Here is a 115343-nt window from a genome sequence, read left to right as displayed (position 1 = left end):
GTTCCAGCGGTATCTGATCAATGGCCAGTCGCTGAGCGTGGCGACGCAGTCGGTTGCGGCGGCAAAAGCCAGCCCCTGGTGGCGTGTGCCCGAGTCGCTGTTGGAGCACCTGGCCGCGCAGTCGCCGCAGCCCCTGATCGATAACCTGCTGCAGTGGCTTGAAGAGCAGCGCCCTGATCTATATGACGCCTTCACGCCGGCGACCTTGCAGCACAAGGTCGCCTACTTCGCGCGCGATACGCAGATCAGCCCTGAAGCGCTGGCGGGCTACCTGGCCTCAGAGTTGAGTTGACGCCAGCGCCTGCTGCAAATCGTCGATCAGGTCTTCAATTGCCTCGATACCCACCGACAGACGAATCATCTCCGGCTTTACACCGGCCTTGGCTTGTTCCTGCTCGTTCATCTGGCGGTGAGTGGTGGACGCTGGGTGACAGGCCAGGGACTTGGCATCGCCGATGTTCACCAGGCGCTTGAAGATTTGCAGTGCGTCGTAGAAACGTACCCCGGCATCAAAGCCGCCTTTCAAGCCAAACGACAGGATCGCCGACGGTTTGCCCTGCATGTACTTCTGCGCCAGTGCGTGGTGCGGGTGATCGGGCAGGCCGGCATAACTGACCCACTCGACCTCGGCATGGCCTTGCAGGAAGTGGGCGATTTTCAGGGCGTTCTCGGTGTGGCGCTCCATGCGCAACGCCAGCGTCTCCAGGCCTTGCAGCAACAAGAAGGCATTCATCGGCGCTAACGCCGCGCCGGTGTTGCGCAGTGGCACGGTACGGGCGCGGGCGATAAAGGCGGCGGGGCCGAATTTTTCCGTATAGACCACGCCGTGGTAGGCCGGCTCGGGTTGGTTGAGGCCGGGAAATTTATCGGCGTATTTCGTCCACGGGAACGTCCCGCTGTCGACGATCACGCCGCCCAGGGAATTGCCATGGCCGCCGACGTATTTGGTCACCGAGTGCACCACGATGTCGGCGCCGAACTGGATCGGCTTGCACAGGATCGGCGTGGCCACGGTGTTGTCCACCACCAGCGGCACGCCATGGGCATGGGCGACGTCGGCCAGGGCTTCAATGTCGATGATATTGCCCGCCGGGTTGCCGATGCTTTCGCAGTACACCAGCTTGGTGTTGTCGTCGATCAATTCGGCGATGGCGGCGGCGGAGTCATCCCGGGCGAAACGCACATCCACGCCAAAGCTCGGCAGCAGGTGGGCGAACAGGGTGTAGGTGCCGCCGTAGAGTTGCGGAGTGGTGACGATATTGTCGCCCGCACGGGTCAAGGTCTGGATGGCGTAGTGGATCGCGGCGCTGCCGGCCGAGACGGCCAGGGCGGCGATACCGCCTTCGAGTGCGGCGATGCGCTGCTCCAGCACATCGTTGGTGGGATTCATGATCCGCGTGTAGATATTGCCGGGTACGTCCAGGTTAAACAGGTCGGCGCCGTGTTGAGCGTTATCGAATTCGAAGGCAACGTTCTGGTAGATCGGCACGGCGACGGCCTTGGTGGTCGGGTCCGACTTGAAACCGTGGTGCAGCGCGATGGTGGCGTCTTTCATGATTGTTATTGACCTCCCTGGAGTAGTGGATGGCCACAATAAATCCGCCTCGCCGTCGACATTTAGATTTTTTTCAACGGGCTGCCTGCGTTTGCGGCATAAGCGCCGCCCGGCATGCGGCCCTGCACCTTTGCGCCCGTAGAAGGTAAACTTCGCCCCCTGCGCAGGAGCAACCATGAATTATCGTCACGCCTTTCACGCCGGCAACCATGCCGATGTCTTCAAACACCTGACCTTGACCCGCCTCATCGCCCTGATGTCGCGCAAGGAGCAGCCGTTTGCCTATCTCGACACTCACGCTGGGATTGGTCTGTACGACCTGCAAGGTGATCAGGCCAACCGCACGGGTGAGTACCTGGAAGGTATCGCGCGCTTGTGGGGCGCCGACGATCTGCCGGCGCTGACTGCCGACTACATGCGCGTGCTGCATGAGATGAACCCCGATGGCGAGTTGCGCTACTACCCGGGCTCGCCGGAGCTTGCGCGCCGCCTCACGCGCCCGCAGGACCGCGTGTTGCTCAATGAGAAGCACCCGGAAGACGGCGTGCTGCTCAAGGACAACATGAAGGGTGATCGTCGGGTCAAGGTTCACCTGGGCGAAGGCTGGCATGTGCCGCGCGCGCTGTTACCGGTGCCGGAAAAGCGTGCGTTGATGCTGATCGACCCACCGTTTGAAAAGCTCGACGAGATGCAGCGCTGTGCGGCGTCACTCAAGGAAGCCGTCAGCCGCATGCGCCAGACCGTCGCGGCGATCTGGTACCCGGTGAAAGACCAACGCATGCTGCGCCGCTTCTACCAGGACCTGGCCGGCACCGGTGCGCCGAAGTTACTGCGTGTCGAGTTGCTGGTGCATCCGCTGGACACGCCCAACACCCTGACCGGCTCGGGCCTGGCGATTGCCAACCCGCCGTGGGGCCTGGAAGAGGAATTGCGGGAGCTGCTGCCGTGGCTGTCCAAGCAGCTTGGGCAGACCCAGGGTGGGTGGCAGATGGATTGGCTTATTGCCGAGTAACCAAGTCTGGTGCAAAACCAATGTGGGAGGGGGCTTGCCCACTCCCACATTTTGATTTGCGTCGGCTTTAGATCGGGCAAGTCACGCCGGTGCCGCCGATCCCACAGTAGCCCTGTGGATTCTTCGCCAGGTACTGCTGGTGATACGCCTCGGCGAAGTACACCGTTGGCGCCTCGTCGATCTCGGTGGTAATCACACCCAGGCCTGCTTTGGTCAGTTCAGCCTGATACGCCTCGGCGCTGGCTTGTGCCGCCGCCAGTTGCTCAGGCGTGGTGGCATAGATCACCGAGCGGTACTGGCTGCCGATGTCATTGCCCTGGCGCATGCCTTGGGTCGGGTTGTGCAGTTCCCAGAACATTTTCAGCAAGTCTTCGTATTTCACCTTGGCCTGGTCATACACCACCAGCACCACTTCGCTGTGGCCGGTCAGGCCCGAGCAGACTTCTTCATAAGTCGGGTTCGGCGTGAAACCGCCGGCGTAGCCGACCACGGTGCTGACCACTCCATCGCGCTGCCAGAACTTGCGCTCGGCGCCCCAGAAGCAGCCCAGGCCGAAGATCGCGAAGCCGACGTCGTCGACGAACGGGCCCAGCAGCGGGTTGCCGTTGACGAAGTGCGTCTCGGGCAGGTTCATCGGGGTTTCACGGCCAGGCAAAGCTTGTTCTGCAGTAGGAAGCACGTTTTTGTTCACCAGAATTTCCGAGCGCAAGACCATGATCAGTCCTCTCAGTCAGATTGAGTAAGGTAAGAAATCAGACCGCCAGTGTGCCCGAGTGTTACCGCGCTGTCAGGCGATTGGCCCGCGCGGGTAGCGTTTAAGCTTCTCAAGCAGCTCTGCGCCGGGGATTGGCCGGTCGAACAGGTAGCCCTGGCCAACATCGCAACGATGCCTGCGCAGGAACGCCAGTTGCTCGGAGGTCTCGATGCCTTCGGCAACCACCTTGAGCTTGAGGTTGTGGGCCATGGCGATTACTGCGGAGGTGATTTCCATGTCGTCCTGGTTGTCCGGGATTTCATGGATAAAGCTGCGATCGATCTTGATGATGTCGATGGGGAATTTTTTCAGGTAGCTCAGCGACGAGTAACCGGTGCCGAAGTCGTCCATGGCCAGGGTCAGGCCGAAGCTCTTCAGTTGGTCCAGTTGCAGGCGGGTGTCTTCGGTCGCTTCCAGCAGCAGGCCTTCGGTCAGCTCCAGTTCCAGCAGGTTGGCCGGCAGTTGTTCTTCCTTGAGGATCGTGGCGATCGAGGCGACCAGGTCCGGGTCGGAGAACTGCTTGGGCGACAGGTTGATCGCCACCTGCAGGTTGCCCATGCCGGCGGCGCTCAGTTGCTTGCTCATGCGGCAGGCCTGGCGCGCGATCCATTTGCCGATCGGGATGATCAAGCCGGTTTCTTCGGCGACGCTGATGAACTGATCAGGGCGGATCATGCCTTTTTCCGGATGGTTCCAGCGTAGCAGCGCTTCCATGCCCAGCAAGCGGCCGCTGCGCAGGCACAGCTTGGGCTGGTAGAACACATCCAGTTCGTTTTGGGTCAAGGCGCGGCGCAGGTTGTTCTCCACAAACAACTTGTAGCTGGCCTCGGCGTTCAAGGCTTCGGTAAACACTTGCACCTGGTGTTTGCCGTTGGCCTTGGCCTTGTGCAGGGCCAGGCCGGCGTTGCGCATCAAGGTCTGCGGGTCGCGGCCATGCAGCGGTGCACAGGCCAGGCCCACGGAGCCGGTGACGCTGATCAATTGGTTGTCGACGAACATCGGTTTGTCGAGCGTTGCCAGTAGCTGGCTGGCGACCTGCTGGCCGCTTTCCAGGTCGGTGTCGTCCAGCAGCACCGCGAATTCGTTACTGGCAAAGCGCGCCAGGCTGCCGCCGGCACTGAGGCTGTTGCGCAGGCGTCGGGCCAGGCTGATCAGCAGCTTGTCGCCGGTCTGATGGCCGAGGCTGTCGTTGATGCGCTTGAAGTTGTCGATGTCGACCAGCAACAGGCTGATCGGGCTGTCGCTGTCGCGGGCAAAGCGTTCGTCGAGATTGCGGATAAACGCCGGACGGTTGCCCAGGTTGGTCAGGTTGTCGGTGTAGGCCAGGCGCTCGATGCGCTGCTGGGCCAGCTTGGTCTGGGTGATGTCTTCGTAGATGCCGATGTAGTGGGTCAGCTCACGGTTGTCGCCATACACCTTGGAAATCGACAGCTGGCCCCAGTAGGGTTCGAGGTTTTTGCGCCGGCTCTTGAACTCGCCCTGCCAGCTGTTGCTCTTGGCCAGGCTCGACGGTGCGTCGAACAGCAATTCGCTGAGGTTTTCCAGCGCCGGCAATTGCGCCAGGCGGTGGCCGTGGACTTCTTCGGCGCTGTACTGGGTGATTGCGGTAAAGCTTGGGTTGACGTATTCCACGATGCCGTCGCAGTTAACCAGCAGAAAGGCGTTGGCGCTTTGCTCGACCGCGCGCTGGAACAGGTGCAGGGCGCTGGTGGCGGTACGGCGGTTGTGGTTGTTGATCACTTGCGCGAATTGGTCGGCCAGCTCGCCGGCAAAGGCAATTTCATCGGCCTGCCAGTCACGCGGGCTGCCGGCCTGTTCCAGGCACAGCACGCCGACCACTTGGCCGTCGACGCGAATGCTGGCGTCGAGCATGGCGTGGATGTCTTTGGCGCGCAGGTTTTCGGCCATTTCGCGGGTGCGCGGGTCGCGCAGGGCGTGGGTGGCGTCGATGGCGCGGCTGGTGTGCAGGGCTTCCAGGTAGTCCGGGAAGCAGCTGGCGTCGATCGGCTCGGGCAGATGGTGCTGTTGGTCGTCGCGGTGGTAGGCCGAGATCGGCACCAGGCGCTGGCCTTCGAGGTTCCAGATGCTGGCGCAGTCAATCTGGTAGATATCGCAAGCGCTGCGGGTAATCAGCTCAGCGGCTTCCTGCAGCGAATTGTTGGCGGTGTAGCGCTGGCGTGCCAGCAACAGGATCAGTTCCTGCTGGGCGCGTACCCTTTCCAGGTGCTGCAGTTGCTCCTGCTGGGCGCGCTGGTTCAGCTCCAGGGCGATTTGCAGGCGGCTGTTCTGGCTCTCCAGGTCCGCTGTGGGTGCGGTCATGGGGATTTCGCTGAACAGGCCGTCGACCACCATCAGGTAGCCACGCAGCAGATGACGATTGTGTTGTTTATAGGCCTCGCCCATTTCCAGCAGGCTCAGCGGGCCGTCGCTGGTGTGCAGGGTGTAGCGCACCAGGTAGTGAGGGGTCTGGGTCAGTTGTTGCTGGATGGTGTCGTGTAATTCATAGCGCGCCTGGGGTTCCATCAGGCTGGCATAGGGGGTGCCGAGCAGGGCGCACAGTTCGACCGCCGACAGGCCGAATTGGCGTTCGCAGTTAGGGTCGAGGTACAGAAGTGCCCAGCTTGCCTCATTAAGCCGCTCGAAACGCAGCATACCGAGGCGCGAAGGCACCGGTAACTGCGTGACTACCTCGGCCGCCATACGGGCGACATCGGGTTGGCTTTTCATGGGGGGAACTCACTTCAAATAACGCGCACGGCGCCGGGCTCACGCCCTCTTTACTGTTGCCTGCGGCAAGGTTGCATCATGCGGCGCGGACTGACAAGAGAGGATGAAGGCTAAGTGCTATAAGGGGGTTATCGGCCGGGTGAGGGAATTCTTCAGTCCGGATGACAGAAGGTGTACAACCCTGTCCTGTCTGTAGAGAAAAGCAAAAAAAAGCCCCGCCAAATTGACGGGGTTGAGGTACGAGCGTGGCGCTCGGAAATCAGTGCAACCAAGCCTCCCCCGGTGCAGGGGAGGCTTGTACAGGGTTACAGCAAGATCGTGCGGATGTCGTTCAGCAGTTGGCTCAGACGCTGGGTAAAGCGTGCAGCCGCCGCGCCGTTGATCACACGGTGATCGTAGGACAGCGACAGTGGCAGCATCAGCTTCGGCTGGAACGCTTTACCGTCCCAGACTGGCTGGATGGTGGCCTTGGAAACACCCAGGATCGCCACTTCCGGCGCGTTGACGATTGGCGTGAAGCCCGTACCGCCAATGTGACCGAGGCTGGAGATGGTGAAGCAAGCGCCTTGCATGTCGTCTGCGGTGAGCTTCTTGTCGCGGGCCTTGGCAGCCAGCGCAGCCGCTTCGGCAGCGAGTTGCAGCAGGCTCTTCTGGTCGACGTTCTTGATGACCGGTACCAACAGGCCATCTGGGGTGTCGACAGCAAAACCGACGTGCACGTACTTCTTGCGAATGATCGCCTTGCCGCTTGGCGCCAGCGAACTGTTGAAGTCCGGCAGTTCCTTGAGCAGGTGTGCACAAGCCTTGAGCAGCAGTGGCAGCACGGTCAGTTTCACGCCGGCCTTCTCGGCCACGGCTTTCTGCGCAACGCGGAAAGCTTCCAGGTCGGTGATATCGGCCTGGTCGAACTGAGTGACGTGCGGGATGTTCAGCCAGCTGCGGTGCAGGCTCGACGCGCCGATCTGCATCAGGCGGGTCATCGGCACTTCTTCGGTCTCGCCGAAGCGGCTGAAGTCCACGACCGGAATCGGTGGAATCCCCGCGCCGCCAGTAGCAGCGCCGGCAGCCGGAGCTTCCTTGGCTTTCTGCATCATGGCTTTGACGTAGACCTGCACGTCTTCCTTCAGCACGCGACCGTGAGGGCCGGTGGCCGACACAGCGTTCAGCTCGACGCCGAATTCGCGCGCCAGTTGGCGAACTGCCGGGCCTGCATGAACCTTGGCACCGCTTGGCGCCGGTGCGGCAGCTGCCGGGGCCGGAGCGGCCTCGGCTTTTGCAGCAGGGGCAGGGGCGGCAGCGGCTGGAGCCGCTTCAGCCTTGGCCGCCGGAGCCGCCGCTGGTGCTGGAGCAGCAGCAGGCGCAGCGCCTTGTACTTTCAGCTTGAGGATGAAGTCGCCAGTGCCGACTTCGTCTTCCAGCTTGACCGCGATGCTTTCCACCACGCCGGCAGCCGGCGATGGGATTTCCATGGAGGCCTTGTCGGACTCCAGGGTGATCAGCGACTGGTCGGCTTCGACGGTGTCGCCGACCTTGACCAGCAACTCGATGATCTTGGCCTTGCCCGACGAACCGATGTCCGGAACATGAATGTCCTGGACGCTGGCAGCAGCAGGTGCAGCAGCCGGGGCCGCTGGGGCCTCGGCAGCAGCGGCAGGTTTTTCAGCAGCAGGCGCCGGTGCAGCAGCGGCAGCAGGAGCCGCCGCAGGAGCCGCATCAGCGGCACCTTCGATTTCCAGCTCCAGCAGTTCGTCGCCTTCTTTCAGGCGGTCGCCCAGCTTCACTTTCAGGCTCTTGACCACGCCGGCCTTGGGAGCAGGGATTTCCATGCTCGCCTTGTCCGACTCCAGGGTCAGGATGCTCTGGTCGGCTTCGACGGTGTCGCCGACCTTCACAAACAGCTCGATTACTTCACCTTCACCGCTGCCGATGTCAGGTACGCGAATGAGTTCGCTCACAAAAAGTCTCCTCAGCAGTCCAGTGGGTTGCGTTTTTCCGGGTTGATCCCGAACTTGACGATGGCGTCAGCCACCACCTTAGGTTCGATCTCACCACGGTCAGCCAAGGCTTCCAGGGCTGCCAACACCACGAAGTGACGGTCGACTTCGAAGAAGTGACGCAGCTTCTTACGGCTGTCACTGCGGCCGAAACCGTCGGTGCCCAGGACTTTGAATTCCTTGGACGGGACCCACTGGCGAATTTGTTCAGCGAACAGTTTCATGTAGTCGGTAGAGGCGATGACTGGACCTTTACGGCCAGCCAGGCACTCTTCGACGTAGCTCTTGGCTGGCTTCTGGCCAGGGTGCAGGCGGTTGCTGCGCTCTACGGCCAGGCCGTCGCGACGCAGTTCGTTGAAGCTGGTAACGCTCCACACGTCGGCACCGACGTTGAACTCGTCACGCAGGATCTTCGCCGCTTCACGCACTTCACGCAGGATGGTGCCGGAGCCCATCAGCTGCACGTGGTGCGCTGCTTCCTTGGTGTCTTCTTCGAGCAGGTACATGCCCTTGATGATGCCTTCCTCGACACCGGCCGGCATGGCTGGCTGCTGGTAGGACTCGTTCATCACGGTGATGTAGTAGAAAACGTCCTGCTGCTCTTCGGTCATCTTCTTCATGCCGTCCTGGATGATCACCGCCAGCTCATAGCCGTAGGTTGGATCAAAGGTGCGGCAGTTCGGGATGGTGGCAGCCAGGATGTGGCTGTGACCGTCTTCGTGTTGCAGGCCTTCGCCGTTCAGCGTGGTCCGGCCGGCGGTACCGCCGATCAGGAAACCACGGGTACGGCTGTCGCCCGCTGCCCAAGCCAGGTCGCCGATACGCTGGAAACCGAACATCGAGTAGAAGATGTAGAACGGCAGCATCGGCTGGTTGTGGCTGGAGTACGAAGTACCGGCAGCGATGAAGGAGCTCATGGCGCCCGCTTCGTTGATGCCTTCTTCGAGGATCTGGCCCTTCTTGTCTTCCTTGTAGAACATCACCTGGTCTTTATCGACTGGCTCGTAGAGCTGGCCGACGGAGGAGTAGATGCCCAACTGGCGGAACATGCCTTCCATACCGAAGGTACGGGCTTCGTCCGGGATGATCGGCACGATGCGCGAGCCGATTTCCTTGTCCTTGACCAACTGCGCGAGGATCCGCACGAAGGCCATGGTGGTGGAGATTTCACGGTCGCCCGAGCCGTCCAGGATCGCCTTGAGGGTATCCAGTGGCGGGGTCGGAATGCTCACGCTCTTGGCGCGGCGCTGTGGCACGAAACCGCCCAGTGCAGTGCGGCGCTCGCTGAGGTAGCGGGCTTCGGCGCTGTTTGGCTCAGGCTTGAAGAACGGCAGGTTCTCCAGCTCTTCGTCCTTGACCGGAATGTCGAAGCGGTCGCGGAACAACTTCAGGCTGTCGACATCGACTTTCTTGGTGTTGTGCGCGGTGTTCTTCGCTTCGCCGGCACCGGTGCCATAACCCTTGATGGTCTTGGCCAGGATGACGGTGGGTTGTTCTTTGTGGTTGACCGCTTCGTGGTACGCCGCATAGACCTTGTACGGGTCGTGGCCGCCACGGTTGAGCTTCCAGATCTCGTCGTCGGACAGGTCGGCAACCATGGCCTTGAGTTCAGGCGTGTTGAAGAAGTGTTCACGCACGAACGCGCCGTCTTTGGCCTTGTAGTTCTGGTACTCGCCGTCGATGACTTCGTCCATGCGACGTTGCAGGATGCCGTCGACGTCCTTGGCCAGCAGTGGGTCCCAGAAACGGCCCCAGATGACCTTGGTCACGTTCCACTGAGCACCGCGGAATACGCCTTCGAGTTCCTGGATGATCTTGCCGTTGCCGCGAACCGGGCCGTCGAGGCGCTGCAGGTTGCAGTTGATGACGAAGATCAGGTTGTCCAGCTTCTCGCGGCCGGCCAGGGAGATGGCGCCCAGGGATTCCGGCTCGTCGCACTCGCCGTCGCCCAGGAAGCACCAGACTTTCTGCTTGCCTTCCGGGATGAAGCCACGGGCTTCCAGGTACTTCATGAAACGTGCCTGGTAGATCGCCTGGATCGGGCCAAGGCCCATGGAGACCGTCGGGAACTGCCAGAAATCAGGCATCAGCCAAGGGTGCGGATAGGACGACAGGCCCTGACCGTCGACTTCCTGGCGGAAGTTGTTCATTTGTTCTTCGCTGATGCGACCTTCCATGAACGCACGGGCGTAGACGCCTGGCGAGGTGTGGCCCTGGAAGTAGATCAGGTCGCCGCCGTGTTCGTCGGTCGGGGCCTGGAAGAAGTAGTTGAAACCGATGTCATACAGGGTTGCGCTGGAAGCGAAGCTGGAGATGTGACCGCCCAGGTCAGAATCTTTCAAGTTCGTGCGCATTACCATCGCCATGGCGTTCCAACGTACCAGCGAGCGAATGCGGCGTTCCATGAACAGGTCGCCAGGCATGCGTGCTTCGTGGGTAACGGGGATGGTGTTGCGGTATGGCGTGGTGATGGCGTAGGGCAGTTGCGAGCCGCTGCGGGTCGCGAGTTCGCCCATACGGGTCATCAGGTAGTGAGCACGGTCTTCGCCTTCTTTGTCGAGAACCGATTCCAGGGCGTCCAGCCATTCCTGGGTTTCGACGGGATCGAGGTCTTGCATGGCTTGCTCCAGGGCGGAAAGGCTACCAGAATCGGTTGCCTGAAGTTTGCGACTGGCCTTGTGGGCAGACGACATAAATTCTTGGATGGCCGAAGGTTGCTTCGGCGTCCTGTAGTTTTACTACAAATCGTCGGCCATTTCAGCCTTTCGAATGTATATACGAGTAGTAAAACTACACAAGACTGAGCGGATTGCTCGGTCTGGCTGGTGAGCATAATCGTTATTGTTGATCTTTTGCGAACAAGAAAAGGTAGAAGTTTAATGTTGCCTGCCAAAAATTATAATTTTTCAGCTATTTATCACCTTTGTTCGACAGTCCTTCATCGAGCGTGGTGCTTGCGCTCACAGCCACAAGCCATTTACGCGCCGATCAAGGATAGACCATGAGCCTTCCAATGCTGGTCGAACTGCCAGCCATTCTCCTGCCGATGGCCAAGCGGGCCGAGCAGTCATTTCGTGACGCCGTGGCCGCGCTGGACGACGATCATGGCCTTTCTGCGTGGACGCCGCAACGGTGGGCCGACTTCGCCCGTGTGTGCGCCGCCAGTGATTTCGTCATTGAACAGAGTGTTCGTGACCCTTTGATGTTGCTGGAACTGGCCGCCTGGGGCGAGTTGGACCGTGGTTTCGCGCCCGGCGAGCTATGTGGGCAGATTGCCGGTGCCGTGCAGCAGGCCGAAACCGAAGATGAGCTCGGCCGTGTGCTGCGCCGCCAACGTACGCGCCAGCAAGTGCGCATCATCTGGCGCGACCTGACCCGCCAGGCCGACCTGGTGCAAACCTGCCGCGACCTCTCCGACATGGCCGACGCCAGCATCGACCAGGCCTATCAATGGCTGTACCAGCGCCACTGCGTGCAGTTCGGCACACCGACCGGCCGGCGCAGTGGCGAGCCGCAGCACATGGTCATCCTCGGCATGGGCAAGCTCGGTGCGGTGGAGCTGAACCTGTCGTCGGATATCGACCTGATCTTCGCCTACCCCGAGGGCGGCGAAACGCTGGGCGTAAAGCGCTCCCTGGATAATCAGGAATTCTTTATTCGCCTTGGTCAAAAATTGATCAAGGCCCTTGATCCAATGACCGTCGACGGCTTTGTCTTCCGTGTCGACATGCGCCTGCGCCCTTACGGTTCGGCCGGTGCGCTGGTGCTCAGCTTCAACGCGCTGGAGCAGTACTACCAGGACCAGGGCCGCGACTGGGAACGCTACGCCATGATCAAGGCGCGCGTGGTCGCCGGTGACCAGGTGGCCGGTGCGCAGTTGCTCGACATGCTCAGGCCATTCGTCTATCGCCGCTACCTGGACTTTTCCGCCATCGAAGCGCTGCGCACCATGAAGCAGCTGATCCAGCAGGAAGTCCGGCGCAAAGGCATGGCCGACAATATCAAGCTGGGCTCGGGCGGCATCCGCGAAGTGGAATTCATCGCCCAGGCGTTCCAACTGATCCATGGCGGCCGCGACCTCAGCCTGCAGCAACGGCCGCTGCTCAAGGTGCTGGGCACCCTGGAAGGCCAGGGCTATTTGCCGCCGGCGGTGATCGCCGAGTTGCGCAACGGCTATGAATTCCTGCGCTACACCGAACATGCGATCCAGGCGATTGCCGACCGCCAGACCCAAATGCTCCCGGACAGCCCTGAAGACCAGGCGCGCATTGCCTTTATGCTCGGGTTTGCCGACTGGGCGGCGTTCCACGAGCGGTTGATGTACTGGCGTGGTCGCGTGGACTGGCACTTCCGTCAGGTGATTGCTGACCCTGACGAGGAAGAAGGCGAAGAAAGCGAGTTGGTCGTAGGGGGCGAGTGGTTGCCCTTGTGGGAAGAATCCCAAGATGAGGACGCAGCCTGCCGCCAACTGGGGGAGGGCGGTTTCACCGATGCGCCCAAGGCCCTCAAGGCCCTGGCCAGCTTGCGCAGCAGTCCGCAACTGCGCGCCATGCAGCGGCTCGGCCGTGAACGCCTGGATGCATTTATCCCGCGCTTGCTCGCCCAAGCCGTCGAGCACGCCAACCCGGATCTGGTGCTGGAGCGCGTACTGCCGCTGGTGGAGGCCGTTGCCCGGCGTTCCGCCTACCTGGTGCTGCTGACGGAAAACCCCGACGCCCTGCGCCGCTTGCTGACCCTGTGCGCCGCCAGCCCGTGGATCGCCGAACAGATCACGCGCTTCCCACTGCTGCTGGATGAGTTGCTCAACGAAGGCCGCCTGTTCAAGCCACCGCTGGCGCCGGAACTCGCCGCCGAGTTGCGTGAACGCCTCACGCGCATCCCCGAGGATGACCTGGAGCAGCAGATGGAAGCCCTGCGGCACTTCAAGCTGGCTCACCGCTTGCGCGTGGCCGCTTCGGAAATCGCCGGCAGCCTGCCGTTGATGAAAGTCAGCGACTACCTGACCTGGCTCGCCGAAGCCATCCTCGAGCAAGTGCTGGCCCTGGCCTGGCGCCAGACGGTCGCGCGGCACGGCTCGCCGCAGCGGTTGGACGGCACCCTGTGCGATCCTGGGTTCATCATTGTCGGTTATGGGAAAGTCGGCGGCATCGAATTGGGGCATGGTTCTGACCTGGACCTGGTGTTTATCCACGACGGCGACCCGCAGGCCGAGACCGACGGGGCCAAGCCGATCGACGGCGCGCAGTTCTTCACGCGCCTGGGCCAGCGGATCATTCATCTGCTGACCACCCAGACCAACTCCGGCCAGTTGTATGAAGTGGACATGCGCCTGCGACCTTCCGGCGCGTCCGGGCTGTTGGTCAGTTCCCTCGGGGCGTTTGACCGCTATCAACAAAATGAAGCCTGGACCTGGGAACATCAGGCCCTGATCCGCGCGCGGGTGCTGGTGGGCAGCCAGGATGTAGGTCGTGCGTTTGAGCAGGTACGGGCTAAAGTGCTGGGGCGTGAACGGGACTTGGTGAAGCTGCGCCAGGAGGTCAGCGAGATGCGCGCGAAGATGCGTGACAACCTGGGCACCAAGGCCACGGTGGCCGGCACCGGCGCCAATGCCTTCGAAGCCACGGCGCTGTTCGACCTCAAGCAGGACGCCGGAGGTATCGTCGATATTGAATTTATGGTGCAATACGCGGCTTTGGCATGGTCTGCGCAACATCCATCGTTGCTGCGCTATACCGACAATATCCGCATTCTGGAAGGCCTGGAGCAGGTGGGGTTGATGCCCGCCGCCGATGCCCATCTGCTGCGCGAGGTGTATAAGGCCTACCGCTCCGCCGCGCATCGCCAGGCCTTGCAAAACGAGGCCGGGACGGTGCCCGGTGATCAGTTCGCTGACGAACGGCGCCAGGTGATGCGAATCTGGCAGGCGCTGGGGTTGAGTTGAAACACTATTAGGGCGGGGAGGCATAAGCCTCCCCGCATCGTTTGTGGAAACTACATGAATATTCTGATCGTTGGGCCCAGTTGGGTCGGTGACATGGTGATGGCGCAGACACTGTTCCAGAGCCTGCGCGTGCGCTATCCGGACTGCCAGATCGATGTGCTCGCCCCTGAGTGGAGCCGGCCGATCCTTGAGCGCATGCCCGAAGTGCGCAAGGCCTTGAGCTTTCCGCTCGGCCACGGCGCCCTGGAACTGGCGACCCGCCGTCGCATCGGCAAATCCCTGGCGGGCCAGTACGACCAGGGGATCCTGTTGCCCAACTCGCTGAAGTCGGCGCTGGTGCCCTATTTTGCCGGCATCCCCAAGCGCACCGGCTGGCGCGGTGAGTTTCGCTACGTCTTGCTCAACGACGTGCGCACGCTGGACAAGGCGCGCTACCCGCTGATGATCGAGCGCTTCATGGCCCTGGCCTATGCGCCGGGCGCCGAGTTGCCCAAGCCGTACCCGCGCCCCAGCCTGCAAATCGACCCGGTGACCCGCGATGCGGCCCTGGCCAAGTTCGGCCTGAGCCTGGATCGGCCGGTATTGGCCCTGTGCCCCGGTGCGGAGTTCGGCGAGTCCAAGCGCTGGCCGTCGGAGCACTACGCCAAGGTGGCCGAAACCAAGATCCGTGAAGGCTGGCAGGTATGGTTGTTCGGCTCGAAGAAGGATCACCCCGTCGGTGAAGATATTCGCCAGCGTCTGATTCCCGGCCTGCGCGAAGAGGCGGTTAACCTCAGTGGCGACACGTCCCTGGCTGAGGCCATCGACCTGTTGTCCTGCGCCGATTCGGTGGTGTCCAACGACTCCGGCCTGATGCACGTCGCCGCAGCGCTGAACCGCCCGTTGGTGGCGGTGTACGGTTCCACCTCGCCGGGTTTTACCCCGCCGTTGGCCGACCAGGTCGAAGTGGTGCGCCTGGGGCTGGAGTGCAGCCCGTGTTTTGAGCGCACCTGCCGTTTCGGCCATTACAACTGCATGCGCCAATTGCTGCCGCAGCCGGTAACCGATGCCTTGCAGCGGTTGCAGGGCGATGTGGTCGAGGTTCACTGAGTTGCGGGTACTGGTAATCAAGACCTCATCCCTGGGCGACGTCATCCACGCCTTGCCGGCACTGACCGACGCGGCCCGGGCGATCCCCGGCATTCGCTTTGACTGGGTGGTGGAAGAGGGCTTCGCCGAAATCCCCACCTGGCACCCGGCCGTCGACAAGGTAATCCCGGTGGCGATCCGCCGCTGGCGCAAGAACCTCTGGCAAACCGTCAAGAGCGGCGAGTGGCGGCGCTTCAAGCAGCAAGTCCAGTCGACCAAATACGACCTGGTGATCGATGCCCAGGGCCTGTTCAAAAGCGCCTGGCTGACCCGCTACGTGCGTGCTCCGGTGGCCGGATTCGACCAACACTCGGCCCGTGAGCCGATTGCCGCGCGCTTTTACTCGCGGCGCCTGGCCGTGGCCCGTGGGCAGCATGCGGTGGAGCGTTTACGCCAACTGTTCGCCGTGGCCCTCGGCTATGACTTACCCAAAGGCTTGGGCGACTACGGCCTGAGCACCGAAAAACTGCTCGGCCTGCCGCCGAAAAAGCCCTTCGTCCTGCTGCTGCACGGCACCACCTGGGACACCAAGCATTGGCCCGAAGCCTATTGGCGCGAGTTGGCCGAACGCATGGGCCGCCTGGGGGTGGACGTGAAGTTGCCCTGGGGCAACGCTGCCGAAAAGGCCCGGGCTGAACGCCTGGCCCAAGGCCTGAACAACGCCGAAGTGCTGCCCAAGCTGAACCTGGCCGGTGTGGCCCGTGTATTGGCCGGCGCCCGCGCCTGTGTGGCGGTGGACACGGGGCTCGGGCATTTGGCGGCAGCGCTGGATGTGCCGACCATTTCCCTGTTCGGCCCCACCAACCCCGGCCTGACCGGCGCCTACGGCAAGGGCCAGATTCACCTGGCCAGCGACTTTGCCTGTGCGCCGTGCCTGCAAAAACAATGTACTTATCAACCGACGGCCGACGACCTGCGTCGGTTCGACATCAAGCGCGAGTCGCCCCTGTGTTTCACGCGCCTGAACCCTGAGCGTGTGGCAACCCGGCTGAGCACGTTGTTATTGGCTGAGGAGCTGCACTGATGCAACTGGCTTTTGTTCTGTACAAATATTTCCCCTTCGGCGGCCTGCAGCGCGACTTCATGCGCATCGCCCTGGAGTGCCAGCAGCGCGGCCATCAGATTCGTGTCTACACGCTGATCTGGGAAGGTGACATTCCGCCCGGTTTCGAAGTGCTGGTGGCGCCGGTCAAGGCGTTCTTCAACCATCGGCGCAACGAGAAGCTCAGCGCCTGGATGGAGGCGGACCTGGCCAAACGCCCGGTGGACCGCCTGATCGGCTTCAACAAGATGCCCGGCCTCGACGTGTACTACGCCGCCGACGGCTGCTTTGAAGACAAGGCACAAAACCTGCGCCATTCGCTGTACCGCAGTTTTGGCCGCTATCGCCACTTTGCCGAGTACGAGCGCGCGGTGTTTGCCAAGGACGCCAAGACCGAAGTCTTGATGATTTCCGAAGTGCAGCAGCCGCTGTTCATCAAGCATTACGACACGCCGCTGGAGCGCTTTCACCTGCTGCCACCGGGCATTGCCCAGGACCGCCGCGCACCGCCGAATGCGGCCGAGATTCGTGAGGGTTTCCGCAAGGAATTCAACCTGGGCGATGACGACCTGCTGTTGGTGCAAATCGGTTCCGGCTTCAAGACCAAGGGCGTCGACCGCAGCCTGAAAGCGCTGGCCGCATTGCCGGCTGAGCTGAAAAAACGCACGCGGCTGTTTGTAATCGGCCAGGACGACCCCAAGGTATTCCAACTGCAAAGCGCCACCCTCGGGCTGGGCGATAACGTGCAGTTCCTCAAGGGGCGCAGCGATATCCCGCGTTTCCTGCTGGGCGCCGACCTGTTGATCCACCCGGCATACAACGAAAACACCGGCACCGTGTTGCTCGAAGCCCTGGTGGCCGGGTTGCCGGTGCTGGTCTCGGCCGTGTGTGGTTATGCCCATTACATCGCCGAAGCCGACAGCGGCCTGGTGCTGGACGAGCCGTTTGAACAGGCTCAGTTGAACCAGTACCTGACGCAGATGTTGACCGATTCTGCACAGCGCGCGGCCTGGGGCCGCAATGGGTTGGCCTTCGCCGAGACGGCCGACCTCTACAGCATGCCGCAGCACGCTGCGGATGTGATTCTGGCGGAGCCAAAACGATGAAATTGATTCTTGCCGAACCGTTCAAGACGTTATGGGCCGGGCGTGATGCCTTTGCCGAAGTCGAGCAACTGCAAGGCCAGGTATTCCGTGAACTGGCGGCGCGACGCACGCTGCGCACCGAGGTGGATGGCCGCCCGTATTTCGTCAAAATCCACCGCGGCATCGGCTGGGCGGAAATCTTCAAGAACCTGATCACCGCCAAGCTGCCGGTGCTCGGCGCCGGCCTGGAATGGGATGCCATTCACCGCTTGCAGGAACTCGGTGTGCCGACCATGACCGGCGTGGCCTTCGGCGAAAAAGGCAGCAACCCGGCGGACCAGCACTCGTTCATCATCACCGAAGAGTTGGCGCCGACCATCAGCCTTGAAGATCTGAGCGTCAACTGGGTCGCCGAGCCGCCCGCGCCCGCGTTGCGCCATGCGCTCACGGCCGAGTTGGCGCGCATGGTTGGCGACATGCACCGTGGCGGCGTGAATCACCGCGACTGCTACCTGTGCCACTTCCTGCTGGACACGTCCAAACCGATCGACCCACGCAACATCAAGCTCTCGGTGATCGACCTGCACCGGGCGCAAATGCGTGCCCATTTGCCCCTGCGCTGGCGCGACAAGGACCTCTCCGCGCTGTACTACTCGGCGCTGGACATCGGCCTGACCCGTCGCGATACATTTCGCTTCCTCAAGGGCTACTTCCGCCAGCCGCTGCGCCAGATCCTGGGCGAGCAATCGGCGTCCCTGAGCCTGATGCAGCGCAAAGCCGACAAGCTGTATGCGCGTAAGCAACGTTACGGGGATGCGATCTGATGGCGGGTTGGAACCTGGAACCTGCCTACGCCGCCCTGGCGGATGATTTTGGAAGCCTCGAAGCGGTGTTTGCCCTACAAGGCGAGCGGCTGACGCGCGATCCACTGTCGGAAGTAATCCGGGTGGAGCGTGGCGGGGTCAACTATTACGTCAAGCGCTACACCGGCGCCGGCAAGGGCCTGCGGCGTTACCTGGGCAAGCCGCGGGTCAAGTCCGAATGGCAGAATCTCAAGCGTTTCGCCAAATGGGGCATTCCCACTGCCGACGTGGTCGCCTGGGGCCTGGAGCGCAGCGGCCTGGCCTACGATCGTGGCGCGATGATCACTCGCGAGTTGCCGAGGACCGAAGACCTCTCGGTACTGGCTGAACGTAAAGATGCGCGCCTGCGCGATCCCAAGTGGGTCAGCGCGGTCAGCCGCCAGCTCGCCGAATACACACGCACCATGCACGATCATCGCTTTACCCATAACGACTTGAAGTGGCGCAACCTGCTGATCGACGACCAGGCCACCCTGTACCTGATCGATTGCCCCAACGGCGATTTCTGGCGCGGTTTCTGGCTCAAGTACCGCATTACCAAGGACCTGGCCTGCCTGGACAAGGTAGCCAAGTATCACTTGTCGGCCACCCAGCGCCTGCGCTTCTACATGCAGTACCGTCAGTGTCGACACCTGAGTGAGTCGGACAAACGGCGGATTCGCCACGTAGTGAAGTTTTTCGAGGGACGTGAATGAGTGATTTCCTGGCGGCTGAAGATCGCGCCCTGCTGGAGCGCCACGGCCTTGCGACCTTCGACGCCCTGTGGGCCAAGCAACTGGACGCGGTGGACGAGCCCAACACCAGCCGTGGCGGCTGGAGCAGCGTGTTTCGCCTGGAGCTCGACGGCCACGGTTATTACCTCAAGCGCCAGAGCAACTACCTTACGCGCAGCTTGCACCGGCCGTTGGGCGAGCCCAGTTTCTCCCGCGAGTTCCGCAACATCAGCCGTTACCGCACGCTCGGGATCCCGGCGTTGCAGGCGGCGTTCTACGGCGAGCGCAAAGTCGCCGGTGAACACCGCGCGATGCTGCTGACCCGCGCGCTGGATGGCTGGAACGACCTGGATTCGTTGCTGGAACAATGGACGCAACTGAGCGACGCCCAGCACTCTGCGATCCTGTTGGCCTGCGGCCTGCTGGCGCGCCGGCTGCACAGCGTTGGCCAGGTGCATGGCTGTTTTTACCCCAAGCATATTTTCCTGCAGGCCACCGGTGACGGCTACGCCGCGCAGTTGATCGACCTGGAGAAAACCCGTCCGCTGCTGTTCGGCTGGCGGGACCGGGTCAAGGACCTGGAGCCGTTATTGCGCCGTGCGCCGCAGTGGTCGGACGCACAGGTGCGTCAACTGCTGGCGGCTTACCTCGATCAGCCTGAAGACAGCGCACTGGTCGCCACCTGGCTGCAACGCCTGACAAAGCGGCGCAGCCATAAGGAGAACCGCTGATGCGTTTGTCCGAGTTGAAAAATGCCGGCCGCGCACCGCGCCTGCCCCTCACCATCGACCTGGCGGATGCCGCCGGCCCTGGCCAACTGCAACTGCTGAGCCTGTTGCGGGTGTTGCCGGGTGAGCGTTACGTGGGCGTGGCGGTATGGCGCGGGCGTCCGGTGCTGGCCAAATTATTGGTGGGCGGCAAGGCCGCGCGGCATTTCCAACGTGAACTCTGCGGCGTACGCCTGCTGGCCGAGCAAGGCCTGACCACCCCGTTGTTGCTTGCCGATGGCTTGCAGGAAGGCGAGGGCGGCTGGCTGCTGTTCGAGTTTATCGAAGGCGCCGAGAGCCTGGCCGATGCCTGGCACGCCGTCGGAGCGCTGCCGCCCCTGGCCGACGAGCAAACCGCGGTGCTGGCCGAGGCGCTGGGCGCGATCGGGCAGATGCATACCAAGGGCCTGTGGCAGGAAGACCTGCACCTGGACAACCTGCTGCGCCAGGACGGCAAGCTGTACTTGATCGACGGTGCAGGCATTCGCGTGGAGGAGGCGGGCAAGCCACTGTCGCGTAACCGCGTGCTGGAAAACCTCGGGGTGTTTTTCGCCCAATTGCCGAAAAATCTTGCGCCGTTTACCGAAGAGTTACTGGTGTACTACCTGCTGAGCAACGGCGAGCACGCCTTGCCCCTCGAAGCCCTGGAAAAACAGGTGCGTAAGGTCAGTGCCTGGCGTTTGAAGGACTTGTTGAACAAGGTGGGCCGCGACTGCACGCTGTTCAGCGTGGTGCGTGGCGCGTTTGCCCTGCGCGCGATTCGTCGCGATGAAGAACCCGCGATGCTGCCGGTGCTGGAACAGGCGGATGCGTTGCTCGACCAGGGCCACCTGTACAAGACCGGTGGTGCAGCCAGCGTGGCCAAGGTCGAAGTGGCCGGCCGTCCGCTGGTGATCAAACGCTACAACATCAAGGGCTTCGCCCATTGGCTCAAGCGCTTCTGGCGCCCGAGCCGCGCCTGGCATTCCTGGCGCGAAGGCAATCGCCTGGCCTTCCTTGGCATCGCCACACCCAAGCCGCTGGCCGTTTTGGAAAAGCGTTTTTTCTGGCTGCGCAGCCGCGCGTACCTGGTCACCGAGTACCTGCCGGGCCCGGACATCATCGAGCGTTTCGCGCCCTATATCGAACACGGTGACGCGCCGGAAAACGAACTGCTGGCGCTGGATCAGTTGTTCGCCGAGCTGATTCGCGAGCGCATCAGCCATGGCGACTTCAAGGGTCATAACCTGTTCTGGGATAAGGATCGCTGGTCGCTGATCGACCTCGACGCGATGCGCCAACACAGCTCTGCCGCCAGCTTCGCCCCGGCGTATGCCAGGGACCGTGCGCGGTTTATGCGGAACTGGCCTGAGACGAGTGCGTTGTATCAGATGATTGATCAGCGGCTGCCGAAGCAACCGACCTGATCGTTGTCATGCAGGGGGAACGATCAACAGCTGTTGCCTGAGCAACAGTTATCAGACAGTTGTTGACCCAGAACGACAGCCCGCCTTAACCCGAAAACGTTATCCCCTTGATTTGATGTGATAAAAATCCTGGCACGGGCTCTGCAATGCCTCTTGGTGAACCCTTTCACCGGTCGCAGCGGAGCCCTGTATGCCTTCCAGCCTTTCCTCGCTTTCCCGTTTGATCTGCCTTGGCGCCGTGCTGTTGCTGGGCCATGTCGTCAGTGTCCAGGCCGCCGAGGGCGATGAGGCCGTGCCGTCCCTGGCCGGCAAGCGCATTGCAGTGAGCATGACCGGCACCAGTCACTATTTCGATATCAAGGCGTTCCAGGCTCAGGTCGATGAGATCAAGCGCCTGGGCGGCACGCCGATCACCCTCGATGCCGGGCGTAATGACAAGAACTTGGTGACCCAGCTGCAAACCGTGGTCACCCAGAAACCCGACGCCGTGATCCAGACCCTGGGCACCCTCAGCGTGATCGATCCCTGGCTCAAGCGCATCAGCAAGGCTGGCATCCCGCTCTTCACCATCGATGCACCGTCCCAGTACAGCCTCAACAACACCACCTCCGACAACGTCGCCACCGGCAAGGCGTTGGCCGATCAATTGATCAAGGACGCCGGCGGCAAAGGCAAGATCCTGGTGTTCAACGGTTTCTACGGCGTGCCGGTGTGTGCCATCCGTTATGACCAGTTGAAGCTGGCGCTCAAGGATTACCCGCAGCTGGAAATCATCCAGCCGGAGCTTCGCGACGTGATCCCCAACACCGTGCAGGATGCTTATTCCCAAGTGTCGGCGCTGCTCAACAAATACCCGGCGGGCAGCGTCTCGGCGATCTGGTCGGCGTGGGATATTCCGCAGTTGGGCGCGAGCAAGGCGCTGATCGATGCCAAGCGCACCGAGATCAAGACTTACGGCGTCGACGGTACGCCGGAAGTGCTGGCGCTGCTCGGCCAGGCGAATTCGCCGGTGGGGGCGGTCGTGGCGCAGCAACCGGCGTTGATCGGCAAGACCGCTGTGCAGAATGTGGCGCGCTACCTGGCCGGGCAACGAGACCTGCCCAAGGAAACCCATGTGACCACCCTGCTGACCACTGCCGGCAACCTGGGGCAGGTTCAGCAACTGCGGGGTGACTGATGCCGGCATTGCACCTGCAACACCTGCATAAACGCTTTGGCGCCACCCTGGCGCTGGATGACGCAAGCCTTAAAGTCGAACGCGGCAGCATCCACGGCCTGGTCGGGGAGAACGGTGCGGGCAAGTCGACCTTGATCAAGATCCTGGCCGGTATCCACAAAGCGGACGCGGGGCAGGTGAGCATCGACGGCCAGTCGTACGGCGCTTTGTCACCGCGCCAGGTGGACGCGCTGGGTGTGCAGTTCATCCATCAGGAGCGTCTGTTGCCCGCCAGTTTTACCGTGGGCGAGGCGCTGTTTTTCGGGCATGAATTACGGCGCGGGCCCTTTGTGGATCGACGCCGGCAGCAACGTGAAGCCGAGCGCTTGCTGGCGGAATATTTTGATCTGCGATTGCCCGCCGGCGCGCTGGTGAGTGAGCTGAGCAGTGCCGAGCGCCAAGTGCTGCAAATCACCCGTGCGTTGATTCGCCAGCCGAAGATCCTGGTGTTCGACGAACCCAGCGTGGCGTTGGTCAAGCGCGAGGTCGACCAGTTGCTGCGCATCGTCAAGCGCCTGCGCGACCAGGGTTTATCCATCTTGTACATCTCCCATTACCTGCAGGAAATCGACAGCCTCTGCGATGAGGTCACGGTGCTGCGCAATGGCCGGGACGTGGCGGTGGTGCAGCCCCGGCATACGTCCAGCGCCGAGATTGCGCGACTGATGGTCAATCGCGAAGTGCAGGAGATGTACCCCAAGGCCAAGGTTGCACTGGGAGCGCCGCTGTTGCAGGTACGCGGGTTGAGCCTGGCGCGGCGCTATCGGCAGATCGATCTGGACGTGCGGCGCGGAGAAATCGTCGGCCTGACCGGGCTGGTCGGCTCGGGAGCCAAGGAGTTGTTCAAGACACTTTTCGGTGTCGAGCGCGCCGACAGCGGCAGTGTGCAGCTGGACGGGCGTTTACTGCGCCTGCGTTCGCCGGGCCAGGCGATTGCCGAGGGCATTGCGCTGGTGCCGGAAGAGCGGCGCAGCCAGGGAATTTCGCCAGTGCTTTCGGTACTGGAAAACCTGACGCTGGCGGGGCTCGGGCGCTTCAGTCGCTGGGGGTTGTTAAGCCGCCGCAAGGAGCAAGCGGAAAGCCTGCGGCTGATCGACGAATTGGCAATCAAGGCGCCGGGGCCCCAAGCGGCCGTCAGCCAGCTCAGTGGTGGCAACCAGCAGAAGGTCGCCCTGGGAAAATGGCTGAGCCGCCGCTCGGCGGTGTACCTGTTGGATGAGCCCTGCGTGGGGGTGGATGTGGGGGCCAAGGTGGAGATCTACCGCTTGATCGGGCGCTTGGTGAAAGAGGGCGCGGCGGTGCTGGTGTTGTCTTCGGATTTGCCGGAGTTGTTGGGGATCAGTGACCGAATCCTGGTGCTGCATCGGGGTGAGGTCGCCGGTGAGTTCCGTGCGGGGGAAGCGGACAGCGATCAGTTGCTGGCCTGTGCGACGGGGGCCGTGGTTGCGGCGGCTTTAAGCGCTCGAGAGGTGGAACATGCTTGAAGCGGCGGCGCCTGGGTTATCCCAGCGGCTATGGGTGCTGGTGCTGCGCCGTGGTTCGGTGGGGGTGTTTGTGGCGATCCTGCTGGGGTTTGCCGTGGCTGCGCCGAACTTTCTGTCGGTGGGCAATCTGGCCAACGTGTTCAGCCAGTCGGCGATTCTCGGCGTGCTGGCCTTCGGGCTCACCTGCGTGATTATCGGCGGCGGTTCTAACGTGGTGGCTGGAGGACTGGACCTGTCGCTGGCGGCCAACCTGGGATTGTGCGCGGCGGTGTTCAGCCGCCTCAATAATACCGGCCTGGATCTCTGGTTGACGTTGCTGCTGACCCTGGGCTGCGGTTTGGCGGTCGGCTTGCTGAATGGGCTGGCCGTGGTGGTGCTGCGTTTGCCGCCGTTACTGGCGACCCTGGCGAGCATGAATGTACTGGCCGGGCTGGAGTTGGTACTGACGGAAAACACGGTGGTCTCCACGGACTCGCCGTTACTGGACCTGCTCAGTGGTGGCACCTGGTTGGGCGTACCGGCCCTGGCCTGGGTGCTGCTGGTGATGGCGGGCGCGCTGACGCTGCTGATTCAGCACTCGGCCTATGGGCTACGTCTGCATGCGGTGGGCGAATACCCCCAGGCGGCCGAAGCGGCGGGCATTGGTGTGTCCGCCTACGTGCTGTCGAGCTATTTACTGTCCGGCCTGTGCGCCGCCGTGGCTGCGCTGTGTTCGGCTGCGTTCTTCAGCGGCAGCACCACCGGTTCCGGCGATATGCTGCTGTCGGTGGTGGCGATCGCCTTTCTCGGCGTGGTGTTTTCCCGCCGGTTGGTGGCGAGCATTCCTGGGACGTTGCTGGCGGCGCTGTTGATTGGTTTTCTGATCAATGGCTTTCAACTGCTTAACCTCTCCAGCTTCTGGGTCAATGGTGTGCAGGGCGTGTTGATCTTGCTGGTCGTCGCGGCGTCCAGTGCATTGAACCGAGGGGCGACGGCATGAACGCACGGGCATTATTGCCGCTGACATTGCCACTGGTATTCACGCTGATTGTCGTGGTGTTTGCGCTGCAAGCGCCGGGCTTCCTCAGTGCAGGCAACCTGCAAAGCCTGGTGCTGAACAACTTCGTGCTGCTGGCGATTGTCGCTATCGGCATGACCTACGCGGTGGCGGCCGGTGGTATCGACCTGTCGGTGGGTACGGCGCTGGACTTCGCCAGTTTCAGCTTTGTGGTGCTGCTCAATGGCGGCCATGGCTGGGCGGTGGCGGCCACCGGCGCGCTGTCGGCGGCGCTGCTGGTGGGGCTGGTCAATGCCGGTCTGATTGCCGGGCTGCGGATCAGTCCGTTCCTGGCCACCCTGGGCACCTTGTTCATCGGCACCAGCGCCCAGCAACTGCTCTCGGACGGCGGCCAGCCGATCTATATCAGCCAAGGCTTGAAGCCTGAGCTCACGGGGCTGACACCGCTGCTGATCGTATTGGGGCTGGCGCTGTTCTACGGCCTGGCCTTGGCGCGCGGACGCCTGGGCCGCGAGTTGCTGGCCCAGGGCACCCAGCCGCTGTTGGCGTATTACTCGGGGTTGTCGGTGCGTCGCATCGTCACCGTCGTGGCCCTGGCTACCGCCCTGGCCTGTGGGGTGGCGGGCGTGTTGCTCAGCGCCACAGTCAGCGCCTATGTGCCGCTGTCGGGTAACGCGTTTTTGCTCAATGCGATTGGCGCGGTGTTTATCGGTACCACCTTGAGTCGACAGGGCCGGGCAAATATTCCCGGGACCCTGCTGGGCGTGTTGTTTATCAACGTGATCGCCAACGGGCTGCTGCTGATCGGCTGGAATTTCTACTGGCAGCAGGTGGCGACTGGAGTGCTGATCTTTATCGTGCTGAGCTTCAGTTTTGCCAGTCGGCGGATGCTGGAGCGCGTCTAGTGTTGCACCCCGAAAGCTGGACTCCATCCGACGCTTGGGGGGCAAACCCACTCGCCACAGGGGGCGGTTTGCTGCGCGACAGCGCTACGTCGAAGAGGTAGTGGGGCCTTCCACATTTAATGTGTGGTGCGTTCAGAATTGATACTCGGCACCCGCCCCGGCATACCAGGAGCGCCCGGGTGCCGCTTCGTAGTAGCGGCCATTGCCGTCGCCGACGATCACCGACCCGACGTACTGGCGATCCAGCAGGTTATCCAGGCGCAGGGTCTGGTGGAAGGTCCAGTGTTCGACCTTCTGCTCAAAACGTGCGCGCCAGTTGAACACGCTGTAGCCCGGTGCGGCGTGTTGGCTGTTGGTGTCTTCGACGTAGACCTTGCTGCGGTACATGCCTTCGATGGCGGTGCTGACCCAGTCCCGGGGTTTCCAGTTCAGCTCGGCGAACAGCGTGGTTTGCGGCACGCCGGGGAGATAGTTGCCTTTGTCGACGGGTTTTGCGCCGCCGACGAAGTCGCTGTCGTAGGTGGCTTGCAGGCGCGTGTAGGCGAGGTTGGTGCTCCACTGTTCGCTGAGTTGGCTTTCGATGCCCAGTTCGAAGCCCCGGCGCAGGGTGCGGCCGGCGTTTTGGTAGCTGGTGCGGCCGCCGAGTGACTGGTCGACCACCAGTTCATTCTCGGTGGTGATCTGGAACACAGCGGCGTTGATCCGGGTGTCGTGCACCTGGGCCTTCAAGCCCACTTCGTATTGGGTGCTTTCGGACGGTTTCAGGCCGAAATTGAAGCCCTCGACAGTGCCTGGCGCGTAGGCCAATTCAGCCTGGGTCGGGGTTTCGAAGCCTTTGCCTGCGCTGACGTAGCCGTGCAATTCGGGCGTGAATGCATACATCACGCTCATCGATGGGGTGTTTTTCTGATAGGTCTTGCTGCCGCTGGCGTCGCCGTTGCTCAGGAATTGATCATCGACATCCATCTGCATGGTGCTGTGACGTACGCCCGCCTGCAGGGTCCAGCGGTCGAGGGCCCAGTTGGCCTGGATGTAGGGGTCAAGGCTGCGCGCCGTGTCGATTTCATCGCGGCGTAGCTGGCCTTTTACGCCAAGGGTATTGCCGCTGTAGTTCTGATAGCCATGGCGGCTGTCTTCGCTCTGGTCGAAATCCAGCCCGGTGATGATCATCAAGTCGCCCGGTGCGCTTTCGACAGGCTGCATCCAGCGTACGCTGCCGCCGTAGAACTTGCGGTCAAATTGCACCACGCCACCGCCACGTTCGTTGGCGGGTGTGCCTTTGGGTATCGACAGATACTGAATCACACTCCGCCGCCCGGTATACCCGTTCACCTGCAGCGTCGCATCGCCGAAATACCGCTCATAATTCAGACCCAATTGCTGGTGATCGATACTTTTGCGCGTGTTGTACGTCAGCGCATTGCTGCTCACCGAACGCGGGTCGGCCTTGTACGCCGCCCAGGTCTGACCTAATGGATCCTGGGTGCCGTTCTGCTCCAGGCTGCTGTAGATCAGCGCCAGCTTGCTGTCGTCATCCGGTTGGAAGTTGAGCTTGGCGAAGGTCTGGTCGCGACGGGCGCTGCTGTGGTCGCGGTAGCCGTTGGTGTCCATGCGCGAGGCATCCAGTACGAAGCCTGCGCCATTGGCCTCGCCTTCGGCGCTCAGGTGGTTCTTGTTCAGGCCGTCGCTGCCCACCAGGGTCTCGGCGCCGATGCGCGGCGGGCCTTCGCCATCGCGGGAAAACATCTGGATCACGCCGCCGGCATTGCTGCCATACAGGGTGGCGGCCGGGCCGCGCAGGACTTCGATGCGTTCGGCGGTGTCGAGGTTGAAGGTGGCGGCCTGGCCCTGGCCATCCGGGGTGCTGGCGGGGATGCCGTCGGCGATCAGCTTGATGCCACGCACACCGAACGCCGAGCGGGCGCCGAAGCCGCGGGAGGAAATCTGCAGGTCCTGAGCATAGTTCTGGCGGTTCTGCACCACCAGGCCGGGTACGCGGGACAGGGCTTCGGAGGCGTTGATGCCCAATTGGCCGTCGCTGATCTGCGCGCGGCTGATGCCGTCCACCGAGTACGGCAGGTCGAATGTCGGGCTGGCGCTGCGCGAGCCGGTGACGACGCTGGGGTCGAGGGTCAGCGGCGAATTGTCGCCCAGTGCGGGGCTGCACAGGCCGAGCATGCCGGCGATCAGGCTGAGTTGAGCGGGGACAGCGATCTTCATCAGGTAACCAGGTCAGGTGTGGCAAACGCCGGAGTCTAGCGATTCTGCCAGTGTTTAACGAATCCTCCGGCTGCCACTTTAGAAGCCGCCGACCGCACTTCGGACCCATTCCCCTTGCCTGCGCCCATCACCTTGGCGCTCGCCGCTAACAGCTTCCCACTGCTTTTAAGCTATAATCCCGCCCTTTAGCTGTTTCCTGCCCAGTCGGGAAGCACACTTTTTTCAGGCGCAACCCGCCTGCATGCAGACTAAAAGAGGCTAGACCCCTGTGGCATTGACGATTCTTGGCCTGTCCGGCGCCCTTAGCCATGATCCTTCCGCAGCCTTGTATATCGACGGCAAGCTGATCGCGGCCGCCGAAGAAGAGCGCTTCGTGCGCGACAAACATGCAAAGAACCGCATGCCCTACGAGTCGGCGAAGTTCTGCCTGGAACAGGCCGGCATCAAGCCTTCCGACGTTGATGTGGTGGCGATTCCGTTCGCCCCGATCAGCCTGTTCGGCGAGGCGCGCTGGCACTACGCCAAGCGTTACTGGTACGCCCCGGACCGCGCACTCGACGCGATCCTGATGGGCAACCGTCGCTACAAGCGCTACCGCAACAAGATCGTCTGGTGCCTGGAACAACTGGGCTTCGATCCGAAGAAAATCAAGATCGAACCGGTTGAACACCACCTGGCCCACGCTTCCAGCGCCTACCACTGCTCCGGCTTCCAAGAGAAGACCGCGATCCTCGGGATCGACGGCAAGGGTGAGTACGCCACCACGTTCTTCGGCTACGGCGAGAACGGCAAGATCCACAAGATCAAGGAATTCTACGATCCGGACTCCCTTGGCGGCCTGTACGGCGCGATCACCGAGTTCCTCGGTTTCGAGATGCTCGACGGTGAGTTCAAGGTCATGGGCATGGCGCCGTACGGCGATGCCAGCAAGTACGATTTCTCGCGCCTGGCCTCGTTTGAAAACGGCGAGCTGGTGATCAACACCGACTACGCCAACGTCATCGGCCTGCGCCGTTATAAAGAGAAGGGCAAGGGTTTCTACTTCTCGCCGAAACTCATCGAGTGGCTGGGTCCCAAGCGCGAAGGCGACATCGCCGACGAGCCCTACATCCACTACGCCGCCAGCATGCAGGCGCTGTTCGAAAAGCTGGCCCTGCAGATGATCGACCACTACCTGGGCGACATCCTCAAGGACACCGGCAAGCTGGCCTTCGCCGGCGGCTGTGCACTGAACGTCAAGCTGAACCAGAAGATCATTGCCCGTGACGACGTGAAAGAGCTGTTCGTGCAGCCGGCGTCCGGCGATGCCGGTACCGCTGTCGGTGCCGCCGCTTACGTGTCCCACGCCCGTGGTGTACCGGTTGAGAAGATGGAACACGTCTACCTCGGCCCGTCCTACAGCAACGAAGACGTGATTGCCGCGTGCGCCAAGCATGAGAGCAAGCCGAACTGGCGCAAGATCGAGAACATGCCTGCGCGCATCGCCAAGATCATGGTCGACGGCAACCCGGTGGCCTGGTTCCAGGGCCGCATGGAGTTTGGCCCGCGCGCCCTGGGCGGTCGTTCGATCATCGGTTGCCCAAGTGCGACCGGCGTGGCTGACCGCATCAACCACCAGATCAAGTTCCGCGAGCGCTGGAGGCCTTTCTGCCCGTCGATGCTCGACACCGTGGCCCCGCAGATGATCAAGGTCGATCACCCGGCGCCGTTCATGACCTTCACTTTTGAAGTGTCGGAAGAGTGGAAGACCCGCGTGCCGGAAGTGGTCCATGAAGATGGCACCTCCCGCGCCCAGGTGCTCAAGCGCGAATACAACCCGCGCTATTACGACATGATGAAAGAGCTGGAAGTACTGACCGGCAACGGCGTGTCCCTGAACACCTCGCTCAACCGTCGTGGCGAAGCGATGATCTGCTCGCCGACCGACGCGCTGAACATGTTCTTCGGCTCCGACCTGCAGTACCTGATCATGGAAGACATCCTGGTCGTCAAAGACGGCGTGGACCCTTATGACGCGCTCGGCTGAACGCCACGTCCTGCAGTTCTGCCATGGCTATGACGGGCCGTTCCTGGACTGCGCGCGGCAGTACGCCAGTTTGTTCGCAGGCTCCGGCTACAAGGTGACCACGGTGTTTCTCACCGGGGTCGCCGACCCTGAGGTCGCCGCCGGTTGTGCGTCCGATGAAGTGTTGTTCATGGAGTTCAGCTCAAAGGCCATTCGTGGCCTGAAGCTGGGCGCCATCCGTGAGCTGCGCAAGATCGTCGCGTCGCGCAACTTCAATTTTTGTATCGCCCACCGTTTCAAACCGATCTATATCGCCTTGCTCGGCACACGGTTGCCGGTGATCGGCGTGCATCACGCCTTTGGTGATTACCAGCGCCGCAGCCGCAAGCTGTTTGCCGGGTTTTTCCGCAAACGCTTGAGCCTGCTGGGCGTTTCCGATGCGGTGCGCGATGACATGCGCCGCTGCCTGCCGGCCTGGCCCGCCGCCCGTATCCAGACGCTGTATAACCGCATCGACGTCGATGCCTTGCAACGCATTCAGGTGCCTGCACATGAGGCGCGCGATGCATTGGGTTTGTCACCGGATGAATGGGTGGTCGGCAATGTCGGTCGCCTGCACCCGGACAAGGACCAGGCCACGCTGCTCAAGGGCTTTGCCCTGGCGCAGGCGCATCTGCCGGCCGAAAGCCGTCTGGCGATCCTCGGCAGCGGGCGCCTGGAGCAAGACCTCAAGGCACTCGCACGGGAGCTGGGCATTGCCGACAAGGTGCTGTTCCTCGGCCAGGTGCCGGATGCGCGCCGGTACTTCCAGGCATTCGATGTGTTTGCCCTGAGCTCCGACCACGAACCCTTTGGCATGGTGCTGCTGGAAGCCATGGCGGCCGGCGTACCGCTGCTGGCTACGGCCTGTGGCGGCGCGAAGGAAGTGGTCGAGGGCGTGGGGATCCTGTTTCCCTTCGGCGATGCCGAACACCTCGCCCAGGGGCTGCGGCACCTGGCAGCGATGGATCAACACCAGCAACGGCAGTGCGCCGAGATGATGCTGGCGCGCCTGCGCGAGCGTTTCTCGGATCAGGCGGTACGCGATACCTTCTGGCAATTGCCGCACGTTATTGAACTGACCGCGGGGGCTTGATGCTCAATCGATTCCAAGGCTGGCGCGAGCGTGGCTGGTCCGTCGTCGACGCGCCCGTCTACAGCGATGCCTGGCAGCGTTTTGGCGGCAGTGTCGCGACCCACCCGCAAGTGATCGAGCGTTTGGCCGGGCTGGCCGATATCCCGGTGCGCTACCTGGCCTGGGAGCAGGGCGGCGAGCTTCAGGCGTGCATCGCGACCTGGGGGCGGGACCTGGCCTTGTCCAAGGATGTGCTCAAGCAACGCGGCAAAAAAGGCCTGTTCGACCTGGGTAACGCCGAGTTGATCCTGCCCGCCGCGCCTCAAGCCCAAGCGCCCTTGCGGCACCGCGCCCGCTACCTGTCGGCCCTGAATGAAGGCCGTTTCAGCGGCCTCAAGCCCCAGGCCGAACAATTGGCCATGGCCCGTACACCGGAAGAACTGTCGAAGAAGTTCCGCTACAACCAGCGTCGCGAACTGCGCTTGCTGGAAGAAGCCGGTGGTGTGGTGCGGTCGGTGAGCGAGTTTTCCAGCGAGGAATTGGCCGCGATCTACTGCGATCTGTTCCTGCGTCGCTGGGGCTTTGTCGCCACGGGCGCCGAGCGAATGGCCGAGGTGATCGAGCTGTTGCGCGAATGGCTGATCGGCTCGGTGATTTTCCTCAATGACGCGCCCATCGCTATCCAGTTGGTGTACCGGGTCGAGTCGCCGGAGTGGATCAGCGTGGAGTACGTCAACGGTGGTGTCGACCCTGAAACCCGTGCATTCAGTCCGGGCAGTGTCTTGAGTTTCCTCAATACCCAGAGTGCCTGGGAACAGGCGCGTGAAGTTGGCAAGCCGCTGCGGTTCTCCTTCGGGCGTGCCGACCGCGAGTACAAGGACCGTTGGTGCAACCCTGTGCCGGTGCTGACCGTATGAGCCGCAAACAGCAGTTACTCAAGCGCCATCGGCGCAATAAACGGGTCGGCTTGCTGATCGGCCTGCTGTTGCTGGTGGTGATTGGCATCTGGGTGGCTTGGTGGTTACCGTTGGTGCTCGGTGTGCTGGCCTGGGTCGCCCATGAGGCATGGTTTGCCGACCATCTGTTTTATGCGCCTAACGAAGATTATAAATACCGTTTTTCGGTGGATGCCGAGGTGGCCGGGGTTCGCTTCGACGGTGGCCGGCTGCGCATGGATACGCCGCTGCAAGCCAATGCGACGTTGGTGTTGGCTATCAAGGTCAAGAGCAATTGGCTGGGACGTTTTCTCGACCCTGTGGTGGAGATTTCGGCTGGCGACAACACAGACCGGCAGGCTTTCGAGCGCGGTGTAAATGGCGTCCGTTATCTGAACCTCAGTGGCTGGGCGCCGGCCCTGATGTCCGGTGAGCTGCGTTTGCGCGGGCGTTTTTGCAGTGTGCAGGGCGCCCCTCGGCTGTGGGCCTGGGGCACGCCGGATTATGCGGCGCAGCGGGTGATGGTGATCGCGCCGCACGCCGACGATGCCGAATTGGCTGCCTTCGGCCTTTACAGCGAGGCCGACAAGCCGTGGATCGTGACCCTCACCGCCGGTGAAATCGAAGCCGAGCACTATCAGCACATGGGCCTGGACCCGGTTGAAGCCTCGCGGATCAAAGGGCGCCTGCGCGCCTGGGACAGCATTGCCGTGCCGCTTTGGGCCGGGGTGCCACAGGCGCACTGTGTACAGCTGGGGTACTTCTGCCTGCAACTGGCGGCGATGCGGGCTGCGCCTGATCAGCCTGTGGCTTCACGCGAAGCTGAGCTGTCGGACATTCGCCTGTTTCGCCAATTCAACCCCTTCCCGTTGCCAGCCGACCACGATGGCCTGCCGACCTGGAACAACCTGCTCGCTGACTTGCGCCAAGTGCTGTTGACGGCACGCCCTGAAGTGATCGTGTTGCCTCATCCGATCCTGGATCCCCATCCAGACCATATCTGCGCGCAGCAAGCGGTGATCGAAGCCCTGCAAGGCTTGGAATGGCAACCGAACACCGTGCTCGGTTACGCCAACCACCTGCATGACAACGACCGCTGGCCCATGGGCGATGCGGGCGCCGGTATTGCCCTGCCGCCGCTGTTCGATGACACGTTGGAACTGTGGCCGTGCAGCCTGTCGCTGACGCTGGCCCAGCAGCGCGACAAGGCCATGGCGCTGGGCATGATGCATGACCTGCAACCTGCCCCTCCGTTCAAGCGCCGTGTGCGGCGCTGGCTGCAGCGGGTCTTGGCGGGTCGGGCGCGCTCGCCCTATGGTGAAAACGAATTTTTCCGCAAGGCCGTACGACGGCATGAGTTGTTCTGGCGCTTGTGACGGCATTTGTAAAAGGGAAGGTCATGAAAGTTTTGTTTCTGGTGCAAAAAGAACAACGCGCCATTCTGGATCGCTTGTACGAAGGCATTGCCCAGCACTGCGAGTGTGATACCCGCTGGCTGAGCAGTGCTGAGCAGCGCAACCTGCGCGCTTACTTCAGGCGCGAAGTCGACGTGAGCCGTTATGACCGCATCGTGTTCTTCCTGCGGTTCAAACAGGAAATTCGCCAGGCCGGGTTTATCCGTACGATCCCGAACCTGGTGATCCTCGAGCACGACGCCTACCAGAATTACATTCCTTGCAAATACACCGGCAAGTTCAGCGCCCATTACCGCCGCTTGCCGTGGGCACGGGTGATCAGCTCGGGCCATATGGTGACCGAGCGCCTGCGCGCGGAAGGTTTCGATGCGGTGTTCGTGCCCAAGGGCTACGATCAGGCGCTGTTGCAGGCCCAGGGCCTGGAGCGCGACATAGAGCTGGCGTTTGTCGGCAGCACCAACAGCGTGGCCTATAGCGGTCGCAAGGCGTTGCTCGATGAGTTGGCCCGCGTTGAGCCGCTGGTGGTCACGCGCACCAAATCGGGTGAGGAGTATTGCGCGACCCTCAACCGGATTCGCTTTTTCGTCAGTGCCGACGTGGGCATGGGCGAGTACATGATCAAGAACTTCGAAGCCATGGCCTGTGGTTGCGTGCTGCTGGCGTTTGACCAAGGCGCTGCGGAAAACCAAGCGCTTGGCTTCCAGGACATGGTCAATGTGGTGTTCTACAAAGACATTCCCCAGTTGCAGGAAAAACTCGCCTTGTTGCGATCCAACCCTCAGCTGGCAGCCGAGATTGCGCGCAACGGGCAAGACCTCGCGGTCAGCCAGTTCAGCTTTGCACGCATCGGCCAGCGCATCGTTGAGGTGCTCAAGCCGCCGCTGCGGCCTCGAGCACCGTTGAGTTTGCTGGAAAGGTTGCGCTTGAAACTGGGCGTGTGAGATCTGCCAGGTGGCTGCAAATAGTGGCCTTATGATATTGTTGAGGCTTGAATGCAATTCTCCGCTCTAAGCGATATAACGCTCGTGGTGACCAGTTGTGGTCGCTTCGATTTGTTGAAGCGCACGCTCGCGAGCTTCGATCTGTTCAATACGGCGGACATCCGCGAAGTCTTCATTACCGAGGACTCTGGCGATGACGCGGTGCGCCTGGCGATTCCTGAGCATTGGCTCAGTCATTGCACGTTCTTGATCAACCGCCCGAAGCTGGGGCAATTGGCATCCATCGATCTGGCCTATGGGTTGGTCAAAACCCCGTACATATTCCATTGCGAAGATGATTGGGCATTTTATCGACCCGGTTTTGTCGAAGACTCCAAGACGGTTCTGGAGCAGCGCCCCGATATTCTCCAAGTCTGGCTGCGTAATTACGTCTACGATTTGCAGGTGCACAGCCCTTATATCCATCTGGGGGCGCGTGAGGTGGTGGGTGGGGTGCCTTGTTATCCCTTGCTGTCCGATAAGCCTGAGTGGCAGGGGTTCTCACTGAACCCGGGCCTGCGGCGTATCAAGGAATATTGGTTATGTGCGCCCTATGCCGAGTTCGAGGGTGAGAAGGGGCTTTCCAGGCGTTACGCGCAGTTGAACCTGGCCGCCGTTACCCTCGAAGGCGATGCCGTTTTGCACACTGGCTTCGGCCTGCATGTGGCCACGGCAGAGGAGCGCTTGACCAAAGCGCGGCGCAAGCGGAGAGAACGGGTCAAACTGGCAGTCATGCTGATCCTGGGGGTCGGTATCGGTTGGTTGATCCATCGGTAAGTACGACGAGCCGCACCAACACCCATAAGGTTTTTTCGATGAGTATTCTCAACATCATGTGGGCTGGTGGCTCTGCATTCGCTTCGGTGCAGAAGGTTCATCAGCAAATATTGTCCCACGCCGACAGCGATGCAGCGGTTCACACCTGGTTGCTTCAAGGCAGCGTGGTCGGGAGCGATGGCCTGGTTGAACAGGCCGTCGAATGGAACCTCTCATCTGCCAGGCTCAAGGGTCGGCACCTGTGGAAGTGGCTGATGCCTTGGCTGCGTGCGCGTTTCAAGAAGGCCCTGCCTGAGGATGTGCAGGTTGTGCTGCTGGATGGCATCGGTGTTGCGCGGGTACTTTTGCCGGTGCTCAAGCACCTGCCGCAGGTGCGGGCCGTGGTGATTTTTCATGGGGTCACGCGTTTGCGCAAAGCTGATCAGAAGCTTTTCGAGCAGTTCCCGGCGTCGCAATTGACGCTGACTGCGGTGTCGCAAACCCTCGCCAGCGGCCTTGAACGTTACCTGCAGCGGCCCGTGGCGGTGCTGCGCAGTGCCTTCGACCCTACGGTTTTTCGCGCCGCCGCGCTTTCCCGCGAGCAGGCCCGATCCCGTCTGGGATTGCCGTTGGAGGGCTCACCGGTGGTGGGTGCGGTAGGTCGACTGGTAGACGGCAAGGGGTTTGCCTGTTTGCTGGAGGCCTTTGCCGGTACCACGGTCGATCAGCCGGATGCGCGCCTGGTGATTCTCGGCGAAGGGCCCGCGAGGCCTGGGCTTGAAGCGCGCATCGAGGCGCTTGGCTTGCGTGGCAAGGTGTCCTTGCCGGGGCATCTTCCTGATGCGGCGACCCTGTATCGGGCGTTTGACTGGGTGGCCATTCCGTCGACGGAAGAGGGCTTGGGGCTGATCCTGCAAGAGGCGGTGATGGCCGGTGTGCCCGTGCTTACCAGCGAGTTGGCGGTGTTTCGCGAACAGCTGGGGGATGCCGGCTGGTACGCGCCTGCCGACAGCACTGCGGCCTGGGGTGACCTCCTGACGCGCGCCTTCGTGAGCTCCGGCGCGCAGGTTGTCGAGGCTCAGTCGCAGGCGTTGGCGCCGGAGCAAGCCTGGAACGACTTCACTGAAACCACCCGGCGGCTGTTCTCATGCCGCTGACAACGCTTGTTCCAGTGCTTGCATTGGAAAGCGTTCGTTCAGCTTCTCGCGCGCAATATAACGCGCGAAGTGTTGCAGGTTGCGCCGCGCCAGTTCCGGGTTCAAGGGCGCGCGCAGGAAGCGCATGTCGGCTACGTCGATCAGGCCCATTTGATTGTCGGGTGTCACGACAATGTTGCCCAGGTGCAACGAACGGAAGTAGATACCCGCGCCATGCAGGCGGCGAATAAGGGCCACCAGCGGGTCGAGGTTGGTGTGCCAGTCGAACCCTTCGCGGTTGGAAATCTGGCGCAGCGTTTCGCCCGGCAGGGGGCGGTAGAGTACGGCGGTCATGCCGGGCGCTGTCAGTTGAAAGAACGCAAGCACGGTCATGGTCGGGATGCCACGCTGTTGCAACTGCGCCACGTTGTCGATGAAACGCTTGGAGTACGGACGAAACAACGCGGACGAGAACAGGCGCTTGCGGCGAAACAGTTTGAGGATATTCCCGTCGGTCAGCAGGTAGACTTTGGGGCCATAGCTGTCCTTTTCGAGGATTTTGGCACCTTCAATCATCGCGGTTAAATCGGCTTGGGAAAGCCTTGAACATTGCATCGTCGGAAAGCCTTGTGGGAGTCGCGGGCACAGTGATCGGTAATAATGCCGAAAGTTTTGGGTTTTAACCATGCCGGGTTGGCGGGTTGAACGTATTCAGGAGCGGGTGATGCAAGCAAGTCGTTGGGCGCAGGTATGGATGGTTTTCGGGTTACTTTGGTTTTTGTTGGCTATTGCCTTCGCGCCGACCAATAAGATCTATCAACAAGGCTTGACGCTGTTTCTGTGGTTGCCGGCAATGGTGTTTGCCTGGTCGGCGCGTGAGCGTCTCAAGGAGGTCTGGCGCGAACAGCGCTGGCTGTGCCTGATGGTCGCTGCGCTCGCCGTCTGGGGCTTGATCAGCCTGTTGTGGACCAATGTCGAAGACCCGTCCCGCGAGGCCAAGCGCCTGCTGTATATCGGTGTGTTCCTGCTGTTTTTTCCGGTGTTTGCCTGTGGGCAGACTGAGCGCGTCATTCGTGTGATGCAGTGGGGCGGCCTTGGCCTGGCGCTGTCCTCGCTGGTGGCAATCATCAAGTTCTATGGCGTTGAGCATAATCTCTGGACCGCTCGCCTCGCTGGCCTGGGCCAATTGGGCCATCCGATCCTGGGCGCCTATGTGATTGGCCTCGCTGCTGTGTGGCTGCTGCACTGGGTTCCCCGTGGGCGCTGGATGCAAGTGGGTTGGGTGCTGGCCGTCGGGCTGCTCGGGCTCTTCGTGGTGTTAAGCCAAAGCCGTGGTGCCGCACTGGCCTTGTTGCTGACGGTGGTGGCCATGCCCGCCTGGTGCCGTGACCGCCGTAGCGCAGTGCTTGCGATTGGCGCGGTCATCGCGGCGCTGGCAGTGTTCTTCGCCATGCAATCGCTGATGCTGGCCCGTGGCGTGTCTTACCGCCCGCAGATTTTCATGGCCGCCCTGCAAATGATCAGCGAGCGCCCTTGGACTGGCCTGGGGCTGGGCGGGGATTACAAGGTATTTGCCGATAACCTCTTTTTTGATCACTCCCACAACCTGTTCACTCACGTGAGTATCGAGCTGGGCCTGCCGGGCCTGCTGCTGTGGTGCGGCCTGTGGTTCGGTGTGCTGTGGCAGGCCTGGAAGGCCCGCGACACCCTCTACGGCAAGGGCATCATCGGTATGTGGGTGTTTTCATTCCTGGCCATGCAGTTCGACGCCGCCAGCCTGACCGGCACGCCACGGGCCGAGTGGTTTATCTCCTGGCTGCCGATTGCGCTGGCCAGTGTTTTGGTCTGGGCTCGGGCCAAACCTGACGCGTGTGATAAAGTTCGCGTCCTACCCAATCAGTGAGCTCGACACATGAGTGACGCACCGCCCAAAGCGGACCAGGAATCCAGCCTGAAAATTTATCTCCGGCTGCTGGGCTATGTGAAACCGTACCTCGGCATGTTCCTGCTGAGTATCGTGGGCTTCGTGATCTTCGCTTCGACCCAGCCAATGCTCGCGGGGATTCTCAAGTACTTCGTGGATGGCTTGAGCAACCCCGATGTGGTGTTCCTGCCCAAGATCCCGTTGTTCAAGGACCTGAAGTTGCTGATGGCCGTGCCGCTGCTGATCATCCTGATCGCCGCGTGGCAGGGCCTGGGCTCTTTCCTGGGCAACTACTACCTGGCCAAGGTTTCCCTGGGGCTGGTACACGACCTGCGGGTCCAGTTGTTCAACAAACTGTTGGTGTTGCCTAACCGCTATTTCGATACCCATAACTCCGGGCACCTGATTTCCCGTATCACCTTCAACGTGACCATGGTGACCGGTGCGGCCACGGATGCAATCAAGGTGGTGATCCGCGAAGGCCTGACGGTGGTGTTCCTGTTCGGCTACCTGCTGTGGATGAACTGGAAACTGACCCTGGTGATGCTGGCAATCCTGCCGCTGATCGCCATCATGGTCGGCAGCACCAGCAAGAAATTCCGCAAGCAGAGCAAGAAGATCCAGGTCGCAATGGGCGACGTGACCCACGTCGCCTCCGAGACCATCCAGGGCTACCGCGTAGTGCGCAGCTTCGGTGGCGAAGGCTACGAAGAGCGCCGCTTTGCCGCTGCCAGCCAGGGCAACACCGACAAGCAACTGCGTATGAACAAGACCGGCGCGGTCTACACGCCGATGTTGCAGTTGGTCATCTACACGGCCATGGCCGCGTTGATGTTCCTGGTGCTGCTGCTGCGCGGTGAAGCCACGGCAGGTGACCTGGTGGCCTACATTACTGCGGCGGGCCTGCTGCCCAAGCCGATTCGCCAACTGTCGGAAGTCAGCTCGACGATCCAGAAAGGTGTAGCCGGTGCCGAGAGCATCTTCGAACAGCTGGATGAAGAGCCCGAAGTCGACAGCGGCACTGTGGAGCGTGATCGCGTCAGCGGTCGCCTGGACGTACGCAACCTGAGCTTCACCTACCCAGGCGCGGAGCGTGAGGTGCTCAAGAACATCAGCTTCAGCGCAGCGCCTGGGCAGATGATCGCCCTGGTCGGGCGTTCGGGCAGCGGCAAGTCAACCCTGGCCAGCCTGATCCCGCGTTTCTACCATCACGAAACCGGGGAAATCCTGCTGGACGAAGTCGAGATCGAAGACTATCGCTTGCGCAACCTGCGTCGGCACGTGGCCCAGGTGACCCAGCATGTGACCTTGTTCAACGACACCGTGGCCAACAACATCGCTTACGGTGACCTGGCCGATGCGCCGCGTGCCGACATCGAGAAAGCTGCCGCTGACGCCTACGCCATGGACTTCATTTCCGAGCTGCCAAAAGGCCTGGACACCGAAGTCGGTGAAAACGGCGTGCTGCTTTCCGGTGGTCAACGTCAGCGCCTGGCAATCGCCCGGGCCCTGCTGAAAAATGCCCCGCTGCTGATCCTCGATGAGGCGACTTCGGCCCTGGATACCGAATCCGAGCGGCACATCCAGGCCGCACTGGACAAGGTCATGAAAGGCCGTACCACCCTGGTGATTGCGCACCGCTTGTCCACCATCGAGAAAGCCGACCTGATTCTGGTGATGGACCACGGTGAAATTGTCGAGCGTGGTACGCATGTCGAGCTGCTGGCCAAGGGCGGCTATTACTCGCGCCTGCACGCCATGGGGCTGGACGAGCCGGTGGCGAACAACATCACCTGATGCGCCGGGGCGTGCAATGCGCCCCGTGATTTGTATCGAGCCGCTTACACCCTTGACCAAAGCCAAATAATCCAGCGCCTGTCGTTTGTTATGTTGGCCTTCTCGATTCGAATGACGAACGAGAGGGCTAACCTTCTTGCGTGGGTATTGGAATGTTGCAACGTCTACTGTGGAAGCTGCTTCCCAAGCACCAGAGGGTGTTTCTGCTGGGGCGTTTGTCGGTGGTGGATCGCCAGGCGGTGAACAAGTCCCTGTCTGGGGTGGCAACGCTTAACCCGGCCTTCGAGCGTCACCAGTGCATATTCATCCATGTGCCCAAATGCGCCGGCAGCAGCGTGTGCTCGGCACTGCTCGATGGGCGCTGGCCCGGGCACTTGCCGTATTACTGGTATGAGCAGCAATTTCCCCAACACTGCGAGCGCAGCTTCAAATTTGCTTTCGTACGCGACCCTCTGGAGCGCGCTTACTCGGCTTATACCTACTTGCGCGGCAATCATATGGGCGCTCGCGACCTGCAAGCCCAGTCGCTGGTTTCCAGCTACCGCGACTTCGACCATTTCGTCGCCGGCTGGCTGCACCCGGACAACCTGCGGCGGCAATTGCACTTTGCTCCCCAGACCGACTTCCTGGTCGATCACATGGGCCAAATGGCCATGGACTTTCTCGGGCGCCAGGAGTCTTTGCAGCAAGACTTCCAGCACCTGTGCGAACGCCTCGGCGTGGACTCATCCCTGCCACATCTGAATGTTTCACTGGGCCGTCGCAACGAGCCGGTCAGGGACTTTTGCTCCTCGCGCACGCGGCGTCTGGTCCGGCGTGCCTATCAACGTGACTACGAGGTATTGGGCTATGAATAGCCAGTTGCTCGCCGGCGGTTGCACTGCCATCCGTCCCTTTGCACTGTCGTTGTCGGTGGCCGCACGGGCGGCGCTCAAGCACCAGCAGCCGTGCTGTCTATGGCTGACGGGGCTGTCCGGGTCCGGCAAGTCGACCCTGGCCAACGCCCTGGAAGTGCAGCTCAACGAGCAGGGGCGGCACACCTACGTGCTCGATGGCGATAATCTGCGCGCGGGCCTGTGCAATGACCTGGGCATGGGTGATGCGGCGCGCAAGGAAAATATCCGGCGTATTGGCGAAGTGGCGCGGCTGATGGTGGACGCGGGCCTGATCGTCATTGTTTCGGCGATCTCGCCGTTCAGCGTCGACCGGGCGACCGCCAGGGCTCTGTTTGGGCCAGAGCAATTCTTTGAGATTTACGTCAGCACACCCTTTGACGTGTGTGCCCGGCGTGATCCCAAGGGCTTGTACCGCGCGGCACTGGACGGGCGCATCAAGTCCTTCACCGGACTGGACAGCCCCTATGAGGCACCGTTTGCGGCTGACTGCGAAATCAACACCGACGAGGTCGAGCTGGACGCCGCGGTTGAGCATATCCTGGCGGTTCTGTTTAAAAAGTGAGCAGTTTTCCCGGCTGATGCATCGCGGATAAAGCTCTGGAACTAGGCGGCGCTCACCCTGTGCTAATATCGCGCCCCTGTTCATTTTGTATGTGGGTTGCTCCATGAAGTTGTCCATGCCGCGATTCGATCAAGCCCCTGTCTTGGTGGTCGGCGATGTCATGCTCGACCGTTACTGGCATGGCGGTACCTCACGGATTTCCCCTGAGGCGCCGGTACCGGTAGTCAAGGTCGAGCAAATCGAAGACCGTCCAGGTGGCGCTGCCAACGTTGCCCTCAATATTGCCGCCCTCGGCGCCCCGGCCTCCCTGGTGGGTGTGACCGGCGACGACGAAGCCGCCGACAGCCTGTCCAACAGCCTGCGCGGTGCCGGCGTGCGTGCGTTGTTCCAGCGCATTGCCCACCAGCCGACCATCGTCAAGCTGCGGGTCATGAGCCGTCACCAGCAATTGCTGCGTATCGATTTTGAAGAACCCTTCGCCACCGACGCTTTGGCTCTCAGTGGCCAGGTCGACGAACTGCTCGAAGGTGTCAAGGTGCTGGTGTTGTCCGACTACGGCAAAGGCGCCCTGAAGAACCACCAGGAACTGATCCAGGCCGCCAAGGCGCGGAACATCCCGGTATTGGCCGATCCCAAGGGCAAGGACTTCTCGATTTATCGCGGAGCCAGCCTGATCACGCCTAACCTCAGCGAGTTCGAAGCCATCGTTGGCGGCTGCGCCGATGAGCACGAACTGGTGACCAAGGGCGCGGCGCTCATGGCCGACCTCGACCTGGGCGCCTTGCTGGTGACCCGTGGTGAGCACGGCATGACCCTGCTGCGTCCGGATCACCCGGCGATGCACCTGCCGGCACGTGCCCGTGAAGTGTTCGACGTGACCGGCGCCGGTGACACGGTGATTTCCACCCTGGCCGCCTCCATTGCTGCTGGCGAAGAGCTGCCCCACGCGGTAGCCCTGGCCAATCTGGCGGCGGGCATCGTGGTCGGCAAGCTGGGTACCGCTGCTATCAGCGCCCCTGAGCTGCGCCGGGCGATCCAGCGCTCCGAAGGTTCCGAGCGTGGGGTGCTGAGCATCGAACAATTGCTGCTGGCGATTGACGATGCCCGTGCTCACAACGAAAGCATCGTGTTTACCAATGGTTGCTTCGACATCCTGCATGCCGGTCATGTGACTTACCTGGAGCAGGCTCGTGCCCAAGGCGATCGCCTGATCGTCGCGGTCAACGATGATGCTTCGGTCAGCCGTCTGAAAGGCCCTGGCCGTCCGATCAACAGCGTCGACCGACGCATGGCGGTATTGGCTGGATTGGGCGCGGTGGACTGGGTGATCAGCTTCCCTGAAGCGACCCCGGAAAACCTGCTGGCCCAGGTCAAGCCGGACGTGCTGGTCAAGGGCGGCGACTACTCCGTCGACCAAGTGGTCGGCGCCGAGATCGTCAGCGCCTACGGCGGCAAGGTCAAAGTGCTGGGCCTGGTTGAAAACAGCTCGACCACCGCCATCGTCGATAAGATCCGCAATAATGAGTAAGGCTCAAAAGTGGGTCTTGATCACGGGGGGCGCGGGCTTTATTGGCTCGCACCTGGTCGATGCGCTGCTTGCCAAGGGCTACGCGGTACGGGTGCTGGATAACCTGTCCACGGGTAAGCGCAGCAACCTGCCGTTGGACAATCCTCGTGTCGAACTGCTTGAAGGCGATGTTGCCGATGCGCAACTGGTAGCGCGTGCCGCCATGGGCGCTGCGGCAGTCGTGCATCTGGCGGCGGTGGCTTCCGTGCAGGCCTCGGTGGATGATCCGGTCAGCACGCACCAGAGCAACTTCGTCGGTACGCTGAACGTCTGCGAAGCGATGCGCCAGGCGGGCGTCAAGCGGGTGGTGTTCGCGTCCAGCGCTGCGGTGTATGGCAACAACGGCGAAGGCGCTTCGATTGACGAAGAGACCACCAAGGCGCCGTTGACGCCCTATGCGTCCGACAAGTTGGCCGGTGAGCATTACTTCGACTTCTACCGTCGCCAGCATGGCCTGGAACCGGTGATCTTCCGCTTCTTCAATATCTTCGGGCCGCGCCAGGATCCTTCCTCGCCGTACTCCGGGGTGATCAGTATCTTCTGCGAGCGTGCCCAGCAGGGTGTGCCGATTGCCGTATTCGGCGATGGCGAGCAAACCCGTGATTTCATGTACGTGGAAGACTTGGTGGATGTGCTGGTGCAGGCCATCGAAGCCCCGCAAGCACCGTTGGGTGCGATCAACGTGGGCTGGAATCGCACCACTACCCTCAAGCAGGTGCTGCAGGCGCTGGAAGAGGCAGTCGGGTCGTTGCCTGCTGTGACGTATGGGCCGGCGCGGTCAGGAGACATTCGGCATTCGCGGGCGAATAACCAGCGGTTGTTGGCCAGTTTCAAACTGCCTGAGCCTACTCCGTTGAAGGTGGGCCTGGCGCGGTTGCTCAAGGGCTGACTGTTCACCTGTAGGAGCGAGCTTGCTCGCGAAGTTCGTCAACGATAACGCGGGTATCCTGATTAAAAGCGGCGCCCTTGCGTTTTTCGCGAGCAAGCTCGCTCCTACCGTTATCGATGCCAGCCCTCAGCGGCTGGCTTTTTTCTTCGGCACGATCTTGCGCAGCATGCGTTGCGCCAGGCGTTTGAGTTTCGACTCTTTCTCAGGCTCCGCCAGGCCTTGCTGCCGGACCCAATCCTTCCAGCGAATGCGCTCATCGCGCACCAGCCAGCCTTCCTGCTGGGCGAAGCTTTCTGCCAGGTAGAGGCCGCGGGTGCTGGCTGGGTACAGTTGGTCCTTCTTGACCGTGTACAACTCGGCGAGCGGCTGGCCGTCTTTCAATGGCATCAGGTACAGGTCCGGACGCTGGCGGTCCAGGCGTGCCACCAGTTGGTCGCCTTCCAAGCGCTCGTCCACATGGAACAGGCTCAGGGATTTGGCTTCCTTCGGGACTTCCAGGCGCAGGTCATAAATCAGTTGCAGCGACGCGGTCGGTACATGCACATAGGCCCGTGGGCGCTCGATCAGTTGGGTGGTCGCGCAACGTACCGGGCGTGCGGCGCCAGACAAAGGGCTCAAGCGAAACGGCAAGGCTTCGCGGTAATGCAGCGCGGCGGAGTAGGGGGCCGGCAGCCACGTGTCGTTGAAGCGCCCGCCGAGCCAGCCTTCCGGGGTCTCCAGCAGGCATTCCTCGGCAATCTCCTGGATGGCGGTGTGCAGCGGCAGGTTCAGTTCGTGGGCGGGGACGTAGCCTGAGATCAGCTTGAGCACCACGTCGCCACGGTCCTGGCGACGTTGGCGCACCAGTACCCAGTAATCCTTGTTTTGCCAATGCAGGGTCAGGCGCACCGACACGCCGAGGTTGGCCAGCTCCAGGGCGAAGCGTTCGGCATCCGGGACTTCTACCGGTTTGCGGCGCTGCAGGGTCTGGGCGAAGTTGAGCGGCATGCCCACGCTCTGGTAGCTCAGGCCTTCGGGGGTGGCTTCGACGTGCAGCGGCAGTGTTTTGAAGTTGCTGGGGTTTTTTCTTATGAGCGTTCGCGGCATGTCGGCTCCTTCTTGCGACGGGGTCGGCCGCGTCGGCGGCATCAGAGTTGACGAATGACTTGGGCAGCGGTCGCCACGTTATGGGCCAGGTGCAGCGGATTAATGGTCCCGACAATAGCACTGGCGACACCCGTTTGCGCAAACAACAACGTGAAACTGGCGCGAATTGGATCCATTCCAGGCTCCAGGCACACGTGGCCGCTGGCCAGGGCCTTTTTCACCAGGATCCCCTTGCCATGGGCCGCTGCATAATCAATGACGGCTTTCTCGGTCTGTTCGTTCAGATTGTAGGTGACCATCGCGCAATCACCTTGTTCCAGAGCCTTCACGCCGCCTTCGACGGTTTTGCCGGAGAAGCCGAAGCCGCGAATCTTGCCCTCTTGCTTCAACTGCGCCAGGGTCTGGTACACCTCGCAATCGTTGAGGATATGCAGGTCGTTGCCATCGGAGTGCACCAGTACCAGATCGATAAAATCCGTTTCAAGTCGTTTCAAGCTGCGCTCGATCGACATCCGGGTATGGGCCGCGCTGAAATCGTGATGGGACAGGCCCTCTTCGAACTCTTCGCCGACCTTGCTGACGATCACCCAATCCTTGCGCTGGCCGCGCAACAGCGGCCCCAGGCGTTCTTCGCTGCGTCCGTAGGCGGGCGCGGTATCGATCAGGTTGATGCCCAGCTGGCGGGCCTGGCGCAACAGCATCCGCGCTTCGTCATCATCGGGAATGGTGAAACCGCTGGGGTACTTCACGCCTTGGTCACGGCCGAGCTTGACGGTACCCAGGCCGAGTGGCGACACCAGCAGGCCGGTGCTGCCCAAGGGGCGGTGCAGGTCGTGCAAGGTCGGCAGGCTCATGGCAACAGTTGCTCCCAGGCGGGTACGCCGATGGCGGGTTTTGGCAGGTCGGGCAGGGGGGCTGAGGCGCTTGGGCGGATGCCGTCGCGTTCGAGGCTGTTGATCACTCGATCGGCGAAGTCCGGCGCTAACGCCAGCTTGGTCGGCCAGCCCACCAGCAGGCGGCCTTCTTCGGCGACAAAGGCGTTGTCGGGGCGACTCAGGCCTGATTGCAGGGGCTCGGCACGCTCGACGCGCAAGGTAGCCCACTGGGTTTGGCTCATATCGATCCAGGGCAGCAGTTGCGCCAGCTCTTTCTGGGCGGTGGCGATCTGTTCTTGCGGCGTACGTGCCACGCCATCGGCCTCGGCAATGTCGCCGCCCATGTACCACACCCAATTGCCATCGGCGGCGGGATGCGTGGTAACAGTGATGCGTGGCTTGGTGCCGCCGCCCAGGCAGTGGGCGTACAGCGGCTTCAAGCCAGGGCCTTTGGCGATGATCATGTGCAGCGGGCGTTTTTGCATGGCCGGCTGGCTGAGGCCGAGGGCGGCCAGCAGATCAGCGGTACCACCGCCGGCGCTCAAGACGATGCGCTGGGCGCGGATCTCGCGGCCATCCACGTTCAAACCCACCAGATTGTTGCCTTCCAGCAGCGGTTCGATGTGTTGCCCGGCGAGCAAGCCATCGCCGGCCAGCTGCGCGAGACGTTCAATCAGGCTGGGTACGTCCACCACCAGTTCGGCGAGGCGATAGACCTTGCCCTTGAAGCGGCGGTCTTGCAGGGCGGGCGGCAGGTCGTCGCCCTTGACTTGGTCGACACGGCCGCGCACGGCCTTGCTGGCGAAAAAGCTGGTGAGGTTGCCGGCGAGCGTGCCAGGGGACCACAGGTAATGGGCTTGTGATAGCAGGCGCACGCCGGACAGGTCCAGCTCACCTTCACCGGCCAGGGCTTCACGCCAGCGGCGCGGCATATCGGCAATCGCTTCGGAGGCGCCGGTGAGGGCGCCGTGCAGCGCGTACTTCGCACCGCCGTGAATGATCCCCTGGGACTTCACGCTTTGCCCGCCACCTAATGTGGCGTTTTCCACCAGCACCGTGGAAAAACCCTGGCGGCGCAGGCGCGCATTCAGCCAGAGGCCGGCAACTCCGGCGCCGACAATCAACACGTCGGTGGAAATAACGGATGGCATGGGCGACCTCATTTCTAAACAAGGCCGCAAGTATACATTCTCACGCCATGCACACCGTAGGCGCTGTCGAGCTTTGGCGAGGCGGCGAATGGTGGATTCAATTGAGGTTCAAGTGAGCACTCAATGCCCGGCGGTTTTCGAGAACAGCTGGATAACCACCACGCCCAGCACAATCAGGCCCATCCCCAGCATCGCCGGCACGTCGAGCTTCTGCCCGTAGATAAACAGCGCCGCAATACTGACCATCACGATGCCCATCCCGGCCCACACGGCATAGGCCACGCCCACCGGTACGGTACGCACCACCAGGGTCAGCATCCAGAATGCCACGCCGTAGCCGACGATCACCAGCAACAGCGGGATGGGGGTGCTCCAGCCCTTGATGGCTTTCATGGAAACGGTGGCGATCACTTCCGAGCAGATGGCAATGGCCAGGTAGCAGTAAGCGGCGTTCATGGGTGAGTCCTCGGTGTAGAGCAATCTGATAAGGCCGGCATTCTAGAGTTTTCTCAGATGGGGTAAAGTCATTACCTATCCGAAATAAAGATGGGTTGAGCCATGAGCGTGCAGTGGAATCTGGAGCAGATGCGCCTGTTTGTCAGCGTCGCCGAGCAGTGTTCGTTTTCGGCGGTGGCGCGCCAGCAGCGCAAGGCGCAGTCGGCGGTCAGCAACGGCATTGCCATGCTGGAGGCGGACCTCGGCGTGAGCCTGTTCGAGCGTAGCAGCGGCCGCCAGCCGCGCCTGACCGCAGCCGGCAGCGTGTTGCTGGAGGAGGCGCGGGAAGTGCTGCGCCAGTGTGAACGGCTCAATGGCCGGGCGCTGTCACTGACCCGCGGTGAAGAAGCCTGCCTGCGCCTGGCCCAGGACGAGGCCATGTTGTTCCAGCCGGTGCTCGACAGCCTTGAGGCACTGGCCGGGCAATACCCGTTGCTGGAGGTGCAGTTGTCCAGCGCCGCCCAGGGCGATGTAGCGCGCAAGTTGGTGGAGCGCCAGGCCGACCTGGGCCTGCTGTTCTATCACGACCAGATCCCCGAGGCATTGGAGCGGCGGGTGGTTGGCAGCGTGGAGATGGTCACCGTGTGCGGCGTGAACCACCCGCTCGCCAAGGAAAAGTACGTGACGTGCCAGCACCTGGCCCAGTTTCGCCAGTTGCTGATGTCGACCCAGACCAGCGTCTACCCCGGCAGCGAAGCGGCCAGCCCGCTGGTGTGGCGCGCCGACAGTTTCTACGTGTTGGCCGAGTGGCTGATGAGCGGCCTGGGCTGGGCGTGGCTGCCACGGCATATCGTGCAGTACCCGACCTATCAACAACAGATGGTGGAGTTGGACAGCGAATGGACGCCGCCGGCCCTGGTGGTGGAGTTGGTCTGGAGGCGCGACGAGCACCTCGGCCCCGCCGCGCGCTTTCTGGCCAAACGTTTTGCCGAGTGCTTGCAGGCGATCGACTGAAAAAGCCGATAAACTCCGCCGCCATGAATAGAACTCTCTATAGCTGTCTGTTTTACCTGGCGCTGCCGTTGGTGGCCTTACGTCTATGGTTGCGCGCACGCAAGGCACCGGCCTATGCCCAGCGCGTCGGCGAGCGCTTTTCCTACGGCTTGCCGGTGATGCGGCCGGGCGGGATCTGGGTGCATGCCGTGTCGGTGGGCGAAAGCATTGCCGCCGCGCCGATGATTCGCGGCTTGCTGGCGCGTTATCCGCAACTGCCGATCACGGTCACCTGCATGACGCCCACCGGTTCCGAGCGTATCCAGGCGTTGTTTGCCAACGAGCCGCGCATCCAGCATTGCTACCTGCCCTACGATTTGCCCTGTGCGGCCAAGCGTTTTCTTGATCGTGTGCAGCCCAAGCTGGCGGTGATCATGGAAACCGAGTTATGGCCCAACCATATCCACGCCTGCGCCCGGCGCGGTATTCCGGTGGCCTTGGCCAATGCGCGGCTGTCGGCACGCTCGGCCAAGGGCTATGCACGTTTCGCCAAACTCACGGCGCCGATGCTGTCGCAGATGAGCCTGTTCGCGGTACAGACCCAAACCGAGGCCCAGCGTTTCCTGAGCCTGGGCGCGCGCCCGGAAACCGTCGAGGTCACCGGCTCGATCAAGTTCGACCTGACCATCGACCCCGAGCTGCCGGCGCGCGCCGCCGCCCTGCGCGCGCAGTGGGGCGCGGCTGAGCGCCCGGTGTGGATCGCTGCCAGTACCCACGAAGGCGAAGATGAAGTGGTGCTTGCGGCTCACCGGCAACTGCTCGAAAGCTACCCCAACGCGCTGTTGATTCTGGTGCCGCGTCATCAGGAGCGCTTCGGCCCGATGTACGCGCTGTGCGGTCAACAAGGGTTTGCCACGGTGCGTCGCTCCAGCGGCGAGCCGGTGACCGCGCAAACCTCGGTATTGCTTGGCGATACCATGGGCGAACTGCTGTTTCTTTATGCGCTGGCCGACAGCGCCTTCGTCGGCGGTAGCCTGGTGGCGACTGGCGGGCACAATCCGTTGGAACCGGCAGCGCTGGCCCTGCCTGTGATCATGGGGCCGCACGTATTCAACTTCCTCGACATCACCGCGATGATGCGCGAAGCCGGTGCGTTGCGAGAGGTGGATGATGCGCAGGGGCTGGCCGAGGCCGTACGACAGCTGTTCGAACTGCCGCAGGATGCACGCAGGATGGCGCAGGCGGGGCTCAAGGTGATGCAGGCCAACCAGGGCGCGTTGAAGCGCTTGCTGGATGGGTTGGGCCGATTGATCTCTCGCTGACCCTGCGCCGATCCAAATGTGAGAGGGAGTAAGCCCCCTCCGACATTGGTTTTATGGTGTTTTCAATAACCCGGGCGGGCCTTGAGCTGCTCGGCGGCCGCCTTGGCCAGGTCCGGTGGCAGGAAGTCGCGGTCCGGGTTGTAGTCGGCCTTGAGGTAGCGCGTCAGGTCCTGCAGATCCCCTGGGCTCAAGGTGCCCGCCGCCTGCTTCAGGCGCAGGTTGTCGAGAATGTAGTCGTAGCGGCTGTTGTTGTAGTTGCGCACCGACGAATACAGCTGGCGCTGTGCATCCAGCACGTCGACGATATTGCGCGTACCCACCTGGTAACCGATTTCCGTGGCTTCCACCGCACTCTGGTTAGAGATGATCGACTGGCGGCGCGCCTGCACCTGTTCCACATCGGTGTTCACGGCGCGGTGCAAGTTGCGGGTGTTTTCCACCACCTGGCGGCGCAGGCCTTCGCGTTGCTGCTCGGTCTGGCTCAGGCGCGAGTAGGATTCACGCACTTGGGAGTTGGTGAGGCCGCCGCTGTACAGCGGAATGCGCAACTGCAAGCCGATGGTCCTGCGCGACGCATCACCGTGATAGATGTCCTGGCCAAAGGCATCGGGGTTGCTGGCGCCCAGGGCGTCGTTATCACCCTTCTGGTATTGCGCCACCGCATCCAGGGTCGGCGCATGGCCGGCCTTGCGTTGCTTGAGGGTTTCTTCGGCAGCGGTGACTGCGTAGTTGCTGGCCAGCAAGTTGAGGTTCTGGCGGCCGGCAGTTTCGACCCAGGCTTTGGCGTCATTCGGCGCCGGTGGTAATACCGGCAGTGTGTGAACGATTCCTTGGATCGAATTGTACTGGCGGTTGGTCAGGGTGATCAGCGCTTCAAAGGCGTCGTCCACCTGGCGCTGGGCCACGATCCGATTGGCGCGAGCCGTGTCGTAGCTGGCCTGGGATTGCAGCACGTCGGTCTTATCCGACAGGCCGACGTCGAAACGTTCATTGGCCTGGTCCAACTGACGCTTGAACGCCGCTTCTTCAGCCTTGGTGGTGGCCAGGTTGTCCTGGGCGCGCAGCACGCTGAAGTAGCTTTCGGCGCTTTTGAGAATCAGGTCCTGCTCGGTGGCCGAAAGTTGCAGGGCCGCCTGTTCGTTAACCGCTTGCGCCGCCTGCAACTGGAACCAGCGGTCGATGCGAAACAACGGCTGGCTCAAGGTGGCCTGCCAGGAATGCGCATCACGATTGATCGTGGTGGCTGGCTGGTCGAATTGGTTACGCACGTTGTTGGAATCGGCGCCGGCCGACAGGTTCGGGAGGAGTCCGGCGCGTGCCTGGGGCACTACTTCTTTCTGTGCGCCGTATTGGGCGCGCGCTGCGGCCAGGTCGGCGTTGTTATCTACAGCTTCCTGATAGACGCTGACCAGATCGGTTCTGGTCGACAAGGGCGCTTCAGCTGCCCAGACCATTCCGTTGGTTGCACAAGACACGGCGAGAGCCAGTGAAAGTTTGCGCAGCATGAGGCAATCCCTAGATTTAATATTACGGTTATAATTTGTGGCCCAAGGCTAAGACCAGTCATCCCTAGCGTCAAGTCTCGCGGCCGTTGCCGAGTGTAGTGGCGAGATCCGTGCGCAACAATCCCGCAATCACGCCATTCATCACGCTGAATGCACCGCTATTGGCAATTTGCCCACGGCATGGTCTAGACTGGCCGCGTTCTTGTCGGGGTGCCTTGTTGGAAGGCTGAGATCGGTAAATACCGGATCCCGTTGAACCTGATCAGGTTAACGCCTGCGTAGGGAACAAGATTTCTCGTCCCCCGGCGAGTCCTCTTGTGCTTCGTCCGGGATGTTGTTCGACCTTCGAACAGCCCTCGTGCACCAAGCACAGCACTGGTTTCAGTGCGTCCATCCGTCACAGGTTCGCTCCGACAAAAATCCACCGCCTGGATAGTTGGAGAGCCCGTGATGAGTACAAAATTAAAAAACACCGTGCACTTGAGTGAATCGGCCAAGGTCGACTCCGGCTCCGTGCAACCCTTTACCCGCTCGCAAAAAATCTACGTGCAGGGCACCCGCCCGGACATTCGCGTGCCGATGCGTGAAATCAGCCTGGACGTAACCCCCACCGACTTCGGCGGTGAAATCAACGCCCCCGTGGTGGTCTACGACACCTCCGGCCCCTACACCGACCCCAACGTCATCATCGACGTACGCAAAGGCCTGGGCGATGTACGCTCGCCGTGGATCGAGTCCCGTGGGGACACCGAGCGCCTGAGCGGCCTGAGCTCGCATTTCGGTCAGCAGCGCCTCAGCGATGCCGAACTGACCGCCCTGCGCTTTGCTCATGTGAAGAACCCGCGCCGCGCCAAGGCCGGGGCCAACGTCACCCAGATGCATTACGCGCGCAAAGGCATCATCACCGCCGAGATGGAATACGTCGCCATCCGCGAAAACATGAAGCTTGAAGAAGCCCGCGCCAGTGGCCTGCTCGACCAGCAACACGCCGGCCACAGCTTCGGCGCCAGCGTGCCGAAGATCATCACCCCCGAATTCGTCCGTGAAGAAATCGCCCGTGGCCGCGCGATCATCCCGGCCAACATCAACCACACCGAACTGGAACCGATGATCATCGGCCGTAACTTCCTGGTGAAGATCAACGGCAACATCGGCAACAGCGCCCTGGGTTCGTCCATCGAAGAAGAAGTGGCGAAACTGACCTGGGGCATTCGCTGGGGCTCGGATACGGTGATGGACCTGTCCACTGGCAAGCACATCCATGAAACCCGCGAGTGGATCATCCGCAACTCGCCGGTGCCGATCGGTACCGTGCCGATCTACCAGGCCCTGGAAAAAGTCGGCGGCGCCGCCGAAGACCTGACCTGGGAGCTGTTCCGCGACACCCTGATCGAACAGGCCGAGCAGGGCGTCGATTACTTCACCATCCACGCCGGTGTGCTGCTGCGCTACGTACCGCTGACCGCCAAGCGCGTCACCGGCATCGTGTCCCGTGGCGGTTCGATCATGGCCAAGTGGTGCCTGGCGCACCACAAAGAGAACTTCACCTACACGCATTTCGACGAAATCTGCGAAATCATGAAGGCCTATGACGTCAGCTTCTCCCTTGGCGACGGCCTGCGCCCGGGCTCGATTGCCGACGCCAACGACGCCGCGCAGTTTGGTGAGCTGGAAACCCTTGGCGAGCTGACCAAGATCGCCTGGAAGCACGACGTGCAAACCATGATCGAAGGCCCCGGCCACGTGCCGATGCAGTTGATCAAGGAGAACATGGACAAGCAGCTCGAATGCTGCGACGAAGCGCCGTTCTACACCCTCGGCCCGCTGACCACCGACATCGCGCCGGGCTACGACCACATCACCTCCGGCATCGGTGCGGCGATGATCGGCTGGTTCGGTTGCGCCATGCTCTGCTACGTCACGCCCAAGGAGCACCTGGGCCTGCCGAACAAGGATGACGTGAAGACCGGGATCATCACCTACAAGATCGCCGCCCACGCGGCGGACTTGGCCAAGGGGCATCCGGGGGCGCAGATTCGCGACAATGCCTTGAGCAAGGCGCGCTTCGAGTTCCGCTGGGAAGACCAGTTCAACCTCGGCCTGGACCCGGACACTGCGCGTTCATACCACGACGAAACCCTGCCGAAAGACTCGGCCAAGGTCGCGCACTTCTGTTCAATGTGCGGGCCGAAGTTCTGCTCGATGAAAATCACCCAGGAAGTGCGTGAGTACGCGGCCAACCAACGCATTGAAGCGGTGGATGTGGACGTGGCCAAGGGCTTGGCAGAGCAGGCGGAGCGGTTCAAGCAGGAAGGTAGTCAGCTGTACAAGAAGGTCTGATCCAGAGATGGCGGTGCCTGCACCGCCGTCATCGGGGCGGTGCGACGACTCGACAAGCCCCCTCCCACATTTTGACTGAGGTATGCACAGTTTTTGTGTTCACAGCAGATCCAATGTGTGGGGGGGGGGCCCCGATAGCAATCTTTCAAACAAAAAATGCCCCTCAGAGATAACACCCTTGAGCATTCAACCCAGCACCTACTCCCCCGACATCGCGGTGCCTGCTGACAAACGCGTCTTCGGCGCCCGCGACCTGTTCTCCCTGTGGTTCTCCCTCGGCATCGGCCTGATGGTCCTGCAGACCGGCGCATTGCTCGCGCCGGGGCTGGGCTTGTCCGGTTCATTGCTGGCGATTTTCCTCGGCACCCTGGTCGGCGTGCTGTTGCTGGCTGCCGTCGGTGTGATCGGCAGTGACACCGGGCTGTCCGCCATGGCCGCCCTCAAGCTCAGCCTCGGGGCCAAAGGTGCGAGCCTGCCGGCGTTGTTGAACCTGCTGCAACTGATCGGCTGGGGCTCGTTCGAAATCATCGTGATGCGCGATGCCGCCAGCCTGTTGGGCGCGCGGGCATTCAGCGACGGCAGCCTATTGGCCAGTCCGTTGTTGTGGACACTGTTCTTCGGCGGTTTGGCGACCTTGCTGGCGGTCAGCGGGCCCTTGACGTTCGTACGGCAGATCCTGCGCAAATGGGGCATCTGGCTGCTGCTGGCGGCCTGCCTGTGGCTGACCTGGAACCTGTTCGCCAAGGCCGATCTCGCCGCACTCTGGGCCCAGGCCGGTGACGGTTCGATGCCCTTTGCCGTCGGCTTTGATATCGCCATCGCCATGCCGCTGTCGTGGTTGCCGCTGATTGCCGATTACTCACGCTTCGGCAAGCGCGCCAAGAGTGTGTTTGGCGGTACGGCGCTGGGCTTCTTTATTGGTAATTTCTGGCTGATGAGCCTGGGCGTGGCCTACACCCTGGCGTTTGCGCCCAGCGGTGAAGTGAATGCGCTGCTGCTGGCGCTGGCCGGGGCCGGCCTGGGGATTCCGCTGTTGCTGATCCTGTTGGACGAGTCGGAAAACGCCTTTGCCGATATTCACTCGGCGGCGGTGTCCAGCGGGATTCTATTGCGCTTGAAGGTCGAGCACCTGGCCCTGGCCATCGGTGTGATCTGCACCCTGGTCGCCTATTTTGCACCGTTGGCGCAATACCAGAACTTCCTGCTGCTGATCGGCTCAGTGTTTGCGCCGTTGTTCGGCGTGGTGCTGGTGGATCATTTCATCCTGCGCCGTCGTGGCCAGGGTGTGATTGCCAGCCTGCGTTGGCCGGCACTGTTGGCCTGGCTGGGCGGCATCGCTACGTATCACCTGTTGGCCAACCTGTACCCGGAGATCGGCGCGACCCTGCCGGCGCTGGTGCTGGCAGGGCTGTTGCAGTTCATCCTGGGGCGTGCCTTCAGCGGCGCGCGGGCACCAGCTCGGGCTTGAGGATGCCTTCCAGGCGCGAGTAGGGAATCTGCAACTCGACATGGCCCAACGCATACGGCGCGATGGTGCTGGTGGGGTACTTGAGGATCACGCCACCATAGGTCAGCGCCACGTTCGGGGTTTTCTGGAACGGGTAGGTTTTCACGAACTCCGGTTCCAGGCTCAGGCGGGTGCTGATCAGCCAGCTGTTGTGCGCCACCTGGGCGGCTTTCCAAAACGCCTCTTCCTTGCCTGGCAGCAGCATATCGCTCAGCCACAGGGCCTTTTGCTGCTGGCGCGAATAGTTGATGAACGCGCGGCCAGGCTCGCCATGGGTGGCGCCCTGGTCCAGGTAGCTGGACAGCTCGATGATTACCAAACCGTCATGCTGCTCGCGTACCTTGGCCTGCAAGTACATGCTGTTGCGTGGGGCGGCGGTGCTGAGGAATTGCTCGCGATAAGACTCAAGGCTCGACGGCAGCGGGTCGCCCGCGTTGGTGCGCGTCATCTCCAGCAGGCGTTGCTCGATCAACGCGTCCAGCTTGGGTTCCTTGGCAAAATGAACGGTGTCGATGTTCACCAGCGGGCAATCGCTGGCGGCGCAGCCCGGCTTGCTCTGCTCGCTGGCGTCGCGGGTGGCTTCCAGCGGTGTGCGGAAGCTGGGTTGAAACAGGCTTTGGCAGGCGCCGAGGGTCAAGGCGATGCAGGCCACGGAGGCGATTTTTAAAAGCGACATGGATGTCCTTCGTCTATCGATAAGAGCGAAATTGTGCAGCTTCGACTACCGGCGGGGCAGTCAGTTCGCCACTAAGCTGATTAGAGTGAGTTTGACGCCCGCCGTCTATCCCGGCAACTGGAAAGGGGCTGCATCCAAGGGCGCGAGCGCGTTAGGATGGCGCGAATTGCATGGGACATGATGAGGACGGATATGACGGACATTGCGAAATCGACGCCGAGCACGATCGAAATTGTTCAGCGCGACAATGCCTATAAGGGCTTCTACCAGCTTGATCGCGTGCAACTGCGCCACGAAAAATTCGCGGGTGGCATGAGCCGAGTGATCAATCGCGAAGTCTTCGTCCGTCACGATGCCGTGTGTGTACTGCCCTACGATCCGCAGCGCGATGAGGTGGTGCTGAACGAGCAGTTCCGCATTGGGGCCTTGGGCCGTACCGACAATCCCTGGCTGATCGAGATGGTCGCTGGCCTGATCGACAAGGACGAGCAGCCGGAGGAGGTTGCACACCGCGAAGCCGAGGAGGAAGCTGGCTTGACCTTCTCCGCACTCTGGCCGATCACCAAGTATTTCCCGTCGCCCGGCGGCAGTACTGAGTTCGTGCACTTGTATCTGGGGCGTTGCGACAGCACAGGCGTCGGTGGTGTGCATGGGCTGGAAGAAGAAGCAGAAGATATCCGCGTTACGGTCTGGGCATTTGAAGACGCCCTGCAAGCCGTTCGCGACGGTAAGATTTCCAACGCAGCCAGCATTATCGCCCTGCAATGGCTTGCGCTTAATCGCGCGGAAGTGAGGGGGTTATGGCAGTAAAGGCACGGGAACGTTATCGAGTCGACCTGATCGGGCTGCAAGCCGCCTGCGAGGCCAACTATGCGCGGCTGATGCGCCTTCTGCCCGACATGCGCCACGCCCCGGAGGCGCGGCGCATCGGCGTGACCCATGGCGACCAGATGCTGGGCGTGCTGGCCCTGGAGGTCATCGTCAATTGCCCGTACACCACCACCTTGCGCGTACGTCAGGAACACAGCCTGCCATGGCTGCCGGTGCCGCAGTTGGAAGTGCAGGTCTACCACGATGCACGAATGGCCGAAGTCATCAGCGCCGAACATGCGCGGCGCTTTCGCAGCATCTATCCTTACCCGAATGTGTTCATGCACCAGCCCGATGAGAAAGCACAGCTCAATGTGTTCCTCGGTGAATGGTTGAGCCACTGTCTGGCCCTGGGCCATGAGTTCGCAGTCGTGCGGTAGATGTGAACTGCGTCTGCTTCCTGGGTTTCCTCTTTGCGTCCTGCCCCAGCATAATCGCTCCAACTCTATATTCCTGTGATTGCCTTGGGAGAGCGCCTTGCCGAGCGTATCCACCTTGAACCCCGATGCTGCGCTGCTGGTGCAGCTGTCCGACAGCCACCTGTTTGCCGAGGCCGACGGTTCGCTGTTGGGCATGAACACCCGTGACAGCCTGCAACGCGTGATCGAACGGGTGCGTCAGCAACACCCGCACATCGACCTGATAGTGGCCACGGGGGACTTGTCCCAGGACGGTACGCTGGAGTCTTACCAGGCATTTCGTGACCTGACTCAGCAGATCGAAGCCCCGGCGCGCTGGATTCCCGGCAATCACGACGAACCGCAGATTATGGTGCACGCCGCTGCGCACAGTGACCTGCTGGAGCCCGTGGTGGATGTCGGCAACTGGCGCATCACCCTGCTCGACTCCGCCGTGCCGGGCTCGGTGCCGGGCTACCTGCAGGATTCACAGCTGCAATTGCTGGCTCAAGCCTTGAGCGAAGCCCCTGACCGCCATCACCTGGTGTGTTTCCACCATCACCCGGTGTCCATCGGCTGTGCCTGGATGGAACCCATCGGCCTACGCAATCCAGAGGCCTTGTTTGCAGTGCTCGACCGCTTTCCGCAGGTCAAGGCGCTGCTCTGGGGCCATGTGCACCAGGAAATAGACCGCGAGCGTAATGGCGTGCGCCTGCTGGCCTCGCCGTCCACCTGCATCCAGTTCGCGCCGGGCAGCGAAGATTTCAAGGTCAGCGAGCAGGCGCCGGGCTATCGCTGGTTGCGTCTGCATGCCGACGGACGGCTGGAAACCGGGGTAGAGCGCCTGGTCGGCTTTGCATTTACGGTGGATTACGGTAGCAACGGCTACTGAGATTTACCTGTAAACTGCGCCTCTTTGGCTGAAGCACGGAGAGCCCGGCATGTCCGCTTCGATCCTGTATATCCACGGTTTCAACAGCGCGCCTGCGTCCAACAAGGCCAGCCAACTGATCACCGTGATGGATGCCCTCGGCCTGGCCGATCAACTGCGCGTGCCGGCCCTGCATCACCATCCGCGTCAGGCAATTCCTCAATTGGAGGAAGCCATTGCCCAGCTGGGGCGGCCGCTGCTAGTCGGCAGCTCGCTCGGCGGCTACTATGCAACCCATCTTGCTGAGCACCATGGCCTCAAGGCGTTGCTGGTCAACCCGGCGGTCAGCCCCCATCGGATGTTCGACGGTTACCTGGGCACCCAGAAGAACCTCTACACCGATGAAACCTGGGAACTGACCCACGACCACGTCACGGCGCTGGCCGAGCTGGAAGTACCGGCTCCCCAGGATGCCGCGCGTTACCAGGTGTGGTTGCAGACTGGGGATGAAACCCTGGATTATCGCCTCGCCCAGCAGTATTACCGGGCCTGTGCCTTGCGCATCCAGGCCGGTGGCGACCATGGTTACCAGGGGTTCGCCCAGCAATTGCCGGTGCTGTTGAGTTTTGCCGGCATTGGCGCAGATCAGTATCAATCTTTCGATTTCTCGGCACTGTAATTGCCTTGAAAATCGCAGGTTACTTTTTAATCGAACGACTCACGACGAGACCCCATGGCCACTCCCAGCGCTAGCTCTTATAACGCCGACGCCATCGAAGTCCTCTCGGGCCTCGACCCGGTGCGCAAACGCCCCGGCATGTACACCGACACCAGTCGGCCGAACCACCTTGCCCAGGAAGTCATCGACAACAGTGTCGACGAAGCCTTGGCCGGGCACGCCAAGTCGGTGCACGTCATTCTTCACGCTGACCACTCCCTGGAAGTGTCCGACGATGGTCGTGGCATGCCCGTGGATATTCACCCGGAAGAGGGCGTGTCGGGCGTCGAGCTGATCCTCACCAAGCTGCACGCCGGCGGCAAGTTCTCCAACAAGAACTACCAGTTCTCCGGCGGCTTGCACGGTGTGGGTATTTCCGTGGTCAACGCCCTGTCGACCCTGGTGCGGGTCAAGGTCAAGCGCGACGGCAACGAGTACGAGATGACCTTCGCCGATGGCTACAAAGCCACCGACCTGCAGGTGATCGGCACCGTTGGCAAGCGCAACACCGGCACCAGCGTGTACTTTGCGCCGGACCCTAAGTACTTCGACTCGCCGAAATTCTCCATCAGCCGTCTCAAGCACGTGCTCAAGGCCAAGGCCGTACTGTGCCCGGGCCTGCTGGTGACCTTTGAAGACAAAGGCACCAATGAGAAGGTCGAGTGGCACTACGAAGACGGCCTGCGCTCCTACCTGGAAGATTCCGTCAGCGACTTCGAACGCCTGCCCAACGAGCCGTTCTGCGGCAGCCTGGCCGGTAACAAGGAAGCCGTCGATTGGGCGCTGCTGTGGTTGCCCGAAGGCGGCGACAGCGTGCAGGAAAGCTACGTCAACCTGATCCCCACCGCCCAGGGCGGCACCCACGTCAATGGTTTGCGCCAGGGCTTGCTGGATGCCATGCGCGAATTCTGCGAGTACCGCAGCCTGCTGCCGCGCGGCGTCAAGCTGGCGCCGGAAGACGTGTGGGAGCGCATTGCGTTCGTACTGTCGATGAAAATGCAGGAGCCGCAGTTCTCCGGCCAGACCAAAGAGCGCCTGTCGTCCCGCGAAGCGGCGGCGTTTGTCTCCGGTGTGGTCAAGGATGCCTTCAGCCTGTGGCTCAACGAGCATCCGGAACTGGGCCTGGCCCTGGCGGAACTGGCGATCAACAACGCCGGCCGTCGCCTCAAGGCCAGCAAGAAAGTCGAGCGCAAGCGCATCACCCAGGGCCCGGCATTGCCCGGCAAGCTGGCCGATTGCGCCGGGCAGGACCCGATGCGCTCCGAACTGTTCCTGGTCGAAGGTGACTCCGCCGGTGGTTCCGCCAAGCAAGCGCGGGACAAGGAATTCCAGGCGATCCTGCCGTTGCGCGGCAAGATCCTCAATACCTGGGAAGTCGATGGCAGCGAAGTCCTTGCCAGTCAGGAAGTGCACAACATCGCGGTGGCCATCGGCGTCGACCCGGGCGCGGCGGACATGAGCCAGTTGCGCTACGGCAAGATCTGCATCCTCGCCGACGCCGACTCCGACGGCCTGCACATCGCGACCCTGCTGTGCGCGTTGTTCGTGCAGCACTTCCGCCCGTTGGTGGATGCCGGTCACGTCTACGTCGCCATGCCGCCGCTGTACCGGATCGACCTGGGCAAGGAGATTTTCTACGCCCTGGACGAAGCCGAGCGCGATGGCATCCTCGACCGCCTGGTGGCCGAGAAGAAACGCGGCAAGCCGCAGGTCACGCGATTCAAGGGCCTGGGTGAAATGAACCCGCCGCAACTGCGCGAAACCACCATGGACCCGAACACCCGGCGCCTGGTGCAGTTGACCCTGGAAGACTTCGCCGCCACCTCGGAAATGATGGACATGCTGCTGGCGAAGAAACGCGCACCGGACCGCAAGTCCTGGCTGGAATCCAAAGGCAACCTCGCCGAGGTTCTGGGCTGATGCGCACAGGTTTCGCCCTGGCGATCCTGATGTTGAGCGGGCTGGTAGCGACTCAGGTCGCCGCTGCGCCCGTGGCTGAGCTCACGCTGGTGTCCGAACATCCGGTGGACGGCATGCGCGGCGGTAACCTCTCGGGGCTGGCGCTGTGCGGCAAGGAGCTGTGGACGGTTTCCGATCGTGATGACGACCAGATCTATCGGCTTGATATCAGTGCGCCGACCTGGCAAGCCGAAACGGTAAAAATCGATGTACCGCCGGTGCCGGAATCCGGGCTGCCCTGGGGGCTGCGTTCGCGCACCAAGGCTGCTTCGTTCATTCGTGGTGGCGACCTGGATTTTGAAGGCATCAGCTGCGATGCCGCGGGTAATCGCTACATTGTCAGTGAAGCCCATGCGGCGGTGCTGAGAGTGCCGGTGAACGGTGCGCCGGAATGGTTGAAGATCGCCCCGAGCATGGTGCGCGAAGCCCGGGCCAGTGGCATGTTGCTGCACTTCAACGCCTTATTCGAGGGCCTGGCGATCAACCCCGAAGGTAATCAGATCTGGCTGGCTGCGGAGCGTGAGCGGCGCGGCCTCATCTCTATCAAGCGCCCGCAAAGCGTGTGGGATTGTGACGGCCCCTGCGTGTTGCTGAGCGAGGCTGGCCAGGAAATGCAGCCGGCCAAGTTCACTAATGCCAAGGCGGTGTCCAAGGATTTCGCCGACCTCGCGCTGTTCAACGGCAAACTGTTTACCCTGGAGCGCAATGCGTTTCAGATATGCCGGCGCGATGCGGTCACGGCCAAGGTCGAGTTGTGCTGGTCGTTCGCCGACGAAACCCTGACGCCCGAACGCCGTTATGCCCAACCTTACGGTCTGGCCGAAGCCCTGGTGATCGACGCCGAGGGTGCCTTGCTGGGCATCGACAACAATTTCGGCCCCCGCGCCGATGGTGAAAAACGCCCCGTGGTCTATCGTTTCGCCGCCCCTGCCGGTGGCTGGAGCGCCCAGCCATGAGCCGCTATTTTTTTGAATCGATCCGGCGCGGCGGCATTTCCGCTACGCCTTACCAAACAATGATGAGGCCCGCATGAGTGACATCCTCGCAGACAGCTTAGACGGCGTAGAACGCCGGTCGCTGGCTGACTTCACCGAAAATGCCTACCTCAACTACTCCATGTACGTGATCATGGACCGTGCCTTGCCGCATATCGGCGACGGTCTGAAGCCCGTGCAGCGGCGCATCATCTACGCCATGAGTGAGTTGGGCCTGGACGCCGACTCCAAGCACAAGAAGTCGGCGCGAACCGTCGGTGACGTGCTCGGTAAATTCCACCCCCACGGCGATTCGGCGTGCTACGAAGCCATGGTGCTGATGGCCCAGCCGTTCAGCTACCGCTACACCCTCGTCGACGGCCAGGGCAACTGGGGTGCGCCGGATGATCCCAAGTCCTTCGCCGCCATGCGTTACACCGAAGCGCGCCTGTCGCGGTATTCGGAAGTACTGCTCAGCGAGTTGGGCCAAGGCACCGCCAACTGGGGGCCGAACTTTGACGGTACTCTCGACGAACCGCTGGTGTTGCCCGCACGTTTGCCGAATATCCTCCTCAATGGCACCACCGGTATCGCGGTCGGCATGGCCACCGACGTACCGCCGCACAACCTGCGCGAAGTCGCCAGCGCCTGTGTACGCTTGCTGGACGAGCCCAAAGCCACGGTCGAGCAGCTCTGCGAACATATCCAGGGCCCGGATTACCCGACCGAAGCGGAAATCATCACGCCGCGCGCCGACTTGCTGAAGATGTACGAAACCGGCAAGGGCTCGGTGCGCATGCGCGCTGTGTATCACATCGAAGACGGCGACATTATCGTCACCGCGCTGCCGCACCAGGTGTCCGGTGCCAAGGTGCTGGAGCAGATTGCTGCGCTGATGCAGGCCAAGCCGTCGAAATTGCCGCAGGTCGCTGACTTGCGTGACGAGTCCGACCACGAAAACCCATGCCGCATCGTGATCATCCCGACCAACAGCCGGGTCGACCACGAAGTGCTGATGCAGCATCTATTTGCCAGCACGGAGCTGGAGTCCAGCTACCGGGTCAACGTCAATATCATTGGCCTGGACGGCAAGCCGCAGCTGAAAAACCTGCGCAATCTGCTGGTCGAGTGGCTGGAGTTCCGGATACAAACCGTACGTCGGCGCCTGCAGTTCCGCCTCGACAAGGTCGAGCGCCGTCTGCACCTGTTGGACGGCTTGCTGATTGCCTACCTCAACCTGGATGAAGTGATCCACATCATCCGCACCGCTGAGCACCCGAGAGCCGAGTTGATCGCGCGTTTCGAGTTGAGCGAGATCCAGGCCGACTACATCCTCGACACCCGTCTGCGTCAGTTGGCACGCCTGGAAGAAATGAAGCTGCGCGATGAGCAAGACGCGCTGCTCAAGGAGCAAGCCAAGCTGCAAGCCCTGCTGGGCAGCGAAGCCAAGCTGAAAAAGCTGGTGCGCACCGAGTTGATCAAAGACGCCGAAACCTATGGCGACGACCGCCGTTCGCCAATCGTTCAGCGTGCCGAAGCCAAGGCCCTGACAGAAACCGAGCTGCTGCCTAACGAGAAAATTACCGTCGTTCTGTCGGAAAAGGGTTGGGTTCGCTCCGCCAAGGGGCATGATATTGACGCCACTGGCTTGTCGTACAAAGCCGGTGATGGCTTCAAGACTGCTGCGGCCGGACGTTCCAATCAGTTTGCGGTGTTTATCGACTCCACCGGGCGCAGTTACTCGGTTCCGGCCCACACCTTGCCGTCGGCGCGTGGCCAGGGCGAGCCGTTGACCGGTCGTCTGACGCCGCCACCTGGGGCGAATTTTGAATGTGTGCTGCTGCCGGATGATGACTCGTTGTATGTGATCGCTTCCGACGCGGGTTACGGGTTCGTGGTCAAGGGTGAAGACCTGCAGGCCAAGAACAAAGCCGGTAAGGCGCTGTTGAGCCTGCCGAACAACGCCAAGGTGATCCTGCCGCGTCCGGTGGATGATCGCGAGAGCAACTGGCTGGCGTCGGTGACCACCGAAGGGCGCTTGCTGGTGTTCAAGATCAGCGATTTGCCGCAGTTGGGCAAAGGCAAGGGCAACAAGATTATCGGGATTCCCGGCGAGCGGGTGGCCAGTCGCGAAGAGTATGTGACCGACATCGCCGTGATCCCGGAAGGCGCCACCCTGGTGCTCCAGGCCGGCAAGCGCACGTTGTCACTGCGTCCTGACGACTTGGAACATTACAAGGGCGAGCGTGGCCGTCGCGGTAATAAACTGCCTCGCGGCTTCCAGCGTGTGGATGCTTTGCTGGTGGAAACGCCGGTTTAAGGCGTATTAGAGCCCTCGATCTACGGTTTAAAGCGTAGATCGACGCTTTGGCGCTGGAGTCATGGCGCATATTCACGGATGATATGGCCTTTCCAGCGCCGGCGTGGCCGAGCGTGTTTAGGTTATTTTTAGTATTACATTGTGGTTCGCCTTGTGGCAGCCACCTGGATGGGATGATGACTGCTCCACGCCTTCCTCTATTTTTGATGCTCGCTGGCCTTCTGGGGTTGGCGGGTTGCAGCACACACCAGCCGGTGTCGCTGTACCAGCTGGACAGCGGAAGTCCAGCTCAGCCAGCCCAGAACGCTGGCATGGCCGTTTTGCTGGGCCCGGTGGTCGTCGCTGACTACCTGCAACGCGAAACCCTGCTGCAACGTCAGAACGATGGCAGCCTGCAAGGTTCCACCGATGGTCGTTGGGCGGGCAGTTTATCGTCTGACATCAACCAGTTGATGTTGCGTCAGGTGGCCGGCCAGTTGGACAGCCAACGCGTGGTCCTGGCGCCTGCGCCCACCGGCTTCAGCCCGGATGTGCAGGTCTTGCTGACCATTACCCGGCTCGATTCCGGTAAGTCGCAACCGGCGATCCTCGATGCGCAATGGCGCTTGATCGACCGTCGTGGCCAGGTGCGTGATAACCGCATCGTGCACTTGCAGGAAGAACACGCCGGCACCACCGCGTCCCAGGTTCAGGCCCAGGGCGTGCTGTTGCAGCAATTGGCGCAGCAATTGTCGGTGGCCCTCAAGCCTTTGGCCAACCAGCCGCCGATTGCCGAGGCACCGCGAAAGCAGGCTCCGGCCCAGGCCAAGCCGGCAGAACCGCAAAAGCCGAAGATGCCGATGGCTACGCCGATCCGTACGGATATGGAAGTGTTCAGGTTCTGATCTGAATCGCAGATAAGCAAAAAGGCCCGCTGATTCAGCGGGCCTTTTGCTTGTGTGCGATTTACTGGAGGCTTGTTGAGATCCAAATGTAGGAGGGGGCAAGCCCTAATGCTTTTTGTAGGAGCGAGCTTGCTCGCGAAAAACTCACAGGCGCCGCGTTCATTCAGGAACAACGCGTTATCGTTGACGTTTTTCGCGAGCAAGCTCGCTCCTACAGGAGACATTAGTCCGGCGGTGTTCTTCAGGGCTTTGCGCGGGTCTCGTGCATCCGCGCCAACTGCCGCTCCAGCATCGAGGGATACGGCTCCATCAACCGCTCCACACAGCTTGCCCCTTCGGGGCTGGCAATCGGACGAATGCGCGCGCGTTGGCGGATCAGCGTGTCTTCACTGATCTTGCGCTCCACCAGCAGCAGGTTGCGGCTGTGTTGGGACAAGGCCAGTGCGTCCTGGGCGTTTTCAGTCAGCAGCAGGTCGATCTGGCTCATGCCAAACAGATCATCCCCCACCGTCAGGCCCAGTTGCAGTTGCAGGGTGATGCCGCTGTCGGCGACTTCGATCTGCAATTCATGGCCCAGGGCGCGCAACAGCTCGCCGCAGCAGATTGCATTGGTCAGGTAGTCTTCGCCGCTGTCTTCGCTGTGGAACAGCATCAGCGTGCTGCCGTCGTTCAGGGTGTGCAGTTCGCTCTGGTACAGCGAGGCGGCCTGGTCGAGGCAGTCGCGGTAGCGTTCCAGCAGTTCGGTCAAGCGTGCGCGAGGCAGGCGACGCAATTGGTCCTGGGCACCCAGTTGCACGGCGAGCACAGCGCTGTACTGCGGCTCGCTGCTGCGTACCGGCGCTGCCTTGGGGGCGATTGCGCTGCTGTCGGCTGACGTATCGCGCAGGTCGGCGAAGGGGTCTTCATCGTCCAGCTCGTCTTCCTCGGCCTTGAATGCATGGCGCGGTGCCGGCTTGAGGCCCGCCACCGGAGGGCGCTCGTCGAAGCCCGGGTCGCGCAGGTTGCGCACTTCGAACTCTGGTTCGTCGTCGTAATCGGTGTCGTCGTATTCAGGCTCTGGCTCGACTTCGGGCACCACCGGTTCCGGGGCGAAGCTGGCGTGCAACTGACGGGCAAGGTCGCCGATTTCATCCTGGCGGTCGGTAGCCGGGGTGTGCTCGTCGATATCCCGCAGCCAGATGCGCAGTTGCATGAGCGGCGTGGAGATATGCCGCCCCAGGCGCAAGCTCAGGGCCAGGGCCAATGCCAGCAGGATGGCGCTGAGGATGCCCATGCTTTGCAGGCTGATGGTCATCGGCTGCTGGAACTGTTGCATGTCGAGGCTGATACGCAGTTGGCCGGCCTTCACATCCTGAAACGTGATATTGCTCTGGTACAGGCCTTCGGCTTCGCCCAGCAGGCCGTTTTTCGGGCGCTGCCCGGCTTCGGCCATGATGCGGTTGTCCACGCTGTAGATGGCCGCATGGGCCACCAGCGGGTTCTTGGTCAGGTTGTTGAGCAGCACGTTGAGGCTGAGGATGTCATTGGACACCAGCAGCTCAGTCGCCGAAGTGGCGGTCTGAGTGGTCAGGCTCTCGCCCAGGGCGTCGGCTTGCTCGTGCATGGCCTGCTTGAATTGCAAACCCATCACGCAGGCGTAGATCACCAGGGCCAGGGCGACCAGGATCACGTTATGGCTGGCGATGCGTAATGCGATCGGTACACGGCGGTGGCGCAGTGCCCGGAAGATCAGCAGGAAGAAGTTGTCGGTTTTTACTGGCGTGGGCCGGTTCACTTGAGCTCGGCTCTTGGTCCGTGAAGTTGACGCGCAGTATAGCGACAGGCCCAAGACCGGCAAAGCGCTGGCTGTGCCCGATGGTCACTGAAAGTGGGTAGAATGCGGTTTTTTTCCAGCCTGGGGGTGCGCCTTGCGCGAAATTGTCCTGATTAACATCACTGGTGAAGACCGCCCAGGTCTTACCGCAGCCATTACCGGCGTTCTGGCCCAGGGTGGTGTGAACATTCTCGACATCGGCCAGGCAGTGATCCACGACACGCTGTCGTTCGGCATCCTGGTGGAAATCCCCAGCACCGAGCAGGCCTCGTCGGTGCTCAAGGACATCCTGTTTACGGCGTATAAGCTCGATCAGCAGGTGCGTTTCACCCCGGTATCCGAAGAGGATTACCAGCAGTGGGTGGCCGGCCAGGGCAAGAAGCGCCATATCGTGACGCTGTTGACCCGTAAGGTCACCGCCGAACAGCTGCAGCGCGTCAGCTCCATCACCGCGCAGTATGGTTTGAACATCGACCATATCGACCGTCTGTCGGGCCGCATGCCATTGGACACCCCCGCCGACAAGGGCAAGGGCTGCATCGAGTTCTCCGTGCGCGGCGAACCGGCCGACCCGCAGGCCCTGCGCGCCGAATTCCTCAGCGTGGCCCAGGAGCTGAATGTCGATATCGCCTTCCAGGAAGATTCGCTGTTCCGCCGCAATCGCCGCCTGGCGGTGTTCGACATGGACTCCACGCTGATCGAAGCCGAAGTTATCGACGAATTGGCCAAGGCGGCCGGCGTGGGTGAGCAGGTGTCCGCGATCACCGAGCGCGCCATGGCCGGCGAATTGGATTTCCGCGCCAGCTTCAAGGAGCGCCTGGCCTTGCTCAAGGGGCTGGACGTGAGCGTGCTGGACTCCATCGGCGCGTCGCTGCGCCTGACCGAAGGCGCCGAAACCTTGTTCGCCGAACTCAAGCGCCTGGGCTACAAGACTGCGATCCTGTCGGGCGGCTTTACCTACTTCGCCAAGCAATTGCAGGCCAAGCTGGGCATCGACTATGTGTTCGCCAACGAGCTGGAAGTGGTGGATGGCAAGGTGACCGGCGTGGCGGTTGAGCCGATTGTCGATGCACAGCGCAAGGCGGATCTGCTGAAGGAATTGGCCCACAAGGAAGGTTTGCGTCTGGAGCAGACCATTGCGGTCGGTGACGGCGCCAACGACTTGCCGATGCTGGCAATTGCTGGTTTGGGCGTGGCGTTCCGCGCCAAGCCATTGGTCAAGCAATCGGCCAAGCAGGCGATTTCGACCTTGGGGTTGGATGGCGTGCTGTATCTGCTGGGCTTTCGCGACCGCGACGGTCAGCTGTAACTGACTAAATGTGGGAGGGGGCTTGCCCCCGATGGCTGTGGTTCAGTCACTGATGTGTTGACTGATACCCCGCTATCGGGAGCAAGCCCCCTCCCACATGGGGGTCGGTGTCAGGCTTTAGGTAAAGCGATACCTTGGCCCATCTGCACCGGCGAACCCGCCACCAATTCTTCTGCCCACTTCACCTGATCCGGCCCGAACAGCACGATCGCAGTCGAGCCCAGCTTGAAACGACCCAACTCCGCACCCTTTTCCAGATGGATCGGCGCGCGTGCGGCTTCGTCATAGCGGAAGGTTTTCAGCTCGCGTTTCGGCGGGGTGACCAGTCCGGCCCATACCGTTTCAATCGACGCCACAATCATTGCGCCCACCAATACCACGGCCATCGGGCCGCGTTCGGTGTCGAACAGGCAGACAACACGCTCGTTACGCGCAAACAACTCTGGCACGTTTTCGGCGGTGGTCTGGTTCACCGAGAAAATCCGCCCAGGCACGTAGACCATTTCGCGCAGGGTACCGGCCAGAGGCATATGCACCCGGTGGTAGTCCTTCGGCGACAGGTAGATGGTGGCGAAGTCGCCGCCCATAAACGGCGCTGCGACCGCTGCATCACCGCCCAACAGTTCCAGCACGCTGAAGCTGTGGCCTTTGGCCTGGAACACACGGCCATGTTCGATAGGACCCAACTGGCTGACCGCGCCATCGGCTGGGCTCAGCACTGCGCCAGGGGTCTGGTCCAGTGGGCGGGCGCCGTCTTTCAGGGCGCGGGTGAAGAAGGCGTTGAAGTGCTCGTAAGCGGTCACGTCTTCTACCAGGGCTTGGGACATGTCCACTTGATAGCGCTTGGCGAACCACGTGGTGAAGGCATTCTTGAACCAGCGCACGCGGCACTCGGCGACGCAACCGGCCAACCGCGACAGCAGGTGGTGCGGCAGCAGGTACTGGCTGAGGATAAACAACTGCTTTTTCATTTACTGTCCTTAAACCTTAAATCTCGACGGGGGTGTCGGGGTGGTTGCCCCATTCGCCCCAGGAACCGGCATAACCTTTGACTCGCGGATAACCGAGCGCCTTGGCCACCAGGTAGGTGAAGCCAGAGCGGTGATGAGTCTGGCAGTGGGTGATGATTTCTTTGTCTTTGGTCAGCCCGAGGTCTTCCAGGATCTGTGGCATGTCGCGGCGGATGCGCAGGTTGCGCGCCTTGTCCATGCCCGCAGTCCATTCGAAGTTCACCGCGCCGGGGATATGGCCGCCTTTGGCCGCGAGCACTTTCTCGCCGGAATATTCCAGCGGCCCGCGCGCATCCCAGATCCCCAGGTCGGCGGCGCCGAGGCGGCTCTGCAGGTATTCGCGGGTAGCGGTGGGGCCATCGTGCAGCGTAAGGCTGACCGGGCCGCCGGCCGGGGCGGGCACATCGGTGGAGAGCGGATGTTTGCCCTCCAGCCACGCCAGCAGGCCGCCATCCAGGTAGTGGTATTTCTGGTGGCCGATCACGTCGAGCAGCCAGATGAAGCGCCCGGCCCAGCCACCGCCTTCGTCGTCATAGACCACATAGGTAGCGTCGGGCGTGTGGCCCAGTTCGCCGAACAGTTTCTCAAGATCGGCCTTGCCGGGCAGCAGGCCGGGTGCCGGCGCCTGGCCCAGTTGGGTGCGCTTGGGGTCAACGAAATGCGCGCCGGGGATGTGCCCTTCGGCGTAGCGGGCGGCACTGGTGAGGTCCACCAGAATCAGGTGTTCGGCATCCAGTTGACCGAGCAGGTCACTGGATTCGATCACCAGCGGCAAGCCAGAGAAGTCAGGCATGTGAGGTCTCCTGGGCACAAATGTCGGCGATTAAAGGACGGCGATTGTAGCGCAAGCATCAAGCGCTGCGGTTGGTAAAGCTGTGCAGGGCTTTCTCGATGCATTGGGCGGTTTTACCGAAGGCCTGCACGGTGGTTTCCGAGAACGGCCCGCCGCCCTGGTCGGCGACCATCACCATCACCACGCGACCGTTGCAGCTCATGGAGCGCAACAACAGGTGCTCGCCAGTGAACAGGCGGCGCAGGATCGGCGGCAGCAGTGCCGAGAACTGGGCGTGGTTTTCCGGCGTTAAGCGCACCTGGGCGGACTTCTCCAGCAGGCGCTGCAGCAGCGTGCTGTTGACCACATCCAGGCTCAGGTTGGCGGCGTCCTTCGGCAAGCCGTCGGCCTGATGTACGCGCAAGGTGCTCAGGGCGCGATCGGCCATAAACAGCAGGACGCGCTGCATACCGCTGGCCACCAAGGCTTCCTTGGCGCATGTGGTCAAATGCATGGCGTTGGCAAAGCGGCTTGGCTCCACCAGCAGTTCGGTACAACGCTTGCGCCAGACGGCCAGCGCTTCGGCGGTGGGCGGTGGTGCCGGCAGCAGGCCGCGATGAATTTTTTGCACATGCCACGGCCAGATCAGCGACAGCGCCGGGTGCCAGAGATCGGGCATCAAGGTGTCGCGGGCACTGGTGACGGCTTGCTGGTGGGCCTGTTGCTGCACTTCGCTCAGGGGCTGTTGCAGGTACAGCGCGGTGAGGTATTGCCAGCGCTGGGTGTGCGGGCAGGTCCAGGACTCCTGGGCCGACATCGCCAAGCCGTTGGCCAGCAGCACCGTGTTGGCCGGCTGGTTCAGCCAGCGGCGCAGGTTGGGTTCGGCGTCGAGTAATTGCTGGTGACGCAGTGGGTCGTCTTCGCGAGCGATATGCAGTGCCTTGACCAGCAAGCGCTGCTCGTTCCGCAGCAGGGTATACCCCTGAGATACCCAGATCGGCAGGTGCCAGGTCTCGGTCAGGCCGAGGCACAGGTCCAGCAGGCGTACGCCGAACAATGCCTGCTCGACCTTGCGTGCCGACTCGCCTTTGTGGATGACCCGCAGTTCCCATTCTTCCAGGAGCTTGGGGTAGGCAACGGCCATCGGCCACAGCGGTGACAGAAACAGCAGGCTGCCCCAGTGAATGTCCTGCCACAGCCGCGCCAGGCGGCTGCCGAACAAGCCGTTGGCTTGTTGCGAGGCGTGCTGGCTGACCAGCAACAGCTGGCGCAACGCAACGGGAATTTCATGGGCTGGCACAGACGGCAGGCGTGCCAGCAGCTCCTCGGCGCGTTTGAGGCCCAGGCGGTTAAGCGCCACTTCGAGGTTTTCCGCCGGTGCCGCGAGGCTGCCATGGGTGTGGCTGTTGGCCTCGCGCATGACGCTGAGTACAAGGGCCGGGCTGTTTTGCATCAGCTCGGCAATATCTCGCAACGAACTGCGGCTATCGCGGATGGCTTTGCACACGCGGTCGTGGCTGGCCTGGGGGACGGGCAGCAGCACGTCGTCCAGGCGCTTGATCCAAGCGGCGAGAGAAGTAGGTTTTGCAGTTGGGACTGTCGTTTCATTAGCCATGATTGGGGCGCGATCATCACTTGCGGTCAACACGCCCGGAGCGGGCCGAACTGGCTTTTCGCCTTAACGGGCTATAGTCTGGCGCAGTTTTGCCGATAAGTAGAACAAGAGTTTTCCAGTTCCCCCAAATATGTCCATGAACCCGACGGCGCAAGTACTCATCTCCTATGGCTAAAATTATCGGCATTATCGTCGTCTTCGCGAGCGTGCTCGGCGGGTACGTCCTGTCCCACGGTAAAATTGCGGCACTGATCCAGCCTTTCGAGGTGATGATTATTGGTGGTGCGGCACTGGGCGCCTTTTTGCAGGCGAACCCCGGCTACATGACCATGCACGTGATCAAGAAGTCGCTGGGCATGTTCGGTTCGCGTTTCACCCACACCTTCTACCTGGAAGTGTTGGGCCTGGTTTACGAGATCCTCAACAAAAGCCGCCGCGAAGGCATGATGGCCATCGAGGCCGACATCGAAGACGCTGCGGCCAGCCCGATTTTCGCCAAGTACCCGGCGGTGCTCAAAGATGAGCGCATGACCGCGTACATCTGCGATTACCTGCGCATCATGTCCTCCGGCAACATGGCTCCCCATGAGCTGGAAGGCCTGTTCGACATGGAGTTGTTCAGCCTCAAGGAAGAATTGGAGCATCCTTCCCATGCCGTAACCGGTGTGGCCGACGGCATGCCCGGCTTCGGTATCGTCGCGGCGGTACTCGGTATCGTGGTGACCATGGCCTCCCTGGGCGAAGGTGACCAGGCGGCCATCGGTATGCACGTAGGTGCGGCGTTGGTAGGTACCTTCTTCGGTATTCTCGCGGCTTACGGCTTCTTCGGCCCGCTGGCGACCTCCCTGGCCCACGACGCCAAGGAAGAAATCAACCTGTACGAGTCGATCAAGGCCAGCCTGGTAGCCTCTGCTTCCGGCATGCCGCCTTCGTTGGCGGTGGAGTTCGGTCGCAAGGTGCTGTACCCGAAGCATCGCCCAAGCTTCGCCGAGCTGGAACAAGCGGTTCGCGGTCGCTAAGCCATGGAAAACAACCAGCCGATAATCATCAAGCGCGTCAAGCGCTTCGCTGCGGGGCACCATGGCGGCGCCTGGAAAATCGCCTTCGCCGACTTTGCGACGGCGATGATGGCGTTCTTCCTGGTGTTGTGGCTGATGTCCACGGCCACACCTGAACAGAAGATCGCCATCGCCGGCTATTTCAAGGACCCGATTGGTTTTTCGGAAAGCGGCACGCCCTTCGTGATCGACCTCGGCGGCTCGCCGCAGCTGGCGCCTGAGCGCACCATCAACCCGGAAGTCAAAACCGAGGCGCCGCAGGAGAAAATCCCGATCGAGCGCGATACTGTCGAGGCCATGGCCGAGCAGGTCGAGCAGGAGCGTCTTGAGCTGTTGCTGCAGGAATTGCAGACCAAGGTCGAGGAAAACCCGCAACTGCTGAAGTTCAAGGATCAGATTTCGTTCGAGATCACTCCGGATGGTTTGCGCATCCAGATCACCGATGCCGCCAACCGGCCGATGTTCGACTCTGGCAGCGCGCGCTTGAAGCCGTACTTTGAAGACATCCTGCTGGCCATGGCCGACACCATCAAGGCGGTGCCGAACAAGATCAGCATCAGCGGCCACACCGACGCCAAGCCGTATGCGGGCCAGGGTGACTTTGGCAACTGGGAGCTTTCAGCCAACCGCGCCAACGCGGCGCGTCGAGCGCTGGTGGCTGGCAGCTATCCGGATCCGCAAGTGGCACGCGTGGTGGGTTTTGCGTCTTCGCAACTGTTTGATGCGAAGGATCCGTTCAACCCGATCAACCGTCGCATCGATATCGTCGTGCTGACCAAAAAGGCCCAGCGTGCGATTGAAGGTGATCAGCCGCCACCACAACCGACCCCGGGAGCAGGTGCGCCGGGTGAAGTACCGGCCGATCCACATGCCATTCCGCCAGGACAGGAGCCATTGCCGGCCCATGAGCTGCGGCAGAAGCTTAATCTGTTTGATGACGGCGGCGTGAAAGACCCGACGGTACCTGCGACGGGTTCATAAGCCATAAACAACAAGGCCGCGATCATCGCGGCCTTGTTGTTTGTTTAGTAACTGCTTTCCGGCAAGCTCGCAATAATCGACCGATAGCTGTTCATCCGCTGCTGCTGCACGCGGCCATCTTCCAGCGCCTTGAGCAGGGCACAGCCTGGCTCGCGATCGTGCTTGCAGTCGCGGAAGCGGCAGGTGCCGATCAGGTCGTTGAATTCGATAAAGCCCGCTTCCACATCGCTGCGGCTGACATGGCCGAGGCCGAATTCACGGATACCTGGGGAGTCGATCAACTCACCGCCGCCCGGGAAGTGGAACAGCCGCGCCGTGGTGGTGGTGTGGGTGCCCTGGCCGGACAGCTCCGACAACGGGCCCACGCGGGTGTCGACTTCCGGCAGCAGGCTGTTGACCAGCGAAGATTTGCCCACGCCCGACTGGCCGACAAATACGCTGATGCGTCCGTCCAACTGCTGTTGCAGCTGTTCCATGCCGTTGCCGTGATGCGCCGAGACTTCCAGCACTGGGTAGCCCAGGGTGCGGTAGACCGCCAGCAGCGCGTTGAGCGCCGGGGCATTCTGCTCGTCGATCAGGTCGAATTTGTTCAGCAGCAACAGCGGGCGAATGCCGGCATGTTCGGCCGCCACCAGGTAGCGGTCGATCAGGTTGGCATGAGGCTCGGGCAACGGTGCAAAGACGATGACGATCATGTCGACGTTGGCCGCTACCGGCTTGAGCTGGCCGCGGCTGTCGGGGCGGCGCAGTTCGGTGGTACGCGGCAGCTGGGCGACGATCACGCCGATGCCCTGGTTGCCGGCACGCCAGACCACCTTGTCGCCGGTTACCAGCGCAGGCAGGTTGGCACGCAAGTGGCAGCGGAACACCTGGCCCGCGAGCTCGCCTTCCAGCGCCTCGACTTCGACCTGCACACCAAAGTGCGCGATCACCAGGCCCGTTTGTTCGGGCCCCAGGTCGCCGCCCTCGAGCGCGTCCACGGCGGAGGATTCGCGTTTGGCGGCGCGTGCGGCGCGCTCACCTTGAATCTTTTCGATGCGCCAGTTTTGGCGACGATTGAGCTGGCGTTTGGCCATTGGTGTTCCGTGTCGATAATGCAAAGGTTAGGTAAAACGGTCGCGAGTCTAGCACGGCCCCGCCTGCTAAACTGCGCAGCTACGCCAAGGTGCCAAGAGAATCAAGCCATGCAAAACCCACAGAACCTGATTTGGATCGATCTGGAAATGACCGGTCTGAACCCTGACACCGACGTCATCATCGAGATGGCGACCATTGTCACCGACAGCAACCTCAACACCTTGGCCGAAGGTCCGGTGATCGCGATCCACCACAGCGACGCCGTGCTCGCCACCATGGACGAGTGGAACACCCGCACCCACGGCAACTCCGGCCTGACCCAGCGTGTGCGTGACAGCCGCATCAGCATGGCCGAAGCCGAAGCCGAAACCATTGCCTTCCTGGAAAAGTGGGTGCCCAAGGGCAAGTCGCCGATCTGCGGCAACAGCATCTGCCAGGACCGCCGCTTCCTTTATACCCACATGAAGGCGCTGGAAAGCTACTTCCACTACCGCAACCTGGACGTGTCCACGCTCAAGGAACTGGCCGCGCGCTGGGCGCCGGAAGTCAAAGACAGCTTCCATAAAGGCAGCACCCATCTGGCGCTGGATGACATTCGCGAGTCGATCGCCGAGCTGCAGCACTACCGCAAGCATTTTATCAAGGCTTGAAACGGAGGCGGCTGACCGGGCGCCTTCGCAGGCAAGCCAGCTCCCACACTTGAATGTATTCCCAGGTCCAAGTGTGGGAGGGGGCTTGCTCCCGATGGCAGGCAACTCGTTTTATCGCCAAACGCCCCCTTTTGGTGCCATCAGCAAATGATTAGACTGCCGGCCTCTTTGCAAGGATCGCCATCATGCTGCTGATGCTCTACCTCATCGCCATCACCGCCGAAGCCATGACCGGCGCCTTGTCCGCCGGTCGGCGCGGCATGGACTGGTTTGGCGTGGTGTTGATCGCCTGCGTGACGGCGTTGGGCGGCGGCTCGGTACGTGATGTATTGCTCGGCCATTACCCGCTGACGTGGGTCAAACATCCGGAATACCTGGTGCTGACCTCCGTCGCGGCGCTTGTGACGATCTTTATCGCGCCGTTGATGCGCCATCTGCGCTCGCTGTTCCTCGCGCTGGATGCCGTGGGCCTGGTCGCGTTCACGCTGATCGGCTGCATGACCGCCCTGGAAATGGGCCACGGCATGCTGGTGGCATCGGTCAGCGGGGTGATCACCGGCGTCTTCGGCGGCATTCTGCGGGATATTTTCTGCAACGACATTCCGCTGATCTTCCGCCGTGAACTGTACGCCAGCGTGTCATTCCTCGCTGCCTGGTTCTACCTGCTGTGCCTTTACCTGGAGTTGCCGAGCGAGCAGGCGATTCTGCTGACCCTGTTCAGCGGCTTTCTATTGCGCCTGCTGGCGATTCGATTTCACTGGGAAATGCCCAAGTTCGTCTATAACGACGACGTGCACTAGCGTGCTGCGTGTTGGTTCAGCGCCCATTCCACATGTTCGCGCACCAGCTCCGATGGGTAATCCCGACGCGCCTTCAAGGCTTCCAGCACCGGAATGCTCGACGGCGCGTTGCCCAGGCCCACCGCCAGGTTGCGCAACCAGCGTTCGTAACCGGCGCGGCGCAACGGTGAACCTTCGGTACTGCTGAGGAATTTATCCTCATCCCACATAAACAGTTCCGCCAGCTCGGCGTTGTCCAGGTTGTGCCGTGGCTTGAAATCGCTTTCGGCAGTGGGTCGCGCGAAACGATTCCACGGACAAACGATCTGACAGTCATCGCAGCCGAATACCCGGTTGCCGATCAGCGGGCGCAGGTCTTCAGGGATCGCGCTTTTGAGTTCGATGGTCAGGTAGGAAATACAGCGCCGGGCGTCCAGTACATAGGGGCCGACAAACGCATTGGTCGGGCAGACATCCAGGCAGGCGGTGCAGCGGCCGCAGTGTTCGGTACTGTGCGGCGGATCGACCGGCAGCGGCAAATCCACAAATAGCTCGCTCAGGAAGAAATAACTGCCGGCCTTGCGATTGAGCACCAGGGTGTTTTTACCGATCCAGCCCAGTCCGGCTTGTTCGGCAATGGCTTTTTCCAGCACGGGCGCGCTGTCGACAAAGGCGCGAAAGCCGAAAGGGCCGATCTGCGCCTGGATACGGTCGGCCAATTGCTGCACGCGCTTGCGGATCAGCTTGTGGTAGTCGCGGCCCAGGGCATAACGGGAGATGTAGGCTTTTTCCGGTTTTGCCAGCAGTTGCGCCATCTGCGTGTCGCCGGGCAGGTAATCCATGCGCAGCGATACCACGCGCAGGGTGCCCGGTACCAGTTCGTCCGGGTGCGAGCGTTTGCTGCCATGGGCGCCCATGTATTCCATCTCGCCGTGGTAGCCCGCGTCGAGCCAGCGTTGCAGGTGCTGTTCATGCTCAGCCAGGTCCAGGCCGCTGATGCCGACTTGTTGAAAGCCCAGCTCGCGGCCCCAGTCTTTGATCGATTGGGCGAGGGCGGGCAGATCGGAAGTAATAGCGGGCATGAGACACGGGAAACCACAGGTTAGATGCGTATAATTCTGCCAGACATCGGAGCTTGAAGACGCATGCCGCAGACAAAACACGAAATAACCGACGTTCAGCCTTTGTTGCACGGCCATTTGCCGCAACTGGCTGCGCGTTCCCCGGACGCCCATAAAGGCCAGTTCGGTCACCTGCTGATGATTGGCGGCGACCGGGGCTTTGGCGGCGCCGCGCTGCTCGGCGCCGAAAGCGCCTTGCGCAGTGGTGCGGGCATGGTGTCCCTGGCCACTCGCCTTGAGCACGTGCCGGCCGCGTTGGCACGTGTGCCGGAAGTCATGACTGTCGGCGTGAGTTCGGCCAACCAGTTGATGGGCTTGCTGGAAAAAATCTCGGTGATCGTGATTGGTCCCGGCCTGGGCGAAGCCGCCTGGGGTAAAAGCCTATTGTCTGTCGCGGCCAATGCCCGGCTGCCGCAAGTCTGGGACGCCGATGCTCTCAATCAGCTGGCAGTTGGCAGCGTGAGCCTGCCGGCCCATTGCGTGATTACCCCGCATCCGGGGGAGGCCGCGCGCTTGCTGGGGATTTCGACAGCCGAGGTTCAGGCCGACCGTCTTAAGGTGGCGCGCGCGCTGAGCCAGAAATTCAATGCAGTGGCTATCCTCAAAGGTGCTGGCAGTTTGATTGCCAGTCCGGACGGGCGTGTTTCGCGCTGCGATCAAGGCCATCCGGCGATGGCGACGGCAGGCCTCGGTGACGTTTTGGCCGGCCTGGTGGGCGCGTTGCTGGCCCAGGGCATGCAGGCTTATGAGGCAAGCTGCCTGGCCGTCTGGCTGCACGCCACCGCCGGGGATCGCCAGGGCAGCTTTGGTCGCGGGCTGGCCGCCAGCGACCTGATACCCGCCATTCGTCAATTGCTGGAGGAACAGTCGCCGTGTCTGAAGTAATCCTTTTCCTGGCCGATGAAGAGGCCATGGTCGCGTTAGGTCAGCGTATTGCCCAGGTCACGACCGGGTCAGGCCTGATCTTTCTTGAAGGCGACCTGGGGGCGGGCAAGACCACGCTGTCCCGGGGCATCATTCGTGGGTTGGGTCATACGGGGGCGGTAAAGAGTCCCACGTTCACCCTGGTTGAGCCCTACGAGATCGGCGCAGTGCGGGCTTTCCACTTCGACCTCTACCGCCTGGTGGACCCCGAAGAACTCGAGTTCATGGGTATCCGGGATTACTTCGATGAAGAGGCGTTGTGTCTGATTGAGTGGCCAGATAAAGGCACAGGCTTTTTGCCAAAGCCGGACCTGACCATTACCATTACGCCGCATGATCACGGACGTCAGCTGAAGTTGTTGCCCCAGGGCGCGCGCGGTGAGTCGTGGTGTGCCGCTCTGGCTTTGGAATTCAAATAATTGGTGGGGTTAGGTATGCGCTTTCGCGCGTTGGTTGCTGTCGTAGGGGTGTTGCTTGCGGCAATGACTGTCAATGCTCTGGCTGCTTCACAGGTGAAGAGTGTTCGCCTGTGGCGAGCGCCGGATAACACGCGACTGGTGTTCGACCTGTCTGGCCCGGTCCAGCACAGTGTCTTTACCCTCACGGCGCCTGATCGCCTGGTGATCGACATCAATGGTGCGACCCTGGCCGCGCCGTTGAAAGTGTCCACCGCCAACACGCCGATTACCGCCATGCGCTCGGCGCAGCGCACGCCGACTGACCTGCGCGTGGTGATCGACTTGAAAAAGGTCGTGACCCCGAAAAGCTTCTCCCTGGCGCCAAACGCCCAATATGGCAACCGGCTGGTGGTCGATCTGTTCGACAACGCCGCCGATGCCGCGCCGCCGCCTGCGCCAACCCCGGCCGTGGCGACAGTGCCGGCCGTACCGGTCAACCCGTCGCAACCCCAGGTCAAGTTGCCACCGCCGCCGCCAGCCCCGGCCGGCAAACGCGACATTATCGTGGTGATCGACGCTGGCCACGGCGGTGAAGACCCGGGCGCGTCCGGTTCGCGCGGTCAGCATGAGAAAGACGTGGTGCTGGCCATCGCCCGCGAGTTGCAACGCCAGGTCAACGGCATGAAAGGCTACCGCGCCGAACTGACCCGTACCGGCGACTACTTCATTCCGTTGCGCGGCCGTACCGAAATCGCGCGCAAGAAGGGCGCCGACCTGTTCGTCTCGATCCACGCTGACGCCGCACCTTCGGCCGCCGCATTCGGGGCTTCGGTGTTTGCCTTGTCGGATCGCGGCGCTACGTCCGAGACCGCCCGCTGGCTGGCCGACAGTGAAAACCGCTCCGACTTGATCGGCGGGGCCGGCAACGTGTCCCTCGATGACAAGGACAAGATGCTCGCCGGTGTACTGCTGGACCTGTCGATGACGGCTTCGCTGACCTCCAGCTTGAACGTCGGCCAGAAGGTGTTGAGCAACATCGGCCGCGTGACCTCGTTGCACAAGCAGCGTGTGGAGCAAGCCGGGTTTATGGTGCTGAAGTCGCCGGATATCCCATCGATCCTGGTGGAAACCGGATTTATCTCCAACGCCAATGAAGCCTCGAAGCTCGCCAGTGCCAGCCACCAGCAGGCATTGGCACGTTCCATCAGCGCCGGCGTGCGCCAGTTCTTCCAGCAGAATCCGCCGCCGGGCACCTATATTGCCTGGCTGCGCGACTCCGGGAAAATCGCCCAGGGCCCGCGTGACCATCGCGTGCAGCCCGGCGACACAGTGGCCATGCTGGCCGTGCGTTTCCAAGTCTCGGCCGCGTCCTTGCGCAGCGCCAACAACCTGAAGACCGATGAGTTGAAAATCGGCCAGGTGTTGACCATCCCTGGCACTGAATTGGCGGCGCAGTAATGAGCGAATCAGTCTTGAACAGCGGGTCGCGCATTGAATTGCTCAGCCCGCGCCTTGCCAACCAGATTGCGGCGGGCGAGGTCGTTGAACGGCCGGCATCGGTGATCAAGGAGTTGCTGGAGAACAGCATCGACTCCGGCGCCAAGCGCATCGATGTCGATGTGGAGCAGGGCGGCGTCAAGCTGCTGCGCGTACGCGACGATGGCAGCGGGATCTCCTCCGATGACCTGCCGCTGGCCCTGGCCCGTCACGCCACCAGCAAGATCCGCGACCTCGAAGACCTTGAGCGCGTGATGAGCCTGGGCTTTCGGGGTGAGGCATTGGCCTCCATCAGCTCCGTGGCGCGCCTGACCCTGACGTCGCGTACCCGTGATGCCGAGCAGGCCTGGCAGGTGGAAACCGAAGGCCGCGACATGGCGCCTCGGGTCCAGCCGGCTGCGCACCCGGTGGGCACCTCGGTGGAAGTGCGCGATCTGTTCTTCAACACTCCGGCGCGGCGTAAATTCCTCAAGGCCGAAAAAACCGAATTCGATCACCTGCAAGAAGTCATCAAACGCCTGGCCCTGGCGCGTTTCGATGTGGCGTTTCACCTGCGCCACAACGGCAAGACCATCCTCAGCCTCCACGAAGCCAACGATGACGCCGCGCGTGCACGCCGGGTAGCGGCTGTGTGTGGTGCCGGCTTCCTGGAGCAGGCGCTGCCGATTGAAATCGAACGCAATGGCTTGCGTCTGTGGGGTTGGGTCGGTTTGCCGACCTTCTCCCGCAGCCAGGCGGACTTGCAGTATTTCTTTGTGAATGGCCGGGCGGTGCGCGACAAGCTGGTGGCCCATGCGGTGCGCCAGGCTTATCGCGATGTGCTGTTCAACGGGCGGCATCCGACGTTTGTGTTGTTTTTCGAGGTCGACCCTTCGGTGGTCGACGTTAACGTGCACCCGACCAAACACGAAGTGCGCTTCCGTGACGGGCGCATGGTGCATGACTTCCTCTATGGCACCTTGCACCGTGCCCTGGGCGATGTGCGCCCGGACGACCAGCTGTCTGCGCCTATCGTGACCGCAGTAGTACGTCCGAGCGGTCCTGAAGCTGGTGAGTTCGGCCCCCAGGGCGAAATGAGCCTGGCGGCAAACCTGCTGCAATCGCCGCCACCGCAACCGAGCTACACGGCGCCGGGCTCTGGCTCAGGGGCGGGTTATCAGTACCAATACACACCGCGTCCGCAATCGGTCGTACCGGTGGCCGAGGCGCAGGCTGCCTATCGTGAATTCTTTGCGCCGTTGCCAGGTGCCGAGCCGGGCGCAGTGGCCTTGCCGGAAGGTGGTGGTGATATTCCACCGCTGGGCTACGCGCTGGCGCAGCTCAAGGGCATCTACATCCTTGCGGAAAACGCCCATGGCCTGGTGCTGGTGGACATGCACGCCGCTCACGAGCGGATCATGTACGAGCGCCTGAAAATCGCCATGGCCAGTGAAGGCCTGAGTGGCCAGCCGTTGCTGGTGCCGGAATCCCTGGCCGTCAGCCAGCGTGAGGCCGATTGCGCCGAAGAGCACCACAGCGTGTTCCAGAAATTGGGCTTCGAACTGCAACGCCTAGGCCCGGAAACCCTGGCGATTCGCCAGATTCCCGCGCTGCTCAAGCAGGCCGAAGCCAACCGGCTGGTGGCCGACGTGCTGGCCGATCTCATGGAGTACGGCACCAGCGACCGCATCCAGGCGCACATCAACGAACTGCTCGGGACTATGGCGTGTCACGGCGCTATCCGCGCCAATCGCCGCCTGGCCCTGCCGGAAATGAACGGCCTGCTGCGCGACATGGAAAACACTGAGCGCAGCGGCCAATGCAACCACGGCCGACCGACCTGGACCCAAATGGGCCTGGACGATCTGGACAAACTGTTCCTGCGCGGTCGTTGATGAGCGCCTTGCCCCCCGCAATCTTCCTGATGGGCCCCACGGCCGCCGGCAAGACCGACCTGGCCATCGAGCTGACCAAGGTGCTGCCCTGCGAGTTGATCAGTGTCGACTCTGCCCTGGTTTACCGGGACATGGACATTGGCACCGCCAAGCCCTCAAAAGAGCTGCTGGCACAGTATCCGCATCGGTTGATCGACATCATTGACCCGGCCGAGAGCTATTCGGCGGCAGATTTTCGCACCGACGCCCTGGCCGCCATGGCCGAGATCACGGCGCGCGGCAACATTCCGCTGCTGGTCGGCGGCACGATGCTTTACTACAAGGCTTTGCAGGAGGGGTTGGCCGATATGCCGCCCGCCGATGCCCAGGTGCGCGCCGAACTCGAAGAAGAGGCTGCGCGCCTTGGCTGGCAAGCCCTGCACGACCAGTTGGCTGTGGTCGATCCGGTATCTGCCGCGCGCATTCACCCCAATGATCCTCAGCGCCTCAGTCGCGCCCTGGAAGTCTGGCGTGTCAGCGGTCAGACCATGACTGAACTGCGGCTGAAACAAACTGCGCAAAGTGCTGACGCAGGCGCATCTGGACAGTCACAATTGCCCTATACTGTGGCGAATCTGGCCATCGCTCCGGCAAATCGCCAGGTGCTGCATGAACGAATTGCACAAAGATTCACAATTATGTTGGAACAGGGGTTTGTGGACGAGGTCGTAGCACTGCGTTCAAGAGGTGACCTGCATCCAGGGTTGCCTTCGATACGTGCTGTAGGCTACCGCCAAGTCTGGGATCATCTGGATGGCAAGCTGACGTCAGCCGAAATGCAGGAGCGCGGCATCATCGCCACGCGCCAATTGGCGAAGCGCCAGTTCACCTGGTTGCGCAGCTGGAGCGATTTGCACTGGTTGGACAGCCTGGACAGCGACAATCTGTCACGCGCCTTGAAATACTTGGGAACGGTCTCCATATTGAGCTGAGTCCTTGCAATTGCCGTCTATCCTTGGGGGTGTGACGGCCATGAGCTATTTATTTTCCGATTTTTTATTATTGATCCTTAAAGGAGTGCGGCACATGTCAAAAGGGCATTCGCTACAAGACCCTTACTTGAATACTTTACGTAAAGAGAAAGTGGGGGTTTCCATCTACCTGGTCAACGGTATCAAGCTGCAAGGCACGATCGAGTCGTTCGACCAGTTCGTGATCCTGCTGAAAAACACCGTCAGCCAGATGGTTTACAAGCACGCTATCTCGACAGTGGTTCCAGTTCGTCCAATCCGTCTGCCTAGCGCAGCAGGTGATGATGCAGCTGACGCTGAGCCAGGTAACGCCTGATAGGAGTCTCCTTTGTTCTTTGAGCGCCACGGTGGTGGTGAGCGAGTAATCCTCGTTCACTTGGATGGACAGGACCCTGAGGCGCGCGAAGATCCGCAGGAGTTTCAGGAGTTGGCAAATTCGGCCGGCGCCGAGACCGTTGCGTTTTTTAACGTGCCGCGTCATCGGCCAACCGCCAAATTCCTGATTGGCAGCGGCAAGGTCGAGGAACTGCGCGATCTGGTCCACGCCGAAGAAGCCGATCTGGTGATCTTCAACCATACCCTCACGCCCAGTCAGGAACGTAACCTCGAACGTGTTTTCGAGTGTCGCGTGATCGACCGCACCGGTCTGATTCTCGATATTTTCGCCCAACGCGCCCGTACCCATGAGGGCAAGCTCCAGGTAGAACTGGCCCAGCTTGATCACATGAGCACCCGGCTGGTTCGCGGTTGGACTCACCTTGAGCGTCAGGGTGGCGGTATCGGCATGCGGGGCCCGGGTGAAACCCAGTTGGAAACCGACCGACGCCTGCTGCGGGTTCGCCTGCGTCAGATCAAGGGCCGACTGGAGAAGGTGCGCAGCCAGCGCGAGCAATCGCGACGTGGCCGTTCGCGTGCCGATATCCCTACCGTATCGCTGGTGGGCTATACCAACGCCGGCAAGTCCACGCTGTTCAACAACGTGACGAAATCGGACGTGTACGCGGCTGACCAACTGTTCGCGACCCTCGACCCGACCTTGCGCCGTCTGGATATCGACGACCTGGGGCCGATTGTCCTGGCCGACACCGTGGGTTTCATTCGTCACTTGCCCCACAAGCTGGTCGAGGCGTTTCGGTCTACGCTCGAAGAGTCGAGCAACTCCGACCTGCTGTTGCACGTGATCGATGCGGCCGAACCGGATCGCATGTTGCAGATTGAACAGGTCATGGTCGTGCTGGGCGAGATTGGCGCCCAGGACTTGCCGATCCTTGAGGTCTATAACAAACTCGATTTGCTTGAAGGCGTCGAGCCACAAATCCAGCGCGACGAGAACGGCAAACCCCAGCGGGTCTGGCTGTCGGCGCGTGATGGCAGTGGTTTGGAGCTGCTTGAACAAGCCATTGCCGAATTGCTCGGCAGCGATTTGTTTGTCGGCACCTTGCGCTTGCCTCAGCGTTTTGCTCGACTGCGTGCACAGTTTTTCGAGCTGGGCGCGGTACAGAAAGAAGAATACGACGAAGAAGGTGTCAGTTTGCTGGCCGTTCGATTGCCGCGCTCGGAGCTCAATCGGCTGGTCAGCCGTGAAGGCGTAGTACCGACAGAGTTCATCGAACAACACACTTTGCAATAAAAGCCTCCGAAAGCGGTTGTGCCGCAGTAGCAGGCATTCTGTAGCATTGGTCGGCGCGCCGTGGGTGCGTCTTTGCTTTATCAGATGGAGAGCGCTATGGCTTGGAATGAGCCGGGTGGCAACTCGAATAATCAGGATCCTTGGGGTGGTAAGCGCCGCAATAATGGCGACCGCAAGGGGCCACCAGATCTCGACGAGGCCTTCCGAAAGCTGCAGGAAAGCCTGAATGGGTTGTTCGGTGGTGGAAAAAAACGTGGTGGTGACGAAGGTGGTCGCACAGGCAAGGGCGGCGGCTATGGCCTGCTGGGCCTGGGTCTTGTCGTGCTGGCGGCCGTATGGCTGTACAGCGCCGTATATGTCGTGGACGAGCAGGAGCAAGCCGTGGTGCTGCGCTTCGGCAAGTACTACGAGACTGTCGGTCCTGGCCTGAACATCTATTTCCCGCCGATCGACAAGAAGTACATGGAGAACGTCACGCGTGAGCGTGCCTACACCAAGCAGGGCCAGATGCTGACCGAAGACGAGAACATCGTCGAAGTGCCGTTGACCGTGCAGTACAAGATCACCAACCTGCAGGACTTCGTGCTGAACGTTGATCAGCCGGAAATCAGCCTGCAACACGCAACCGAAAGCGCCCTGCGCCACGTGGTGGGTTCCACCGCCATGGACCAGGTGCTGACCGAAGGTCGTGAGTTGATGGCCAGCGAAATCAAGGAGCGCCTGCAACGGTTCCTCGATACCTATCGCACCGGTATCACCGTCACCCAGGTGAACGTACAGAGCGCTGCGGCACCGCGTGAAGTGCAGGAAGCCTTCGACGATGTGATCCGCGCCCGTGAAGACGAGCAGCGTTCGCGCAACCAGGCTGAAACCTACGCCAACGGCGTCGTCCCGGAAGCGCGTGGCCAGGCCCAGCGCATCCTTGAAGATGCAAACGGCTACCGTGATGAAGTGGTCTCCCGCGCCAAGGGTGAGGCGGATCGCTTTACCAAGCTGGTCACCGAGTACCGCAAGGCCCCTGAAGTGACTCGTGAGCGTCTGTACCTGGACACCATGCAGGAAGTCTTCAGCAACACCAGCAAGGTCCTCGTGACCGGCAGCAAGGGTGGGCAGAACAACCTGCTGTACCTGCCGCTGGACAAGATGATCGAAGGTGGTCGTAGCAGCTCCAGTGCACCGTCCACCGGTTCCAATGCCGCTGCCAACGAAGCGAGTGCCCGTGCGGCCGCTGACTTGCTGCAACAGCAAACACGTACCAGGGAGAGTCGTTGATGAGCAATAAATCGCTGACCGCCCTGATTGTGGGCGTCGTCGTGGTCATCGCTGCCTGGAACTGCTTCTACATCGTGGCTCAGACCGAGCGTGCGGTGCTGCTGCAATTCGGTCGCGTGGTCCAGGCGGATGTCCAGCCGGGCCTGCATGTGAAAGTCCCCTACGTCAACCAGGTACGCAAGTTCGACGCCCGCCTGATGACCCTGGATGCACCGACACAGCGCTTCCTGACCCTGGAAAAGAAAGCCGTGATGGTTGACGCCTACGCCAAGTGGCGCGTCAAGGATGCCGAGCGCTTCTACACCGCGACCTCCGGCCTCAAGCAGATTGCCGACGAGCGTTTGTCGCGCCGTCTGGAATCGGGCCTGCGTGACCAGTTTGGTAAGCGCACCCTGCACGAGGTGGTGTCCGGTGAGCGTGATGCGCTGATGGCGGATATCACGCGTTCGTTGAACACGATGGCGGAAAAAGAACTGGGCATCGAAGTTGTCGATGTTCGGGTCAAGGCCATCGATTTGCCGAAGGAAGTGAACCGCAGCGTGTTCGAGCGTATGAGCACCGAGCGTGAGCGTGAGGCCCGTGAGCACCGTGCCAAGGGTAACGAGTTGGCTGAAGGTATCCGTGCGGATGCCGACCGTCAGCGTCGTGTACTGCTGGCAGAAGCCTATCGCGAGTCTGAAGAGGCCCGTGGTGATGGTGATGCTCAAGCTGCGGCGATCTACGCCAAGGCTTACGGCCAGGACCAGGAGTTCTACGCGTTCTATCGTAGCCTGCGTGCCTACCGTGAAAGCTTCGCGAACAAAACCGACGTCATGGTGCTGGACCCAAGCAGCGACTTCTTCCGCTACCTGGAAAAGTCCAAGTAACCAGCTCGTGATTTTGTAGGGCACTCCGTCGGGCGGCTAAAACGCCTGGCGGGGTGATCCTTTCAGAAAACGGGTGTATGATGCGGCAGCCGGGAAATTCCCGGCTTTTTTGCGTCTGCATGTTTGATTCGGCAGGCGTGACAGGTTTTTCGAGGAAAGTGCCCGACGAGGCCGTTAACAGGTCGTTCGTCACGTCGCTCTTGCGCGTGGTTTATGCAGGGGGGGCGGGTATTTTCTGCTTCACTCAAGGCTCGGCCGAGGGCTGGCCGCCCGGATCATAGGGGAATGGCGTAATGGCAACGGTAGACCGCTGGCTGCTGCCAGATGGCATCGAAGAAGTACTGCCACCAGAAGCTGCGCGCATTGAAGTAGCGCGCCGCCAGGTGTTGGATCTGTTCCAGAGCTGGGGTTACGAGTTTGTCGTGACCCCCCATATCGAGTACCTGGAATCCCTGCTCACCGGCGCGGGCCAGGACCTGGATCTGCGCACCTTCAAGGTCATCGACCCGCAATCGGGCCGGCAAATGGGGTTCCGTGCCGACATCACGCCGCAAGTGGCGCGCATCGATGCGCACACCCTGCGCCGCGAAGGCCCGAGCCGCCTGTGCTACGCCGGCAGCGTGCTGCATGCTCAACCGCGTGCCTTGTCGTCTTCCCGTAGCCCGATCCAGTTGGGCGCGGAGTTGTACGGTGATGCCAGCCCGAGCAGTGACGTTGAAGTGATCAGCTTGATGCTGGCCATGCTGCAACTGGCTGATGTGCCAGATGTCCACATGGACCTCGGTCATGTTGGTATCTACCGTGGCCTGGCCCGTGCGGCCGGTTTGTCCGGTGAAGTCGAGCAACAGCTGTTCGATGCCTTGCAGCGCAAGGCGATCGATGAAGTCATTGCCCTGACCGCTGGTGTACCTGCGGATCTGGCCGACATGCTGCGCGCACTGGTCAACCTGTGTGGCGGACGTGAAGTGCTGGTGGCTGCACGTGAACGCCTGGCCAAGGCGCCGGCGCCGGTATTGGCTGCACTGGATGACGTGCTGGCGATTGCTGAGCGGTTGTCGGCGCGCTTCCCGCAGTTGCCGCTGTATTTTGATCTGGGTGAGTTGCGCGGCTACCACTACCACACCGGTGTGGTGTTCGCGGTGTTTGTACCGGGTGTTGGCCAGGCCATCGCCCAAGGTGGTCGTTACGACGACATCGGCGCCGACTTCGGTCGTGCGCGTCCGGCCACCGGCTTTTCCACCGATTTGAAAACCCTGGTGACCCTGGGGCGTGCTGAGGTCGAGCTGCCGTCCGGTGGCATCTGGATGCCCGACAGTACGGACGCAGCACTCTGGCAGCAGGTTTGCCAGTTGCGCAGTGAGGGTCAGCGTGTCGTCCAGGCCTTGCCTGGGCAGCCATTGGCCGCCGCCCGTGAAGCGGACTGCGACCGGCAATTGATTCTGCAGAACGGGCTTTGGCAAGTATCGCCACTGGCTTCTTGAGTTTTCCTGCCGGCCATCGCCGGCACCAAGTTTGCGCGAATGAGGACAAGTGTTATGGGTAAGAATGTCGTAGTCCTGGGCACCCAATGGGGTGATGAGGGCAAAGGCAAGATCGTTGATCTGCTGACCGAACATGCTGCCGCCGTAGTGCGCTACCAAGGCGGCCACAACGCTGGCCATACCCTGGTCATCGATGGCGAAAAAACCGTCTTGCACCTGATCCCGTCGGGCGTCCTGCGCGAAGGCGTGCAGTGCCTGATCGGCAACGGCGTCGTGGTTGCACCGGATGCCTTGCTGCGCGAGATCACCAAGCTGGAAGAGAAAGGCGTACCGGTGCGCGAGCGCCTGCGTATCAGCCCGTCCTGCCCGCTGATCCTGTCCTTCCACGTTGCGCTGGACCAGGCCCGTGAAAAGGCCCGTGGCGAGCTGAAGATCGGTACCACCGGTCGCGGCATCGGCCCGGCCTACGAAGACAAGGTCGCGCGTCGTGGCCTGCGTGTGGGCGACCTGCTCAACATGCCACGCTTTGAAGACAAGCTGCGTGAGCTGGTGGATTACCACAACTTCATGCTGGTGGGTTACTACAAAGAGCCGGCCATCGAGTTCGACAAGACCCTGGCCGAGTGCAAGGAATACGCTGAGCTGCTCAAGCCGCTGATGCTGGACGTGACTGCCGAGCTGCACGACCTGCGTCGCGCTGGCAAAGACATCATGTTCGAAGGCGCCCAAGGCTCGCTGCTGGACATCGACCACGGTACCTACCCGTACGTGACCAGCTCCAACACCACCGCTGGCGGCGTTGCTACCGGTTCGGGCGTTGGTCCTATGTTCCTGGACTACATCCTCGGCATCACCAAGGCCTACACCACCCGTGTCGGTTCGGGCCCATTCCCGACTGAGCTGTTCGACGAAGTCGGTGCGCACCTGGCCAAGCAAGGCCACGAATTCGGCGCGACCACCGGTCGTGCTCGTCGTTGTGGCTGGTTCGACGCCGTTATCCTGCGTCGCGCTATCGATGTGAACAGCATCTCGGGCATCTGCTTCACCAAGCTGGATGTACTCGACGGCCTGGAAACCATCAACATCTGCGTCGGCTACAAAGATGCAGAAGGTCAGGACGTCGCCCCGACGGACGCTGACAGCTACGTGGGCCTGCAGCCTGTGTACGAAGAAGTGCCGGGCTGGACCGAATCGACCGTGGGTGCCAAGACCCTGGAAGAGCTGCCGGCCAATGCCCGTGCCTACATCAAGCGTGTTGAAGAGCTGATCGGCGCGCCGATTGACATTATTTCGACGGGCCCGGACCGCAACGAAACCATCGTTCTGCGTCATCCGTTCGCTTAATAAGCTGTTGATGTAAAAAGCAAAGGGCTCCTTCGGGAGCCCTTTGTCGTTTCTGTTTGCCAGGCGGCACGACCCTTGCTGTGTTTCTCTCTTTCGCGGTGCTATCAAATTAATGGCACCCGTGGTGGAGGGATTCCCGATGTCTGCCGTTCTCTCATTGTTACAAAGCCGTCTGTTGCGGCCGGTGTTCGTTACCCTTGGTATCGCTCTTTTGGTGCAAGTGCTGGTGGCGGTCGCTCTAACCCGGAGCACAGTGACTGCGCTGGAAGCTGATTTGGGCAATCGCCTAGGTGTCGATAGCCAGAAGCTGTCTGGCGAGTTGGCGCAAGCCGGCAAGGAAGTCACGTCGAGCCTGGACAGCTTGTCCACCAGCACCCGTCAGCGCCTGACAACCGGGCTTTCCGAGCGCCTGCAGGCAGAGCAGAAGCAATTGCGTGCAACCCTGGAAAAAGACCTGCAGGATTCCGCCAATGATATGGCGCAGCTGCTGGCCTCGGTGGCGCCGCGCGCCATGTGGGACAGCGACGTGCCGACGCTGTCGGAGTTCGCCCGGCGTGCACAGCGCAATCCCAACGTATTGTTCGTGGTCTATGACGACGCTGCGGGCGAGCACCTGACCCGCTACTTGAACCGCGAAAATCCGATCAACCAGGCCTTGCTGGCAAAAGGCGCAGGGGATCGAGCCCTGGACAAAGTGCTGGATGCGGCCAAGACGGATCCTTCCGTGTATTACGTGGAGGCATCCATCAGCCCCAATGGCGTGGAAATCGGCAAGGTGCGCATGGGCGTGTCGACGGCTTCCGTCGAGGCGGACCTGCTGGCGTTGGATAAGCGCTTTGCTGCACTGATCGCCAGTGGTGATCAGTTGGTGGGCGACAGCCTCAAAGGTGCCGCAGCTGACAGTGCCAGCGCCATGGGTGCCAGGCTGCAGTCAGCACAAGCGACGGCCACCCAGATGACCGCCAACACCACCAGCGCCGTGCAGGAAGCCGCCGGCACCCTGCGCTGGCGTATCGGCATGGGCCTGGCGTTGGTGGGGCTCGGCGTATTGCTGCTGATTGCCATCGTGCTGGGTCGTCGCGTAGTCAATCGCCTCAAGCTGCTCATCGCGGCCATGGATGACCTGGCTGCAGGCGAGGGCGACCTCACCAAGCGCGTGCAGATCAACAGCAAGGACGAAATCGGCGACATGGCCTCGGCGGTCAATCGCTTTGTGGATAAGTTGCAACCCATCGTGCGCGAGGCGGGCGATGTGGCGCAGCGTACCGGCGTGGAAATCGGCGCCATGACCTTGCGCAATGCCGGCGCCGATGCGGCAGCCGGCTTGCAGCGTGATGAGGTGGCGGAGAGTTTGCGCGCACTGTCGCAAATGGCCGACGAGGCCCAGGCCGAAAGCCATGCCATGCAGGCGGCGTTGCAGCAGGTGGTGGGTATTCGCCAGGCGACGGATGAGAACTCGCGCACTTCGGCGGAGGTTGGCAGTTTGATCGAGGCGCTGGCGGGGCAGGTGCAGGCCGGTTCCCAGGTCATCGAGCGTCTGGCCCAGCAAAGCGAGCAGATCGAAGTGGTGCTGACGGTTATCCACGGCATCGCCGAGCAGACCAACCTGCTGGCGCTCAACGCGGCCATTGAGGCGGCGCGTGCGGGCGAGACCGGGCGGGGCTTTGCGGTGGTGGCGGACGAAGTGCGTGCGTTGGCCAGCAAGACCCAAAGCTCCACCGGTGATATCCAGGCGCATATCGTCGCGTTGCAGCAGGGCGCGCGCGAAGCGGTCGAAACCATCGGCAAGGCCGGACGCCAGGCCAATGAAGGCTTGCTGGTGCTGCGCGACAGCGTGCGTTTGCAGCAGACCGTGCAGGCCTCGGTGGAGCAGGTGCATGCGGCGATTGGCCTGGCTACCCGCGCCGCCGAGCATCAAGCCCAGGGCGCCCATGCGGTACGAGGCCGGGTCGAGGTGATCCATGCCCAGGCCGAACGTGCGGCACAGGCGGTGGTGGAGACTACCGCCAGTGGCAAGGTGCTGGATGGGTTGGCGGCGCAGTTGAAGGCGAGCTTGGGGCAGTTCCGGGCTTAGTGTCGTCTGTTCTGGCCTCATCGGGAGCTTGCTCCCGATAGCGATCTCAGCGGCTCAAGTACATCCGAGTTGTCAGCAGATAGACCGGCAACCCCGACACCAATATCAACAACGCCGCATAAGGCGCCGCCGCCGCAAACTCCACATTCGAGGTGTGTGCCCACACGGCAGTCGCCAAGGTATTCAGCCCGGTCGGGCTGAGCAGCAACGTCGCCGTCAATTCCTTCATGGCATCCAGGAACACCAGCGCAAATGCCGCCCCCAATGCCGGGAAAATAATCGGCAGCGTCACCCGGCAAAACGCACTGAACGACGAAGCCCCCAGCGTGCGCGCGGCCTCTTCCAGTTGCGGTGCTGCCTTGTTCAAGGCCGTGCGGATCGGCGCCTGAGCCAATGGCAGAAACAACAACGCATAGGCGATCAGCAACAACGCCGACGTCTGGTACAGCGTCGGCACGTAATGCAGGGCGAAATACACCAGCGTCAACGCAATCACCAGGCCGGGCAGGGCGTGCAGCAGGTACGGCAGGCGCTCGGCCCAGATCGCCAGTTGTCCCTTGTAGCGCACCACGAGCAGTCCCACCGGTACTGCCAGCGCCAGGCACAGTGCCGCGCCACCCAGTGACAGTGCCAGTGAGGACAGTAGTGCCTCGCTGATCTCGGCCACCGGAAATGCTGCCGACGAGCCCACTGCCAACCAATAACCGAGCATCCCCAAGGGAATACCGCTGCCGATGATTGCCAGGCTCAGGCAATACACCTGGCCCAGTGCTGCCCACTTGCCCAGGCGAACCTGTTCTGCATGCCGCGCCGCGCCCTGGCCGATGCGTACATGTCGGCCCTTGCCGCGTACACGTAGCTCCAGCCACAGAAGGGTCAGGCACAGCACCAGCAGCACCGCCGAGAGCATTGCCGCATTGGCGTTGCTGAATTCCAGTTCGAATTGCTGATAGATCGCAGTGGTAAAGGTTTGCAGGCCGATGATCGACAGCGCGCCGAATTCCACCAGCATATGCAGGGCAATCAGCAGTGCCCCGGCCAGCAGTGACGGCCACAGCAAGGGCAGGGTGATGCGAAAGAATACGCCCCAGCGATTCAGTCCCAGGGTGCGGGCCGATTCTTCCAGGGAGGGATCCAGATTGCGCAGCGTCGCCGCCACCGGCAAAAACACCAGCGGGTATTTGGACAGGGTCATGACCAGGATCGCCCCGCCGAGCCCTTCGAAATTGGCGCTCAACGAGACCCAGGTAAAGCTGCTGACAAACGCCGGCACCGCGAACGGCAGGCACAGGACTACGCCCCAGATGCGGCGTCCCGGCAGATTGCTGCGTTCCAGCAGCCAGGCCAGGGACAGGCCGATCACGCCGCACGCCAGCGTCACGCCGACCATCAGCGCCAGGGTGTTGCGCAGCAGCCCGAACACATAGGGCCGCCAGAGCAGATGTACCGCCTGCGCCCAGCCCGCCTGCCAAGCCTTCAGCCCGACGTACACCAGCGGCAGCAGGCTCAGGCCCACCAGTAACAGGACGGGGAGCAGTAGCCAGATCGAAGGGCGCTTGCGGCGTGGGCTGAACCCCCCGCGCAGGGCGGGGGTGGGTAGCGATGGGTTCATCAGTTCAAGCCAACCTCACGTTCCAGGTCCAAGGCCTCTTCTGCGTTGCCCAGGTCGGCAGGGGTGATTTTCGGCGGCTGCAGTTCGCTGAAAGGCTTGAGGCCGCGGTTGGATTCCATGCCTTTGCGCAGCGGGTACTCGGCCGAGGTATTGGTAACCACGCGCTGGCCTTCTTCGCTGGCCATGAACGCCAGCAGTTGCTGGGCTTCTTTTGGATGCTTGCTGGATTTCAACGCGGCCGCCGACGACACGGTGATCAGGCCGCCGGCATCGCCATCGGTGAAGTAGTGCAGTTGGGAATCGAGGTTGGTTTTTTCTTTCTTCAGGGCAAACCAGTAGTAGTTGTTCACCAGTACGGTGGCCACTTCGCCGTTTTCCACAGCCTTCAGGGCGACCATATTGTTGCTGTAGACCTTGCCGAAGGCGCGCAGGCCGGTCAGCCATTCTTCGGCGGCTTCACGGCCGTGCAGCTTGATGATCGCCACGGCCTGTTCCTGGAAGGCGCCGCTGGTCGGCACGAAGCCGACCTTGCCTTGCCACTCGGGGCCGGCGAAATCGAGTACCGACTTGGGCAGGTCTTTTTCGGCGATCAGTTTCGGGTTGAAGGCCACAACGCGGGTGCGCGCGGTCACGCCCATCCAGTCGCCGTTGCTGCCGACGTAGTCCTTGGGCAGCACGTCGAGGGTGCTGGCGTCGATCTTGGCCAGCAAGCCTTGCTCGCCGAGTTTGTTCAGGGGTGGCGACTCTTCGGTGTAGATCACGTCGGCAGGGGAGCGGTCGCCTTCTTCCACGACTTGGCTGGCCAGTTGGTTGCTGCTGCCTTTGCGCACGTTGACGTGGATGCCGGTCTTGGCTTCGAAGGCCTTGGCGAGTTCATCGCCGACTTCTTTGTGTTGGCCGTTGTACAGGGTCAGGGAGACCTTGTCGGCGGAATAGGTGGCGGGGGAGAGTAGGGTCAGGCCGAGCAGAGTGATGGTCAGGCCACGCAGAAGGGATGTCTTGAGACGGGTATCGCGGATCATCATCCGGAGGTTTCCTCGCTTGAGTGCAACAAATCATTGCAAGGATAAACGATAAAACTTCTCAAGTGCGCCGAAGGGGGAGAATTGCGGCCGGAGTTTTCAAACCCCTGAAACGAAAAAACCCGCTTTCGCGGGTTTGATCTGAATTTGGTGCCCAGGAGAAGACTCGAACTTCCACGACCTTGCGATCACCAGCACCTGAAGCTGGCGTGTCTACCAATTTCACCACCTGGGCAGCATCAACAACGTTGCCGTCGTCGATGGCGCGCACTATACGGAGCGGATTTTTAGCTGTAAACCCCTGCTATGAAAAAAACCTGGAAAAATTCTCCAGTGGTCGTGCAAGGTGCGTGGCGGGGGGCCATAAAGGGCTTTTAAACACTTGTTGATGCCTGAAATTTCCCGTTTCAATACGCGTATGCCAAACTAACCCGCATATAGACAAGGTGAAAAATCTCTAATGGCCGATTGGCAGTCCCTCGATCCCGAGGCCGCTCGTGAAGCGGAAAAATATGAAAACCCTATTCCTAGCCGCGAACTGATCCTGGCGCACCTCGCCGATCGGGGTTCGCCTGCTAGCCGTGAGCAACTGGTTGAAGAGTTCGGTCTGACCACCGAAGACCAGCTCGAAGCCCTGCGCCGCCGTTTGCGTGCCATGGAGCGCGATGCTCAACTGATCTACACCCGCCGTGGCACCTACGCGCCTGTGGATAAGCTCGACCTGATCCTCGGCCGCATTGCCGGCCATCGTGATGGCTTCGGCTTCCTGATCCCGGATGACGGCAGTGATGACCTGTTCATGAGCCCGGCGCAAATGCGTCTGGTGTTCGATGGCGACCGTGCCCTGGCGCGTGTTTCCGGCCTGGACCGTCGCGGTCGCCGTGAAGGCGTGATCGTCGAAGTGGTGTCCCGTGCCCACGAGTCCATCGTCGGCCGTTACTTCGAAGAAGGCGGTATCGGCTTTGTTGTGCCGGATAACCCGAAGGTTCAGCAGGAAGTGCTGATTACCCCGGGCCGCAATGGCGCCGCCAAGGTCGGCCAGTTCGTCGAGGTGAAAATCACCCACTGGCCCACTGCGCGCTTCCAGCCCCAGGGCGACATCGTTGAAGTGGTCGGCAACTACATGGCGCCGGGCATGGAAATCGACGTTGCGCTGCGCACCTACGATATTCCTCACGTCTGGCCTGAGGCTGTGCTCAAAGAAGCCGCCAAGCTCAAGCCGGAAGTCGAAGACAAGGACAAAGAAAAACGCATCGACCTGCGCCATCTGCCGTTCGTCACCATTGACGGTGAAGATGCCCGCGACTTCGATGATGCGGTCTATTGCGAAGCCAAGCCCGGCAAGCTGCGCCTGTTTTCCGGCGGCTGGAAGTTGTTCGTCGCGATTGCCGACGTCTCCAGCTATGTGAAGATCGGTTCGGCCCTGGATAACGAAGCCCAGGTACGCGGCAACTCCGTGTATTTCCCTGAGCGCGTGATCCCGATGCTGCCTGAGCAACTGTCCAACGGCCTGTGCTCCCTGAACCCGAAAGTCGACCGTTTGGCCATGGTGTGCGAGATGACCATCTCGAAAACCGGCGAGATGACCGACTACCAGTTCTACGAGGCGGTGATCCACTCCCAGGCGCGCCTGACCTACAACAAGGTCAGCACCATCCTGGAACAGCCGAAAACCAGTGAAGCCAAGGCGTTGCGTGGTGAGTACGGGCATGTGGTCCCACACCTCAAGCAGCTCTACGCGCTTTACAAGGTGTTGCTGGGGGCCCGTCATGTGCGTGGCGCGATCGATTTTGAGACCCAGGAAACCCGGATTGTCTTCGGTTCCGAGCGCAAGATCGCCGCGATCACCCCGACCACCCGTAACGATGCACACAAGCTGATCGAGGAATGCATGCTGGCGGCCAACGTGGCCACTGCCGAGTTCCTGAAAAAGCACGAAATTCCTGCGCTCTACCGTGTGCACGATGGTCCGCCGCCGGAGCGCCTGGAAAAACTGCGCGCGTTCCTCGGCGAACTCGGCCTGTCCCTGCATAAAGGCAAGGATGGCCCGACGCCGAAGGACTACCAGGCACTGCTGGCCAGCATCAAGGACCGTCCGGATTATCACGTGATCCAGACCGTGATGCTGCGTTCCCTGAGCCAGGCGGTGTACAGCGCCGATAACCAGGGCCACTTCGGCCTGAATTATGAAGCGTACACCCACTTCACCTCGCCGATTCGTCGTTATCCGGACTTGCTCACGCACCGCGCAATCCGCAGCGTGATCCACTCCAAGCAGAACACCCCGCACGTCAAGCGCGCCGGTGCCATGACCATTCCGAAAGCACGGATCTATCCGTACGACGAAGCGGCCCTGGAACAACTGGGCGAGCAGTGCTCCATGAGCGAACGCCGCGCCGACGAAGCCACCCGCGACGTGGTGAACTGGCTCAAGTGCGAGTTCATGAAGGACCGTGTGGGCGAGTCGTTCCCAGGCGTGATCACCGCCGTGACCGGTTTTGGCTTGTTCGTCGAGCTGACCGACATCTACGTCGAAGGCCTGGTGCACGTCACCGCCTTGCCGGGTGATTACTACCACTTCGACCCTGTGCACCACCGCCTCGCGGGTGAACGTACCGGTCGCAGCTTCCGGTTGGGTGATACCGTCGAAGTGCAGGTCATGCGCGTCGACCTCGACGAGCGCAAGATCGACTTCGGCATGCCTGACAAGCCCGTTGAGCCGGCTGGTCGTAAAAAACGTGGCAGCGAAACCGCGACGACGGCTGCCAAGGGTAAAGCGGCACCTGCGAAAGCAGCGGTCGCCGAGCCCGCGCCAGCCAAGGCAGGTCGTCGTTCATCTGCCAAGGACAAGGCCCCCGAAGCCTATCGCCCAAGCGATGCTGCGGCGAAAAACGCCGAACTGCGCAAGAGCCGTGAGTTGAAGCAGCAGTTGCTCAACGAAGCCAAAAGCGGTGGTAAAGCGGCGTCTGGGGGAAAGTCCCAGGGGGCGGAAAAGCCGTCGAGCAAGCCAAGTAAACACCGTAAAGGCCCGCCAAAAGCGGGTTCGGCCCCCGCGAAAAGCGGCGGGTCGCGCAAACCTAAGGCCAAGTCATGAGTCTGGAAAAAATCTACGGCGTACACGCCGTAGAAGCACTGCTGCGTCACCACCCTAAGCGCGTCAAGCAAGTGTGGCTGGCCGAAGGCCGCAGCGAGCCGCGTGTACAGGCGTTGGTCGAGTTGGCTACGCAAAACAAGGTCGCCATCGGCCAGGCCGAGCGTCGTGAGATGGACGTGTGGGTTGAAGGCGTCCACCAGGGCGTGGTTGCGGACGTCAGTCCGAGCCAGGTCTGGGGTGAAGCGATGCTCGACGAGCTGCTCGATCGTACCGAAGGTGCACCGCTGCTGCTGGTGCTGGACGGCGTGACCGACCCGCACAACCTCGGCGCATGCCTGCGTTCGGCCGATGCTGCCGGTGCGCTGGCGGTGATTGTGCCTAAGGACAAGTCGGCTACCTTGACGCCGGTTGTGCGTAAAGTCGCCTGTGGCGCGGCCGAAGTGATTCCGCTGGTGGCCGTGACCAACCTGGCGCGCACCCTGGAGAAACTCCAGCAGCGCGGCCTGTGGGTCGTGGGCACCGCGGGAGAGGCCGAGGTCAGTATTTATGACCAGGACCTCACCGGTCCGACCATCCTGATCATGGGTGCTGAAGGCAAGGGCATGCGTCGCCTGACCCGCGAGCATTGCGATTACCTGGTGCACCTGCCGATGGCCGGTAGTGTCAGCAGCCTGAACGTGTCGGTCGCGACCGGCGTGTGCCTGTTTGAAGCCCAGCGCCAGCGTGGTGCCAAGGTCAAGGCGAAGAAGTAATTCTAAGCCTGGTATAGAACCAACATGTGGGAGGGGGCTTGCCCCCGATAGCGGTGTTTCAGCGACAGATGCTGTGACTGAACCATTGCTATCGGGTGCAAGCGCTCTCCCACATTTGCTTTTGTGGCGCTTGGGAGATTGTTCAAATAATCACCAATCACCTTGCGCCCGTTCTTCCCCTTCTCTACAATTGCGCCCCTTGCCTTCCTGGCAGGCACCGATGTGCCTCCCTGCGGCAAGATCCATAAGTGTCATTCACTCCTTGTCTGACCGTTTTTGAGCGGCAGGCTACAACCCGTAAGGAGCATTCATGCGTCATTACGAAATCATCTTTTTGGTCCACCCGGATCAAAGCGAGCAAGTCGGCGGCATGGTTGAGCGTTACACCAAGCTGATCGAAGAAGACGGCGGCAAAATCCACCGTCTGGAAGATTGGGGTCGTCGTCAACTGGCCTACGCAATCAACAATGTTCACAAGGCTCACTACGTGATGCTGAACGTTGAATGCACTGGCAAGGCCCTGGCCGAGCTGGAAGACAACTTCCGCTACAACGATGCAGTGATCCGTAACCTGGTCATCCGTCGCGAAGAAGCCGTTACCGGCCAATCCGAGATGCTCAAGGCTGAAGAAAACCGCAGTGAGCGCCGTGAGCGTCGCGACCGTCCTGAGCACGAAGGCGCTGATAGCGCTGATAGTGATGACAGCGACAGCAGCGATAACGCTGACGAGTAATCCACGGACCTTATTAAGGAGCCTATCAAATGGCACGTTTCTTCCGTCGTCGTAAGTTTTGCCGCTTCACCGCTGAAGAAGTGAAGGAGATCGATTACAAAGATCTCAACACTCTGAAAGCCTACGTATCCGAGACCGGCAAAATCGTTCCAAGCCGTATCACCGGTACCAAAGCACGTTATCAGCGTCAGCTGGCCACCGCTATCAAGCGCGCCCGCTTCCTGGCCCTGCTGGCCTACACCGACAGCCACGGCCGCTGAGACCGGGCAGTCGACAAGTAGTAAGGGATTGAATGCATGCGCGCCTTAGCTGAGTTCATCATGCGCGGTCGCGTGCAGGCCACTCTGGTAGTGGCTGGATGTGCGGCATTGCCGTTGCTTTATTGGTTGGGTGCTGCCGCGGGTTGCCTTGTGCTGCTGCGGCGCGGTTTGCGGGATGCCTTTGGCGTCCTGGCCCTGGGAGTTGTGGCTGCCTTGATCTGGTGGCTGCAAGTGGGCGAACCCAAAGTGCTTTTGGTGCTGCTGGGGTCGTCGAGCCTTGCGTTGGTTTTGCGCGCAAGTGAGTCCTGGGTCCGCACGCTGCTGGTCAGCGTGGCATTGGGGTTGGTGTTTTCAGTGTTGATTGACGCGGCTTTCCGCCCGCAAATCGAGGCGCTGGCGCAGGAGATCGTCAAGATCCTGCCGCTGGCCCTCGGGGAACTCTACCAGCAGCTTTCGGTAGATGAGCGAGCGCGTCTTGCGACACTGATTGCACCGGCCCTGATCGGCCTTATGGCGGTAATGATGCAGATCGTCAGTGTGCTGAGCCTGATGCTTGGGCGTTACTGGCAGGCGTTGTTGTACAACCCGGGTGGTTTTGGTCGCGAATTTCGCAGTATCAGAATCCCCGTGGGCCCGGCGATGTTGCTGCTGGCACTCATGGCTGTCGGACCGTACTTCGGTTCACAGGCGGCCTTGTTGGTGCTGTTTTGCAGCGTACCGCTGGTGTTTGCCGGATTGGCCCTGATTCACGGGCTGGTGGCGCAGAAGCGCCTGGCCAAGTTTTGGCTGGTGGGGTTGTACGTCACGATGTTGCTGTTCATGCAGCTGATCTATCCGTTACTCGTGGTTTTGGCCATTGTCGACGGCCTGATTGATTTTCGCGGTCGTCTGGCGCCGAAAGACGCCGATAACGCGAACGGTGAAGGTTAAAAGTTAGAGGATTTTCACATGCAACTGATCCTTCTGGAAAAAGTCGCCAACCTGGGCAACCTGGGCGACAAAGTGAACGTTAAGGCCGGCTACGGTCGTAACTACCTGCTGCCATACGGCAAAGCCACCGCTGCAACCGCTGCCAACCTGGCTGCGTTTGAAGAGCGTCGTGCTGAGCTGGAAAAAGCAGCAGCAGACAAGAAAGCTTCGGCCGAAACTCGCGCTGCCCAACTGGCTGAGCTGGAAGTGACTATCACTGCCACCGCCGGTGACGAAGGCAAGCTGTTCGGTTCGATCGGCACCCACGACATCGCTGATGCACTGACCGCCTCCGGCGTTGAAGTGCAGAAGAGCGAAGTTCGTCTGCCGAACGGCACCATCCGCAACGTAGGCGAATTCGACGTAGCCGTGCACCTGCACGCCGAAGTTGAAGCCACCGTACGCGTTGTCGTGGTAGCAGCTTAAGCAGCACCTAACTGGCTGGCACCTCGCGTGCCAGGCGGTTAACATCGGGCACGATCCTGTTTACAGGTCGTGCCTTTTGTTTTTCTACAACCCCCAAATTCCAAGTGGCCATGAACGATATTTCAGCTCCTGAGCAATACGATCTGCAAACCGCTGCCCTGAAGGTGCCGCCGCATTCCATCGAGGCCGAACAGGCCGTGCTCGGTGGCTTGATGCTGGACAACAACGCCTGGGAACGCGTGCTGGATCAAGTCTCGGACGGTGACTTCTATCGCCATGACCACCGCCTGATCTTCCGTGCCATCGCCAAGCTGGCCGACCAGAACTCGCCAATCGACGTGGTGACCCTGGCCGAACAGCTGGACAAGGAAGGCCAGACCTCCCAGGTGGGCGGCCTGGGTTACCTTGGCGAGCTGGCAAAAAACACGCCGTCCGTCGCCAACATCAAGGCCTATGCCCAGATCGTTCGCGAGCGGGCGACCTTGCGCCAGTTGATCGGCATCAGCACCGAAATCGCCGACAGTGCCTTCAACCCCGAAGGCCGCACCGCTGCCGAGATCCTCGACGAAGCCGAGCGCCAGATCTTCCAGATTGCCGAAGCACGCCCGAAAACCGGCGGCCCGGTCAGCGTCAACGACCTGTTGACCAAGGCCATCGACCGCATCGATACCTTGTTCAACACCGATAACGCCATCACCGGTATTTCCACCGGCTATACCGACCTTGACGAGAAGACCAGCGGCCTGCAGCCGTCCGACCTGATCATCGTCGCCGGCCGTCCATCCATGGGTAAAACCACCTTTGCGATGAACCTGGTGGAAAACGCCGTGCTGCGCAGCGACAAGACCGTACTGGTGTACTCCCTCGAGATGCCAGGCGAATCGCTGATCATGCGTATGCTGTCGTCCCTCGGCCGAATTGACCAGACCAAGGTACGGGCCGGTCGCCTCGAAGACGACGATTGGCCGCGCCTGACCTCGGCGGTCAACCTGCTCAACGATCGCAAGCTGTTCATCGATGACACTGCCGGTATCAGCCCCTCCGAGATGCGTGCACGTACCCGTCGCCTGGTGCGTGAGCACGGTGATATCGCCCTGATCATGATCGACTACCTGCAGTTGATGCAGATCCCGGGCTCCAGTGGCGATAACCGGACCAACGAGATTTCCGAGATCTCCCGGTCCCTCAAGGCCCTGGCCAAGGAATTCAACTGCCCGGTAGTCGCGCTGTCCCAGCTCAACCGTTCCCTGGAGCAACGCCCCAACAAACGCCCGGTGAACTCCGACTTGCGGGAATCCGGAGCGATCGAGCAGGATGCTGACGTGATCATGTTCGTGTACCGCGACGAGGTGTATCACCCCGAGACCGAGCACAAAGGCATTGCCGAAATCATTATCGGCAAGCAGCGGAACGGGCCGATCGGCTTTATCCGCCTGGCGTTCATCGGCAAATACACGCGCTTCGAGAACCTGGCGCCGGGCAGCTACAACTTCGACGACGACGAATAACCCTTCTGCTCAATTCCGACCATTACCGTCGGAATTGGTCAAAATTTGTGCTATATTCCGCGCCCGCGATTTTTCATCTCAACACCGGTCACCGTCATGCAAACAGCCAAGCCGTTATTTGACTATCCCAAGTACTGGGCCGAATGTTTCGGTCCTGCGCCATTCCTGCCCATGAGCAGGGAGGAGATGGATCAGCTTGGCTGGGATTCCTGCGACATCATCATCGTCACCGGTGATGCGTACGTGGACCACCCATCGTTCGGCATGGCCATCATCGGCCGGCTGTTGGAGTCCCAGGGCTTCCGCGTCGGGATCATTGCCCAGCCGAACTGGCAGTCCAAAGACGACTTCATGAAGCTCGGCGAGCCGAACCTGTTCTTCGGCGTCGCGGCCGGCAACATGGACTCGATGATCAACCGCTACACCGCCGACAAGAAAATCCGCTCCGACGACGCCTACACCCCAGGCGGCATGGCTGGCAAACGCCCGGACCGCGCCAGCCTGGTGTACAGCCAGCGTTGCAAGGAAGCCTACAAGAACGTGCCGATCGTGCTCGGTGGCATCGAAGCCTCCCTGCGCCGCATCGCCCACTACGACTACTGGCAGGACCGCGTGCGTAACTCGATCCTGATCGACGCCACCGCCGATATCCTGCTGTACGGCAACGCCGAGCGGGCCATCGTCGAAGTCGCCCAGCGCCTGTCGTGGGGCCACAAGATCGAAGACATCACCGATGTGCGCGGCACCGCGTTCATCCGTCGCGACACCCCTGCCGGCTGGTACGAAGTGGACTCCACCCGTATCGACCGTCCGGGCAAGGTCGACAAGATCATCAACCCGTACGTCAACACCCAGGACACCCAGGCCTGCGCCATCGAGCAGGAAAAGGGGCCGGTTGATGATCCGGAAGAAGCCAAGGTCGTGCAGATTTTGGCCAGCCCGCGCATGACCCGCGACAAGACCGTGATCCGCCTGCCCTCGGTGGAAAAAGTTCGTGGCGATGCCGTGCTCTATGCCCACGCCAACCGCGTGTTGCACCTGGAAACCAACCCAGGCAACGCCCGCGCCCTGGTGCAGAAACACGGCGAAGTGGACGTGTGGTTCAATCCGCCGCCCATTCCGATGACCACCGAAGAAATGGACTACGTGTTCGGCATGCCTTACGCCCGTGTTCCGCACCCGGCGTACGGCAAGGAAAAAATCCCGGCCTACGACATGATCCGCTTCTCGGTGAACATCATGCGTGGCTGCTTCGGCGGCTGCACCTTCTGCTCGATCACCGAGCACGAAGGCCGGATCATCCAGAACCGTTCCGAAGAGTCGATCATTCGCGAAATCGAAGAGATCCGCGACAAGGTTCCAGGCTTCACCGGCGTGATCTCCGACCTCGGCGGCCCGACCGCGAACATGTACCGCATTGCCTGCAAGAGCCCGGAAATCGAATCCGCGTGCCGCAAGCCGTCGTGCGTGTTCCCTGGCATCTGCCCGAATCTGAACACCGACCACTCGTCGTTGATCCAGCTGTATCGCAGCGCTCGTGCATTGCCGGGTGTGAAGAAGATCCTGATCGCTTCCGGCCTGCGCTACGACCTCGCGGTCGAGTCACCGGAATACGTCAAAGAGCTGGTCACCCACCACGTCGGTGGTTACCTCAAGATCGCCCCGGAACATACCGAGGAAGGCCCGCTCAACCAGATGATGAAGCCGGGCATCGGCAGCTATGACAAGTTCAAGCGCATGTTCGAGAAGTACACCAAGGAAGCGGGCAAGGAGCAGTACCTGATCCCGTACTTCATCGCGGCCCACCCGGGCACCACCGATGAAGACATGATGAACCTGGCCCTGTGGCTCAAGGGCAACGGCTTCCGCGCCGACCAGGTGCAGGCGTTCTACCCGTCACCGATGGCCACTGCCACCGCGATGTACCACTCGGGCAAGAACCCGCTGCGCAAGGTCACCTACAAGAGCGACGCGGTGACCATCGTCAAGAGCGAGGAGCAGCGCCGTCTGCACAAGGCGTTCCTGCGCTATCACGACCCGAAAGGCTGGCCGATGCTGCGTGAAGCGCTGACCCGCATGGGCCGCGCCGACCTGATCGGGCCGGGCAAGGACCAACTGATCCCGCTGCACCAGCCGACCACCGACAGCTACCAGAGCGCCCGTCGCAAGAACTCGACGCCGGCCGGCAGCCACAAGGTCGCCAAGGAAACCACCACCAAGATCCTTACCCAGCACACCGGCCTGCCGCCCCGTGGCAGCGACGGCAGCAACCCGTGGGACAAGCGTGAGCAAGCCAAGGCTGCGGCCATGGTGCGCAACAAGCAGGCCGCCAAGGAACGCACCGACGCAGCCAAGGGCAAAGGCAAGAAGCCTGCGCGTAAGCCGGTCGTACCGCGTTGATCGCAGCCTGAAATGCAAAACGCCAGCCTCGTGCTGGCGTTTTGCTTTCTAGCGGGTGGGAAACCTGTTTGTTAAGGTGGCGCCCATTGAATCGCCTTCGCGAGCAAGCCCGCTCCCACATTCGACCGCATTCTCATGCTGGAGCTCGGTCAACTGTGAGAGCGGGCTTGCTCGCGAAAGTGCCAGTTCAGACACCACCTATTTCAAGGAAGATCACCCCATGAGCAACCCCCTGCTCAACATCGGCATGGACTCCAACCGCTCCCAGTTCATGGCGCGCCAGCGCATCGAAAGCCAGATCAACCTGCCACGGCTGTTCGCGGCTATCGACGCCGACCCCAGCATCGTCGGCGCGGGGGTGGTGTATATCGACGCCGACTTCAACGTCATTACCCTGCGCGAATTCAAGCCCATCTGCAGCATCAAGCCCAAGCGCATCATTTTGCGTGAAGCGCAGAAGTACATTGCGCCAACACAGTTTGCTCAACATGTCGTGAGCAATCCTCGAGAATCGCGACTGATTGGCGAAGCCGTGAATACCGGAATCTCCTGCTTGGGGGCGGTCATCAGTTGGGCTGCGATCGCCAGTGGAACAATTCTGGTGCCTTTCAGCGCTGGCGCCAGTTCCGTCATCGTTGTAGTGGGGTATGCGGCTGCCGGCGCAAGTACGCTTCAGTGTTTCAACGGCATTGCCCGAACAGCGCTGGAAGTCGCCAAACCTGAGGTCAAGGATTCGCTCGACAGTGAAGGCTGGTACCAGAATGCGTCCATCGTGCTGGACGCCGTATCACTGGCAGGCGTGGGCGCTTCGGCCCTGACGACGGTCAAGCTGGTCAGGGCCGCCAAAGCATCGACGGGCAAGAGCCTGCGTGATGTGCTTCGCGGTTTGAATCGCCAGGAAAGAGCCAAGCTGACGAAAGAGCTGCTGAGCATCAACCATCCCAGCTTGACCGCGAAGATGATCAAATTGAGGCAGGCGTCGGGCGAACTCACCAAGCGTTTCACCCCTACGCAGCTCAAGCACAGCACCACTACCCAGATCAAAGACGTCCTGGGCGCAAGCGTTGGGTTTGGCGGGAGTGCCTACTCCGGAAACGTCAACACCATCGCGATTGGACTGTACGAGGAGGTAAGCGAATGAGCGAATTGATGACGCTACGCGACTTTTTCAGACAATACTTTCTGACGTTTATGGGCGGCGTATTTGCTGCGTGTTTTTCTTTGGCGTTGGCTGTGGCGCTGGCGTTCATCACCTATTTTCGTGATGCGCCGATGGCTCAAGTGGGGCTCAAGATCATGTCTGCCGGGGCGCTGCTCATTCTGTTGACGGTTCATAGCAACTTTATGATTTTGCGGGGCCGACCCTCCTGGGTGTGGGTAATGGTCGGTATCTATGTCGCCTGTCTACTGTTTGTAGTTCCGATGGTTCAATTCCAGCCTCACAAAGTCCTTTATGGGTTGGCGCTGTTATTCCCATTGCTCGGATTATTGACACTTAACAGCAAGGTTCAACGAGAGATGCGCACGAAACTCGTGGGAATCCGTCGCATTCGGCAGGCGGTCAAATCAACCGTCAGATCGAGTAGTCGCATGTGAAGGAGCCGCCTTCGATAAACGGTTTCCTCACGCGCTATTTCCCGGTCTTCATGGGGACGATTTTCATGGCGATCTTCTCCGGCTCGGCGGCGGTATCCATGGCCGGTGTGACGTACCTGCGCGGGGTTGATCCAGCGCTCAAGTCCAGCTATTCGGGGGCTGCGATCCTGGTGCTGGTGGCGGTGCTGGTGTTTGGCAGCGTGATGATCGCTCGCGGGTATCGCTGGGCCACCCGGCTCGTGGCGGGCTACCTGGTGTGTTGCCTGTTGTTCGTGTTGCCGATGATTCAATACGGTATCAACACCCAGGTCTATGGCTCGGCGGTGCTGTTTCCGTTGCTGGGCCTGCTGTTGCTCAACAGCAGGCGCCACCGCGAAATGCGCCAACGGCTGCTGGAAGTCCGCCGCCTGCGCCAAGCCGTCATCGCACAGCGAAGAGCCCGTTGACTGAGTAGATTCGTCACCTGTGTCTTCGCACCTTGGGACAAACGTGAGTACGCCGGGGCTGGAGTGTGGTCCCGGCGCGTATTTTCAGGTTTTGATGTTCTGGCGAATGTTCCAGCCGTACTTGACGGCGCCGCCGTCCTTGCCACCATCGGCTTTCTGCGGCTGGTAACTGACTTCGACCGTGGCGAAGTTCAGGCCGATGACTTCAGTCAATGTGTCGTCTGTCGTTACCGCATCGGTCTGGTACGAGATGACCATGACCTCCTTCATCGTGATCACCAGATACTCCACGGCACTGCTGCCGCCAGCCTTGCGCACCACCAGCCTGGCCTCGGGGTAATGCTTGCCAGTAGAGCAGGCCATCATCAGGTTGGGTGAAGATTTGTCCATGACCTTGGAGATGGACAGGTTTTCAATATTGACCTTGCCGGCACCGCCGCCGCTGCCGGTATGCATGGAACCGGTCTGGGACATGCCCCAGCCCCATTTGCTGATCTCGATTTCATCGCGATGCCCAGAGTCCTTGGACTCACCCTTGATGTCTCCGAGCTTTAAAAACATATCAGTTGCCATGGTCGCTCCCTGTTTGGTTGTTCGCCGGTAGTGGCGCGGGGCGTACTTTTTCCTATTCGGGATATGGCCTACAAGACGCTACATCGTGATCAGGAAGTGCCTGTCTTGATAAAGCGAAGCTTCTGACATTTTTTGCGGATAGTCAGTCTTTAACCTCTGCGCTCTTGTGAAAAACCGGAGTAAAGGGATGACTTCCAACGTGTTGAAAGACGGGTTTCCCAGTGCGCATCTCACGACGCGGCAGTGGATAGAAAGCAGTATTGATCTGCAAAAGTTGTTTGCGGCGATTGATGCTGATCCCGCCATCGTTGGCGCGGAGGTGGTGTATCTGGACGCTCAACTGCGGGCGATTGTGTTGCGTGAATTCCAGCCGATTTGCAGTGTGGCGCCGAAGAAGGTGATTTTGCGTGAGGCGCCAAGTTATGTCGGGAGGGTGGAGTTCGCACGGCGGCTTGCGAATGAACCGCGCCAGTCGCAGGTGGCGTTTGAGGCGGTGAATGCGGCGTTGGCGTGTACGTCGGCGGTGATTAGTTGGGTGGTGATAGCGGGTGGGTTCGGGTTGAGTCCATTTACTTTTGGGGGCTCTGGCGTAGCGGCTGCGATTAGCGTCGTAGGCGCCTCAGCCAGCAGTGTTCAGTGCATTATGGGTTTTCAGCGAACGCGATATGAATATGTAGACCCTGCGCGCAACGACGAGTTGGACAGCAATGAATGGTACCAAGCCGTAACTATTGGGCTGGATGCGGCTTCATTGTTAAGTATCGGCAACACGGCAATGTCTACGATCCGGTTCGTCAATATGCTGAAAAAGGCAACAGGAAAAAATACGCATCAGGTACTCAAAGGCTTGAATCGGCAGGAACGGGTAAAGCTCACCAAGGAATTACTGAGTATCAACCATCCTGATATGACCCGGAAAATGGTCAAACTCAAACAAATGGCTGGAGAGATGCCCAGGCGCCACACCTCGGCAGAAGTGAGGCGTGGGACCATCATGCAGATGCTCGATGCCGTTGGCGCGGTGTCGGGCCTTGCTGGCAGCGTGCGGTCCGGGAACATACGGATCATCGCGGTTGGGCTGTATGAGGAAATTTCAGAATGAGATTACTCAAAACGAGATATCTCATACCGAGACGCCCTTTTCTTTTGCGTTACTTTCCCGTTTTTATCAGTGCGATCTTTATGGGACTTTTGGGTGGGACCGCGGTTGTGGCACTGCTGGAACACTACTATCCGCGAGCAGCCCCCTGGGCATTATCGACGTCTGCTGCTGTAAATGCCTGTGGGATATTGGCCCTCTTTATCACCCTCTGCAATGTCATGATTGTCTGCGGGCGGCCGAAATGGGTCTGGGGCATGTATGGTCTTTTCATGGCCTGCTTGTTATTCGCTTTACCAGCTTTTCAGTTTTCACCGCACCCATTCATTTACGCAGAAAGCATCGTGTGGCCGCTGCTCGGCCTCGTATTGCTTAGTAGTAAACGCCACCGCGAAATGCGTGACATCTACGTAGAACTTCGCGACATGCGGGGCAAGATAATGGTGGCCATTGAAAAGCGCCGCAAACACGAGCGCGCAATCATCAGAATAAAGAAACCGAGGTGATTCCCCACCCCCGGCGCCCACCCATTCGATACCGCCCCACCCACTCCCGCCACAAATATGTGCAACCCTTGCACCATTACCGCAGCCACAGCGCCGTTTTGGTGCTGTACTGCACCGGGTCTTACGATAAAGCGCAATGACCGCCGCTCTGGCATAAGTCTTGCGCGCGTTGTGTTCATGCCCTGGCTCGCAGGAGGCCGCCGTGTCGATTCATGTCGCGTTGCACCACGTTACGCATTACCGCTATGACCGCGCTGTCGAACTTGGCCCGCAGATTGTGCGTTTGCGCCCGGCGGCCCATAGCCGCACGCGGATTTTGTCGTATGCGCTGAAAGTGCTGCCCGAGCAGCATTTCATCAATTGGCAGCAGGACCCCCAGGGCAATTATCTGGCGCGGTTGGTGTTCCCGGAAAAAACTGACGAGTTGCGCATCGAAGTCGACCTGGTCGCCGAGATGGCGGTGTTTAACCCGTTCGACTTTTTCCTTGAGCCCTACGCTGAAAAAATCCCCTTCAGCTACGCCGCCGATGAGCAGCGCGAGCTGGCGCCGTACCTGGAAACCCTGCCGCTGACGCCGAAGTTTGCCGCCTACCTGGCCGGTATCGACCGCACGCCGCTGCCGGCCGTGGATTTCCTGGTAGGCCTCAACCAGCGCCTGGCCGCCGACATCGGCTACCTGATCCGCATGGAACCGGGCGTGCAAACCCCGGAATTCACCCTGGAAAACGCTTCCGGCTCCTGCCGTGATTCGGCCTGGTTGCTGGTGCAATTGCTGCGCAACCTCGGGTTGGCGGCGCGGTTTGTGTCCGGTTACCTGATCCAACTGACCGCCGACGTCAAAGCCCTCGACGGTCCCTCCGGCACCGAAGTCGACTTCACCGACCTGCATGCCTGGTGCGAAGTGTATTTGCCTGGCGCCGGCTGGATCGGCCTGGATGCCACTTCCGGGCTGTTCGCTGGTGAAGGGCACATCCCCTTGGCCTGTAGTCCTGATCCATCGTCCGCCGCGCCGATCAGTGGGCTGGTGGAACCGTGCGAGTGCGAATTTACCCATGAAATGTCGGTGGAGCGCATCTGGGAAGCGCCACGGGTCACCAAGCCCTACACCGAAGAGCAATGGCTGGCGATCCAGGCCTTGGGCCGGCAGATCGACGGCGACTTGCTCAAGGATGATGTGCGCCTGACCATGGGCGGCGAGCCGACCTTCGTCTCCATCGACGACCCTGACGGCGCCGAGTGGAACACCGCAGCCCTCGGGCCGGATAAGCGTCGCTTGTCCGCCGAACTGTTCCAGCGCATGCGCAAGCACTACGCGCCCAAGGGCCTGGTGCACTTCGGCCAGGGCAAGTGGTACCCCGGCGAGCAATTGCCGCGTTGGTCGCTTAACTGCTACTGGCGCCGTGACGGAGTGCCTATCTGGCACAACAGCGCGCTGATCGCCGATGAACAACAGGACTACGGCGCCGATGGCGTACTGGCCGGGCGCTTCCTGGCGAGTGTCGCCGAGCGCCTGAAGTTGCCGGCGCGCTTTGTATTTCCGGCCTTCGAAGACAACTTCTACTACCTGTGGCGCGAAGGCGCGTTGCCGCAAAACGTCACCGCCCAGGACCCGCGCTTGAGCGACGACCTGGAGCGCGAGCGTTTGCGCAAAGTGTTCAGCCAGGGCCTGGATAAAGTCATCGGCCAGGTGCTGCCGCTGGCACGCACCGCCGCCAATGACCGCTGGCAGAGCGGGCGCTGGTACCTGCGCGATAACCATTGCCGCCTGGTGCCGGGGGATTCGCCGCTGGGCTATCGCCTGCCGTTGGCCTCGCAGCCTTGGGTGACGGCGGCGGAGTATCCGTTTGTGCACCCGACCGACCCTAACCAGGATCAGCCGGAACTGCCGACCAGCGCGCAACTGCAAAGCCATGGCGACCCCGCGCCGAGCGACGAGCGAGTGCCCGAGGTCGACGAGTCCGCTGACTGGCTGACCCGCACCGCCCTGTGTGCCGAAGCGCGGGAAGGGCGCCTGTACCTGTTTATGCCGCCCCTGGAGCGCGTCGAGGATTATCTGGAGTTGGTGGCCGCCATCGAAGCGACCGCCGAGGAACTGCACTGCCCGGTGTTGCTGGAAGGCTACGAACCACCGTTCGATATGCGCCTGAGCAACTTCCGCGTCACGCCGGATCCGGGTGTGATCGAGGTCAATGTGCAGCCGTCCGCGACCTGGGACGAGTTGGTGGAACGCACCGAATTCCTCTACGAGGAGGCGCGGCAAACCCGGCTGACCACCGAGAAGTTCATGATCGACGGCCGCCACACCGGCACCGGCGGGGGTAACCACTTTGTGCTGGGGGGCGCGACGCCCAAGGATTCGCCATTCCTGCGCCGGCCCGACCTGCTGCGCAGCCTGATCAGCTATTGGCATAACCACCCGTCGCTGTCCTACCTGTTTTCCGGCCTGTTTATCGGCCCGACCTCCCAGGCCCCGCGGGTGGACGAAGCCCGCAACGACGCGCTGTATGAGCTGGAAATCGCCTTTGCCCAAATGCCGCAGCCGGGTGAAGAATGCCCGCCGTGGTTAGTGGATCGCCTGCTGCGCAACCTGTTGATCGACGTGACGGGCAACACCCACCGCGCCGAATTCTGTATCGACAAACTCTATTCGCCGGATGGCGCCACCGGCCGCTTGGGCCTGCTGGAGTTGCGTGCCTTTGAAATGCCGCCCCACGCACGCATGAGCCTGACCCAGCAATTGCTGCTGCGGGCCTTGGTCGCGCGCTTCTGGCGTGAGCCCTATGCGCCGCCGAAACTGGCGCGCTGGGGCACCGAGTTGCATGACCGCTTCCTGTTGCCGCACTTTATCGAGCAGGATTTTGCCGACGTGATCGTCGAGTTGAACGCCGCCGGTTACCCATTGCGGGCCGAATGGTTCGCCGCGCACCTGGAGTTCCGCTTCCCCAAGGTGGGCGATTACGCCGTCAGCGGGATCGAACTGGAACTGCGCCAGGCCCTGGAGCCTTGGCATGTACTGGGCGAAGAGGGCGCGGTGGGCGGCACGGTGCGTTATGTGGATTCGTCTCTGGAGCGTTTGCAGGTGAAGTTGAGCGGGCTGCCGCCGCAACGCTACCTGCTGACCTGCAATGGCATCCCGGTGCCGCTGCAACCGACCGGGCGCATCGGTGAGTTCGTCGCCGGCGTGCGTTACCGCGCCTGGCAACCGGCCAACTGCCTGCAACCGACCATCCCGGTCCATGCGCCGCTGGTGTTCGACCTGCTGGACACCTGGATGCAGCGCTCGCTGGGCGGCTGTCAGTACCATGTTGCGCATCCGGGCGGGCGTAACTACGACAGCTTGCCGGTGAACGCCAATGAGGCTGAGAGTCGGCGCATGGCGCGGTTTTTCCGTCTCGGCCACACGCCTGGGAAGCTCACCGTGCCCAGTGTTGTGATCAATGATGAATTCCCGATGACCTTGGATCTGCGGCGTCACCCCAATAAGAATGACTAAATGCAATCTAATGTTGGAGGGAGCAAGCTCCCTCCAACATTAGATTGCAGTGAATTTGAATTAAACTGAGCCCCTTTGCCTCTGCCGAGCGTTCCATGCCCGACTTGCTCGACCAATACCCGCTGACCGCAGGTACTTATCACGAACTGCTGGACGACAGTGGCGCAGTGCGCGCCCATTGGCAGCGCTTGCTTGATCACCTGCAACGCAGCACACCCACGCAGTTGGCCCAGCGCCAGGCGCTGCTGACCCGGCAGATCCAGGAAAACGGCGTGACCTATAACGTCTACGCCGACCCCAAGGGCGCCGATCGCCCGTGGGAACTGGACCTGCTGCCCCATGTGCTGGCGGCCGATGAATGGCAGCAGCTGTCAGCCGGTATCGCCCAGCGTGCGCGCTTGCTCAACGCCGTACTGGCGGACCTCTACGGGCCGCAACGTTTGATCAAGGAAGGCCTGCTACCGGCCGAGCTGGTGTTCGGGCATAACAATTTCCTGTGGCCGTGCCAGGGCATCCAACCGCCTGACGGTGCGTTTCTGCACCTGTATGCCGTTGACCTGGCGCGTACCCCGGATGGTCGCTGGTGGGTCACTGCCGACCGTACCCAGGCGCCTTCGGGCGCCGGTTATGCGCTGGAAAACCGCACCATCGTGTCCCGCGCCTTCCCGGACCTGTACCGGGATTTGCAGGTGCAGCACCTCACCGGTTTCTTCCGCACGCTCCAGGAAACCCTGGCCCGCCAGGCGCCGAGCGACGACCAGCCACCGCTGATCGTGCTGCTCACCCCTGGGCGTTTCAACGAGAGCTATTTCGAACACCTGTACCTCGCGCGCCAGCTCGGCTACCCGCTGGTGGAAGGCGGCGACCTCACGGTGCGCGACAGCACGGTGTTCCTGAAAACCCTCAGTGGCCTGCGCCGGGTGCACGCGATCATGCGTCGCCTCGACGACGATTTCTGTGATCCGCTGGAATTGCGCACCGACTCCGCTCTCGGCGTGCCCGGCCTGCTCGACGCGGTGCGCCAGGGCAATGTGCTGGTGGCCAATGCCTTGGGCAGCGGCGTGCTGGAGTCGCCGGGGCTGCTCGGCTTTCTGCCGAAGATCAATGAGTTTTTATTTGGTGAAAAACTCATCCTGCCGTCCATCGCCACCTGGTGGTGCGGTGAGGCGCCGGTGCTGGCCGAGGCCCTGGAGAAACTGCCGGAACTGCTGATCAAACCGGCGTTTCCATCACAAACGTTTACCCCGGTGTTTGGCCGCGACTTGAGCGCTGAACAACGCCAGGCCTTGGCCGAACGCATGCGTGCGCGGCCCTACGCCTATGTCGCCCAGGAACTGGCGCAACTGTCCCAGGCGCCGGTGTGGCACACCGTGGAGGATCACTTGCAACACCGCGCCATCGGCATGCGGGTATATGCCGTGGCCAGCGCTGACGGCTACCGCGTACTGCCCGGCGGCCTGACCCGCGTGGCGGCGGATGCCGATGCCGAAGTGGTGTCGATGCAACGCGGCGGCGCCAGCAAGGACACCTGGGTGCTGGGCGAACGCGCCACCGGTGGCGAGCATTGGCGCGCCCAACGCGCAATTGGTGCACATGACCTGGTGCGCCGCGACCCTTATCTACCGTCCCGCGTAGTGGAAAACCTGTTCTGGTTCGGCCGTTACTGCGAACGCTGCGACAACAGCGCACGCTGGCTGCGCATCGTGCTGGCGCGCTATGTCGACGGTGACGACCCCCTGGCGTTGCAGGCGGCGGTCGAGCTGGGTGAAAACCTGCGCCTGCTGCCGGAGGAGGACGAGTTGCCCGAGCGTTTGCAAGCGGCCTTGCTCGGCGATGATTGGCCGTCGAGCCTGCGCGCCAACCTGCAACGCTTGCAGTGGGCAGCGTCCCAGGTGCGCGGCAAATTATCCCGTGAGAACTGGCAGGCCTTGGTAGAGCTGCAACGCGAAGCCTTGGAACTGGAAAGCGAAAGCCCGGATTTTGGTGAGTTGCTGGATTTCCTCAACCGCCTGGTGATGTCCCTGGCGGCGCTGTCCGGGTTTGCCCTGGACGACATGACCCGCGACGAAGGCTGGCGTTTTCTGATGATGGGCCGGCGCATCGAGCGTCTGCAATTTCTCAGCAGCAGCCTGGCGGCATTCCTGCGCGGTGTGGCGGTGTTCGACCAAGCGGGGCTGGAGTGGTTGTTGGAACTGGGCAACAGCAGTATCACCTACCGCTCGCGCTACCTGGCGGTGCCGCAGCTGATCCCGGTCCTGGATTTGTTGTTGCTGGACGAGCAGAACCCCCACGCCGTGGTGTTCCAACTGAAACTGGTGAGCCGCACGCTGCGCCGTCTTAACGATGATTTTGGCGTGCCACGGGAGACCGGGCTGGCGCCGTTGGTGGAGCGCCTGGCGCGTTTCGACCTGGGTTGCCTGGAGAACCCGTTGTTTGGCGAGTCCAGTGTGCGTGCCGCGCTGGAAGGCCTGGCCGACCTGCTGCAAGCGGTCGCCGATGAGAGCGGGCAAGTGTCGGATCGTTTGGCCTTGCGCCACTTTGCCCATGTGGATGATGTCAGCCAGCAAACGGTGTCGGTGTGATGAGTGCGCGCTACCAGATTTTCCACGATACCCATTACCACTACGACAGCCCGGTGTCCCTGGCCCAGCAGCTTGCGCATTTATGGCCGAGGCCGTGCGACTGGCAGCGTTGCAGCGCCCAGCAACTGGATATCAGCCCGCAGCCGTCGTCACGCCGGGATGAGCTGGACGTGTTCGGCAACCCGATCACCCGCCTGGCATTCGAACGGCCCCACGATGAACTGTTGGTCAACGCCGGATTGACCGTGGAAGTGCTGGCGCGGCCCGTGCTGGATTTCCAGCGCTCGCCCGCCTGGGACCAGACCCGCGACAGCCTGACCTACAGCAGCCAGCCGCTGTCGCCCGAGTTGATCGAAGCCTGTCGCTATCGCTTCGAATCGCCCTACGTGCACCTGAAGAAAACCTTCGTCGAGTTTTCCGAAAGCTGTTTCCCCCCTGGTGCACCGTTGCTATTGGGTGTGCAGGCCTTGATGGAAAAGATCTTCAGCGAATTCACCTTCGACGCCGAAGCCACCCAGGTCGCCACGCCGCTGGTGGAAGTGCTGGAGCGCCGTCGCGGCGTGTGCCAGGACTTCGCCCACCTGATGCTCGCCTGCCTGCGCTCGCGCGGCCTGGCGGCGCGTTACATCAGCGGCTACCTGCTCACCCAGCCACCGCCCGGCCAGCCACGGCTGATCGGCGCCGATGCCTCCCACGCCTGGGTCTCGGTGTATTGCCCGGTATCGGGCTGGGTGGATTTCGATCCGACAAACAATGTGCAGCCGGCGCTGGAGCACATCACCTTGGCCTGGGGCCGGGATTTCTCCGATGTATCGCCGTTGCGGGGGGTGATTCTGGGGGGAGGGAGCCATGACCCGGAGGTGCGGGTGACGGTGATGCCGCTGATGTAGGAGCGAGCTTGCTCGCGAAGAACCTGAGGGCGCCGCGTTGATCTTGGCTTCCCGCGTTATCGTTGACGTTCTTCGCGAGCAAGCTCGCTCCTACAGTAAATAATTATTCAGCCGGGTCTTTCGGGGTTTCAGTCTCGTCTGCTGCCACTTCACCTTCC

At 61.5% G+C, this 115343-nt stretch carries 94 protein-coding genes, 1 tRNA gene, 1 pseudogene and 1 riboswitch (1 of these 97 running past the window's edge); of the genes and pseudogenes, 73 read left to right on the top strand and 23 right to left on the bottom strand.

The window, feature by feature from the left end; all coding sequences use genetic code 11:
* A protein-coding gene (locus J1G35_RS11460; protein WP_223015013.1) for a DUF4123 domain-containing protein crosses the window boundary here: on the top strand, positions 1-292 show its end. 434 nt of this gene lie to the left of the window's left edge; only the last 292 of its 726 coding nucleotides appear in the window; its start codon lies off the left edge, out of view; the stop codon is at positions 290-292.
* On the opposite strand, the gene J1G35_RS11455 is transcribed toward J1G35_RS11460, so the two are convergent.
* Positions 278-1555, bottom strand: a complete 1278-nt coding sequence (locus J1G35_RS11455; protein WP_223015012.1) for an O-acetylhomoserine aminocarboxypropyltransferase/cysteine synthase family protein — start codon at positions 1553-1555, stop codon at positions 278-280. The two genes, J1G35_RS11460 and J1G35_RS11455, sit on opposite strands and share 15 nt — an antisense overlap.
* A 175-nt stretch (positions 1556-1730) precedes the next feature.
* Here J1G35_RS11455 and rlmJ point away from each other — a divergent pair, with 175 nt between their 5' ends.
* A complete protein-coding gene (gene rlmJ, locus J1G35_RS11450) occupies positions 1731-2567 on the top strand; it encodes a 23S rRNA (adenine(2030)-N(6))-methyltransferase RlmJ (RefSeq protein ID WP_223015011.1) in 837 nt (278 codons plus the stop codon).
* Between the two features lie 67 nt (positions 2568-2634).
* Here rlmJ and msrA read toward each other — a convergent pair whose 3' ends face one another.
* The 4 genes from msrA to aceE all read right to left on the bottom strand — a co-directional run bounded on the left by msrA (position 2635) and on the right by aceE (position 10660).
* Positions 2635-3282: a peptide-methionine (S)-S-oxide reductase MsrA gene (gene msrA, locus J1G35_RS11445; protein WP_053139250.1), complete on the bottom strand. Its 648-nt coding sequence runs from the start codon at positions 3280-3282 to the stop codon at positions 2635-2637.
* 72 nt (positions 3283-3354) lie between these two features.
* Positions 3355-6048, bottom strand: a complete 2694-nt coding sequence (locus J1G35_RS11440; protein ID WP_053139253.1) for a GGDEF and EAL domain-containing protein — start codon at positions 6046-6048, stop codon at positions 3355-3357.
* A gap of 305 nt (positions 6049-6353) precedes the next feature.
* Positions 6354-8003: a dihydrolipoyllysine-residue acetyltransferase gene (gene aceF / locus J1G35_RS11435; RefSeq protein WP_223015010.1), complete on the bottom strand. Its 1650-nt coding sequence runs from the start codon at positions 8001-8003 to the stop codon at positions 6354-6356.
* Between the two features lie 11 nt (positions 8004-8014).
* Positions 8015-10660 (bottom strand): pyruvate dehydrogenase (acetyl-transferring), homodimeric type, encoded by a 2646-nt coding sequence (gene aceE / locus J1G35_RS11430; RefSeq protein ID WP_053139257.1) that lies wholly within the window; start codon positions 10658-10660, stop codon positions 8015-8017.
* Positions 10661-11043: 383 nt separating this feature from the next.
* Between aceE and glnE the strand changes: the two genes are divergently transcribed.
* The 12 genes from glnE to J1G35_RS11370 all read left to right on the top strand — a co-directional run bounded on the left by glnE (position 11044) and on the right by J1G35_RS11370 (position 25589).
* Positions 11044-13983, top strand: coding sequence for a bifunctional [glutamate--ammonia ligase]-adenylyl-L-tyrosine phosphorylase/[glutamate--ammonia-ligase] adenylyltransferase (glnE, locus tag J1G35_RS11425; protein ID WP_223015009.1), 2940 nt, complete (start codon positions 11044-11046; stop codon positions 13981-13983).
* A 54-nt stretch (positions 13984-14037) separates the two neighbouring features.
* Positions 14038-15072, top strand: coding sequence for a lipopolysaccharide heptosyltransferase II (gene waaF, locus J1G35_RS11420; protein ID WP_223015008.1), 1035 nt, complete (start codon positions 14038-14040; stop codon positions 15070-15072).
* Position 15073: 1 nt separating this feature from the next.
* Positions 15074-16135 (top strand): lipopolysaccharide heptosyltransferase I, encoded by a 1062-nt coding sequence (waaC, locus tag J1G35_RS11415; protein WP_223015007.1) that lies wholly within the window; start codon positions 15074-15076, stop codon positions 16133-16135.
* Entirely contained in the window at positions 16135-17259 is a 1125-nt protein-coding gene (locus tag J1G35_RS11410) for a glycosyltransferase family 4 protein (protein WP_053139263.1), read from the top strand. Before waaC ends, J1G35_RS11410 begins: the two co-directional genes overlap by 1 nt.
* Positions 17256-18062, top strand: coding sequence for a lipopolysaccharide core heptose(I) kinase RfaP (gene rfaP, locus J1G35_RS11405; protein WP_053139265.1), 807 nt, complete (start codon positions 17256-17258; stop codon positions 18060-18062). Before J1G35_RS11410 ends, rfaP begins: the two co-directional genes overlap by 4 nt.
* Positions 18062-18796, top strand: a complete 735-nt coding sequence (locus J1G35_RS11400; RefSeq protein ID WP_223015006.1) for a lipopolysaccharide kinase InaA family protein — start codon at positions 18062-18064, stop codon at positions 18794-18796. The genes rfaP and J1G35_RS11400 overlap by 1 nt, the downstream gene beginning before the upstream one ends.
* On the top strand, positions 18793-19545 hold the full coding sequence (locus tag J1G35_RS11395; protein ID WP_223015005.1) for a lipopolysaccharide kinase InaA family protein: 753 nt from the start codon (positions 18793-18795) through the stop codon (positions 19543-19545). Before J1G35_RS11400 ends, J1G35_RS11395 begins: the two co-directional genes overlap by 4 nt.
* Positions 19545-20987 (top strand): lipopolysaccharide kinase InaA family protein, encoded by a 1443-nt coding sequence (locus tag J1G35_RS11390; protein ID WP_223015004.1) that lies wholly within the window; start codon positions 19545-19547, stop codon positions 20985-20987. The genes J1G35_RS11395 and J1G35_RS11390 overlap by 1 nt, the downstream gene beginning before the upstream one ends.
* 190 nt (positions 20988-21177) lie before the next feature.
* Positions 21178-22164, top strand: a complete 987-nt coding sequence (locus J1G35_RS11385; protein WP_223015003.1) for a sugar ABC transporter substrate-binding protein — start codon at positions 21178-21180, stop codon at positions 22162-22164.
* Positions 22164-23687, top strand: a complete 1524-nt coding sequence (locus J1G35_RS11380; RefSeq protein ID WP_223015002.1) for a sugar ABC transporter ATP-binding protein — start codon at positions 22164-22166, stop codon at positions 23685-23687. The genes J1G35_RS11385 and J1G35_RS11380 overlap by 1 nt, the downstream gene beginning before the upstream one ends.
* Positions 23680-24666: an ABC transporter permease gene (locus tag J1G35_RS11375; protein WP_223015001.1), complete on the top strand. Its 987-nt coding sequence runs from the start codon at positions 23680-23682 to the stop codon at positions 24664-24666. The genes J1G35_RS11380 and J1G35_RS11375 overlap by 8 nt, the downstream gene beginning before the upstream one ends.
* The gene (locus J1G35_RS11370; protein WP_053139282.1) at positions 24663-25589 is read left to right on the top strand and encodes an ABC transporter permease; all 927 of its coding nucleotides are present in this window, start codon (positions 24663-24665) and stop codon (positions 25587-25589) included. Before J1G35_RS11375 ends, J1G35_RS11370 begins: the two co-directional genes overlap by 4 nt.
* A 132-nt stretch (positions 25590-25721) precedes the next feature.
* On the opposite strand, the gene J1G35_RS11365 is transcribed toward J1G35_RS11370, so the two are convergent.
* On the bottom strand, positions 25722-27809 hold the full coding sequence (locus J1G35_RS11365; protein WP_223015000.1) for a TonB-dependent receptor: 2088 nt from the start codon (positions 27807-27809) through the stop codon (positions 25722-25724).
* A 268-nt stretch (positions 27810-28077) separates the two neighbouring features.
* Between J1G35_RS11365 and J1G35_RS11360 the strand changes: the two genes are divergently transcribed.
* From J1G35_RS11360 to J1G35_RS11330, 7 genes are read left to right on the top strand one after another with little or no spacing between them, the layout of a single operon-like run.
* Complete coding sequence (locus tag J1G35_RS11360) at positions 28078-29835, top strand: carbamoyltransferase (RefSeq protein WP_053139287.1); 1758 nt, start codon at positions 28078-28080, stop codon at positions 29833-29835.
* Positions 29819-30949: a glycosyltransferase gene (locus J1G35_RS11355; protein WP_223014999.1), complete on the top strand. Its 1131-nt coding sequence runs from the start codon at positions 29819-29821 to the stop codon at positions 30947-30949. Before J1G35_RS11360 ends, J1G35_RS11355 begins: the two co-directional genes overlap by 17 nt.
* Positions 30949-31845, top strand: coding sequence for an antimicrobial resistance protein Mig-14 (locus J1G35_RS11350; RefSeq protein WP_223014998.1), 897 nt, complete (start codon positions 30949-30951; stop codon positions 31843-31845). The genes J1G35_RS11355 and J1G35_RS11350 overlap by 1 nt, the downstream gene beginning before the upstream one ends.
* Entirely contained in the window at positions 31842-33239 is a 1398-nt protein-coding gene (locus J1G35_RS11345) for a PIG-L family deacetylase (RefSeq protein WP_223014997.1), read from the top strand. The genes J1G35_RS11350 and J1G35_RS11345 overlap by 4 nt, the downstream gene beginning before the upstream one ends.
* A 23-nt stretch (positions 33240-33262) precedes the next feature.
* Positions 33263-34219, top strand: coding sequence for a glycosyltransferase (locus tag J1G35_RS11340; RefSeq protein WP_053139299.1), 957 nt, complete (start codon positions 33263-33265; stop codon positions 34217-34219).
* Positions 34220-34270: 51 nt separating this feature from the next.
* A complete protein-coding gene (locus tag J1G35_RS11335) occupies positions 34271-35035 on the top strand; it encodes a hypothetical protein (protein WP_053139301.1) in 765 nt (254 codons plus the stop codon).
* 38 nt (positions 35036-35073) lie between these two features.
* Positions 35074-36171 carry a glycosyltransferase gene (locus J1G35_RS11330; protein WP_223014996.1) on the top strand — a complete coding sequence of 366 codons (1098 nt, stop codon included), beginning with the start codon at positions 35074-35076 and terminating at the stop codon, positions 36169-36171.
* Here J1G35_RS11330 and J1G35_RS11325 read toward each other — a convergent pair.
* Positions 36160-36726: a toluene tolerance protein gene (locus tag J1G35_RS11325; RefSeq protein WP_172681529.1), complete on the bottom strand. Its 567-nt coding sequence runs from the start codon at positions 36724-36726 to the stop codon at positions 36160-36162. The genes J1G35_RS11330 and J1G35_RS11325 overlap by 12 nt on opposite strands.
* A gap of 148 nt (positions 36727-36874) precedes the next feature.
* Here J1G35_RS11325 and J1G35_RS11320 point away from each other — a divergent pair, with 148 nt between their 5' ends.
* From J1G35_RS11320 to J1G35_RS30915, 7 genes and pseudogenes are all read left to right on the top strand, one after another.
* A complete protein-coding gene (locus J1G35_RS11320; RefSeq protein WP_223014995.1) occupies positions 36875-38053 on the top strand; it encodes an O-antigen ligase family protein in 1179 nt (392 codons plus the stop codon).
* Positions 38054-38062: 9 nt separating this feature from the next.
* Positions 38063-39871, top strand: coding sequence for a lipid A export permease/ATP-binding protein MsbA (gene msbA / locus J1G35_RS11315; RefSeq protein WP_053139309.1), 1809 nt, complete (start codon positions 38063-38065; stop codon positions 39869-39871).
* A gap of 152 nt (positions 39872-40023) precedes the next feature.
* Positions 40024-40728: a sulfotransferase family 2 domain-containing protein gene (locus J1G35_RS11310; RefSeq protein ID WP_053139311.1), complete on the top strand. Its 705-nt coding sequence runs from the start codon at positions 40024-40026 to the stop codon at positions 40726-40728.
* Entirely contained in the window at positions 40721-41329 is a 609-nt protein-coding gene (cysC, locus tag J1G35_RS11305) for an adenylyl-sulfate kinase (RefSeq protein ID WP_053139314.1), read from the top strand. Before J1G35_RS11310 ends, cysC begins: the two co-directional genes overlap by 8 nt.
* Before the next feature lie 103 nt (positions 41330-41432).
* A complete protein-coding gene (hldE, locus tag J1G35_RS11300) occupies positions 41433-42857 on the top strand; it encodes a bifunctional D-glycero-beta-D-manno-heptose-7-phosphate kinase/D-glycero-beta-D-manno-heptose 1-phosphate adenylyltransferase HldE (RefSeq protein WP_053139316.1) in 1425 nt (474 codons plus the stop codon).
* A complete protein-coding gene (locus J1G35_RS11295) occupies positions 42850-43785 on the top strand; it encodes an NAD-dependent epimerase/dehydratase family protein (protein ID WP_053139318.1) in 936 nt (311 codons plus the stop codon). Before hldE ends, J1G35_RS11295 begins: the two co-directional genes overlap by 8 nt.
* A gap of 22 nt (positions 43786-43807) precedes the next feature.
* A pseudogene (locus J1G35_RS30915) lies at positions 43808-43897 on the top strand (outer membrane lipoprotein carrier protein LolA); the annotation flags it as partial.
* 14 nt (positions 43898-43911) lie between these two features.
* Here J1G35_RS30915 and J1G35_RS11290 read toward each other — a convergent pair.
* The 4 genes from J1G35_RS11290 to J1G35_RS11275 all read right to left on the bottom strand — a co-directional run bounded on the left by J1G35_RS11290 (position 43912) and on the right by J1G35_RS11275 (position 47353).
* Positions 43912-44871 (bottom strand): hypothetical protein, encoded by a 960-nt coding sequence (locus J1G35_RS11290; RefSeq protein WP_053139320.1) that lies wholly within the window; start codon positions 44869-44871, stop codon positions 43912-43914.
* Between the two features lie 41 nt (positions 44872-44912).
* Positions 44913-45725: an aldo/keto reductase gene (locus tag J1G35_RS11285; RefSeq protein ID WP_053139322.1), complete on the bottom strand. Its 813-nt coding sequence runs from the start codon at positions 45723-45725 to the stop codon at positions 44913-44915.
* A complete protein-coding gene (locus J1G35_RS11280) occupies positions 45722-46897 on the bottom strand; it encodes an FAD-dependent oxidoreductase (protein ID WP_223014994.1) in 1176 nt (391 codons plus the stop codon). Before J1G35_RS11280 ends, J1G35_RS11285 begins: the two co-directional genes overlap by 4 nt.
* Before the next feature lie 120 nt (positions 46898-47017).
* A complete protein-coding gene (locus J1G35_RS11275; RefSeq protein ID WP_027604927.1) occupies positions 47018-47353 on the bottom strand; it encodes a multidrug efflux SMR transporter in 336 nt (111 codons plus the stop codon).
* Between the two features lie 102 nt (positions 47354-47455).
* On the opposite strand from J1G35_RS11275, the gene J1G35_RS11270 reads away from it, so the two are divergent.
* Together J1G35_RS11270 and waaA are read left to right on the top strand one after the other, a co-directional pair.
* On the top strand, positions 47456-48346 hold the full coding sequence (locus J1G35_RS11270; protein WP_053139326.1) for a LysR family transcriptional regulator: 891 nt from the start codon (positions 47456-47458) through the stop codon (positions 48344-48346).
* A gap of 23 nt (positions 48347-48369) precedes the next feature.
* Complete coding sequence (waaA, locus tag J1G35_RS11265) at positions 48370-49647, top strand: lipid IV(A) 3-deoxy-D-manno-octulosonic acid transferase (protein ID WP_223014993.1); 1278 nt, start codon at positions 48370-48372, stop codon at positions 49645-49647.
* A gap of 62 nt (positions 49648-49709) precedes the next feature.
* Here the strand turns inward: waaA and J1G35_RS11260 are convergent, their stop codons facing one another.
* On the bottom strand, positions 49710-51152 hold the full coding sequence (locus J1G35_RS11260; RefSeq protein ID WP_053139330.1) for a TolC family outer membrane protein: 1443 nt from the start codon (positions 51150-51152) through the stop codon (positions 49710-49712).
* Positions 51153-51348: 196 nt separating this feature from the next.
* Positions 51349-51454: riboswitch (TPP riboswitch) on the top strand.
* A 148-nt stretch (positions 51455-51602) separates the two neighbouring features.
* Between J1G35_RS11260 and thiC the strand changes: the two genes are divergently transcribed.
* Together thiC and cytX are read left to right on the top strand one after the other, a co-directional pair.
* Positions 51603-53492 (top strand): phosphomethylpyrimidine synthase ThiC, encoded by a 1890-nt coding sequence (gene thiC, locus J1G35_RS11255; RefSeq protein WP_223014992.1) that lies wholly within the window; start codon positions 51603-51605, stop codon positions 53490-53492.
* Positions 53493-53670: 178 nt separating this feature from the next.
* Positions 53671-54960, top strand: coding sequence for a putative hydroxymethylpyrimidine transporter CytX (gene cytX / locus J1G35_RS11250; RefSeq protein WP_223014991.1), 1290 nt, complete (start codon positions 53671-53673; stop codon positions 54958-54960).
* Here cytX and J1G35_RS11245 read toward each other — a convergent pair.
* Positions 54929-55675 (bottom strand): RsiV family protein, encoded by a 747-nt coding sequence (locus tag J1G35_RS11245; RefSeq protein ID WP_223014990.1) that lies wholly within the window; start codon positions 55673-55675, stop codon positions 54929-54931. The two genes, cytX and J1G35_RS11245, sit on opposite strands and share 32 nt — an antisense overlap.
* Positions 55676-55867: 192 nt before the next feature.
* Between J1G35_RS11245 and J1G35_RS11240 the strand changes: the two genes are divergently transcribed.
* From J1G35_RS11240 to J1G35_RS11205, 8 genes are all read left to right on the top strand, one after another.
* A complete protein-coding gene (locus tag J1G35_RS11240) occupies positions 55868-56485 on the top strand; it encodes an NUDIX domain-containing protein (RefSeq protein ID WP_053139338.1) in 618 nt (205 codons plus the stop codon).
* Positions 56476-56925, top strand: coding sequence for a DUF1249 domain-containing protein (locus J1G35_RS11235; RefSeq protein WP_053139340.1), 450 nt, complete (start codon positions 56476-56478; stop codon positions 56923-56925). The genes J1G35_RS11240 and J1G35_RS11235 overlap by 10 nt, the downstream gene beginning before the upstream one ends.
* A gap of 97 nt (positions 56926-57022) precedes the next feature.
* The gene (cpdA, locus tag J1G35_RS11230; protein ID WP_053139342.1) at positions 57023-57835 is read left to right on the top strand and encodes a 3',5'-cyclic-AMP phosphodiesterase; all 813 of its coding nucleotides are present in this window, start codon (positions 57023-57025) and stop codon (positions 57833-57835) included.
* Between the two features lie 49 nt (positions 57836-57884).
* A complete protein-coding gene (locus tag J1G35_RS11225; RefSeq protein ID WP_223014989.1) occupies positions 57885-58493 on the top strand; it encodes a YqiA/YcfP family alpha/beta fold hydrolase in 609 nt (202 codons plus the stop codon).
* A 54-nt stretch (positions 58494-58547) separates the two neighbouring features.
* Positions 58548-60452 (top strand): DNA topoisomerase IV subunit B, encoded by a 1905-nt coding sequence (parE, locus tag J1G35_RS11220; RefSeq protein WP_053139346.1) that lies wholly within the window; start codon positions 58548-58550, stop codon positions 60450-60452.
* Positions 60452-61447: an esterase-like activity of phytase family protein gene (locus J1G35_RS11215; RefSeq protein ID WP_223014988.1), complete on the top strand. Its 996-nt coding sequence runs from the start codon at positions 60452-60454 to the stop codon at positions 61445-61447. The genes parE and J1G35_RS11215 overlap by 1 nt, the downstream gene beginning before the upstream one ends.
* Positions 61448-61520: 73 nt before the next feature.
* Positions 61521-63785 carry a DNA topoisomerase IV subunit A gene (gene parC, locus J1G35_RS11210; protein WP_223014987.1) on the top strand — a complete coding sequence of 755 codons (2265 nt, stop codon included), beginning with the start codon at positions 61521-61523 and terminating at the stop codon, positions 63783-63785.
* A gap of 173 nt (positions 63786-63958) precedes the next feature.
* Positions 63959-64669, top strand: coding sequence for an ABC-type transport auxiliary lipoprotein family protein (locus J1G35_RS11205; RefSeq protein WP_053139352.1), 711 nt, complete (start codon positions 63959-63961; stop codon positions 64667-64669).
* Between the two features lie 241 nt (positions 64670-64910).
* Here the strand turns inward: J1G35_RS11205 and J1G35_RS11200 are convergent, their stop codons facing one another.
* A complete protein-coding gene (locus J1G35_RS11200) occupies positions 64911-66443 on the bottom strand; it encodes an AhpA/YtjB family protein (RefSeq protein ID WP_053139354.1) in 1533 nt (510 codons plus the stop codon).
* A gap of 133 nt (positions 66444-66576) precedes the next feature.
* On the opposite strand from J1G35_RS11200, the gene serB reads away from it, so the two are divergent.
* On the top strand, positions 66577-67791 hold the full coding sequence (gene serB / locus J1G35_RS11195) for a phosphoserine phosphatase SerB (RefSeq protein ID WP_053139356.1): 1215 nt from the start codon (positions 66577-66579) through the stop codon (positions 67789-67791).
* 110 nt (positions 67792-67901) lie between these two features.
* Here serB and asd read toward each other — a convergent pair whose 3' ends face one another.
* From asd to J1G35_RS11180, 3 genes are read right to left on the bottom strand one after another with little or no spacing between them, the layout of a single operon-like run.
* Positions 67902-68762, bottom strand: coding sequence for an archaetidylserine decarboxylase (gene asd, locus J1G35_RS11190; RefSeq protein WP_053139358.1), 861 nt, complete (start codon positions 68760-68762; stop codon positions 67902-67904).
* A gap of 16 nt (positions 68763-68778) precedes the next feature.
* Positions 68779-69594 (bottom strand): rhodanese-like domain-containing protein, encoded by an 816-nt coding sequence (locus J1G35_RS11185; protein WP_223014986.1) that lies wholly within the window; start codon positions 69592-69594, stop codon positions 68779-68781.
* Between the two features lie 58 nt (positions 69595-69652).
* Positions 69653-71188 carry an HDOD domain-containing protein gene (locus J1G35_RS11180; protein ID WP_223014985.1) on the bottom strand — a complete coding sequence of 512 codons (1536 nt, stop codon included), beginning with the start codon at positions 71186-71188 and terminating at the stop codon, positions 69653-69655.
* Positions 71189-71355: 167 nt separating this feature from the next.
* Here J1G35_RS11180 and motA point away from each other — a divergent pair, with 167 nt between their 5' ends.
* Both motA and motB read left to right on the top strand, forming a co-directional pair.
* Complete coding sequence (gene motA, locus J1G35_RS11175) at positions 71356-72207, top strand: flagellar motor stator protein MotA (protein ID WP_053139364.1); 852 nt, start codon at positions 71356-71358, stop codon at positions 72205-72207.
* 3 nt (positions 72208-72210) lie between these two features.
* Positions 72211-73227, top strand: coding sequence for a flagellar motor protein MotB (motB, locus tag J1G35_RS11170; protein WP_053139366.1), 1017 nt, complete (start codon positions 72211-72213; stop codon positions 73225-73227).
* Positions 73228-73271: 44 nt separating this feature from the next.
* Here motB and rsgA read toward each other — a convergent pair whose 3' ends face one another.
* Positions 73272-74303 carry a small ribosomal subunit biogenesis GTPase RsgA gene (gene rsgA, locus J1G35_RS11165; protein WP_053139368.1) on the bottom strand — a complete coding sequence of 344 codons (1032 nt, stop codon included), beginning with the start codon at positions 74301-74303 and terminating at the stop codon, positions 73272-73274.
* Between the two features lie 108 nt (positions 74304-74411).
* On the opposite strand from rsgA, the gene orn reads away from it, so the two are divergent.
* Positions 74412-74954: an oligoribonuclease gene (gene orn, locus J1G35_RS11160; RefSeq protein ID WP_010213620.1), complete on the top strand. Its 543-nt coding sequence runs from the start codon at positions 74412-74414 to the stop codon at positions 74952-74954.
* A 182-nt stretch (positions 74955-75136) separates the two neighbouring features.
* Entirely contained in the window at positions 75137-75754 is a 618-nt protein-coding gene (locus J1G35_RS11155; protein WP_172681530.1) for a trimeric intracellular cation channel family protein, read from the top strand.
* Here the strand turns inward: J1G35_RS11155 and queG are convergent.
* Positions 75751-76815: a tRNA epoxyqueuosine(34) reductase QueG gene (gene queG, locus J1G35_RS11150; protein ID WP_223014984.1), complete on the bottom strand. Its 1065-nt coding sequence runs from the start codon at positions 76813-76815 to the stop codon at positions 75751-75753. The two genes, J1G35_RS11155 and queG, sit on opposite strands and share 4 nt — an antisense overlap.
* Before the next feature lie 63 nt (positions 76816-76878).
* Here queG and J1G35_RS11145 point away from each other — a divergent pair, with 63 nt between their 5' ends.
* The 12 genes from J1G35_RS11145 (at position 76879) to J1G35_RS11090 (ending at position 91224) form a co-directional block, all read left to right on the top strand.
* Complete coding sequence (locus J1G35_RS11145) at positions 76879-77739, top strand: NAD(P)H-hydrate dehydratase (RefSeq protein ID WP_223014983.1); 861 nt, start codon at positions 76879-76881, stop codon at positions 77737-77739.
* Positions 77727-78197, top strand: coding sequence for a tRNA (adenosine(37)-N6)-threonylcarbamoyltransferase complex ATPase subunit type 1 TsaE (gene tsaE, locus J1G35_RS11140; RefSeq protein ID WP_053139374.1), 471 nt, complete (start codon positions 77727-77729; stop codon positions 78195-78197). The genes J1G35_RS11145 and tsaE overlap by 13 nt, the downstream gene beginning before the upstream one ends.
* Positions 78198-78212: 15 nt before the next feature.
* Complete coding sequence (locus J1G35_RS11135) at positions 78213-79634, top strand: N-acetylmuramoyl-L-alanine amidase (protein ID WP_053139376.1); 1422 nt, start codon at positions 78213-78215, stop codon at positions 79632-79634.
* Positions 79635-79648: 14 nt separating this feature from the next.
* Positions 79649-81547 (top strand): DNA mismatch repair endonuclease MutL, encoded by a 1899-nt coding sequence (gene mutL / locus J1G35_RS11130; protein WP_172681531.1) that lies wholly within the window; start codon positions 79649-79651, stop codon positions 81545-81547.
* Positions 81547-82518 carry a tRNA (adenosine(37)-N6)-dimethylallyltransferase MiaA gene (miaA, locus tag J1G35_RS11125; RefSeq protein WP_053139381.1) on the top strand — a complete coding sequence of 324 codons (972 nt, stop codon included), beginning with the start codon at positions 81547-81549 and terminating at the stop codon, positions 82516-82518. Before mutL ends, miaA begins: the two co-directional genes overlap by 1 nt.
* A gap of 94 nt (positions 82519-82612) precedes the next feature.
* The gene (gene hfq / locus J1G35_RS11120; protein ID WP_003171355.1) at positions 82613-82873 is read left to right on the top strand and encodes an RNA chaperone Hfq; all 261 of its coding nucleotides are present in this window, start codon (positions 82613-82615) and stop codon (positions 82871-82873) included.
* A 12-nt stretch (positions 82874-82885) separates the two neighbouring features.
* Positions 82886-84187: a ribosome rescue GTPase HflX gene (hflX, locus tag J1G35_RS11115; RefSeq protein ID WP_223014982.1), complete on the top strand. Its 1302-nt coding sequence runs from the start codon at positions 82886-82888 to the stop codon at positions 84185-84187.
* A gap of 96 nt (positions 84188-84283) precedes the next feature.
* Entirely contained in the window at positions 84284-85459 is a 1176-nt protein-coding gene (gene hflK / locus J1G35_RS11110; protein WP_223014981.1) for an FtsH protease activity modulator HflK, read from the top strand.
* Positions 85459-86325, top strand: a complete 867-nt coding sequence (hflC, locus tag J1G35_RS11105; protein WP_010213607.1) for a protease modulator HflC — start codon at positions 85459-85461, stop codon at positions 86323-86325. The genes hflK and hflC overlap by 1 nt, the downstream gene beginning before the upstream one ends.
* 293 nt (positions 86326-86618) lie before the next feature.
* Positions 86619-87806 (top strand): ATP phosphoribosyltransferase regulatory subunit, encoded by a 1188-nt coding sequence (locus tag J1G35_RS11100; protein WP_053139387.1) that lies wholly within the window; start codon positions 86619-86621, stop codon positions 87804-87806.
* 54 nt (positions 87807-87860) lie between these two features.
* Positions 87861-89150 (top strand): adenylosuccinate synthase, encoded by a 1290-nt coding sequence (locus tag J1G35_RS11095; protein WP_053139389.1) that lies wholly within the window; start codon positions 87861-87863, stop codon positions 89148-89150.
* Between the two features lie 139 nt (positions 89151-89289).
* Positions 89290-91224 carry a methyl-accepting chemotaxis protein gene (locus tag J1G35_RS11090; protein ID WP_053139391.1) on the top strand — a complete coding sequence of 645 codons (1935 nt, stop codon included), beginning with the start codon at positions 89290-89292 and terminating at the stop codon, positions 91222-91224.
* Positions 91225-91270: 46 nt separating this feature from the next.
* Here the strand turns inward: J1G35_RS11090 and J1G35_RS11085 are convergent, their stop codons facing one another.
* From J1G35_RS11085 to J1G35_RS11075, 3 genes are all read right to left on the bottom strand, one after another.
* Positions 91271-92836, bottom strand: coding sequence for an iron ABC transporter permease (locus tag J1G35_RS11085; RefSeq protein WP_223014980.1), 1566 nt, complete (start codon positions 92834-92836; stop codon positions 91271-91273).
* Positions 92836-93861: an iron ABC transporter substrate-binding protein gene (locus tag J1G35_RS11080; protein ID WP_223014979.1), complete on the bottom strand. Its 1026-nt coding sequence runs from the start codon at positions 93859-93861 to the stop codon at positions 92836-92838. Before J1G35_RS11080 ends, J1G35_RS11085 begins: the two co-directional genes overlap by 1 nt.
* Before the next feature lie 145 nt (positions 93862-94006).
* Positions 94007-94093, bottom strand: a tRNA-Leu gene (locus tag J1G35_RS11075).
* Positions 94094-94318: 225 nt separating this feature from the next.
* Here J1G35_RS11075 and rnr point away from each other — a divergent pair.
* From rnr to J1G35_RS11020, 11 genes are all read left to right on the top strand, one after another.
* Entirely contained in the window at positions 94319-96952 is a 2634-nt protein-coding gene (gene rnr / locus J1G35_RS11070) for a ribonuclease R (RefSeq protein WP_223014978.1), read from the top strand.
* A complete protein-coding gene (gene rlmB, locus J1G35_RS11065; protein ID WP_021493242.1) occupies positions 96949-97704 on the top strand; it encodes a 23S rRNA (guanosine(2251)-2'-O)-methyltransferase RlmB in 756 nt (251 codons plus the stop codon). The genes rnr and rlmB overlap by 4 nt, the downstream gene beginning before the upstream one ends.
* 310 nt (positions 97705-98014) lie before the next feature.
* Complete coding sequence (gene rpsF, locus J1G35_RS11060) at positions 98015-98437, top strand: 30S ribosomal protein S6 (protein ID WP_003171371.1); 423 nt, start codon at positions 98015-98017, stop codon at positions 98435-98437.
* Between the two features lie 29 nt (positions 98438-98466).
* A complete protein-coding gene (gene rpsR / locus J1G35_RS11055; RefSeq protein WP_003171373.1) occupies positions 98467-98697 on the top strand; it encodes a 30S ribosomal protein S18 in 231 nt (76 codons plus the stop codon).
* A gap of 36 nt (positions 98698-98733) precedes the next feature.
* Positions 98734-99627 (top strand): hypothetical protein, encoded by an 894-nt coding sequence (locus J1G35_RS11050; RefSeq protein WP_053134443.1) that lies wholly within the window; start codon positions 98734-98736, stop codon positions 99625-99627.
* Between the two features lie 18 nt (positions 99628-99645).
* Complete coding sequence (rplI, locus tag J1G35_RS11045; protein WP_003171376.1) at positions 99646-100092, top strand: 50S ribosomal protein L9; 447 nt, start codon at positions 99646-99648, stop codon at positions 100090-100092.
* A 110-nt stretch (positions 100093-100202) separates the two neighbouring features.
* Complete coding sequence (gene dnaB / locus J1G35_RS11040; RefSeq protein ID WP_017526410.1) at positions 100203-101600, top strand: replicative DNA helicase; 1398 nt, start codon at positions 100203-100205, stop codon at positions 101598-101600.
* 96 nt (positions 101601-101696) lie between these two features.
* Complete coding sequence (locus tag J1G35_RS11035) at positions 101697-104000, top strand: YgiQ family radical SAM protein (RefSeq protein ID WP_053134446.1); 2304 nt, start codon at positions 101697-101699, stop codon at positions 103998-104000.
* Between the two features lie 220 nt (positions 104001-104220).
* Positions 104221-105141: a hypothetical protein gene (locus tag J1G35_RS11030; RefSeq protein WP_053134449.1), complete on the top strand. Its 921-nt coding sequence runs from the start codon at positions 104221-104223 to the stop codon at positions 105139-105141.
* Positions 105138-105596, top strand: coding sequence for a hypothetical protein (locus J1G35_RS11025; RefSeq protein WP_024073094.1), 459 nt, complete (start codon positions 105138-105140; stop codon positions 105594-105596). The genes J1G35_RS11030 and J1G35_RS11025 overlap by 4 nt, the downstream gene beginning before the upstream one ends.
* A 50-nt stretch (positions 105597-105646) precedes the next feature.
* On the top strand, positions 105647-106042 hold the full coding sequence (locus J1G35_RS11020; RefSeq protein WP_223015025.1) for a hypothetical protein: 396 nt from the start codon (positions 105647-105649) through the stop codon (positions 106040-106042).
* An 84-nt stretch (positions 106043-106126) separates the two neighbouring features.
* Here J1G35_RS11020 and J1G35_RS11015 read toward each other — a convergent pair whose 3' ends face one another.
* Complete coding sequence (locus J1G35_RS11015; RefSeq protein ID WP_223014977.1) at positions 106127-106615, bottom strand: type VI secretion system tube protein Hcp; 489 nt, start codon at positions 106613-106615, stop codon at positions 106127-106129.
* A gap of 187 nt (positions 106616-106802) precedes the next feature.
* Here J1G35_RS11015 and J1G35_RS11010 point away from each other — a divergent pair, with 187 nt between their 5' ends.
* The 5 genes from J1G35_RS11010 to J1G35_RS10990 all read left to right on the top strand — a co-directional run bounded on the left by J1G35_RS11010 (position 106803) and on the right by J1G35_RS10990 (position 115185).
* Complete coding sequence (locus J1G35_RS11010; protein ID WP_223014976.1) at positions 106803-107717, top strand: NAD synthetase; 915 nt, start codon at positions 106803-106805, stop codon at positions 107715-107717.
* Positions 107714-108220 (top strand): hypothetical protein, encoded by a 507-nt coding sequence (locus J1G35_RS11005; protein WP_074848596.1) that lies wholly within the window; start codon positions 107714-107716, stop codon positions 108218-108220. The genes J1G35_RS11010 and J1G35_RS11005 overlap by 4 nt, the downstream gene beginning before the upstream one ends.
* Before the next feature lie 202 nt (positions 108221-108422).
* Complete coding sequence (locus J1G35_RS11000; RefSeq protein ID WP_223014975.1) at positions 108423-111713, top strand: transglutaminase family protein; 3291 nt, start codon at positions 108423-108425, stop codon at positions 111711-111713.
* Positions 111714-111808: 95 nt separating this feature from the next.
* The gene (locus J1G35_RS10995) at positions 111809-114295 is read left to right on the top strand and encodes a circularly permuted type 2 ATP-grasp protein (protein ID WP_053134467.1); all 2487 of its coding nucleotides are present in this window, start codon (positions 111809-111811) and stop codon (positions 114293-114295) included.
* Complete coding sequence (locus tag J1G35_RS10990; protein ID WP_053134470.1) at positions 114295-115185, top strand: transglutaminase family protein; 891 nt, start codon at positions 114295-114297, stop codon at positions 115183-115185. Before J1G35_RS10995 ends, J1G35_RS10990 begins: the two co-directional genes overlap by 1 nt.
* Positions 115186-115343 lie beyond the last annotated feature (158 nt).

This window comes from Pseudomonas sp. SH10-3B (genome assembly GCF_019891415.1).
GTDB lineage: Bacteria > Pseudomonadota > Gammaproteobacteria > Pseudomonadales > Pseudomonadaceae > Aquipseudomonas.
Note: the sequence above shows the minus strand (reverse complement) of the source record. Positions and strands in the feature narration are given on the sequence as shown.

Bases quoted from the DNA above. Each gene is read 5' to 3' on its own strand.
- J1G35_RS11365 (WP_223015000.1), bottom strand. From the start codon at position 27,809: ATGAAGATCGCTGTCCCCGCTCAACTCAGCCTGATCGCCGGCATGCTC.
- rlmJ (WP_223015011.1), top strand. From the start codon at position 1,731: ATGAATTATCGTCACGCCTTTCACGCCGGCAACCATGCCGATGTCTTC.
- J1G35_RS11335 (WP_053139301.1), top strand. From the start codon at position 34,271: ATGCAATTCTCCGCTCTAAGCGATATAACGCTCGTGGTGACCAGTTGT.
- J1G35_RS11440 (WP_053139253.1), bottom strand. From the start codon at position 6,048: ATGAAAAGCCAACCCGATGTCGCCCGTATGGCGGCCGAGGTAGTCACG.
- J1G35_RS11245 (WP_223014990.1), bottom strand. From the start codon at position 55,675: ATGTCGCTTTTAAAAATCGCCTCCGTGGCCTGCATCGCCTTGACCCTC.
- msbA (WP_053139309.1), top strand. From the start codon at position 38,063: ATGAGTGACGCACCGCCCAAAGCGGACCAGGAATCCAGCCTGAAAATT.
- J1G35_RS11205 (WP_053139352.1), top strand. From the start codon at position 63,959: ATGATGACTGCTCCACGCCTTCCTCTATTTTTGATGCTCGCTGGCCTT.
- asd (WP_053139358.1), bottom strand. From the start codon at position 68,762: ATGAAAAAGCAGTTGTTTATCCTCAGCCAGTACCTGCTGCCGCACCAC.
- rpsR (WP_003171373.1), top strand. From the start codon at position 98,467: ATGGCACGTTTCTTCCGTCGTCGTAAGTTTTGCCGCTTCACCGCTGAA.
- J1G35_RS11225 (WP_223014989.1), top strand. From the start codon at position 57,885: ATGTCCGCTTCGATCCTGTATATCCACGGTTTCAACAGCGCGCCTGCG.
- J1G35_RS11390 (WP_223015004.1), top strand. From the start codon at position 19,545: ATGCGTTTGTCCGAGTTGAAAAATGCCGGCCGCGCACCGCGCCTGCCC.
- J1G35_RS11400 (WP_223015006.1), top strand. From the start codon at position 18,062: ATGGCGGGTTGGAACCTGGAACCTGCCTACGCCGCCCTGGCGGATGAT.
- J1G35_RS11090 (WP_053139391.1), top strand. From the start codon at position 89,290: ATGTCTGCCGTTCTCTCATTGTTACAAAGCCGTCTGTTGCGGCCGGTG.
- J1G35_RS11385 (WP_223015003.1), top strand. From the start codon at position 21,178: ATGCCTTCCAGCCTTTCCTCGCTTTCCCGTTTGATCTGCCTTGGCGCC.
- waaA (WP_223014993.1), top strand. From the start codon at position 48,370: ATGAATAGAACTCTCTATAGCTGTCTGTTTTACCTGGCGCTGCCGTTG.
- thiC (WP_223014992.1), top strand. From the start codon at position 51,603: ATGAGTACAAAATTAAAAAACACCGTGCACTTGAGTGAATCGGCCAAG.
- hldE (WP_053139316.1), top strand. From the start codon at position 41,433: ATGAAGTTGTCCATGCCGCGATTCGATCAAGCCCCTGTCTTGGTGGTC.
- J1G35_RS11085 (WP_223014980.1), bottom strand. From the start codon at position 92,836: ATGAACCCATCGCTACCCACCCCCGCCCTGCGCGGGGGGTTCAGCCCA.
- J1G35_RS11290 (WP_053139320.1), bottom strand. From the start codon at position 44,871: ATGCCGCGAACGCTCATAAGAAAAAACCCCAGCAACTTCAAAACACTG.
- hflK (WP_223014981.1), top strand. From the start codon at position 84,284: ATGGCTTGGAATGAGCCGGGTGGCAACTCGAATAATCAGGATCCTTGG.
- J1G35_RS11310 (WP_053139311.1), top strand. From the start codon at position 40,024: ATGTTGCAACGTCTACTGTGGAAGCTGCTTCCCAAGCACCAGAGGGTG.
- J1G35_RS11180 (WP_223014985.1), bottom strand. From the start codon at position 71,188: ATGGCTAATGAAACGACAGTCCCAACTGCAAAACCTACTTCTCTCGCC.
- J1G35_RS11185 (WP_223014986.1), bottom strand. From the start codon at position 69,594: ATGCCTGACTTCTCTGGCTTGCCGCTGGTGATCGAATCCAGTGACCTG.
- J1G35_RS11015 (WP_223014977.1), bottom strand. From the start codon at position 106,615: ATGGCAACTGATATGTTTTTAAAGCTCGGAGACATCAAGGGTGAGTCC.
- parC (WP_223014987.1), top strand. From the start codon at position 61,521: ATGAGTGACATCCTCGCAGACAGCTTAGACGGCGTAGAACGCCGGTCG.
- J1G35_RS11010 (WP_223014976.1), top strand. From the start codon at position 106,803: ATGACTTCCAACGTGTTGAAAGACGGGTTTCCCAGTGCGCATCTCACG.
- J1G35_RS11235 (WP_053139340.1), top strand. From the start codon at position 56,476: ATGGCAGTAAAGGCACGGGAACGTTATCGAGTCGACCTGATCGGGCTG.
- aceE (WP_053139257.1), bottom strand. From the start codon at position 10,660: ATGCAAGACCTCGATCCCGTCGAAACCCAGGAATGGCTGGACGCCCTG.
- J1G35_RS11145 (WP_223014983.1), top strand. From the start codon at position 76,879: ATGCCGCAGACAAAACACGAAATAACCGACGTTCAGCCTTTGTTGCAC.
- J1G35_RS11080 (WP_223014979.1), bottom strand. From the start codon at position 93,861: ATGATGATCCGCGATACCCGTCTCAAGACATCCCTTCTGCGTGGCCTG.
- J1G35_RS11215 (WP_223014988.1), top strand. From the start codon at position 60,452: ATGCGCACAGGTTTCGCCCTGGCGATCCTGATGTTGAGCGGGCTGGTA.
- J1G35_RS11295 (WP_053139318.1), top strand. From the start codon at position 42,850: ATGAGTAAGGCTCAAAAGTGGGTCTTGATCACGGGGGGCGCGGGCTTT.
- msrA (WP_053139250.1), bottom strand. From the start codon at position 3,282: ATGGTCTTGCGCTCGGAAATTCTGGTGAACAAAAACGTGCTTCCTACT.
- J1G35_RS11095 (WP_053139389.1), top strand. From the start codon at position 87,861: ATGGGTAAGAATGTCGTAGTCCTGGGCACCCAATGGGGTGATGAGGGC.
- J1G35_RS11285 (WP_053139322.1), bottom strand. From the start codon at position 45,725: ATGAGCCTGCCGACCTTGCACGACCTGCACCGCCCCTTGGGCAGCACC.
- waaF (WP_223015008.1), top strand. From the start codon at position 14,038: ATGAATATTCTGATCGTTGGGCCCAGTTGGGTCGGTGACATGGTGATG.
- J1G35_RS11260 (WP_053139330.1), bottom strand. From the start codon at position 51,152: ATGCTGCGCAAACTTTCACTGGCTCTCGCCGTGTCTTGTGCAACCAAC.
- J1G35_RS11325 (WP_172681529.1), bottom strand. From the start codon at position 36,726: ATGATTGAAGGTGCCAAAATCCTCGAAAAGGACAGCTATGGCCCCAAA.
- J1G35_RS11280 (WP_223014994.1), bottom strand. From the start codon at position 46,897: ATGCCATCCGTTATTTCCACCGACGTGTTGATTGTCGGCGCCGGAGTT.
- orn (WP_010213620.1), top strand. From the start codon at position 74,412: ATGCAAAACCCACAGAACCTGATTTGGATCGATCTGGAAATGACCGGT.
- J1G35_RS11320 (WP_223014995.1), top strand. From the start codon at position 36,875: ATGCAAGCAAGTCGTTGGGCGCAGGTATGGATGGTTTTCGGGTTACTT.
- rpsF (WP_003171371.1), top strand. From the start codon at position 98,015: ATGCGTCATTACGAAATCATCTTTTTGGTCCACCCGGATCAAAGCGAG.
- rlmB (WP_021493242.1), top strand. From the start codon at position 96,949: ATGAGTCTGGAAAAAATCTACGGCGTACACGCCGTAGAAGCACTGCTG.
- glnE (WP_223015009.1), top strand. From the start codon at position 11,044: ATGAGCCTTCCAATGCTGGTCGAACTGCCAGCCATTCTCCTGCCGATG.
- J1G35_RS11135 (WP_053139376.1), top strand. From the start codon at position 78,213: ATGCGCTTTCGCGCGTTGGTTGCTGTCGTAGGGGTGTTGCTTGCGGCA.
- J1G35_RS11240 (WP_053139338.1), top strand. From the start codon at position 55,868: ATGACGGACATTGCGAAATCGACGCCGAGCACGATCGAAATTGTTCAG.
- dnaB (WP_017526410.1), top strand. From the start codon at position 100,203: ATGAACGATATTTCAGCTCCTGAGCAATACGATCTGCAAACCGCTGCC.
- cysC (WP_053139314.1), top strand. From the start codon at position 40,721: ATGAATAGCCAGTTGCTCGCCGGCGGTTGCACTGCCATCCGTCCCTTT.
- J1G35_RS11330 (WP_223014996.1), top strand. From the start codon at position 35,074: ATGAGTATTCTCAACATCATGTGGGCTGGTGGCTCTGCATTCGCTTCG.
- J1G35_RS11030 (WP_053134449.1), top strand. From the start codon at position 104,221: ATGAGCAACCCCCTGCTCAACATCGGCATGGACTCCAACCGCTCCCAG.
- J1G35_RS11005 (WP_074848596.1), top strand. From the start codon at position 107,714: ATGAGATTACTCAAAACGAGATATCTCATACCGAGACGCCCTTTTCTT.
- rsgA (WP_053139368.1), bottom strand. From the start codon at position 74,303: ATGGCCAAACGCCAGCTCAATCGTCGCCAAAACTGGCGCATCGAAAAG.
- rplI (WP_003171376.1), top strand. From the start codon at position 99,646: ATGCAACTGATCCTTCTGGAAAAAGTCGCCAACCTGGGCAACCTGGGC.
- J1G35_RS11370 (WP_053139282.1), top strand. From the start codon at position 24,663: ATGAACGCACGGGCATTATTGCCGCTGACATTGCCACTGGTATTCACG.
- J1G35_RS11345 (WP_223014997.1), top strand. From the start codon at position 31,842: ATGAGCCGCAAACAGCAGTTACTCAAGCGCCATCGGCGCAATAAACGG.
- J1G35_RS11275 (WP_027604927.1), bottom strand. From the start codon at position 47,353: ATGAACGCCGCTTACTGCTACCTGGCCATTGCCATCTGCTCGGAAGTG.
- rfaP (WP_053139265.1), top strand. From the start codon at position 17,256: ATGAAATTGATTCTTGCCGAACCGTTCAAGACGTTATGGGCCGGGCGT.
- J1G35_RS11350 (WP_223014998.1), top strand. From the start codon at position 30,949: ATGCTCAATCGATTCCAAGGCTGGCGCGAGCGTGGCTGGTCCGTCGTC.
- J1G35_RS11340 (WP_053139299.1), top strand. From the start codon at position 33,263: ATGAAAGTTTTGTTTCTGGTGCAAAAAGAACAACGCGCCATTCTGGAT.
- J1G35_RS11355 (WP_223014999.1), top strand. From the start codon at position 29,819: ATGACGCGCTCGGCTGAACGCCACGTCCTGCAGTTCTGCCATGGCTAT.
- rnr (WP_223014978.1), top strand. From the start codon at position 94,319: ATGGCCGATTGGCAGTCCCTCGATCCCGAGGCCGCTCGTGAAGCGGAA.
- J1G35_RS11025 (WP_024073094.1), top strand. From the start codon at position 105,138: ATGAGCGAATTGATGACGCTACGCGACTTTTTCAGACAATACTTTCTG.
- J1G35_RS11100 (WP_053139387.1), top strand. From the start codon at position 86,619: ATGGCAACGGTAGACCGCTGGCTGCTGCCAGATGGCATCGAAGAAGTA.
- J1G35_RS11020 (WP_223015025.1), top strand. From the start codon at position 105,647: ATGGGGACGATTTTCATGGCGATCTTCTCCGGCTCGGCGGCGGTATCC.
- J1G35_RS11035 (WP_053134446.1), top strand. From the start codon at position 101,697: ATGCAAACAGCCAAGCCGTTATTTGACTATCCCAAGTACTGGGCCGAA.
- hfq (WP_003171355.1), top strand. From the start codon at position 82,613: ATGTCAAAAGGGCATTCGCTACAAGACCCTTACTTGAATACTTTACGT.
- J1G35_RS11395 (WP_223015005.1), top strand. From the start codon at position 18,793: ATGAGTGATTTCCTGGCGGCTGAAGATCGCGCCCTGCTGGAGCGCCAC.
- J1G35_RS11455 (WP_223015012.1), bottom strand. From the start codon at position 1,555: ATGAAAGACGCCACCATCGCGCTGCACCACGGTTTCAAGTCGGACCCG.
- J1G35_RS10995 (WP_053134467.1), top strand. From the start codon at position 111,809: ATGCCCGACTTGCTCGACCAATACCCGCTGACCGCAGGTACTTATCAC.
- J1G35_RS11050 (WP_053134443.1), top strand. From the start codon at position 98,734: ATGCGCGCCTTAGCTGAGTTCATCATGCGCGGTCGCGTGCAGGCCACT.
- J1G35_RS11410 (WP_053139263.1), top strand. From the start codon at position 16,135: ATGCAACTGGCTTTTGTTCTGTACAAATATTTCCCCTTCGGCGGCCTG.
- motB (WP_053139366.1), top strand. From the start codon at position 72,211: ATGGAAAACAACCAGCCGATAATCATCAAGCGCGTCAAGCGCTTCGCT.
- J1G35_RS11270 (WP_053139326.1), top strand. From the start codon at position 47,456: ATGAGCGTGCAGTGGAATCTGGAGCAGATGCGCCTGTTTGTCAGCGTC.
- parE (WP_053139346.1), top strand. From the start codon at position 58,548: ATGGCCACTCCCAGCGCTAGCTCTTATAACGCCGACGCCATCGAAGTC.
- J1G35_RS11375 (WP_223015001.1), top strand. From the start codon at position 23,680: ATGCTTGAAGCGGCGGCGCCTGGGTTATCCCAGCGGCTATGGGTGCTG.
- J1G35_RS11380 (WP_223015002.1), top strand. From the start codon at position 22,164: ATGCCGGCATTGCACCTGCAACACCTGCATAAACGCTTTGGCGCCACC.
- hflC (WP_010213607.1), top strand. From the start codon at position 85,459: ATGAGCAATAAATCGCTGACCGCCCTGATTGTGGGCGTCGTCGTGGTC.
- J1G35_RS10990 (WP_053134470.1), top strand. From the start codon at position 114,295: ATGAGTGCGCGCTACCAGATTTTCCACGATACCCATTACCACTACGAC.
- miaA (WP_053139381.1), top strand. From the start codon at position 81,547: ATGAGCGCCTTGCCCCCCGCAATCTTCCTGATGGGCCCCACGGCCGCC.
- queG (WP_223014984.1), bottom strand. From the start codon at position 76,815: ATGCCCGCTATTACTTCCGATCTGCCCGCCCTCGCCCAATCGATCAAA.
- motA (WP_053139364.1), top strand. From the start codon at position 71,356: ATGGCTAAAATTATCGGCATTATCGTCGTCTTCGCGAGCGTGCTCGGC.